This window comes from Bacillus sp. LL01, assembly GCF_001037965.1.
Genome location: NZ_LFEL01000008.1, coordinates 1 through 115,343, shown reverse-complemented (window position 1 = coordinate 115,343; position 115,343 = coordinate 1). Strand labels below are relative to the sequence as shown.

The following is a 115,343-nucleotide window of genomic DNA, read 5'->3' as shown; positions in this document are numbered from 1 at the left end:
AATAGATAATGCAGCCCATTTATTAATTATTCATTACTCGTGTGAGAGTTTCTATGACATTAAAGATGGTCGAACACCTAGAATTACTTCTATAGCTGTTAGGTATTTCAATACTGGACAAACTGAAACTTTTTCTATCCATAAGGTTGCAGAGAAGAAAGGCTATTTATCACAAATCGAAATTCATTATGATGAACTTGAAAAAATTATGTTAGGTGAATTTTATAAATTTGTTAAAACTCATTTGAACTACAATTGGGTTCATTGGAATATGAGAGATATAAACTATGGATTTCAAGCTATAGATCATAGATTTAGTGTATTAGGTGGAAAACCAACTTCAATACCTGATTCTCAGAAATTTGATTTAGCAAGAAAACTAATGGATATTTATGCAGATTACGCAGATCACCCGCGGTTAGAAAAGTTGATAGAACTAAATAATATTACTAAAAAAGATTTCTTAAGCGGTGCAGAAGAGGCTGAAGCTTTTGAAGAATTAAAATACGTCGAATTACACCGCTCAACACTTAGAAAAGTGGACATCTTTCACTCAATACTTGAACGAGTTATTGATAAGAGTCTAAAAACAAAAAGTAAATGGCATCATATTTATGGATTTACACCACAAGGGATATTTGAATCTATAAAAGATCATTGGATATTTGCGCTAATTTCAATAGCAGTAGGAGCAGCTTTATCAGCAGTACTTGGCATCGTATTTCTAAGTTTTTTTTAGGTGGTTGAGCATTTCCCATGACTTCAAATTTGTTAAATCGAAGCAAAATTTCTCATTATATAAAGGTAGGTAAAGAGCAAGGAGAAGCTCTTTACCTACCTTGGTAACTATATATCTATAATGTACAATTACAATTAAGTCTTTTAAGAATTAATTAACTTGCTTCCCTCTCAAGCTGTACACGTTGCGGCTGTTCTTTTCTAACCTTCCCCCAAACAAACCCTAATATCCCACCGACAATCGCCGGGAAAATCCAACCTAAACCTACTTCATATAAAGGAAGGATCGTAGCAAAAAGGTCTTTGATAGGCGCAATGCTCATACCTGCAGCCTTCAACGCATCAGATATTGCCACAATGGAAGTGAAAATCATGCTCCCCTGATACACTTCTTTTCTCCCGTTAAAGAACGAATGCAAGAAGGTTAAGGCCATCAAGCAGACAACAAATGGATAAATGGCAACTAACACCGGCACGGATACCGCGATCAATTGAGTTAAGCCCACATTTGCAAAAATAGCACTGATCGTGGATAACAGAATGACAAAAGTTTTGTAAGAAATGCTTGGTAATAGCTTATTAAAATAGGAAGAACAAGAAATTATCAGGCCAATACTTGTTGTTAAACATGCGCCAATAACGATGAGGCTTAGTAATAGTCCACCGTAAGCTCCAAAAAAGTGATTAGATGCACCTGATAGCACTGCTCCTCCATTTTCTAATTGCCCTAGTGTTTCTACACTTGAAGCGCCAATAAAGGATAGAGAGGTGTAAATGATGGCAAGAAGTCCTGCCGCAATACTGCCTGCTTTTGTTACAGCGATCATTATTTCCTTTTTCGTTGTCGCGCCCTTCGCTTTCACGGCGTTGATGACAACAATCCCGAATACAAAGGCAGCAAGGGCATCCATTGTCAGGTATCCTTCTTGGAATCCTTTAAAGAAGGAGCCGTCTACGTAGCTTTCTGTAGGAGCTTGGAAGCTTCCGATTGGGAAAATAAAAGCTGTTGCAATTAAAATTCCTATGAAAATCAGTAAAAGTGGCGTTAAAACTTTCCCTACAATATCAACTATTTTAGTAGATTTCAAAGAAAAGAAGACGGTAACGCCAAAGAAAAGAATGGTAAAGATTAATAAACCAATGCTACTGCTTTCTTTTGACAAAAATGGTCTAATTCCCATCTCAAAGGACGCAGTTCCCGTTCTTGGGATGGCAAATAAAGGTCCAATGGCTAGATATAAGATAACGGTAAAAGCAAGTCCAAAAACGGGGTGTACCCTGCTTGCTAAGGACTGGAGATCGCTTTTCCCCGAATATCCTAACGCTAATACTCCAAGTAAAGGTAAGCCAACTCCAGTTACGATAAAGCCCGCATTAGCAGACCAAATATTCGTTCCTGCAGATTGACCAAGCATGGCTGGGAAAATTAAATTTCCTGCACCAAAGAATAATGCAAAAAGCATAAAACCAATAGCTAGTACAAATGAAAAAGGCATTTTGTTAGTCAACTTAATTCCCCCTGGTAGTCTAGTGATCTGGTTGTTCCAACGAAAATATATAGAAAGTTAGTTGGCTACGTAATATATTGCATAAAACAAGATATCATATGCAAAATATTTATGCAATATATTACGTAGAATTGTTCCATGCAATATATTGTATTTAAAAGCAGAATACTATACACTTTTAACATATATAACTCGAATTCAAAATCTTTTTTGTGAAATTTATAAAGGTGGTTGTTCATAATGCCCATACCTTCCAACTATTCATCCCCTACTCGTGTGTCCGCAAAAAAGCGTGCTTTTGCGCAAATTCAAGAGTGGATTATCGATGGAACGCTTCAACCGAAAGAAAAGCTAAATGATGCGGAACTTGCACAAGCTTTAGGTGTGAGCAGAACGCCTATACGAGAAGCGCTGCAATTACTGAATGTTCAAGGATTAGTGGAAATGTTTCCAGGGGTAGGTACTCAAGTCACCTCTGTTAAAAAAGAAGATATTACCAAGATTTTGCCTCCATTGGGAGCTTTAGAGGCCTTAGCCGCAGAACTGGCAACACCTTTAATAAACCAAGATACAATCGATACGTTGCGTGAGATTAATACTGCGTTCGCTCGTGCCATAAAAAAAGGAGACTTTTATTCCGCTTTAAAGCAGGATGAACAGTTTCATAATATTATTGTAGAAAATGCACAAAACCCGTATCTCGCGAGTTCAGTGTCAAATCTACAGGCACATGTTTTGCGTCTCTATTTTCATCAATCCATTATCCTGACTGGTGCTTCTATAGAAGAACACGAGTCCATGTTAAAGGCATTTGAGAATCGAGATAAAGAAACGGCCGCTAAAATAGCCCGCACTAATTGGCTGCGAGCGATAGATGAGTTTTATGCAGATCAGGAAGATAGTGGAAAATAGTAAAAACGCTTCTACATTAAGTTGAGGCGTTTATTTATTTTGGAAAAGTGAACAAGCTAAAAACGCCTACTAAACACCCCTGGATAATCAACTACCAACCCGTTTGAATCAACAGCAATGGTAGTTTCATAGTCGTAACAGTGGTAGAGGAAATACCTTAAACCATCTTCCTCCCGAAGGTATTGATAGGATTGGGGTACCTTTTTAAATTCTAAGGAGGGAACCGCTATGTACACCATGTGGAAGTTTTCTTTTTGGTGACAAGTCCAGTTCAGTCGTTTGATCGGCAATGAGTTGGAGAAAGGGGTAGCAGAAATGTCGATGTCTATGCAGCCTTTTAGAGTTTCGATTTCTTCTGCTTCACTATTGAACCAGTTTCCTTCTCCATCACTTTGTAATTCTAAAACATGTTGATTAACATTCAATTTAACCTTTCTAGTAATCCATTTGCTATCTAAATCTACTTGATAATTAACCAAGTGTGCATCAGCCGTCTCTACAGCTACATAAATGATGGTGCTATGAACCAACAGTTTTTCGTTTGCCTCCAACATACTTAGATATTCGCAACCATACTGTTCCTCGTTATTCCAGACTACTTTAGTAAACATGTACGACTCCCCCAGCTTGTTATTGTATAATAGATTCTATATAGTTCCAATTATAGCAAAATTAATAAAAGATAGAGCGGGGCAAGTACATTGGAAATTATCGAACTGAGAAAGCAAGATCAACTTCTCGACCAGGCAATCCAAGTATTTTGGCAGCAGTGGGGCAGTGAGGAGAATTTCAAGTTTTATGAAGATGCGATTCTCCAATCTGCTACAACCTCATCTGATATACCACGGTTTTATGTGGCAGTTGAAGAGGGTGAAATCATTGGTACGTATGCCATTTTAAGAAATGATTTGAATAGTCGTCAGGATCTGTGTCCATGGTTGGCCTGCCTTTATGTGGTGGAGGAGCATAGAGGGAAGGGGATAGGTGCAAAGCTTTTGAATCACGGGTTAAGGGTAGCAGCTGAAAAAGGCTATGAAAATCTCTACCTAACGACAGATATAGAAAACTATTACGAGAAATACGGCTGGAAAAATAGCGGGATTGTATATGGACCAGGCGGTGGCTCGATTAAGCTTTATGAAAAAGGGACTGCGCGATAATAGAAAATCCGGATGAAGTGTCTAAACTCCAACCGGATTTTTTTCTTTATTTATTTACCTTTACATCATATCGATCTGCATCCATCACTTTCACCCAAGCTGCCACAAAGTCTGTCACAAACTTTTCTTGGCTGTCGTCTTGTGCGTACACTTCGACAAGGGCACGGAGGACGGAGTGAGATCCGAAGACGAGGTCTACTCTCGTAGCGGTACGGACGAGTTCACCTGTACGGCGATCACGTGCTTCGTAGTAACCTTCTCCTTCTACTGGCTTCCATTCCACACCCATATCAAGCAAGGTCAAAAAGAAGTCGTTCGTGAGCGTACCGACACTTTCTGTAAAGACGCCATGCTTTGTGTCACCATGGTTCGCCCCAAGGACACGCAGGCCACCAATTAGAACGGTCAATTCCTTTGCAGATAGGTCCATGAGTTGGGCTTTGTCCACCATGAACTCTTCTGGTTTTAAGGAGTAGTCTTTCTTATGGTAGTTACGGAATGCATCGGATACAGGCTCAAGCACTTCGAAGTTCTCTTCGTCCGTTTGGTCCTGAGTGGCATCACCGCGACCTGGTGTGAATGGAACTTTTACATCAAATCCGGCATCCTTGGCTGCTTTTTCAACGGCTGCACTTCCGCCAAGTACGATTAAATCGGCAAGGCTTACTTTTTTGTCCAGACTTTGCTGGAGGTCTTCTAACACATTGATGGATTTTGCAAGCTGTTCTGGCTCGTTTGCTTCCCAGTCTTTTTGAGGGGAGAGGCGAACGCGGGCACCATTTGCACCACCACGCTTGTCCGAATGGCGGTATGTGCTGGCAGACGCCCAAGCCGTTTTCACAAGCTCGCTTACAGTGAGTCCGGAAGCTAGAATTTTAGCTTTAAGATCCTCAATCTCAGCATCTGTTAATGTATAGTCAACCTTTGGAACTGGATCCTGCCAAATGAATTCTTCTTCTGGAACTTCAGGTCCTAAATATCTATCACGAGGTCCCATGTCACGGTGAAGCAGCTTAAACCATGCGTGAGCGAAGGCATCGGCAAACTCATCCGGATTTGCATGGAAGCGGCGAGATATCTTTTCATAATCGGGATCCATGCGCATCGCCATGTCCGCAGTGGTCATCATTGTTTTTACTTTTTTAGATGAATCCTCGGCATCTGGAGCTAAATGTTCTTCATCCGGATCGATTGGTGCCCATTGGTATGCGCCAGCTGGACTCTTTGTCAGCTCCCACTCGTATCCGAACAACATATCAAAATAACTCATATCCCATTTGGTCGGCGTCGGTGTCCAAGCGCCTTCAATTCCACTTGTGATGGTGAATGCGCCATGACCGGTTTCATGGCTGCTCTTCCACCCGAATCCTTGGTGTTCAAGGCCTGCTCCTTCCGGCTCCTCTGTTACATGGGATGGGTCTCCAGCTCCATGGGCTTTACCGAATGTATGTCCGCCAGCAGTCAGTGCCACGGTTTCTTCATCGTTCATTCCCATACGTTTGAAAGTATCTCTGATATCAAAGGCACTTTTCTTCGGATCTGGTTCGCCATTTGGCCCTTCCGGATTCACATAAATCAAGCCCATTTGCACGGCAGCAAGCGGGTTCTCTAGGTCACGCTCACCGGAATAACGGTTGTCCCCAAGCCATTCCTTCTCTGGCCCCCAGTTGACGTCTTCCTCAGGATTCCAAATATCTTCACGGCCGCCCCCGAACCCAATCGTTTTCCCACCCATGGATTCAATCGCAACATTTCCTGCAAAAACGAGCAAGTCTGCCCAAGATAGCTTGTTGCCATACTTCTTTTTAATTGGCCAAAGCAGTCGGCGGGCCTTGTCCAGATTTCCGTTATCAGGCCAACTGTTTAACGGTGCAAAACGTTGAGAGCCGCTTCCGCCGCCTCCGCGTCCATCCACTTGTCGATATGTACCTGCTGCGTGCCAGGACATACGAATAAAAAACGGCCCATAATGTCCATAGTCCGCCGGCCACCAATCCTGGCTATCTGTCATAAGATTATGTAGGTCCTGCTTTAAGCCTTCATAATCAATCTTTTGAAATTCTTCTACGTAATTAAAATCTTCCCCAAGTGGGTTTGTCTTCGTGTCATGCTGGTGAAGCACATTCAGATCAAGCTGATTCGGCCACCAGTCCTTGTTTTTCGTCCCTCTGATCGGTTTTTCGGTACTGCTTTCCCCCGTAAACGGGCACTTTCCAACGTTCTCATTGTCCATACATCTTTTCCCCTTTCTGTTTTGAGAAGAGTAAATAGCAATCAATCCTGCCTTACAACGTACGAAACTGCAAAATGAGACAACATCAATTCTTACATTATAATTATAATAAATAATCGGCAGAATAAAAAGAAATATGCATGTAATTTTTAATAATATTCTGAAATTAAAGATCTCTAGGTACGCTGCCAATAATTAAGATGCCTTTTTGCTGGAATTTAATACCTTAAAAAAGAGGGAAAGCCAATCGCTAGTAGGATTGGCTAATCTGCAGAAGGGTCTCTGAACCTATAAAGAAACGTTTATTAGGGTGGAGGGACGAATTTAAAGAGGCTGTCTTAAGTCGACAATAAACGAAATGCCTGACAGCCTTAACTTTTGTTTGATTATAATAGTTTTTTTCTTGCTATGTGCATTACCGGATCAATTGCTTAATCAATTCTTTATTTCTAGCTTTAAATACTTCGTTATGAGAGGAAACCATTGCAACTTTGCTTGCTTGTGGTTGAATATATTGTTTTGCTTTATTGACGGCATTGGCAGCATCTTGGAACGCTCCTGCTATCAAATGAAGTTTCCCATCATGTTTTAAAATATCTCCTGCAGCATAGAGACCTGATATGGAGGATTCACTGGTAGAACTTCCAGCTATGTAATAGGTATCGACCATTTCAATTGGAAGCTCGCTGTTCTCAATTAATGTTCCGTCACGCTCATATCCATGGCTGATAATGACTTCATCAATGGAAAGAGTTGAGGTTTCCCCGGTTTCGTGGTTGGTAAGCTCAACCAGTTCAATGACTTCATGATTTTCACTTGCGATGAGATTGGTGATGGAGGTATGGAATAAGCAAGTTGCCGAGCTGTTCAACAGTTGTGATACTTGTGCTTCGTGAGCGGACAACGCATCTTTTCGATAAGTGACATAAACTTGTTTTGCTATCGGCTCCAGTTCATTTGCCCAATCTATGGCTGAATTGCCTCCGCCTGATATGATGACAGTTTTGTCTTTAAAACGCTGGAGAGACTTCACCGTATAATTCAAATTTGTCACTTCAAATCTTTCTGCTCCTTCAATCGCAAGCTTTTGAGGATGCAGGATCCCGCCACCGACAGCCACAATAACTGTTCTGGAAAAATGCCGCTCTCCTTTGGAATCCAACAGCACAAAGAGTCCATTCTCGTTTTTGGTTATTGATTCTACTTTTCTATTTAGCACTACTTCGGGATCGAACGTTAATCCTTGCTTAACAAGCTGCTCAATTAGTTTTGCTCCCGGCAGAGGCGTCTGGCCGCCAACATCCCAAATCATCTTTTCCGGATACACATGAATTTTCCCGCCTAATTGAGGCTGGTACTCGATCAGCTTCGTCTTCATCTCTCTAAGACCACTATAAAATGCAGAATAAAGTCCTGCAGGACCTCCACCAATAATCGTTACATCAAAAACATCCAGGTTCACATTCCGTCACTCCCTATAGGAATTAGATAAAATTGATTATCATTCTCATTTAAGTATATAACTATTTTACTAGTTTATGCAATATGGGGACGAATCTGATGTGTCCTTTTTTAGAATGGTTGATGTTTCGGTAAATGTCACATAACCCCTTGAAAAGTTACAATAACCTTCCCAAAAGTTACATCCGATCCCCTCCAAAATAGTTACAATAACTCCTCCAAAAGTTATAATCCACCAAAAGGTTGCGGTAATCAGCAGAAAAAATAAGCTAGTATAGTTGAAAAAACATCTTTTATAAGCTACCGTTCAAAGTAGAGAGAATTTCCAGAATGGAGAGAGAGTATATGATGGTAGTTTTAGGTGTTTTAGGAGTGCTTGTTTTAGTTGGTGGGCTGTTTGCTACGCTTCAAGTAGCGGGAAAAGGAGATCGGGACTATCACGAAGAATCAAAAGGGAATGTGACACGTCTCACATATATTTATATCGCGTTGTTTGTTGTCATTATTGTTGGGTTTACTGTTTATTTGAGATGGTTTGTGTAGCATGCAGGACAATAAAGACCCCCGGGGATATATCTTCTCGGGGGTCTTTCGCATCCTTTTACTCTATAAAGTAAATGCGCGCTTTTCTGGTGCCTTTGTGGGGAAAGTTTAACGTTTGAAGCTCTTTGGAAGCAATACTTGTTGAGTGAAGACATACAAATTATCTGAAAGATTTGTTTGTTATCGTGTTGCCAAGCCCGAGCAAAGAATAGTCCTTAATCGTCTGTTGAAGTGGGTTCTTTGCCGTATTCCCACATTTTAAACAGAACCACTTTTGATAAGATTTCTGCATGGGGGCATGGGAACAATTAAGGCAAATGACTCCTCTAATAAAATCAGAAGAAGAAAGTCCATAGTAATCCATCAAGTTAAAGGTTTCATCTTTATGAATTTTTAATAGTGTTTTCACGAGTTTGTTGATGTCCTTATTTGAAAAGTAGGTATTCTTTTGGGATTTATCAATTTCTTTTATTCTAGTTGGGAGATTTGTGTGAAAGACTACATTCTTTAAGATGATGGGAGATTTTTTATATAGGGTAGCATTTTTATGTGTCATGACGATTTGAGTTATAGATAGGAATTGGAGGTAATTTAAGTTCTTGGATGATAGAGGAGAGTTGAATTTTGTGTCTGGCTAGTTGTGCAAACGGGTCTCCAAGCCTTTCTTGACCAGTTTCATTGTGACGGATCAGACTTCCGGTATCTTCATCAAATTCAATCTGTCCGAAAACATATTTGGAATCTAAGATGAGGCAATGAGTAGGGGATATAAGGAGTGAGTCCATCTGGAAATGTCGTCTTTTAGTGTCCGGAATTCTGAGGCCGTGCAAAACTTTATAGTTTTCATGGGGCAGGAAGGATGAAAAGTAGTCCATTGCTTGTTCGCCTTTGTATCCATAGTGTAAACGATAGAATTCTTGTTCAATTTGGGGATATTTTGAATGAGTTTTGGGGGTTCTTCGCATTGCGGCTTCATGCGCGAGCAACCTGTGTGGTTTTTCTCTGTCTTTTTTTATCATTTTATGCTCCTTTTCGTTAATATTCTCTCTCTACTTCGGCTTTGAGACGAAGATTTCCTGCAAGGACAGGAAAGTTGTAAATTTATAATCCAAGTTTTGATTTTATAGTCCAACTTTTAAATTTATAAGCGACTTTTTCGTTTTATAAGCCACTTTAGGCATTATAAATGCCATTCGACAAACCCCAGCAAATTTTGCGCTATGCCTACCTAGCCCCCGACACCCAACCAATCAAAAAGCCCCCGTTCACAAAACGGGGGCCATCAAGCCAAACTTCACTCTATAACTTAAACGAACTCTTCAACGACACAATCTCATTAAACACAAGCTTATCCGCAGTGGTATGCTTCGGATCCACATTAAAGTACCCGTGGCGGAAGAATTGGAATTTTTCCTGCGGCGCCACACCTTTCATGTTTTCCTCCACAAACCCATTCAATACTTTCATGGAATTCGGATTCACATGGTCAAGGAAGGACTTTTCGACAGCTTCCACTGTTTCCTCTTCCGTGCCAGCAACATCAACATCTGCCACTTCAGCCTCAACTTCAGATTCAGGCTCCTCGTCCAATAGCAACGGCTCAAACAAACGGAACTCAGCAGGAACAGCTTGGGACGCTTCCACCCAGTGCAAGGTACCCTTTACTTTACGTCCGGTAAAGCCAGTTCCACTCTTTGTCTCTGGGTCATACGTACAGTGGATTTCCACCACATTGCCGTCTTCATCTTTCACAAAGTCCTCACACTTAATAAAGTAAGCATGCTTCAGGCGAACCTCGTTACCAGGGAAGAGGCGGAAGTATTTCTTCGGTGGATCTTCCATGAAATCCTCTTGCTCAATGTAAATTTCGCGGGAGAATGGGATCTGTCTCTTACCCATTTCCTCGTTCTCCGGGTTGTTTTCCGCTTCCAGCATTTCCACTTGTCCTTCTGGATAGTTAGTAATGACCACTTTTAATGGACGGACAACACCCATCGTACGAGGGGATTTCAATTTCAAATCTTCACGCACAAAGTGATCTAGCATTTGCGAGTCAACAAATCCAGATCCCTTTGAAACACCTGTTTCACGAACGAAAGCGCGGATTGCTTCTGGCGTATAGCCTTTACGGCGAAGCCCAGAAATTGTCGGCATGCGAGGGTCGTCCCAACCATCAACAATGCCTTCTTCCACAAGCTTGCGCAGCTTACGCTTACTCATCACGGCGTTTGTGATGTTCAAACGGCCAAACTCAATTTGCTGTGGCGTTCCAGCCATTTCTGTTTCCGCTACGACCCAGTTATATAATGGGCGTTGATCCTCAAACTCCACGGTACAGATAGAGTGAGTCACATCTTCAATCGCATCCTCGATTGGATGTGCGAAGGCATACATCGGGTAGATGCACCATTTGTCTCCTGTGTTGTGGTGTGTTGCATGAGAAATACGGTAGATGACCGGGTCACGCAGGTTGATGTTCGGTGATTTCATGTCGATCTTCGCACGAAGCACTTTTTCTCCGTTGCCGAATTCGCCTTTACGCATGCGCTCGAATAGGTCAAGGTTCTCTTCTACAGAGCGGTCGCGGTATGGGCTGTCTTTTCCTGGCTCTTTCAGTGTGCCACGGTATGCGCGGATTTCATCAGCAGAAAGGTCGTCCACATACGCTTTGCCTCTTTTAATCAAAAGAACAGCACGGTTGTACATCTCTTCAAAGTAATCAGATGCAAAGAAAAGTCCGTCCCAATCATAGCCAAGCCATTTTACGTCTTCTTTGATGGAGTTAACATATTCAACGTCTTCTTTTAAAGGGTTGGTGTCGTCAAAGCGCAGGTTCGTTTTTCCGTTGAACTCGTCTGCCAGATCAAAGTTGATGACGATGGATTTTGCGTGTCCGATATGTAGGTAACCGTTTGGCTCTGGAGGGAAGCGGGTGATGACATGGTTGCGCTTGCCGGATTCCAGGTCCTCTTTTATGATATTTCGAATGAAATTCGAGTTTGCTGGGTTATGTTCCACGTTTTTCAACCTTCCTTATTTTAAGAATGCCGGGGGAGAGCGGGCTATTTTCAGCTATTTTCCCCACATTTATGATAGTCAATATTGTAACACAAGAAATGGCAAGCGCAAAAGCTTATAAGAGGGGGAGGGGGAAGATTAGTTATTGGTTTAACACCACTGTTGATTTCCGCGCTAGGCTTCGCTTTCCGCGGGCGGTCCGGAAGCCTCCTCAGGCTACGCCTTGCGGGGTCTTCCCTGTCCCTTCCTCCCGCAGGAGTCTTCGCCTATCGCTCCAATCAACAGCTAGGTTATCTGATGACTCCAATCAATCTTTTTTCTAAAATAAAAAAGCAGCAGGACCCCTTCCTCCCACTGCCTACTCCACCATCCATCACCAAGGCCTAAATGGCGGTGATCCTGGTGGTGCATTCTGTATCATATCCATCAGAGGAATTGTGTAAGCGAATAAGATCAATGCTACCGCAATCCCGATCCAAAGTTTCCAATTCTCCAAGATCCGCGGCGTTTCGCGCGCATCTTCCGCGACCTCCCCAATCGGGAATTCCGTATGCGCTTTTGGCGCAAAGAAGGCAAGGTTGATGACGATGTAGATCATCAGCATGGATGCGACAAACAAGATGACTCCACCAAGGGCCATCGTGACCTGATTGGCAAACACTCCATCAAACCAGGCGGCCGCTGTAGCATGATCCTGGTAAGTGGTGTAAGCGGTACGACGAGGTGCCCCCAACAGTCCGAGCAAGTGCATTGCACCGGACATGAAGAACATACCCACTGTCCAAAGAATCGTCTGTGTCATGGCCAGCTTGTTCATGCGTGCGGTAAACGCTCTGCCGCGCAAGACCGGAATCAGCCAGTAAGCAATCCCGAAGAATGTCAGGATAACGGTGGATCCAACGGTGATGTGGAAGTGCCCTACAACCCAAAGAGTGTTATGGACGACGGCGTTCATCTGGTTACTGGCATTGATGATTCCGCCTGTTCCAGCAGGGATGAAGAATAGCATCCCCATGAATGGTGCGAAAAAGCGCGCATCCTTCCAAGGCAATTTTCGTACCCAGCCAAAGGCACCACGTGCCCCTTTTGCACGACCTGCCAATTCAAACGTTGCAAAAATCGAGAAGGCGGTCAACAGGGAAGGAACGATAACCGCAAAAGTTAAAACAACCTGCAGGTACTTCCAGAACTCGGAGATCCCGGCTTCCATCAGCTGATGGTGAAACCCTACAGGAATTGAGAACCAACAGGAACAAGACAAAAACCAAGCGGGCGAGCGAATCACTGAACAGCTTCCCGCCGATGATTTTCGGAATACAGACATACCAGGCGATGTATGCCGGCAGAAGCCAGAAGTACACCAACGGATGTCCAAAGTACCAAAACAAGGTCCGGCTCAAAAGGATATTGATGTTATCTACCAGTCCAAGAGACCAAGGCAGGAACTGAAGCAGCACGGTCGCGGCAACCCCGATGGAAGCGACATACCACAAGAGAATCGTTCCGACTGTCATAAAGCTGAACAGGGGTGTTATTTGCCCTCGGTTCTGTTTTTTCCAGCGGATATAATGGGCAAGTAAGCTTGCGCCACCTATCCAGGTCCCGACCACAAACAGGGTCAGCCCTATATAATAGAGGGGAGAGGCTTGCAATGGCGCGTAAAAAGTATATAAGACCGATGCGTCATTCGTTAAAATCATTGCAAAGCTCAGCAGAGTACCGATTGTCAGTACCCAAAAGCCGATCCAACCCAATCTCCTCTCCAAAGAAGTCATCGTGCCCAATGTCCTGCTCATCCCGGCATGTAGGAAACCGTAGATGAAATAGGTCGTCAATACGAGGGCAAGCAGCACACCATGTGCCGTTAACAGCTGATAATAGCTGATGCTGTAAGGAAGCTCAATCAGTCCACCGCGAACAAGCCCCTGGACCACTCCTGCCATTGTTCCTAAAAATAATGCTGCAAAAGCGATAAAAATATAGGCCATGCTCAATTTAGAATCGTGAATGTCCACTTCTGCTGCCTGTATCATTCTTCCGTCACCTCAATTTCCATTTGCATATGCTGATGTCCGATGCCGCAATATTCATTGCAAAGGACAAGGTAAGATCCAGCTTCCTTGAATGTATGTTCCGATTGGTTAATATGCCCCGGTGTAATCATCATGTTCACGTTCGTCTTAGGGATGGTAAAGCTGTGTACGACATCCTGGCTTGTCACCTGGAACCTGACAGTGGAGCCTTTCGGAACGGATATCTTATTCGGCTCATAACCGAATGTCATCGCTATAATCGTAGCTTCGTAGGTTTTTTCGTCTATCTGTTTCAAGCCCGGCTCATCAAATGGAGCGGAATCTCTCACGTTCTCCGCATCCACGGTGGCCATATGACTTGGAGGGTGGTGGCCGTGAGCAAAGGCGGTAAACCCGATCACGGATAAAAAAACGACCAATGTTCCGACTCCAAAAATAAGCCAATATTTTTCATAACGGTGTAAATGCATCTATGGTAACCCCCTTTTTTTCTGGACCTGATTAGTTTCGTGCGATAAACAAAGTGAACACGCTGATCCACGAAACAACGATAAATGCTCCTATCAAAAATACAGAGATCAATGTACCTTTTAACGAAGATTCTTCTTCTTTCACAGGAAGCTTCTTTGAGGTACTTTTTTCAGGACGTTCATATTGTACATTTGCCATCCCTGACACCCCTTTCTATTCCACAACCAGTTTGGAAACCATCTCGGCATGCCCTGTTCCGCACATGATGTCACAGATGATTTCATATTCACCAGGCTTTAGGTTTGCAACTACACTGCCATCTCCTTGGATCTTCACATCTGTTCCTTTAGTCGTGATGCCATGGTGACCTTCCACGTTTTCATGATGGATAGCTACAGGTTTGCCGGCTGGTACTGTATAGGTAGCCTTATCGAACTCCCAATTGGAGCTTTTAATCGTAATCTCCGCCTCCGCATCCTCTACAGATACCTCATCAGAACCGCAACCAGTCATAACCCCTAAAAGTAATACAAGTGCAAAGCAGCACACCAAAAATTTTTTGAAAGAAAACATACTCGCCACTTCCTTTTCCCATTTTTTTATAAATGATCTATGCACCTTCATTGTAAGAGCTGGGAGAATTTAAAAGTGTGATAAAAGTCACACATCTGGAAGAAAAAGGTGAACAATTTGTTAACAAGTGAGCAAAGTGAAAAGAGGTTTTTGGGATGGAGGATTTTGTTATAATAATAGGTAGGAAATGTTAATTGGTAGAAGGGGATGTGTGAGTATGAATGCGGAAAAAACGATAGTCGATAAACTGAATCTGCAAAAATATGAAAACAGATTATTTTTGCAAGTACCGGAAGCTACAGGTGAATTTGAGGGGCTGGACTTTGATACTTCCATTAAAAAGGACAAATATGACCTGATATTCTTGTTCATGTTCACGAGGGAGGACTTCGTGAAGTACGTTACAAGCGTCAATGAAAAACAGCTTCTTTCCGACAACGGCTACATGTATGTGGCCTATCCGAAAAAGGGGAACCCAGTCTATGAAGATTACATAGAAAGGGACAAGTTTTATGCGGACCTGAATCTGGACGAAGAAAAATACCTTCCAAACAGCACCTTGAAATTCTCGAGGATGGTCAGCCTGAACGAGGTCTTCACAGTGGTCGGGTTCAAATCCGTGCCTAAGAAAGCTAAAAAGAAGACAAGCGCAAAGAGCCAGTGTGTAGATGATTACATCGTACATATTGAAGACCTCAAGAACTTTTTGAAAAATAATGAAACCGTATTGGCGAAATATAACGATCTGACATACGGCTACCAGAAAGACTGGGCGCGTTATGTCTATAGTGCCAAAAGAGCAGAAACACAGGAAAAGAGATTGCTTGAGATGGCAGCGATCATTGATGAAGGACATAAATCGATGGACCTTTATAGACGTAATAAAAAATAATAACAAGGCTAAAGCGCAGCTTACTTCATGTAGGCTGCGCTTTTACTTATCATGAAAATGTCTCCTATCAAATAAGTTATATAAAGAGGAGGGGGACAGAATGAGCTATGAACCGATTACCCCATGGGAAGAGCATGAATTCTGGCTTGGCATCTTAAAGGACCACGCCTATTTTATAAGAGATTATCTATCACCGGAAGAGAAGAAATGGGTCAGGCAGGCTGAGACTTTTATTGAAACATTCGGAAAGGTGGAGCAGGAGCTGAGGAAGGTTCCTAAAGATGCACCTATAAATTCGAATCCGATGATCAGGCTGGCTGAAATGGCGAACGAAGTGGCGTACAAGTACTACTTGTTCGAGGGGAATCTTTTGAATTTAAGGTTATACAACAAGGTCAATTTGAACCTGACACCAACCTACCTGAACGGGACGCTTTTAGAGAACAGGGAGTACCTGAGGATATTGGAGAGCTACGTGGAGGGACGGGACTATCCGGCTCTAACACTTGTCGAGCTGCTGAGCATGTGGCTCGATGATCAACTGGGGCACGCCTCTTTATTATTAAGGATGTTAGACGGAGTAGAATTCGCACTGGTTGAACGCGCCAATCATGTAAGAGGGAAGTTCTCGCAGTTTATCGTGAAAAATGACATGATAGAAGGCTACTTGCATTTCGCAGAACCGGGCTTTCCCGTGCAGATGAGATTTGCAAAGGAAGTGTCGGTGGAAGTGGTCAATTTTAACAATCTGGTAGCCGAAGTGCTCGACCTTTATTTAGATGACGAACTCATTAACCAAAGTACCCTTCGATTCCTCGAACATCATTTTCCGGAATCCTGTTATTTCATGAGGAAGCTATCGTATTATGCACCTTCCATCAGTTACCCAGCTTGTAAGCTGACGAAGCCTACGATAAGAGGATAGGGGTTCAGAGAGGGGATTGTTATAATGAAATACGCCCTTAAAGCTAAGGGCGTAGTAATTTGTTATTTACAATTTAATTATCAGGCTGTTTTCGTAAACTTTGTTGCTATTTCGTATTTTTATAACAACCGTAATAATTGTTACTGTCGTGCTCTTTTCTTGGTTATTCAGAAAAACTGCATGATATTTTGAAAGTAGATAAACGGTAAAAAGTCCAAATGCCGACTTTTTACTAGTAAATAGCAACAATCTTTTAGAAAAGAGCTAATTATTAGGCTGTTTTCGTAAACTTTGTTGCTATTTCGTATTTTTATAACAACCGTAATAATTGTTACTGTCGTGCTCTTTTCTTAGTTATTCGGAAAAACTGCATGATATTTTGAAAGTAGATAAACGGTAAAAGTGCAAAAGCCGACTATTTACTAGTAAAAAGTCCAAATGCCAACTTTTTACTAGTAAATAGCAACAATCTTTTAGAAAAGAGCTAATTATTAAGATCAAACAGACCTGGGGCATGCTCATTTGGCATATCAGGCATTTCAGGAACCGGATGGCCTTGTGGTGGAGCAATGACTGATAACTCTCCGCCATTTCTGCTTGGTGATGTACCCTGAAAGATTTCACCGATTCGCGTATCATCTAGGCGGAAATTGAATTGTGCATTATGGAAGCCCATATCAACATATTTACGGCATTCCGGGTATTTGTTTAAATCGTAATTTGGAATCGGAAAAATTTTGCCCCAATCAACACCAAGTGTTTCTAATGCTTTGGCGAATGCGTTTTGATGGGCATTATCTCGTACAATCAAGAAAGCGATTGTTTCCCTTAGTGTTTTATTGCTGCTCATCTCATATATTCTGGACTTTTGAAGAACACCAGTGGATTCTAGCACAACATTATTAAGTAGGTTTGCTACAAGGTTTCCATGGTCATATACCCATGAACCGTTCCACGGATTGCCGCCTGCATCAACTGGTAGGGAAGATTTAGCACCCATAATATAATGATGTGGGTTTGCGCCAGATTGTATGACATCATCTAATGGAGCACCATCAGATGCCTGATTTCCTGGCATATCTCCGCCGGATTCGTTTAACAGTTGGTTAATTGTCGATTGAACGAGTTCCACGTGACTAAGTTCTTCAAGAAATATCCCTCTTATTAGGTCACGATATTGTTTCGCTTTACCCCTGAAGTTAGCACTTTGGAATGAGAATTGCATCAAAGTTCTCATTTCCCCAAATTGCCCCCCGAGTGCTTCTTGAAGAACCTTTGCAGCATGGGGATCTGGTTTATCAGGCACAATCATATTAATTAAGTCTTCTTTGTAAAAATACATATTCACATCCACCTTCCAAATAAACTCTAATTTATATTGCCAAGATGATATGATTAATATTCGATAAAGATATAGAAAAAATTGATGTTATAGGAAACGACAATGAAATAACAAAAGCGACCAGGCATAAATCTGGTCGCTTTTGCTCAAGAGATTCTCTTCCTTAAAGAATTATTAGCCTTGCTGATTTCACTAATGCCAAATGCCTTTCCTAACCCGAACTTCGGCATATTTCCGTAAACAGATTCATACTGCCCCTTTTTGACAAGGTAGGTCTCGTGATAAATTCCCACGGCATCATTATTTCTAACCCTTTTATTGAAATCATTCCATGCTTTAAGGTGCTTCTGGCCTTTAGCATAAGCCATCAAATCCTCTTCCGAACGCCAGTATTGAAGCAGCAAGGTGGTGCGGAGGCTGAAAAAGTGTTCCATGGACAGGCAGCCAAGTTCCTTGTTCATGTATAACTCCCTTATCATTGGTGGCATCGCCATAAAGACGGGCAACCATTTATAGATGGCCCACCATTTGTTAATACGCATCCCGATGGTAAACACGACAACATCTTCTTGATTTTCCACTGTATAGCGACCGGAAAAAATCTCTGCACCCATTCTTATCTCTCCTTTGAAAGCAATTTTGTTTTCGTTTGTTCACACCATTCGATGGCAGCTTTGGTGGTACATAATCCATAGTCCAATGTCATTAACCAGTAGGGGGCATCTGCATCTTGTATGTGGCATTCATTGATTCTATTACTGATTGCCTGGAAAGTGCTATGACGAACAGTCAATTTTTCGTGGTAGGTATCCAACAGTTCCGCCGTACGCGCCGGGTCCTGATGTCTGCAGAAAAAAAGCTTGAGAAGCAGTTCGTTTTTATCGGTGGCAAGGTCTATGATTGGGTCTTGAAGCCATTCTTTCAAAGCGGTTTTTCCTTTTTCGGTGATGTGATACTCTTTTTTGTCTGGTTTGCCTTCTTGAGTTGTTTCTTGGACGGAGGCATAGCCATTGTCGACTAATTTCTTTAAGGTCGGGTAAATCTGACCGTAGCTGATTTTCCAGAAGTGATTAAGGCTTCCGTCCATCATCTGTTTGATGGAGTAGCCGGTCTGACAGCCTGTGGTGAGAAGTCCAAGAATGGCAAATTGGGTGTTTTCTTTTGGCAAGGCGAAGTGCTCCTTTGTAATATATCTTTTTGATATATATCTTTATGATATATAATACCATTGTAATTCTGAATGTGGCAAGTGATTATAACTTTCTTTTTAGGGAAATTATGAAGAAAAGTGTATCTTTTAAAAGAATGGGAGTTGAGGGATAAAGTGAAGGAGGTAAACACCACACCTAATTATTCCAGTCGTAATCTTTGGTCAGGTATTCTTTTTGGTCTAGGCTTGGTTGCTTTTATAGACGAAACAATCTTTCATCAATTGCTTCACTGGCATCATTTCTATGACAAGTCGACAACTGATATTGGACTGGTATCTGACGGATTATTCCATGCATTCAGCTGGTTTGCAACAATTGGTGGATTATTTTTGTTTGCTGATTTAAGAAGAAGGAAAGCGCTCGTCTTGAAAAGGTGGATTGGCGGGATATTTCTAGGGGCTGGAGTTTTTCAATTATATGACGGAATCATTCAACATAAGATTTTGCGGATCCATCAGATTCGGTATGTGGAAAATGTGATTATCTATGACGTGATATGGAATGTGATTGCTGCCGGCATGATAGTGGTTGGCGTGATTTTAACTATTAAGACGAATAATAAGCAACGTTCCCAAGAGGTTTCTTCATGATCGTTCTCGCTCATATCCACCATCAAGCAGAGATCGGTGGTTGGACCAGTCAGTTTCTGGTGGTTCCTTTTTTATTGGCCCTTCTTTTATATGTAGGTGCAGTGGTGCTATCTAATCGAAAATACACCAAATGGCCGGTTAGGCGGACTTTGCTGTTTGCAGGTGGAATTATCTGTGCAATTAGCTCATTGGCAGGTCCCATTGCAGAACGGGCACATATGGACTTCTCCTATCATATGATCGCGCATTTATTATTGGGGATGTTGGCGCCGCTATTGTTGGCCTTGTCAGCACCTATGACCCTTTTAATGAGGACGCTTAACGTAAATGCTTCTAGAAAATTATCAGGCCTGTTAAAAAGTCGACCCGTTTCGTTAGTTACAGACCCATTTGTCGCAACTGTTCTGAATATCGGAGGGTTATGGCTTCTATATACAACCCCTTTGTATGAAGCCATGCATCAGCATGTAGGGCTGTATCTTTTTGTGCATCTTCATGTGTTCCTAGCTGGGTATTTATTTACTATATCCATGATTTATGTTGACCCTACAGCGCATAGAAGAAGCTATCTTTACCGTGCCATCATTTTCATTCTCGCACTTGCCGGACATGGCATCCTATCAAAAGTCATTTATTCCCGGCCTCCAATGGGTGTGCCGGTAGAACAAGCGGAAAGAGGCGGAATGATTATGTACTATGGGGGCGATGTGATTGACGGTATCATCTTAGTCATCCTGTGCTATCAATGGTATAAAGCTACACGGCCTAAAGCATTTGGCAAGGCAGCGTTAGAAGGGTAAGGTGTATAAGTAACAAGAAGCCATGGAGAAGTTTGACTCCGTGGCTTCTTTTCTTAATGAGGCATATTCCCTTGATTCGGTACAGTTGTATAACTTTGCAGCATAGCATTCATATCCTGCATCGCGAGCTGTGGTACTTGATAGTAGCCATGTTTATTTTGATATAGAAAAATCTCATAGCTCATTTCAATGAAGTTTGGAACACTGTCAGCAACAACGCGGCGAAGGACAGGATTGGTCATTTCAAGCGCCGTCATAGCAAGCAGCGACGCAAGACCTTTTGTTTGTCCAAGCATATAAGCGGAAAGTCCCTTGTCCGCAAGCTCATTAACGGATTGGTTCGGCTTTTTCGGTTGAGACGGTGTGATGCCATACACTACGTCATGTGTTTGGGTCATATGATACACTTGAGTGGATACAGAAGGCTTTTGCCCCGTTTGAAAACTTTCCACGATGGTGTTGTACATTTGTGTAACAAAAGCAGTCTGACGCGTCAGTATATCCTTGAGTGCAGGATCCTGGATATGCTGTTCGTACATTTGGTATTGATCGAGCATACTGATAATGCCGGCAATTACTTCATGGGCATCAAAAAGCTCGTGGCCACCATGGTTTGTATTCGGGGCTTGTGCGCCAGGTGTGTTCGTGTTCATGGTCTGTGGCATTTGGTTCTGATTGATATTCTGCCCTTGTGGGTTTGGTTGATTTTGCATGGTTTGCATCTCTCCTTAAAGTGACATTCTCTTTTATAATGAACAATTTTGTCCCATTCATGTATGAAATGAGTGGTGGCAAAATATACTTTCAATGGTGTACAGGAAATACATTTTAGGTGGTGAATAGTAGTGGTGGGGGGATCGGGATGATAGAAACTCTGAAGAAAGTGTTATTGCTTGTGGCAGTATTAGGTCAGGTGGTTGGGATAGCCCTACTTGTCGTGAATATTTGGTTGGGCATATTATTTTACATATTTTACGTGCTTGCCGTCATTGCACTCTTCATTGTGCTGATAGTAGAGCGGGCTAAGGAAAAAGAGGAGGATGATAAAAATGATTATAGTGACTACTGAGGCCGTACCAGGCAAGGAAATAGTGGAACTGAAGGGATTTGTGAAAGGGAGCACAGTGCAATCGAAGCATATCGGGAAGGATCTGTTGGCAGGCTTGAAAACCATTGTCGGTGGGGAAATCAAGGAATACTCGGAAATGATGCAGGAGGCGCGCCAGAAAGCGATCGGTCGGATGGTGGAGGATGCAAAGAGCAAAGGGGCGAACGCCATTATTTGTGTGCGCTTGGAGACCTCGAGCGTGATGACGAATGCGTCGGAAATTATTGCGTATGGGACAGCAGTAACGGTGGAATAGGGGCGTGGGCTAAATAGGAATGAAAGGGATTGGGGAACCTTGGGGACGAGGTTTCTTTTCTATTTTAGGGAAAGGAAATGCGATCGAGGAGCCAATCTTTCCCATCTGATAAGGAGGAAGTGTCGTAATTTGTTTTGTTTTGTCAGATGGCAAGTATTTGATGAAGTTTGAACAGTATTTAGAGGTGAACCGACAGTATTTGGCGGAGTTTGGACAGTATTTTACCTGATTCCGACAGTAAATGGGTCATCTTGGACAGTAAGCGTGAAATGGGCTGATTTATCTGGCCACGATTATCACCTCAAGGTCATGTTTTCATAAAAATAACTCGATCGAACCCAGAAACTGGTCTTGTTTAGGTATTCTGATATTTTTCTTACTCGATAAGTAAAAATCAGATCAAAAAAACTACAAATACCCTCTTTACCTTCACGCTACGTCAAGGTGTACACTGTAATTGTCAGGAGGTGATCAGAGGTGGAATACACCGTACAGAAGTTAGCAAAATTGGCTGGGGTGACTGGCAGGACGCTGCGATATTATGATGAAATCGGGATTCTCAAGCCGGCGAGAATCAGTGCTTCTGGGTATCGAATCTATGGGCAGGCGGAAGTGGATATGCTGCAGCAAATCCTCTTTTACAGGGAGCTTGAGATCGACCTGGAAAGCATACAGAAAATCATCAACGCTCCAACCTTCGATGAAGTGGAAGCACTCAAAGAACACCGTGATAAGCTTCTGACAAAGCAAAAGCAGCTAGCGAACTTAATCACTAATGTAGATAAGACCCTGGCTGCGAAAGAAGGGAGCATTACCATGAGCGACAATGAGAAGTTTGAAGCATTCAAGCAGAATAGGATAGATGAAAACGAAAAGAAATATGGCGAGGAAATTAGAGCAAAATATGGCAACAAGACGATTGATAAATCCAACGCCAAGTTGAAAGGCATGTCTAAGAACCAGCACGAACAAGGCGAAAAGCTTGGAGAAGAGATACTCGAAGTTTTAAACGAGGCATTCCAGACGGGGGATCCTGCTGGCGACCTCGCACAAAAAGCGGCGGATTTGCATCGTCAGTGGTTAGGATTTTACTGGGATTCCTATTCCAAGGAGGCACATGCAGGTCTTGCCCAAATGTATGTCGACGACGAACGTTTTACGGCTTTTTATGATAAAAAGCAACCTGGGACGGCAGAGTTTCTGAGGGACGCGATTCTTATCTACACTGGAATGAAACCGGACTAAAGAAGAGTGGGGAAGCATCAATTCAGGATGCCTCCCCACTCTTCTTATTTCAAAGTTATCTTTTTCTTCACCTTAACCTGTTTCAACACATTATCATCCATTTTCAAAATGTCAAAGTGCAGATGGTGGTACTCAAGGGTATCTCCTTCTTCCGGGATATGACCAAGTTCTTTGAACAGGAAGCCGGAAATCGTGTCCTCCTCTTCCGGAACCTTTGTTTTAAACACCTCATTGAACCTTCTGATCGCAATTTTTCCGTGACAGATAATGTAGGTATCAGTCAGTTCCTCAATGAGGATCTCGCCCACTTCATCGGTCTCATCCTCGATTTCTTGGCCAATCATCGCTTCAATGATGTCCTCATGACTGATGATTCCAGTGGTACCGCCATACTCATCGATGACGACGGCCATATGTTTTTTCTCTTTTAGCATCATCTTAAATACCCGTTCAATCGAGGTGGATTCCGCTACAAACAGCGGGGAATCGTCCATGAAATCTTTTATTTCAAGGTCGATGTCTAACGACCAGTTAAGAAGGAATTTTGCATGAAACACCCCGATGATGTTATCCATATTGTCCTTATAGACAGGGTATCTCGTATAACTGCTTTCCATGACATATTCGCGCGCCTCTTCAAAGGATACCTCGCATGGGAGGCCGTGGATGTCAATGCGTGGTGTCTTTAAAGCGTCCCGAACATCTTTTGTGTAAAAATCGATGGCCCCGATGATATGCTGGGATTCCTCTTCAAAGAACGTCCCTTCCGTGCGACCAATATCCACCATCGTTTTCAATTCTTCCTTGGAAAGTGTGGCTTCCTGGACCATTCCTCTGGACAGAAGGCGTATGACAAAGTTGGTGAATAGAGACAACAAGAAGATTAACGGTTTAAAGACGATCAGTAGTAATGAAATAACAGGTGCTACTATATATGCGACATTGTTAGCGAAAGTGGCGGCAATGGATTTAGGCAGCACTTCAGCAAATATAATTATGATGACAGTCAAAACCGCTGTAGCAATACCGACATTTATGCCATAATCGATAGCGATTAAAGTCACTAATGTAGGAAGCATGATGTTGGAAATATTATTTCCAATTAATATGGCAGTAATGAATTGGTTGGGACGTTCAATCAATTTTAAAAGCCTCTTGGCAGCCTTATCTCCATTTTCCGCCTGTATCTGGATCTTCATTTTATTGACCGCTGTCAACGCGGTTTCACTGCCTGATAAAAAGAATGACATGAATAGGAAAAATGCGAGTGCGATAAACAAATCTTTTGCCTCCTAAGGACGACTTTACTATTTTTAGTTTTCAATGAAAAACCAATCATTATCCATTTTTTTATAAATTGACGGGTTTGGATTTCTTGGAATTCTCGAATATGATTTATAAGTTAAGAAAAGAATACACTTCGATTACATTGATATTAATACAAAAACTATAATAATAAAAAGAAAAGGCAAAGGACGGAGAGCAGCGTAGGCTTCACACTTTTCAACGCCAATAAGCTTGCCACTACAATAATCCCCATAAGAAGAAGTAAAGTGGTATCCAATTGAGGTTTATAGTCTTTTCAACATCCAACCCCTCCGAGTTCATGAAAATTTCACTTATTTTAGTCTTAAGTAAGGTAATTGCTGACCACCGGGCAAAGTTGAAGAAGCAACCTTACAGGATAACTACCTGCTGCTTGGAAAAATCATCGCTTGTTTATGATAAGGAATCCGTTCATGCAGAACCTGTTGGAATATTGATGGCATTTGAGGCTGGTTTATCGTTTGCAGTTTATCTCCATTCTTGTTTATTTTTGAAATGTCTTTGATAACGAGTGTTGGGGGGGAGTATCAGTCTTCATCTTGGAATAATGGCAAGAGGGGTAGCGTATTTTCTTTTTGCTAAAGGTCTTACTCATGTTTCTTCATCAACTGCAGTTACACTTGCATTGGCAGAGCCCTTAACAGCAGCCTTGTTAGAAGAATTTTTTAGGAGAATATTTAAGTCCAACTTCTTGGGCGGGGATATTCCTCCTTAGGATGGGGATTGGGATATTAATATGGTCGTCTAAAAGTTGCTGGAATTCTGAACGACAGACCTGTAATGTTGCTATAAAGAGAATTATATAATAAAAGGAATAGGCCTAAGCCATTCCCTTTTATTATATGATGAATATATAAGTCAGTACATAATTAATGATTTGATCTATTCTACCCAAGGTAAAGTAGGGATGTTTGGTGAATTTGGATTATTTTCCTCGGCAAAGCTAGTTGAAACCTCTTGGGATGTATGTATGTTGAATACTAAGATAAATAAAACAGTAAGTCTAAAAAAATTTTTCATTTTTTAAATCCCCCTAATATATTTGTATTTATATGGTATTATTATAGTTAATTTTTACAAAATCCGCATTCTTGAATAGGTACTATTTGACTCTATAAATGTATAATTTTCTCTTTTTTTAAATAAATTGTACAATTAATATGAAATTTGTCATTTTTTGAGGTGAGTTATGTTTATTAAAAATGAAGAACTAGGAAAAGAGATAAAGAGACTTAGGAGAGCGAATAAATTATCCCAATCAGAATTAGCAAAAGGGATTTGCTGTCAAACGACTATCAGCGGGATTGAAAAAGGCAGAACGCTGCCAAGCATCGATATAATGTTTTACCTTTCAAAGAGATTGAATGTGACCATGGATTATTTACTTAGCACTACTTTACAACGTGCTGAAAACTATGTTTTATCCACAACTCAATTAATTAATAATTATTTGAAAACGGCTAATTACGCTGAAATCTTCGAATTAACAACATTAGAAAGAAAATTAAGAAATAAGAGAGATTTAGGAGAGGAATTTAATCAATTTATTGATTGGCATTTTTACAGATCTTCCTATGCTAAAGGAAATATTACATGGCAGGTATGTGTGGAGAACTTAACTTTCCTCATTAATGATAAAAGTATATTCAAACAGCAATTCCAAGACTTGAAGATAAAAAACGTGATTGCAAACATATTGGCAGATAATGGTGTTTATAATAGGGCTCTAAATATATATAAGGAGATACTATCACATAATTTGGATATGGATAGTTATCATCGGTTTACGTTAAAAATATATTTTAATTTATCAAAAATGCACTTTTTTGATATGAAGTATAAAGAATCACTTGAAGTTGCTGAAAAAGGTATTAAGGGGTCATTAAGGCTTGAAGATTTTTCAGTTTTAGGCAATTTATATACCCAGGCTGCTCAAAGCCTAGTGCAGCTTGATGGGTACAATCGGTTAGTTATAGATTATTTAGAAAAAGCCAGAGTGATTTTTATTTTACAGAAAAGAGAAAACTATGTAGATTTTATTGATTCTATACTTAAAGAAGCAAGCAAATATGAAATAAATTAATGAGTTTACGAAAAAATTGCCTTTAAAAATGGCGATTTTTTTTGATAAAGCGACGTGAAGAAGGAATATGACAACTTTCATAATTTAACAGGAAAGAAGGATACCAACATGAAAAATAGTAGAAAAATACTAATAATTCAGTTATATAAATAAAATGTGTTTTTTTACCATGTGATAATATGGGAATTGTTAGCCGGCTGAATAAAATTAACTATTATGGAGGTGAATAATATGGAAAACTTTTTCAATGGAGCAGCAGAAACAAATTCTGTAGTTTTTCAGTACTGTTCTTCTGAACCTTGTGGTCCTCTTTATTTCAGAAGAGTAATTATCTACTCAAACAACACTGTTAAATATACTTGCGATTGTAAAAATGGAATCGTTCTTTAATATATAAATATCCAGTTATAATATATGCCGATTTGCCTTTTAGGCAGTCGGCTTTATATTTCTAACCATATTAAAAAAGGATGTGTAATAGTTTGTTCTACATATTAGCAATAATATTCTTAGCGTCTACTTTTTTTATCTCTTCAGTATCAAAGCTAAACTCTAGAGAAAGCTTCTATAAAACATTACACACTCTAGGCTTTCATGCAAAATATAATAGTTTTATATTCTATATGATTGTACTATCTGAAATGCTGATTTCTATTTTTATTATTTTTAGTGTAAGTAGAATGTATGCCCACCTATTAATTTATCTGCTCTTAATCATATTTATATATGTTTTTTATCTCGTAAGGAAATCCGGGAGAGATGTAAATTGTAATTGCTTTGGTGATTTGACGGAGGAAAGAATCGGTAAATTTACATTAATAAAAATAGGAATACTATTTATTCTTAATACTTCTGTATGGTTGTATAGTGTGGATGCCACAATTACTAGTTATCCCATTACAATTGTTATAGAAATGTTCTCCATAGCTACAGGGATTTGGCTTCTTTACTTTTTACTTATATCTTATCGAAAAGTTTCTATAAAGGGGTAATGATAGTGGAATTTATTAATTTAACTTACCATATTATTTTATGGGTTATCATAATTGTTCACTCTTTAATGTTTATTAAACTATATAAAATCATTGAAAAATCTACAAAAAAACCTGTAGCGCTTCCAGGTGATGAGCTAGGATTACCGATAGGAACTAAATTCCCTATTAGAAGAGTTATGACAATTAACAATAAAGAGTTTAGTTTACAATCGAGTTCTAAACAAGGAACTATAGTTTTATTGACAAGCCCTAATTGTGATATTTGCAATAATATATATCCTTACCTTAACAATCTTCAAAACCAGACAACAGATTTTAATTCTATTATGTTTAGTCTTTCCAACAAAGACCTGGTAACTAAATTAGTCTTAAATTATGGGATAGAAATGTCGGTTTCTTCTCTAGAGGAAGATGAATTATCAAAGCTAGGAAAGATAGGATTACCATTTGCCTATTTCATAAGTGGTGAAGGGGTAATAAGAGGCAAAGGCATTATTAATAGAATTGAAGATCTTAATATGATACTACCTACAAAGGCTGCGTAATATTATCATTAAGGAGAATTCATGATGAATATGGGTTATTTATTGAAATCTTTAGCTTTTGTTTGGAAAAAGGCAAGAATCTGGCTGCTGGTATCAACACTTTTACATGGCTTGATAGGATGCCTTCCCTTTTTTCAGCTCATTATATTACAAAAATTAATTAACAACATTACTAATGTTGTATTCAACAAACAAGAAAGTTATACAGTGATTCTGATTTTACTGCTTTTGCAATTTGTGCTAACAGTTTCTAGTACAATCATGTTTAATGTTCTTGCAGTTATGAATACAAGCGTAGAAATAAAAATAGATCACTTGATTGGAAAGGCTGTTAATGAGAAGGCGTCAAAGGTTCCTTTTGCGTATTTCGACATTCCAGATTTTTATCACCACCATGATAGAGTAAAAGGTCAATACGGAAATAAATTGTTAGGGCCGGTTAATAGTGTTCTAGAATTGATACAAGCTGCTATTACATTACTTTCCTATTTAACTTTCCTTTTCTTAATACACTGGATTTTTATAATCATCAGCTTAATTGCGGCCATACCTTTATTAATAGTTAGAATTAAATATAGTAATGAGAAATTCTATTTAGTGAAATTCCAAACACCTAGTGCAAGAGAAGCGGCTTATACATCATCGCTCCTTAATAATAGGCAGGCAGCAAAAGAAGTGAGATTATTCGGATTAGCTTCATCTTTAAATACACGATGGGAAAAGTTATTCTTAAAAAATTCCAAAGAATACCTTAAAATAGTTAAAAGAGAAAAAACCTCACAAATAGGGCTAGATGCATTAACTGCACTCTTCTTTGGGGCATCTGGTCTCACAATAATCTACTTGCTCCGGTTGGGAAAAATGGACGTTGGAGGTTTTGTAGCAACAACGAGTGCAATACAAGGAGCACAGGGTGCTTTTAATAATATTGCGGTTCAAATTGCAAATGTCTATGAAAAGAACCTATACATAGAAGATTTATTTAAGTTCCTAGAGTATGAAAATGAGATGCTTAAAATAAACACTGATGTTAAAAGTGAAGAAAACTTCCCTTCACCTTTAAAAACAGGGATTTCAATAGAAAATATATCATTTAAATATCCTGGGACTGACAAGAATGTTCTTCACAATATTAATTTAAATATAAAGTCGGGAGAGAAGGTAGCGATAGTTGGAAGTAATGGATCTGGAAAAACAACCTTAATAAAATGCCTTTTAGGATTATATATACCTCAAAAGGGTTCAATAAAATTTGATAATATAGATTTCAACAGATTTAAACAAGAGGATGTACAAAAGAATATTTCTGTTATATTCCAAGATTTTATGCGTTACGCCTATTCAATAAAGGATAATATTACATTTGGGAATTTGGAGGAAGCAAATAATAGTAAATTACTTGATGATACTTTATTAAAAAGTGGGTTATCTCCTTTAATCAATAAATTAAATAATGGTGTTGATACATACCTTGGAAAAATGCTCTACGACGGTGTTGATCTTTCAGGTGGGCAATGGCAGAAGCTGGCTATCGCTCGAGCTATTTTTAGTAATTCTCCTATTATGATTCTTGATGAACCGACCTCAGCTCTAGATCCGAAATCTGAATTAGAGATATATAGATTTTTTAATAAGATTACACAGGATAAAACTACAATATTTATCTCTCATCGTATGGCAGCAGCCAAGATGGCCGACAGGATTATCGTTATGAAAGATGGAAAGATCATTGAACAGGGCACTCATAATGAATTAATAAATAATTGTAAAACGTACTATGAAATGTTCCATTCACAAGCGCGTTGGTATGCTTCTTAATAAAGGAGAGAGGAGAGCGAAAAATCATGAACATGAGAAAAGAGCTTATCAAAATTTCAACTGCTGTTTTCCTGGCCCTGATTTTCTTAATGTTAATCGTCTTCTTCCCGAGAACCCCTACGATTACGACAAGCGGCGGAAGGGCGGAAACTATAAACTACAACTATGATTTCAATGCGCAGGAGTATCAGCAGAATATCACGACTTTTCTGAATGGGTTAAGGGAAGAGAGAAGTCTGGGAGGAACACGGTACCAATTTAAGAGTGTGGAAGATGAACTGCTGCATTATTATCCAAAAAGTCTTCAGGTGGTCATTCCGGCATTTATTCTCAGTATCCTCCTGGGTGTGTGGAAGGGGATATATGATTATCGGCATGCGAATACGAAGAAGAATGTACTCGGAAATGGGACGACATGGCTCCTCCAGTCGATTCCGGATTTTTTCCTGGTGATTTTTGTGTTTTTTGTGGCTGTCACGTTTTGGCCTCAGCTGAAACTGTTCAGTCAGGGAAGCTGGTATAACGCGGTTGTCGTTATTGTGCTAATCTCGGTTTATCCAATTATGTTTGTGGCAAGGACGGTGGGTGTCTCGCTGCTGTCCCAAGATGGTGAGGATTATATTAAAGTCGCAAAATCCAAGGGGCTTCAGACAAGGCAGGTCATTCAGAAGCATATGCTGAAAATCAGTTTGAAAGATTTAAACCGCTATCTGCCGACCCTGATGGTAATTATTCTATCAAACCTCTTGATGGTGGAATATGTAACCGGGTATCAAGGGGCTGCATACCGCCTTTTTATTGCATTGGGCGGGGTGCAGACAAAGGTTGCTACGTATTTGGTCCCGGAATATGAAGGCGGATTGGTATTGGGAATTGGGATATGCTTTCTACTTACCATTCTCACGACACATTTAATCCGGCTGACGGTTTCATGGAAATTAAGCAGATGAGGGGGGAGCTGTATGTTTAGAAATACCTATATGAAAATAGGCGGACTGATGCTACTGTTACTGCTGGCGGTTACATTTCTGGCTCCGTTTCTACCTTATATCCAGAACGGCATGGAAGTGGGGAGGGTAAAGTTTGAACCTGGCAGAATAGTAACAGCTCCGTTTCCACCATCGCTCGAGCTTCCGCTGGGATCAGATAGTGACGGAAGAAACCTAATCAGCGTCTTAGTTATCGGAGCCAAGGATACCTTGCTGATTATTACACTGATTACGGTTATCCGTTATGCTGCCGGTATTGTTTTGGGGATTATGGCATCCTTTGGAAACCGCTTGGTTAGTTCGATGCTGGATACGTTTGATCAGATGTTCTCCAGTTTGCCTGTCGTCTTTTTCGCGGTTCTGCTATTGAATCTGCCATTTATTATTTTCCTGGAAAGCCGATTTTTTGTAGCGATTATCACCATTGCGGTCATAGAAGCCGGGAGAGTAGGAGTGACGGTGAAAGAACAGATTCTTTCGATAAAAAAAGAACCGTATATGGACGCTGCGATTACGGTTGGTGTTTCTCCATTTTTGATGACGAAGAATTATTTTATTCCTAATATGCTGCCTTCTCTCATCGTAAACTTCTGCTACGATATCGGAAGGGTGGCCCTCATCATCGGCCAGCTTGGCGTCTTCAGCGTTTTTATTACACAGGAGCTCGTCCAGATGGAATCCAACTATGGAGAGATCCAGAACACCAGCTTCAACTGGGCCACGCTCTTGGGTGAGGCAAAGAATCTGATCTATACCGCCTATTGGATACCGCTGTTTGCTGCACTGGCCCTGCTATATACCATTATTTCTTTTAATATATTTGGGGAGGGGCTGCGAAGTTTTTTTGAGAAGCGGCATGCTTGATATGTGTGGAAAATAAATTTAGGCTTTAGTGCTTGCCAGTAGATGAGTAGAGGCCAAGGGGACGGTTCGAGCACCGAGCATTTCACTTTTTCTTGTTACAAAGCAGCCCGATATTGGGCTTATATGATAGCGATTGGCATTGTTTTGAATGTGCAGCTGAGGACGAGGAAGTATTTGTTTGAATGCTAGCGTTGAGGACCCTTACTGTGGGAGAGCGGTAAGGGTTTTTTACATGGTAAAATATATTGTAACAAAATGACAACTCAATCGACTATTAGATAAAGACGGCAAGGGGGATTTCATTTGGGGGAGAACAGGGAGGCATTCATACGTGATGTGTACCAACCGTACCATCAGGACGTGTACCAATACTGTCTTTATTTTACCAATAATATTGAAGAAGCAAAGGACCTTACACAGGAAACGTTTGTGAAGGCATTACATAGCATAGGTAGTTTTCAAGGGAAGTCCAGTACGAGAACGTGGATTATTTCGATTGCTAGGAACACGACCATCGATTTTTATAGAAAGAGAAAGTTTCAACGGTTGTTGCCTGAGAAGTGGCGCCGGGAACAGTCAGGTGGTGTGGTGTCTCCAGCAGATTTGGCTGATAAAGGTTCAGATTGGGAAGTGTTGCAGCTGGCTTTAAGTAGTTTAAAAAAGGACTATCGGCAGGTCGTCATATTACGTGCTTTAAAGGATTTTTCAGTAAGAGAAACTTCAGAGATACTCGGATGGACAGAATCTAAGGTGAGAGTGACCTACCACCGGGCACTCCAAAAAATGAAACATTCCATTGGCCATGATACGGAAGGGGTGATGTTCTATGAAAAATAATACAGAATGGTTGGAACCCTTGAAGAACAGACCTGATTTGGTTATGGATGAAGAGACGTACGAACGGGTGGAACGGAAACTGAGGGAAATGGATGGAAAGAATAAAAGACGGGGATTATGGGTGCCTTCTGTAGTTGTTTCGGCATTCGTTGTAATGTTAGTAATTGTAGTTGTACAGAACTTCCTTCCCGGTGATAATGATGATGGCTTGTCTGCCGAAATGAGGGAAACACTTAATGTGTTCCATGAAATGGGAGAACCAGCCTATTACTTGACGGTGTTACCATTTGAGCCTGAAAAGATTTTGGCTACAGAAGTCCCGTGGAGCTTTTCTAGAAGTGTGGAACTAAAATATGTTGGAAAGGAAGTCGATAGTGAGCTAATTTCCATTAACATCTTTTTTGACATGCCCGATGGGTTTAATTTTGGTCCTATAGATTATCGGAAAAGTTTTGAAACCTCAAATGGTGATAGGATTGATTACTCCGTTAAACAGTCCAGGTCGGACCTTCAGGTGATCTTTTGGATGCAAGATGATGCCACTTTTCAACTGATGAACATGCATGATCCAATGACCGAACCTGAAATTGAGGAACTCATCGATTCCATGGAAAAGTATGAATGATACAGGTTGTCTGATATATAATGGGAAGTAGAGGATAGAAACGGGGGTACTGGAATGTATATATTTGGATTGATTTTATTTGCAATCAGTTTCGGTTTGATAGGTTTCGGTGTGTTCACCACGCTTGTCAGGTCAGAAAAGAAAAAAGGGCGTATTGCGCTTGTGGTAGGGACGTTATTCCTTATTACGACGTTTGTCATGTACACGTATATTCCGTCGACTTCAGGTGAGGATCGTATTATGTTGGAAAGTGTGGCAGTTACAGAAGATGAGAACGGCGCTTATCGTTGTTCGGTAACGGAAGAGGATTATGATGGACTGACTTATCATTATAAAGCGGCAAGTGAAGAGGATGCAGAAGCTTTCTGTGGCCAGTTTGAGGTCGGAGAAAAGTATTTGATTTCGTTTGAATACGATTTGGATACTGAGGAATATACCTTGGTGGAAGTTAAAGGTCAGGAATAGGTGGAGATTAGAGGCCTGCTTATTGGAATAGCGGCAGTGATCGGTGTAATTATGGTGATTAGTTTTTTGGTTTATAATATGGATACAAAGAAATTCCCAAAGCCTGTGAGCATGGAAATGACCGGGTATGTTGCGGCGATGGAAGATGGGAAGATTCTAGTTGTCAGTGATATAAGTAAGGAAGAGATCCAGCAGTTGACAGTGGAAGAAGTGATTGCGGAAAGTGAGCAATCGGCTTGGTTCACTTTCAATGGGGAGTCCTTTGATCGACCACAGTTGTATGATTTTGTAAAAGTGGAGTATTACAATATGGAGGAGAGCCTTCCTGGTCAGGGAGAGGCTGCTACGGTGGAGATAGTGGAAGAATGAGAGAGGAACACTCAAGGAAGTCGTAGAAGCGGCAGACCTTGGGTGTTCTTTTTAAGTGAGGTGGGCCGAGGAGTATAAATGTCCGAACATTTTGCGTTCTTGTCCGAAGTTTTCCCAAAGTTGTCCGAAGTTTTCGCGAACTTGACCGAAGATTTCCTTTTCTTGACCGAACAGCTACGATTTTTGTCCGAACAGGACCAACTCGTGTCCGAATCTCCCATAAAATAGCTGTAAAAGTGTCCGAACCCATGGCCGAAATGTCCGAACCGTTTTTGCGGCCATTAAAAGCGAGCGTTTTTACCTGTTTTCAGCTCAAAATCACCTAAACACACCCCATCAAAAATTTTCTCATTGACCATGTGGTGCACCACACAGTTTAAAATAAACAAAGGAGGGCAAGAAATGTACAAAGTCAGCGAGTTTTCCGAGATGACCGGGCTCAGCAAGGAGACCCTGCGCTATTATGCAGAAGTGAAGCTTATCGAACCAGCCTATATCGACCCGAAAAATAACTACCGGTACTATGATGATGGCAGTTATTTTCTGGCCCTGCTTTTAGTGAAACTCAGAAGCTTCGGGTTCACCATACAGGAGATGATTTCTGTAATGGAGGATGAATCGTTTGCACACCTTGAGGATTTACTAATTCAAAAGAAAGAAACGATACGACTACAAATGGAAGAGTTGCAACACAAAACAGCAGAGATCGATGCCTTCTTGGCGTCAGGAAAGGAGGAAGAACAATGATTCAGTGGAAAGAAGAAAGAGTGTTACCAGTCCATATCGAAAAAGTATGGGAGCTGTTCCTCGACAAAAACATTACTAGAACAATGCCAAAAGTGGAGGAGCACACGCTGATAGAGAAGACGGAAACGGAGGTCGGCGCCAAACACCGCCAGAAATACCGTGAAGGTAAACGGGTGGAGACGTATATCGTGGAGACGCTGGCTTATGAGGACAAGCCCGATAGAAAACATAAACAAATAGCGTTCGTACTGGGGAAAGCATTTGAAATTAATTTATCTTTTACGCTCGAAAAGGTGGACGATTCCCATACCCGTTTCATTTATGCTGGTCATAACAAAGGGGCAAATTTTGTCGGACGGGCGATGCTGAAACTTGGCAGTGAAAAGAGCAACAATAAAGTAGTACAGGAGTACATGGACCGGGTGGAATCAGAAGCGATCGCGATGAAATAGAAGGGGAGCAGACGCTGAAATTAAAGCGTAGCTCCCTTTTGTCTTATTGAGCGGTACTAGATTCCTTCGTTTTTCTAAAGGAGAACAGCAAATACACACCGATTCCTGCGAACATCAAAATGGTGCTGGCTAACAATTGGTTTCCTTCTGAAAGGTCAGTAAAGCTGATCAAGTATTCCGGTACGATATAGAAGATAGGCAGTACAATTGACACGAGCGTCTTACTCCAAATCGAAATCCCAATCAAAAACGAGATGGCCATACTTGCGACAATCAGGTTACCATAATAGCCAAGCAGGATAATAGGTGACTCAATATAATTTGGCAGGAACATCAACCCTGTAAACATTGCAATCGATAAAAAGCTGACTAAATACAAGAAAAAGAATTCTTTGGGCTTAGAAAAATTATTACTAGAAATAAGCCTAAATGTCCCCATGTAAGCAAATAGCAAGATAATGCACACAAAAGGGTAACCAATAAGCTCCACTAATGAGTATTGGAAGCCGCCAAACACGATGTCCTTGAGCACGATACCGGAAAAAGCACCAAGGATGATGATGGGCACGTACTTGGCCCAGCCGCGAATATCAAAGGACATTTCGCCTGAGAGTTGTTCCATGTATTCTTTTGGGGAGCTTCCGATAATATGCTCCACACTTTTATTCTCTTTTTCCGCCTCGTACAAATGTATCTCTAATTCTCCGGTAATTTCATCAATCTCATTCGTCTTTTTGCCACAGGAAAAAAGGTAAATCCGAAGTTTTTCTATGAATGTTTGACTTTTTTTGGATAAAGGTAATTGAATCATTTGGTTTGCTCCTTTCTGTTAATGGGTGTTGAATTGGCGTTTGATCAGTTTTCCTGAAAGAATCAACACAAGTCCTGCAAGTATATTAATCCACCATACGATTTGCACGGTCGGCCCGAAATCAGGGATTAACCAAGCAATTAGCAAGATAAGGGCAAAAGATCCGCCTCCGTATATTCCGGCTTTCCAGTATGCTTTTTTGTGGCTTTTCTTTTCTTGGAAGAGGGTAGATCGTATCAAAGCGAAGATCACTTTTACGCCAAGAGCAGTTGTCAAAAGGACTGGCAGGAATATTAGTAGCAAGCTGCTAAGCGAGATAGAATCTTTCACTTCAACAAATTGCGAAAGTACCAAGTAAACGATACCAACGTTTATTGCACCCCAGCCGATCAAGTTGAAAAGGATGGTAGCGATAAATGGAATGGTTTCTCGTTTTTTTTCGCTTGGCAATCCTTCGATTAACTCGTCTGCATATGCTTTCGGGTCTTCACCGAACAAGTCTTTTCCAGGTCTTCCTTCATGTTGAGCTTCTAGCATATGATCGAGTAATTCCATCAATAGCTCTTCTCCTTCATGCTCTGCCACACGCAGATCAGTGCGAATATACACTAGAAAATCCTCATACAACTCCAGATTATCATCATTCAAGAACTTCCGTTTTTCATTGTTCTCTTCAATCAGCTTTTTTGTATCTCTCATCCGTTTTCCCCTCTTTGCAATAATTGACTTACGGGACCTGCAATCAGTATCCACTCGCTTGAAATACGTTCAAGCTCTTCTTTTCCGGCGTCTGTTAGAAAATAGTACTTTCGATTCGGGCCGGATGCGGAAGGACGCATTTCTCCTACGATGAATCCGTTCTTTTGGAGTCGCAGCAATACCGGGTAGATTGTTCCTTCACTAATATCCGGTAATCCGACCTTTTGTAGCAGCTGGGACAGTTCGTACCCGTAGACCGCTTTCTCCTCGACAATTGCCATCACGCAGGCATCAAGGATTCCTTTTAATAGCTGGCTTCTTGCTGCCATGTGTTCACCTACTTTGGTTGTGGTAAAAGATATGTTAAGTCTGGATGGAGTGATATATTGGGTATCTTGTAAAACAAGGTACTGAATTAGAGTGGTGTTGGTATCTTGCATTACATGATACCTTTATTATAGGTGAAGCTATCTTGCAATGCAAGGTATATTTGGAAAAAATTCAAAAAGGGCGGCTGTTAAACTTCTAACCTCAAAATTTGAAGGACTATCCGCCGCCCATGTAGAATTCTTTAAACAAAATGAAAATAAAGGAGAAATTATGATGACTACAGAAATTCGTACCATCCATACATATGAAGAGGCGGTAGCGGTGATCAACGAGGTGGGGCTGCTCCCGCTTGCACCACTGTTCGATGACTATCCATCCCTTGGGAGCATCACTCCAAAAGAAGCTTGGCATTCCGACACCGAGCAGGATCCATGGATGTGGCGGACACAATTTGCAGCAGACGGGGTGGCGGCTTACGGAAAATTCATTAGAAAAAAAGCAGTATTCATCTCTAGGGACTTGCTGCCTTTCATGCTCACCGCCCTTGCAAGCAAAGAAACGGTAAACCAGCGTTATGAAAAAGGGCAAGTATCCCGTGAAGCGTTAAATCTCTACTCTAATATTTCAGAGTGCCAAGGAATCGATACCCGGGTTCTGCGCTCGAAAGCTGGCATGAAGGACAAAGAGAAAAAGAAGGCATTCGATCAGGCTCTATTGGAATTGCAGGGGAATCTCGACATCGTCGTTTCCGGTACAAAAGAAAAACAGGACAATAATGGGGAAAAGAGCGGCTGGAGCAGTACATCCTATGAAACCATGGGGCATTGGTGTGAAAAGAACAACATTGAAAGAATCAAGCTTGATAAAGAAGAAGCCACGGAACAACTACTGACTCATTTTAGCAGCCTAACAACGGAGGCAACGATGAAAAAACTCAAGAAAATCTTTTAATCAAACGTTCGTTTAAACAAGAAAGGGTGCACTACATTGAGCAGCAGGAACGAACAGGTAGCAACCAAACAGGCAGGAGACTCCTATGCTTAGCAAACTCAACCTCCTATGGATAAAGCTCGTATTTATATGCCTCATCTTACTTGCCGCACCTATCTACTATTCCATTACCGGTACCTTTTTGGCTGGTTATCTATTAGCAGCCGGAGCCTATCTCGGTCTTTATTTTAGCCTGCCAATTTGGAAGGAGAAATGGATTGCGTATCTATTTGCAAGCGGTGTGGTAGTTCTGATCCAACAATATATTCTGACCCCGTTTGATGCTCTTCCATGGCTGCTGCTCTATTTTTTATTAGTGGACGGCATACAAACACCAGCAACAAGACGGGCAGTCATGATAACGATTGCTGTTCTTCTTCCTTTAACGATACCTCTGAGTGTAATGGCATTCACGGATCTATTTTTCTACCATTTATTTCTGATGATTTTGTTGATCGGGGCAGGGGCCCTTACCCATAGGTACTTCCATGATAATGAAAAGTTTGATAGAGAGTGGAAAAGTTTGTTGGTCGAGTATCGAGCGCTCAAGAGGCAGGTCCTTGAAAATGAGGAGATTGCCAGGGTGGAGGAGCGGAACCGAATAGCAAGGGATATCCATGATTCAGTTGGGCATCAGCTGACGGCGCTCATGATGCAATTGGCAGTGGCGGAGCAGGCAGCGGGAGAAGAAAAGGTTGCCTCGATTTTGAAACAGTCAAAGCAACTTGCCCGCGAAAGCCTCGATGGAATGCGAAAAGCGGTGAAAGCCTTGCAGGGGGAAGAGGAACAGGGGATCTCATCTGTCATCCACCTGATCAGAAAGCTGGAAGCTGAAAGTCAGATGAGGGTGCAGCTGACCACCAAAACAGGGGTGCTTTCGCAGCCCTTGACCAATGAACAAAATATCGCAGTGTATCGGTTTGTGCAGGAAGGGCTCACAAATGCGATGCGTCATGGGAGCTCAAAGGATATCGCCATCACACTTGAAATAATTGGCGGTCACAGTTTCCAAGTCAAAGTGGAAAATAAGATGGAATTCTCCCAATCAATAGAGGAAGGGTTCGGTTTGCAGAACATGCGTAAACGTATGGAAGGGCTGAACGGACGAATGGAGCGGGAGGTCATCGAGGATTATTTTACAGTAAAGGGGATTTTTCCTCTGAAGGGAGTTACATACTAAAATGATTAATATATTGCTAGCGGAAGATCAGGCGCTGGTCAGACAGGGAATCAAGATGATGATCGAGCAGAACCCGTCGTTTCGCGTTGTAGCGGAAGTTGCCACGGGGAAGGAAGCGGTAGATGCTTATGAGAAGCATCTTGTGGATCTTGTGCTGATGGATGTCCGAATGCCTATCATGACAGGGATTGAAGCGACCAAGGTCATCAGGCAGCGCGACCCAAACGCGAAGGTGCTGATACTGACCACTTTTGCAGACGATGAGTATGCAATGGAGGCGTTGAAGCTTGGGGCATTGGGCTATCTTTTAAAAGACGCGGATGCGGCGAGCCTTTTGTCTTCGATCGAGAGCTGTTTGAATGGCGGGATTTCCATTGATGCGTCTGTAGCGGGGAAAGTGGTGCCGAGGTTGATTAACCGTCCGGAGCCTACTGTCACCGAGATGATGGAGCTGACGAGCAGGGAACGGTCCATTCTCCAGCTTGTTGGGGATGGGAAAAATAACCAGGAAATTGCAGACGCTCTACATCTGTCTGTCGGAACGGTGAAAAACCATGTGACGGTCATTTTGCAGAAGCATGGGTTGAGGGATCGCACACAGCTGGCGATATTTGCGATTCGGAATGGAATTGTGTAGGGGTGAGGCAGATGCTTCACTTCTTTTTTGTATAGTAAGGGTCCAGCTCAAAAATGACCAAAGTCACCCTCACCCCTAAAAACTCATGACCTTCTTCAGGTTAACTCCCCTCCCGCCGATAGTATAGTAGAAGTACAAAGGGGGTCTACAAAAGATGCTAGAAGCAATTCAACTGACCAAAACTTTCAAAAACACACAAGCCGTTAAAGGCGTAAATCTATATTTGGAAAAAGGAGAAACTGTAGGACTGCTTGGTCCGAACGGAGCCGGAAAGTCCACCACCATCTCTATGCTCTCCTCACTCGTCATACCGACGAGTGGAGATGTATTACTCAAAGGGGAAAGCGTCAAAGAGCAACCGCAGCACCTCCGAGAAATCCTTGGTGTTGTACCGCAGGAGATTGCCGTGTTCCCGGAACTTACAGCCTACGAAAATATGAGTTTTTTTGGGAAGATCTACAAGCTGCCCAAAAGTGAATTAAAACAGCGTATAGAAGAAGTCCTGACCTTAGTAGGACTGGAACAGCGGCAAAAAGAACCGGTGAAGCAATTTTCCGGAGGGATGAAGCGTCGTCTCAATATTGCAGTGGCACTGCTTCACAGACCGGAAATTTTAATCATGGATGAACCGACTGTGGGAATCGATCCTCAATCACGAAATTATATCCTCGAAACGGTGAAAAAGCTGAACGAGGAAAAAGGGATAACGGTCCTTTACACAAGCCACTACATGGAGGAAGTAGAGTTCCTCTGCCAACGCATCTATATCATGGACCGCGGCGAAGTGATAGCCTCCGGAACAAAGGACGAAGTGAAAAATATCCTGTCATCTGAGCACACCATTGAAGTGGAAGTGGAGAAGGTCAAGCCGGCATTCATCGAGAAGTTGGAGTCCATCCCGGCAATATCAACCGTTACCACCCTAGAAAAGAAAATCATCCTGCTCGCCCCGAAGAAAATCAACCTCCTAGAAGACGTATTCGATGCAGCTAAGCAGACGGACAGTCCGCTGAAAGGCATTCAGATAAAAGCCCCGACCCTTGAAGATGTGTTTTTGCATCTGACTGGTCGTAAGCTTCGGGATTAGGGGGACTGAAATGTGTTAAGTGCTTTTATTAAAAAAGATCTCCTGCACTTGCTGAGGGATAAAAAAGAAGTATTGATTCTGCTTGCCATGCCATTTGTGCTGATCACCATTCTTGGTTTCGCCTTAGGTGGAAATGCCAGCGATAAGGTTTCCCTGAATGCCCAGGTAGCGGTGATTGATCAAGGAGACCTTCAAGCAGAGCTGGATCAGTTCAACGAATGGATGCAAGGAGAGAATATTCCTGAGGCAGCCAGAACTCCAATTCTGGAAGCTGCCGAACAGACCTCCTTGCCTGAATTGCTGGTGGATACAGTAATGAAGGAGGAGCTCCAAGAATTGATGACAGTAATAGAAGAAACAGATCTTGCAGCCACTCTGTCAGATGACAGCTATGCCGGGGTGCTCCAATTTTCTGAAGGCCTTCGACTCGAAACCTGGAAGGGGCAGTTTTTCAATCAGGAAACAACGAATGAATTGGAACTCTACCTGAATGAAGATAAGGGACTTGAAGCCAACGTCATTTCCGATGTGGTGGAAAAATTCACGAATCAGATGCGTCTTCATACGGTTTTGACACAGGAAGCCCAACTATTAAACCAGGCACCTCCTGATTTCCAAACAATAGCAGAGGTGACGGGAGAGACAGTGACAGTAGACGGCACGGTGCCGGTGGATTCGTTCGGTTACTTTGCAGTGGGAATGAGTACGATGTTTGCTCTATATGTCGTGTCCTTTGTTGCCGGTTATGCCTATTACGAAAAGGCCACGTTCGTGTATGACCGCATCCTGCTGACTAATACAAACCCATGGATGTACGCGTCGAGCAAGTGGTTTTCAGCTGTATTGATCTGCTTTCTCCAACTGTGTGCCCTTTACGGTCTAGCGGCTCTTATCTATCAAGTGATTTGGTCGGATATAGTAGCTTTCCTGTTGGTTACATTCTTTTTCAGTTTTGTGGTCGGTTCGATGGCGGTACTGATCACTGCCTTGAATTACCGCTTTGAAACGCAACGGATATCCACGATGTTTTCAGGATTTCTTGTCAGTGTATTTGCCTTTCTTGGTGGAAGCTTTGTCCCTTGGAGCGAAGTTTCCGAAACAATGTTTACCATTGCTTCCTTCACGCCGAACGGAGCAGCTCTGCAAGGGTACCTCAAGATATTAAGTGGTGGAGAGCTGGCAGATGTGGCGGGTAATCTGTTCCGGTTGGCAGCGGTAAGTCTGGGCCTTCTCTTAATAGCCATCCCGATCTTCCCGAAAAGGAGGTTGGTTTAAGTGAGAGCGATTTTAATCAACCATTTACAATACTTAAAAAGGCAGCCGTTTGCCGTTATCGGAATGATTGTCTTAACGTTTGTGTTCGCCCTGGCACTTGGGCAGGTGAACCAATCAGCTCCAGTGGAGGTACCTGTCTTTTCAACAGAGCTGTCTGAAGCGGAACAAACAGAACTAATCAAGGCCTTGAATGAGAAAACAGAGAACACCATTTTTATTGCCGAAAAAGAAGCAACAGTAAAAGAAAAACTCCAAAAAGCTACTATCGATATGGGGTTACAAGTGGAGCGGAATTCCTACAAACTTTACCTGAGTGCAACCACTCCTAACATCACCTTAATCGAAGCCCATGTCGCGGATGTGCTGAAGACAGAAAGTACCTTAAACGCCGCAGCTCAAAGCCTGGGTGCGACCTCAGATGAATTAAGGGGGAAAGTGGAAGAAAGTAGCGGGCTGTTTGCCGTCTCGGAAAAGTCCTTCAAAGAGAGCGAGTTCATCTATGACTCCTCGCTGCAGGCATTGTTCGGATTCTCGCTTTTCTTTGTCATCTTCACCGTAACCTTTACCGTGAGTACCATTTTGGAGCAGAAGAGGAATGGAATCTGGAATCGGATGGTCCTTTCTCCGTTAACAAAAGTGCAGCTATACATGGGGCATGTGAGTTTCAGCTTTCTGCTGGGGTATGCGCAACTCGCACTAATCTATTCCTTCTTTCATTTCGTCCTCGGAGTGAACTTGTACGGGGGATATCCATTGGTTCTGATAGTGGTCATTCCATTTTTGTTTGCGATTGTCTCTCTTGGGGTGCTCATTAGTGCGCTTGCTACCAATACGAGGCAATTGGATGCTGTCATCCCTCTCATATCGGTGAGTATGGCCATGATTGGCGGAGCCTATTGGCCGCTTGAAATTGTTCAGTCAGAAGCTTTGCTCACCTTGTCCAAATTGATCCCGATGACCTACGGGATGGAAATGCTGAAGGGAGCAACACTGTTAGATTGGTCCTGGTCTCAATTTCTATTGCCTGCCTCCGTTCTATTTTTTATGGGAGTGCTTTTCATGGGAATCGGGTTGAATTTGATGGAACGGAAAGCGACTGTGTAAATTTTAAGAGGAGACGTGTAAAGATATCTTTACATGTCTTCTTTTTTTGTTTATAGTAAATGTAAAGATACCTTTACCTTTTATGGAGGGGAAGCCCGTGGCAGTAATTAATCACATTAAGGAAATTCGGCAAAAACGTGGAATCACCCAAATCAAGATGGCCGAGGACCTGCAGATCACCAGGCAAACGGTGAATGCCATCGAGAAGAATAAGTATAATCCCAGCCTGGAACTGGCCCTCAAATTGATTGCCTATTTTGATGTGCCGATTGAGGAAATGTTTTATCTGGAAGAGAAAAAAGAGGAGGAATAGGGGATGAAGAATAAAAAGAAATGGTTCTGGTTGACGTGGGGAATCATCTTAATTTGCACGCAAATAGGTGGAGCTTTCGGGATATATTTGATTGGAAGGGAAGAAGGGGTCTTTGATTATAGCCTTCTACTATCAATGTTCAGTGGTACGTTAGGAGGGCTTGTCATAGTGCTCTTGTTCATGTTCTTACGTGAAAAAAGGAAGCGTAAGTTACCGGAATTTGATGAGCGCAGTGTACTATTGATGAAATGCTATCTCTTGGGAGCCCTGTATGTCGTGTTGATTGGTAGTGGAGCTGTTGTAATGACACTTGTGTTCCTTAGGGTGGAAACAGTGGAAGTGGGAATGCTTGCTGTGTATCTGATGATTTTGTATATAGTTGTTGGTATGGGAGCGCTTGTGACTTCTAGGCTTTAAGTATTGAGAAAATACTGACTTCTCCTGTGTTTCTTAACATTTAAATTCCTATGTCGATAAAAGGTTTATCTGTTAAAAACAAAGGAGACAAATACATGTTTAAATCATTACGAGGCAAGCTGGTCTTTTCGTTTCTGCTACTTATATTTCTGATAATTGCCAGTGTTGGATTGATTACATATAATCAAGCAAAAGGAAAAATAGATCGGGATGTGGTAGCAGATGCGGAAGCTGCCATGGAAGATTTGGAAAAGACCATACATATTTACTTAGATAACTATTCTAATATACTTACTTCCTACGGGAGTACTTCTTTGGTCAGCGATTTTCTGCTAGAAGATTCATCCGCAAATGAAGCTACTATGTTAGAGGGATTTAATCAGGTGTTAGGGAATTATCCTGATATGCAGGTGCTTTACTTAGCTACGAAGGATAAAGGGTTCTTTTCTGCCCCGTCTGTAGAACTGCCGGCCGATTTCGATCCGACCACAAGGGCCTGGTACGTGAATGCCATGCTAAGTCCAAGTGAAGTCATTTATACGGATGTCTATATGGATACAAGCACCAATGAGCCAGTCATTACCTTAGCAAAAGCCGTTACAGCTAACGGAATTGTTGAAGGTGTATTAGCAACAGACATTAACCTTTCCGCTCTGGAGGAATTAGTTTCGCAGAAGGAATTGGGATATGGTGGTTATAGCATTCTTTTGGACAATTACGGGGTAGCACTCGTGCACCCTTCCATGATGGGGGAAAACCTGTTGGATCAGGACTTGCCTTTTATAGATAACATCTACCAGGAAGACAAGGAAGGTGTGCAGAGATATACATATAATGGAGAGAAGAGGGTTCTAGCCTTTAATACGATTGATGAAACAGGCTGGAAAATCGGTGGAGTATTCTTGGAAAAAGACATGCTTCAATTAGCTTATGGTATTCTGCGAACCATTATAATCGTTGGGATCATCGCTCTGGTGGTGGCAAGTATCTCTACCATATTACTAGCTCGCTACATTACTAGGCCTATCCTGAAGTTGAATTCCGAAGTGACAAAGGTGGCTGACGGAGATTTGACAGGGGATATTGAGGTTCGTTCCAAGGATGAAATTGGAGTGTTGGCGACCTCCTTTAAAAAAATGCTTGTCAACATGCGTGAAATGATCGGAACAGTGGCAGATTCTTCACAAAAAGTGAAGGCATCCGTGGAGGACATGAGTGCCGTAACGGAAGAGGTTTCTGCAACAAGTGAAGAGATGAACCGTGCGATTGAAGAGCTTTCAAAAGGAGCGGTTCAACAGGCAACCGACCTTGAGGGCACCAGCTCACGCACACAAAATCTTGCGGAAAATATAGAAGATGTTTTATCAAAACAAGAGACCTTGGATGCACTTTCTGGACAAATCATTGCGGCTAATGAAACGGGTGTTAGGAAACTAGAAGTCCTTCAGGGACATACACATGAATCAACAGAGATCGTGATGAGTCTCAATGCGTTGATGACCCAGTTTACGGAGAAGATTAATAGTATCGAAGAAATAACCCACTCCATCAACGAAATTTCCAATCAAACGAATCTCTTGGCGTTAAACGCAAGCATTGAAGCGGCCCGTGCCGGCGAACATGGCCGTGGATTTGCGGTCGTAGCAACGGAAGTAAGAAAGCTGGCCGAGCAGACCGCCGACTCGACTCATCACATTAAAGAGACGATTTCGAGCATCCAGGAAGAGTCCAAAGTTATTTTGGATGAGATGGAAAGAACGAAGCGAATCTCCGGAGAGCAAAGTGCTGCTGTAAAGGATACCGGTGAATCCTTTGGGGAAATTGCCACCAACATTCGTTCCATTGTCGGATTCATCGAGAGTATTATGGCTAACATGAACGCGATGAATGAGTCGAAGGAAGAGGTGCTTGCCTCCGTTCAAAGTATCTCCGCCATTGCCGAGCAGTCCGCTGCAGGTACGGAAGAAATTGCAGCATCAACAGATGAGCAAGTGAAGGCGATCAGCAGCATTGCTTATTCAGCTGAAGAGTTGCTTGCAATGAGTGAGGATTTGAGTGAGTTGATTAAGAGGTTTAAATTGTAGGATATTTTTGGGAACCCCGGCCGGGTGGATGATGTGATGGCCGGGGTTTTTTGAATAGGGGGTAGCTGCTGGGGGATTTGGTGAGATTTCTTGATATATTCCAGAATTTCCTAATATATTTTGATTTTTCCTGATATAGTTCAAAATTTCATGATAAATCTCATTTTTTAATGATATATTCCTCAGTTTTCACGATATCCATTTTTTTTAGAAGTATTTTATGCTTCCTCCGCAATAATCCCGCCGCTTCGCTCCATAAACACCCCACTTTTACCCAACCTCATCGAAATTTTGCTAGCTTACATGGAACGTTTTTCAAAAGTCGCTTGTCTAATAAGGGAAAGGAGGTCACAGCAAATTGAAAAGATTAAAAGCATTGTTCAAATCGTCCGCAAGTGGCCCGACATTCGAGTCCCTGATAAAGAATGAGCAGGAAAAACTATATAAAATAGCCTATGCCTATGTCAAAAATGAACAGGATGCATTGGACGTGGTACAAGAGGCGATCATCAACGCATACAAAGCGTTCCCGAAACTAGAAAATCCTCAATATTTTTCCACTTGGATGACACGTATTCTAATCAACACCGCAATCAACGAATTGCGACGAAGGAAGAAAATAACCCTCCTCGATGTAGAAAAGCATGAACAGTCCGTCAAGGAAACCCACCTTTCCATACATAAGTTGGACCTGGCAGAAGTGCTAGAAAGGCTCAAACCAGAACAGCGGAGCTTACTGATGATGAGGTTTACCTATGGTTACTCCATCAAGGAGATGGCGCAAATCTTTAAAAAGCCTGAAGGGACGATCAAATCACAGCTACATAGGACATTGGCCCAGGTGAAAGCAGAACTTGAAGAAGGGGGAGAGAAGTATGGAGAAGCTTAGCCGAGAAATCAAATCGGAGTTTGAGGAGATTTATGTTCCTAAGAAAGAGCTGGATGCGAGGGTTCAGAAAGCGTTGGAGATCGGACAGAAGCGGGAACGGAAAAAGTCCTCCAAGTTACAAGCAATTAAAATGAATGGTGTTGCCGTACTGGTCATCGGGATTATCGCGGTCCTGCTTCAATCAAACTTCTGGGATACAGACAGCACTTCTGGATTTGGTTACCAAAAGGGGATAATTTACAACTACGGTGGTAGCATTACGGGAATGCAGCAAATTGCCAAGGAGGGAAGAATCAATCTTTTAAACCTTGAAGAGGAAACCTCAAATGTGAAGGTAGAAGTGAAGGAAGCATATTACGATGCGGGTGTCGTGATGGTAGGTTATCAAATGGAGGCGGAAACCCCATTTGAAGGGAATGTGCTTGTTCATCTTTCCGCTGCGGATAGGGATGGAACTGGCTATTATTCTTCCAGATTCATGGAATTAGATCCAAAACACGTGGAGCAGGGGATATTTTACTTTGAGCATTCGGACTTTTTCATCGAGGATGAAAACTTCGAACTAAGGCTCATTTTCATGAATGAGCAATATGGCCAAAAAGAAGAAGTGCATTTTCAATATACCATTGATAAAGGTTCCGGCCACACGGATAGGGACGTAATGAATGAAACAGAAAATCAAGCTGGTGTCTGGTTAAAAGTAGATTATCTAAAGGAAACGATGTCTAAATTAGAACTGATTGGCAGTATCCGTCTACCAGAACATTTTGGGGATATTCAAGAGGAGATTTTGCTAGATCTTGCATTAGTCGGTACAGCTAGGGATGGATCCATTAAAGTTTCAACCTCAAATGGTTTAGGATGGGGCTATAAATCGCCTGTAAAGGAGGAAATAGGATTTCAAGGACGCTTTGCTCCTTTACGCGATGTTACGGAAACGAAAGCAATTCCTTTTATCAGAAAAGGGGATTCACAAGAAATTACGCAAAGTCTGGAAAAGGGTACGACGATGGAAGTCATGGGCCAAAGAATTAAGGTCAATCAAATAGTACAAAGCCCCGATGAAGTAACAATCAGGATTTCAAAAGGGAGCTTGCCTGTGGAATATATAGTAGGATTTGTAACTTTACTTGAAAAAGGTGGTTACAACGAAAACGTGGATTCCTATAAACTGGCAGGTGATATAATGGAGTTGACCTATAAAGTGAGAGGAAACCCAAGGGACTTACAAATTAATTACCTTCCAGTGGAGCATTTCTTTAATGACTTAGGTGTTAAAGTAAATTAATGATTAGCGAAACGGCTGCCTTATTCAGCCGTTTTTTTTATAAGCAAGTATTCTCAAGCAACTCCCCTTCTCCATAAATTAGCTCTCAATCAAAAGGTATTTTACCATTTTTATAGAAATAGGTTCCAATGAGAAAAAAGAAAGCAGGTACTACATGTTCAAAAATAAACCAGCCTTATATGTTTCTGTATTATTGATTCTTATCGCGATGATTATGTCCTTTCCTTTTAAACTTAGTGCACCATATGGACCTGAGCTGACTGTTGTATTGGGAATTCCTACCCGTACGGTGGAAGGGCCGGTTTATTTTGGAATGCTTATCATATCCATTCTAATCCTGGGGCTGGTCTTTTTGGGGCGGGCTATGAAGAAATATCGTGGTCGCGCTGTCCTATTGGCAGTTCTTTTATTTGTATTTGGGCCGTTTAAAATTGCAGAGACATACCAGAATACTTTTGCTTCGGGCATTGATGCGATTTCCTATGATCGAGAAAAGAGCAAGTGTACCTATGAGTCTATGGATAGAACATCCGTGATGACAGTTCACTGTGAACTATATTTTCAAAATCATAGCGAGGAGGATGTGACATTCATGCTCACTTTTTATGAAGAGGAGCATGCAATTTGGTCACACTATCTGAACAATGAAGGTCCATTAGAGGTGACCGTCTTTAAACAGGACCGGAATCCAATAATCGTGAAGCGAGAGCTGAAATTAGAAAAGGAGCAACTTTTTTCCGGATCGGATAGTTATTTCAGCGTCATTTTGGAAGCCGAAGGAAAGAAGCGAACCTTTTAATCAAACGTTCGTTCAAAAAAAACCCCACGCAGCCACGTGGGGTTTCTCATTTACAACACATTAAAATACCTAGCCTCCGGATGCGCAAACACAATCGCCGACACCGATGCTTCCGGTTCCATCATGCACCCGTCCGTCAATTCCACTCCGATATCCTCCGGCTGGATCAGCTTGAACAGCTTCTGCTGGTCATCCAGATTAGGACACGCTGGGTAGCCGAACGAGAAGCGCTGGCCTTGATACTTGGCAGAAAAGCGTTCCTTCATCGTAGAGCTGACCGGATCTGGGAAGCCCCAGCGATCGCGCATCTGCTGGTGGACGAGTTCTGCGAGGCCTTCCGCAGTCTCGAGTGCCAACGCCTGGAGAGCATGGCTTTCCAAAAAGCGGCCTTCCTTTTTATAAGCGGCACCCAATTCGCGAATTCCCCTCCCGGCAGTAACCGCAAACAGTCCTACATAGTCCATGACGCCACTTTCACGAGATTTCACATAATCGGATAGACACAGGTGAGGTGCTTTTTCCTGCCTCGGAAAATCGAACTGCTCAATCACCTTGGACGTGTCGTCCGGGTCGTAGATGAATAAGGTATTACCTTCCGATTGGGCCGGGAAGTATTGGTACACTGCAGCAGGAGTGATCAGTTTTTTCAGCTTCGCTTCTGTTAACAGATGATCCACGACCTCTTTCACCTGCAAGGTGCGTTCATCTTTCTCTGCAATCAACTTCTCAATTTTCCCCTTCACCCCAAGATGGTGGCCGATCAACATCTGCATATTAATGTATGGCTCCACATGGGATACCGAAATATTCCGTAGCAGATGGCGCTTCGTATCGCTCGGTGTAAATACACGAACATCGCGAGATACATTGGAGCGGACCTTTACCGCCGTCGCTACGGCAGAATCTGCAACCTCACCGACAGGTTTTAACGCCTCCGCCTCACTCCGCTTCTTCCGCTTCTCTGCCTGTTCGGTAACCAACACCTCCAACTCTTCTGGTGAACGGAGCTGGTTGGCCAATGACAAACCGTTCATCGCGTCCTTTGCGTACAAGACAAGCCCTTCATATTCCTTCGAGATCTTGTTGTCCGTAAATTTCCGGGATAAAGCAGCCCCTCCCACTAAAATTGGCACCGAAATTTCCGACTGCTTCATATCCTGCGCTGTTAAAACCATTTGTTGGGCGGATTTCACGAGCAGTCCGGACAACCCGACGATATCCGGTTTTTCTCTTTTGATTGCCTGAATCAGATCAGTGGAGTTGACTTTAATCCCCAAGTCCACCACATCAAAGCCGTTATTGCTCAAAATGATGTCGACCAGATTCTTCCCGATGTCATGAACGTCCCCTTTGACGGTAGCGAGTAGGACCTTTCCCTTAGAGGAGGAGGTATCATTCGCTTCCATGTGCGGCTCTAGGAAAGCAACGGACGCTTTCATAACCTCTGCGCTTTGCAGAACTTCCGCGACGATCAGCTGGTTGTCGTTAAACAGTCGGCCGACTTCCTTCATCCCGTTCATCAGGGGGCCATTGATAATCTCGAGCGGGGCTGGGTAAGCTGCCAAAGCAAGCTCAAGGTCAGGCAGAAGCCCCTCTTTTGTTCCTTCCACTACATAGTAGGCGAGCCGTTCTTCAAGTGGCATATCGGGAATATTCGATTTTGTCTCTTTCTTTTTCCCGCGGTAAAAATCAGTGAATAATGCCAGAGATTCATCCGTTGTTTTAAATAGCAGCTTCCCGGCCATCTCGATTTCTTCTGCTGGGATGGAGGCGAAACGCTCCAACTTTTCCGTGTTAACAATCGCATAATCAAGGCCGGCTTGTGTGCAATGATAGAGATACACCGCATTGAGCACTTCACGGCCGACCGGTGGAAGACCGAATGAGACATTGCTGACACCAAGTATCGTCAGACAGGAAGGAAAATGTTCTTTTATCAGACGAATTCCCTCGACGGTCGCATTGGCTGAACCGATATATTGCTCGTCACCAGTACCGACAGGGAAGACGAGTGGATCGAAAATGATATCGGTAGGAGAGACTTTGTATTTGTTGACGAGCAAATCATACGAACGCTTGGCAATCTCAAGCTTCCTTTCGGCGGAAACACCCATTCCTACCTCGTCAATCGTCCCGACAACAAGTGCCGCCCCGTATTTATGAACCAAAGGAACAATCGCTTCAAAGCGCTCCTCGCCGTCCTCGAGGTTGATGGAATTAATGATCGCTTTTCCTTGCGAGTACTTCAAAGCGGCCTCGATGACCTCTTCGTCCGTGGAATCGATGACAAGCGGTGCCTTCACTTTTTTCACGACCTCTTGTACAAAAGCTTCCATGTCCTCGAGTTCATCGCGATCAGGATCAGCAAGGCAGATATCAATGACGTGAGCGCCACCTTTGACCTGTGCACGTGCCACTTCGGCTGCCTCTTCAAACTTTTTCTCCGCTATCAATCTCTTAAACTTACGGGAGCCGATGACATTGGTTCGTTCCCCGACCATGATTGGACGTAGGGAAGGGTCGTCATAGATGAACGACTCAATCCCTGATACGCTATGGTAGTCGGAAACGGTCGTAGTTCGCGGTTTGAAACCCTTCATTGCATCCGCAATCGCACGGATATGGTCTGGCGTCGTTCCGCAACAGCCTCCGACAATATTCAGCCAGCCCTGCTCTGCAAAGCCGGAAAGCTTGGTGGCAAGGGACTGGGGCGTTTCATGGTAATGACCTTCCTCATCCGGCAAGCCGGCATTCGGATAGCAGCTGACCGCACTTTTGGACAGGTTGGAAAGCGTACGGATGTGATCCTGCATGAACTCAGGGCCTGTCGCACAGTTTAGCCCGACCGCAAGAGGCTTCATGTGCTCCACCGAAACGTAGAATGCATCAATAGCTTGCCCGGCAAGGGTGGTTCCCATCGGTTCGATGGTGCCGGAGATGATGATAGGAACAGTGACACCCGTTTTTTCAAAAGCACGCTGGATGCCAAGGAACGCGCATTTCACGTTCAGCAAGTCCTGGCTTGTCTCCACTAAAAGACAGTCGGAACCGCCATCTAACAAGCCGCGCGCCTGTTCCTCATAGGAGGAGGTCAATTCGTCAAATGTTGTTCCGCCTGTAACGCTCAGTGTCTTCGTTGTTGGACCAATGGAGCCTGCAACAAAGCGGGGCCACTCCGGGGTGGACACTTGTGCTGTTGCCCGTTTGGCGATTTCCGCTCCCAATCTATTGATCTCATAGGCTTTGTAACCTAGTTCATATTCATCAAGAACAAGATCGGTCCCGCCAAAAGTATTGGTCTCCACGATATCGGCACCTGCGTTCAAATATTCCACATGGATGCGTTCAATGACTTCGGGTACGGTGATATTCAAGTTTTCGTTACAGCCGTCGTATTCCTCGCCGCCAAAGTCATCGGGCGTGAGATTTGCTTGCTGCAGCATCGTTCCCATGGCGCCGTCCATGATCATTATTTTCTTTTGTAGTTGCTGTTCTAGTAATGTGATAGGTTTAGACATTTTGAACCCTCCTGGATGAATGGAACGGACCATATTTTTTTGCATAGGTGGCAAGCTCTACTGTTAGTTCATAGCGCATGAACGGTGTAATCAGGTAGATGCCATTGAATAGTTCAAGTGCCACATCAAGCAAACCCTTCGCAATGTTCAGCCCCTCAAGGCTTGCCTGTTGCGGGTCATTTTGGTGACGATTCATCGCCTCAAGCACCTGTGGAGTCAGCTTGATTCCCGGCACCTCATGGTGAAGGAAATTCGCATTCCTACTGCTGATCAACGGCATAATGCCAATGTAGATTGGAGCATCAATATGTTTGGTAGCATGATAGACTTCAAGTAATTTTTCCTCTGAAAAGACGGGCTGACTAATAAAGTAGTCTGCGCCTGCTTCTATTTTTTTCTCAAGACGTTCGACCGCCTTATCGATGACGCGGACGTTCGGGTTGAAGGCAGCTCCGACAGAGAAGTTGGTTTGTTCGCCTAGCTCTTTTCCGGAAAGGGAAACTCCTTGGTTGAACTGCTTGATCATATTGATCAGACCGAAAGATGTCACATCATAGACGGAGGAGGCGCCGGGAAAATCGCCAACCTTCGTCGGATCGCCGGTCACTGCCAGCACATCGTGAATGCCAAGCTGGTGCAGTCCCATCAGATGGGATTGCAGGCCAATTAGGTTGCGGTCGCGGCAGGTGATATGAATGAGCGGCCTCAAGCCGATATCTGATTTGACGATGGAGCCGAGGGCCGTATTGCAGACCCTTGGGGAGGCAAGGGAATTGTCCGCTAACGTGAGAGCATCGATGCCCGCATCCTTTAATGCCTGGGCGCCACTCATGAATTTCTCTGTGTTCAATTTGCGTGGAGGATCAAGCTCCACGATGATGGATTGCTCCTTTTTTGCCTTTTCAAAAATAGGTGTCGGCACGTTCTTCTTTTGCGAAGGGATGATAATTTTTCGTTCTTTTCGCTTGACCTGCTTCTCTTTTAAAGGAGCCACATCACGAAGCGCCTCGGAGAAAGCCTGGATATGAGCGGGCGTCGTCCCGCAACAGCCCCCTAGCAATCTCACGCCCTGGTCCCGAAAGGCCAATGCCGTTTCTTTAAAATATTCCGCGTCACTCTCGTACTCGAGCTTCCCATCGACATAGGAGGGAAGACTAGAATTCGGGTAGGCGGAAAGGTAGGCATGTTTTGGAATCGATACCTCCTCAAGCGTTGAAATCATATGATACGGGCCCAAGCGGCAATTCAGCCCGACAATATCAGCACCAAGTGATTCCAAACGGTTCAGGGCATCCGTGATATGCACGCGATTTTGTAAATGGCCGACCTCCTGCAGGGACACCTGAGCGATGATGGGCAGGTTCGTTTCTTTTCTGGCAATCTGGAGAACTGTCTCCAGCTCTTCAAGGTCATAGAAGGTTTCTAGTAGGATGCCGTCCACCCCTTCAAGCAGCAGGCAGTAGAGCTGCTCGCGGAAGGTGCGTTTGATTTCCTCAAGTGGGATGGCTTCAGGTTTAATGGCACGGATGCCGCCGATGGTACCGACCACATGGGCATCAGGGTGATCTGCCACCGCTTTTTTGGCTAGCCTGACCGCTGCGCTGTTTATCTCTTTCACCTGATCCTGCAGACCGTAGCGCTCCAGCTTATGGTAGTTCGCCGCATACGTGTTCGTCTGGATGAGGTTGGCACCCGCATTTAGATAAGCCTTATGGATGTTGTAGATCTGGCTCGGATGCGATAGATTCAGCTCTTCAAAGCAACAATCCGAGCCGAAGGAATAGAGGAGGGTCCCCATCGCGCCGTCTGCAATCAGTATTTTGTCTTGCTGTAAACTATCTAAGATTCCCATGATACACCCTCCGTTGTTCTTGGTTTGCGCTTCTTGTTGTAGCTATAAGTTGTAATGCCTGTTCAAAGTCTTCTATCAGATCATCCGCACTCTCTAGACCAACTGACAGGCGGAGCAGAGAGTTCGAGATGCCACGTTTCAGCCGTTCTGCTTCAGGCATAGCCGCATGGGACATTTTCGCCGGGAAGGAGAGAATCGATTCCACAGCCCCTAAGCTAACGGCAAACACAGGGATCTCCACCTGACCAACAAATTTCCGCAAGTCTTCCTCGCTATGCAGTTCAAATGAAAGTACAGCCCCAGGTCCTTGCGCTTGCCTGTGTTGTAGCGTGAAACCTGGATGTGTCGTCAGGCCTGGAAAATACACGTTCTTCACGGCAGGGTGCTTTTCTAAGTAACTTGCTATTTTATATGCTGATTTCTGAGACTGCTCAAGTCTTACGTGCAACGTTTTCAGTCCTCTTAAGACAAGCCATGCATCTTGAACACCTAGTACGGCCCCGAAGGAATTTTGTAAAAAGGCAAGCCGGTCGGCAAGGATCGGATCCTTTGCCACCGCAAGGCCTGCCACAACATCGCTGTGTCCGGAGAGGAACTTCGTTGCGCTGTGAAGGACAAGATCTGCTCCGAGATCAAGCGGCTTTTGTAAGGCTGGCGTTAGGAAGGTATTGTCCACGAACGTCCATGCTCCCGTTGATTTGGCTAGGGTGGAGATGGCCGTGATGTCCGTTACCTTCAACAGAGGATTCGATGGCGTTTCCACGTAAAAAAGCTTGGTGTTGGGCTGTATGGCTGCTTTCACTTTATCCAAATCAGTCATATCCACAAAAGAATGCTCCACACCGTAGCGGATCAGCACCTCTGATACCATCCGGTAGGTGCCTCCATACACGTCTTCTGAAATCAGTACGTGATCTCCTTGTGAGAGAAGGAGGAAAGCAGTCGAGATCGCCGCCATTCCGGATGAAAAGGCAAAGCCTCTCGTTCCTTCCTCCAAATTGGCGATCGTTTCTTCGAGGGCCTCCCTGGTCGGATTCGCAGAACGTCCATAATCATATTTGCCAAAGGAATCGATATCAGATTGATGGAAGGTGGAAGCATGCTGGATTGACACACTGACCGCACCATTGCTCTTGTCAAACTTATGGCGATTGTGCAACAGCTTCGTTTGAAAAGAATGGCTCACGATAGGACCTCCTTTTGGATGGAAGCGGCCTTGAGCGCCTCCTCTAAATCTCGGATCAAGTCTTCTGCGTCTTCAATGCCAACAGAAAAGCGCAAAAGCCTGTTGCATACACCGGTCTGGATGCGAATCTCTTCCGGTATGTCCGCATGTGTCTGGGTGGCTGGATACGTGACGAAGCTTTCCACACCGCCAAGGCTTTCGGCGAAAGTGATGAGGGTGAGATTCTGAAGCAACGGGTTTACCCACGCCTCGTCTTGTAAGCGGAAGGAGAGCATGCCTCCTCTTCCCGGATAAAGTACATCTGTGATGGCATCGTGCCGGCTAAGGTATTCCGCGATCCGCTTCGCATTCTTTTCATGCCGTTCCATGCGAAGGGATAGGGTTTTCATCCCGCGGATCAAGAGCCACGAGTCGAATGGACTAAGCACCGCTCCCGCTGCGTTATGATGAAGGGCAAGTGATTGACAAAGCTCTGCGCCTTTTGCCACAATGAGGCCTGCAAGTACATCATTATGCCCGCCAAGGTACTTGGTTGCACTATGAATGACAATGTCTGCGCCTAATCTAATGGGGTTTAATAGAACAGGAGTGTAGAAAGTATTGTCACAGATTAGAAGGATTCCGTGTGCTTTCGCAAGCTGGGAAACGGCTTCGAGATCTGTTTCTACCATCAGGGGATTTGTTGGAGTCTCCACAAAAATGGCCTTCGTCTGTGGAGTGATTGCGTCTTCGATTTGTGAAAGGTCGGTCGTATCCACATAGCTACAACACAGTCCCCATTTTTTATAGCCTTCTTCAAAAAGGCGGTACGTCCCGCCGTACAGATCTTTGCACACGATGAGGTGGTCACCGGATTTGAACAGGGAAAGGATTGTCAGGATTGCCGCCATGCCGGAGCTACAGGCAAACCCTTGGTCGCCGCTTTCCAGGTCCGCAATCGCTTTTTCCAACACATGGCGCGTGGGATTTCCGGTTCTAGTATAGTCATATCCTGTCGATTGTCCGATGCCCTCATGGCGATAGGCAGTGGAAAAATAAACAGGCGGATTCACGGTTCCAGTGGCAGTCTCTGATCTGTTTCCAATTTGCGCAAGCTTCGTTTCCGTTTTATACATGAATAGGCCTCCTATATGTGTAAGTGACGATTTCTTTTAGCCAGAGGGAAGGGGGATTCTGTCTCCCCCTGTTGCTTGAAGTGCAAGGTGTGAGACTCCTACGGGGGAGAAGCGACAATCTTGAGACCCCGCAAGGCATAGCCCGAGGAGGCTCAAGGTCGCCCCGTGGAAAGCGAACACCTGAAGCGGAAAGCAACAGGGGAGTTTTAGAGATACGAAACGGCTGAATAAAAAGAAAAAGCCTTCTATAAGAAGAAGACTTTTCCATTGAAAGTACATTCTTCTCATCTCTGTAAGCATCACAGCTCACTGGAATTAGCACCTTTTCAGCGTCCGTTTAATCGAGCGCTGCTGGTTGCTGAGGTGTCTTCGGGCCATTCCCTCAACCTCTCTGGATAAGAAAGTTCACTATTTAATTTTCTGAACAATTTAATTATTGTACTAATTTACAACAGGTGAGTGTGAAATGCAATGTTTTTTTCTGGATGAATTAATTTTATGCGGTGAAGGGATGGGGTAGAAGTTGTCGGGTTGGAATTTTTGTACTTACTAAATAGTTTCGCTCTTTATTGAAAATTTGCTTTGTATAGTGGATTTTACTTCTAATCCCTTCACAATAAAGCAATCCCTTCACTACTTCGTTCAATCCCTTCACAAAGAGTACCATTCCTAATAGATAGGAGGTCATTGATGAGCTTCAAAAATCTAATCCCGTCACAAGAGAAGATAATCCCTTCATAACAGGTAAAAATCCCTTCACATCTCCGAATAATCCCATCATAACGCAAAATAATCCCGTCACATGAAAAAAGGACAGTTTCGTCTCCTGACAAATTCGTTACTTTAATAACTGAAGAGGGAAAACATAAATATGTCATAAAATGGTCAATCCCTAAACAGGAAATTCCACCGAGCATGTTATATAATGTTAACCATATAGTTTGTGAAATTATTCACTAACTTTTACTGACTACAATAAAAATCCGATTTTCACTAACAACCAAAGCGAAAAGAGGGATTCAACTATATGACTGATTTAAAAACGATTGCCAAATCACATAGAGGCACAAGAATGACACTGATTTTAATCGCCCTCCTGACAGGAGCGACGGTCATCGGGCAAGCGTATTTCTTCGTCACCATCGTTGATCGCGTGTTCCTAAGGGGCCACACTTTCCAAGAAATCCTGCCTTTCCTTGGCGGGCTTCTAGCGGTATTGGCTGCAAGAGCGGCATTGACCTATTGGAGTGGGCTTACCGGCGTGAAGCTTGCGGCAAAAGTAAAACGCGAATTCAGAATTGCCCTGCTTCAGAAATTTTCCAACAGTCCGGTCCAAGCTTCCCTAAAAGGCCAATCTGGCCAAAAGGTAAGCGTCATGATGGATGCGGTGGATGAAATTGATCCGTACTTTAGCAGGTATGTGCCACAGGTCATCCAATCGAGCATCATCCCGATCATGATTTTGATTGCGGCATTCAGCCAGCATGTGAATACGGGACTGATAATCCTAGTTACAGCGCCTTTCATTCCCATATTTATGATTGTCGTTGGCTTAAAAACGAAAAAGAAATCCGAAGAGCAGATGGATAAACTGAACGCATTTTCCGGAACGTTCCTTGATACCTTGCAAGGACTGACGACGTTAAAACTTTTCGGTCGCTCGGCCAAGCAGCAGGAAACAATCGCAAAAAGCAGCTTAAGTTTCCGAGATGCGACGATGGAAGTGTTGAAGATTGCATTCCTTTCATCCTTGATGCTTGAATTCATTTCCATGCTTGCCATCGGGTTGATTGCGCTTGAAGTAGGCTTGCAGCTTGTTGTTTTTGAAAATGTCACGTTCTTTACAGCTTTTTTCGTACTGGTATTGGCCCCTGAGTTCTATTTGTATCTGAAGGAACTTGGGAGCGCCTTTCACACGGGGCGGGGAAGCATGGGAGCAGCGAAAAAAGTGACAGATGAGCTTGCAGAAGAGGAGTCTCCGATTGAATGGGGAGACGCTTCCCTTCCAACAGAAAACGGTCCGCCTTCTATCCAATTGAAAAATCTTGGCTTCCGCTATGGGGAACAAGGCTTTGCCGTAAATAATATCTCAGTGGATATTCCGCCATATACGCAGCTTGCCTTGATTGGACGAAGCGGTGCTGGAAAATCGACATTGCTTAACCTCATGGCAGGGTTGATTCGCCCGTCAGAAGGCGAAGTGTTGGTAGATGGAAAGCCGCTATTTGAATGTGAAGAAAAAGCATGGTTTGACCGTGTGAGCTATATCTCGCAGAATCCCTATCTTTTTTCTGGAACAATAGCAGATAATATCGCTATCGGTGGGAAAGCGGAAGCGACACAAGCAGAGATAAGAGACGCTGCGGAGAAAGCTGGAATTCTGCCGTTAATTGAATCTTTACCAAATGGTTTCCAAACGAAAATAGGAGAAGCTGGTAGGGGACTTTCTGGAGGTGAAAAGCAGCGATTAGCGTTGGCGCGTGCCTTTTTGAAAAAGCCGTCGGTTATCCTGTTTGATGAACCGACCACAGGGCTTGACCTACAGACGGAGCGAATATTGCAAGCATCTATGAGGGAGCTGGCCAAAACATCGACGGTCATCACCGTTGCCCACAGACTACACACAATTAAACAGGCAGACTCCATTCTGCTCTTAGAAGCCGGCAAGCTACTTGCCAAAGGAACACATGAGGAGCTGGTGGAAGCTGAACCGGCTTACCGTGAAATGGTGTCTGTCCAGCAAGGAGGGAACGCAGGATGAGAGAGTTAGCACATGTAGTGAAGCTAGTCATGTTGGAAAAGAAAGATATACTTCTTTCCATTTTGCTAGGATTCTCAGCAGGGATTACGGCTGTGGGGCTGTTTGCCTCCAGTGGTTTTCTCATTTCCAAAGCGGCCCTTGCTCCGCCGATCTATACCTTGACCGTGATGATTGCAGTGTTGAAGCTCTTCGGTTTTGCGAGGGCATTCAGCCGCTATGGGGAGAGACTATACTCGCATAGGGCGACCTTTACGATTTTAAGTAATCTTCGTGTTTCTTTTTATAAAAAAATAGAGCCGCTTGCGCCACAGATATTTCAGAAGTATCGCAGCGGCGATTTGCTTGCACGGATTGTGGGGGACGTGGAGAGCTTACAAAATTTCTTTCTGCGCGTGTTTTACCCACCGATTGTGCTGGTTCTTGTCTTTTTAAGTACGATATTCTTTATTACGTTTTTCTCTTTCTATTTAGCATTAGTGATATTCATCGGATTGATTTTGACAGGGTTTGTGGTACCGGCTATTTTTGCGGTTGGCCAACGTCGATTGCAAAATCGTGTCAGAGAAGAGAGAGGATCGCTTTCTACAGAAGTGACGGAACTATTTTACGGATTCCGCGATTTAAAAATTTGTCAGCAGCTGGAAGATAAGGAAAAACTGTTGGCTGATGCTGCAGAGTCTTATGTGGCGGAGCAGGAACGCGAGGGAATGCAGGCGATGTTCAATCAATCGGTGAACACGTTTATCACCTTGCTCGTTTCATGGACCTTGCTCGCAATTGGCGCATATTTGACCGTGGAAGGACAGTTTGAAGGGCTGTTCCTCGCGATGCTTGTGATGATTTCATTGACTGTGTTTGAAAATGCTGCGCCGATGGCTGTTTTCCCGAATCACTATGAGGACAGCAGGAGGGCGGCAGCTAGACTGGATGACGTGGTAGAAGGGGAATCGCCGCTTGTGGACGCGAAATCTGCGACAAGTGTGAGATTACCTGTGCGGCAGGCGTTTTCTTTTGAAATGAAGGACGTCAGTTTCCGTTTTCCGGGAGAATCCCGTATGACTTTGGACGGGGTGAATATCCTTCTAGCTGCAGGTTCCAAAACGGCAATTGTGGGTCCAAGCGGTTCCGGTAAATCTACGTTATTACAGTTGCTGCTGAAAATCTACGAGGTTGAAGAAGGGATTGTCTCGTTGGATGAGTGGGACTATTCTGCAGTGGACCAGGAGGACCTGTGGAGTGTGGCGAATGTCGTCCTGCAGGAAAATCACTTTTTCTACGGCACGATCAGGCAGAATCTTGCTCTTGCCAAGGATGGACTGAGCGATGAGGAGATGCTGGAGGCATTGGGCGCGGTGAAGCTCGACGGATTTTCCTTGGATGCTGAGGTACTGGAGAAAGGCGAGAACCTTTCAGGCGGGGAAAAGCAACGCCTTGCCATTGCCCGTGCATTGTTGAAGGCGGAACGTTTGTGGCTCTTGGATGAACCTACTTCCTCCGTAGATGCTGTAACGGAAGCAGCAATTTTTGAAGAGCTTTTTGAGAAAGCTGCTGATGATACTTTAGTACTTGTGAGTCACCGCCTGACCGGTTTGGAGAAGATGGATCAAATCATTGTCATGGAGAACGGGCGTGTCGTGGAAGCAGGGACATTTGATGAGTTGATGAGTATGCAAGGGTATTTTTATGAAATGAAAGAGATTGAGAAAAGTGTGTTTATGTAGGTGATTAGGCTTTGGCCGTCCGGCCGTCTGGGGATAGAGTGTGGTGGTCCCTGGGCGGCTTTTTGTTTTTAGTTTTGGTGGCGAGGGAGGGGGCAGAGTGAAATGTCCGAAGTTTTGGCGATCTTGACCGAAGATTTCGAAAAGTTGACCGAAGAATTTGGAAACTTGTCCGAAGTTTTGAGCTACTTGACCGAACGCATTTTTCAAATGTCCAAACGACCCTAATCTTTGTCCGAACATACCCTTGTAAATGTCCGAACCAACGCAAGAGTTGTCCGAATGCTTTTTCACAAGCTCAAAATGCATCATTTTCCGATTGAATTTCTGCAAAATCAACGAGGAAGCAAAAGTTCAAAAGACCAATTTGCTAGGCTCTTTTCTCGAAGGTTGTTGCTATTCACTTGTAAAAAGTCGGCATTTGGGACTTTTTACTGCTTATCTTTTCTAAAATTAGCATGCAAGCTATCCTGTACAGCCGGGAAAAGAGCACGACAGAAAGAAATATTACGGTTGGTTTATAAATACGAAAAAGCAACAAAGTTTACGAAAACAGCTAATTTGCTAAAACCCTTTTCAAGAAACACTCATCTCCGCCTCCTGGGAGTCATAACGTCCCCCCAAAAAAATGAGTCCCCAATCTCACAAAAAAAGCAGCCCCGTCAAAGGGCCGCCCTCAAAAAAGCTATTAATCATCCCACTCCACATACAATACTTTCCCGGTAATCGCGTCAACATAGACCGTTACCTCATCGTCGTCACCGTTTTGAGCAGTCTCAATTTCCACTTCATAAACAAGCTTGCCGTTATCGCGCTCTAGCTCAATATCATCCAGTTTGCCGGATACTTCCTTCAACGCGATTTCCTTTGCTTCCGCAATGGAGATCACCGCCTCATTCGCTCCAGCGTTATCTGAACTTCCGTTTCCACCAGCAGTAGAAGTCGCTGCCTTTTCACGCTTCTTCCCGTCACGCTCATCTCTTTCTTCCTTGATGATTTCGCCATTCGATGCATCCACTTTGAATTCGAATTCATACTCATCGTTCTTTACTTCGATTTCATAGACAAGGCGTCCATTTTCGCGGTCCTTTTCTGCTTCCGTCACTACGCCGTTTTCCACTTTTGCCAACACAATATTGGATGCCTCTGCTAATGTGACACCAGTCTTTTCGTCAGACGGAGTGGCAACCTGGACCTGCTTCAAGTTCTCCTTGGTGTCCTCGTTCTTTAACGCTTCCGCTCCAACACTGATGCCTCCGATAAGTACGGCTCCTGCCATTACTGCTGTGAATATTTTCATAGTAAATTCCTCCTTGAAATGTTGTTTGTTTTGCTTGCTACACTTACATAATAGCCAGCCAACATTAATAGAAAAGGAGAAAAACATTAAAAAATCTTAATGTAGCAGAAGTTTATGTTAATCCCAAGTCAAAGAGATGATCTCTCCTGTGTAGGCGTTGAGGATGATGGTCGCCTCCGAGTCATCATCCATTTCGATTTCAACTTCATACACTTTGACGCCATTTTCTTCATCAATTTCCACATCTTCCACTTTACCTGGAACTTCCTTTAATGCAATTTCAATGGCCTCATCCCGGGTAAGCATGCTAGGAGCTGGCTCCTCTTTGGCAGGTTCATCAGGTGCTTCAGGCTGGTCACCATCCGGTTCTTCCTTAGGTTCCTGCTTTTCTGAATCAGGTTCCCCTCCTCCAGCTTCCTCTTTCCGGTTCACCAGCTTCAAAGAGGTGATCTCACGAGTGCGTCCATCCACCTTCACCAGGTATTCCCCCATGTCGTTCTCCATGAACACTTCATAGGTATCCTCTTTTTGTTCCATGGAAGTTATGATGCTTCCGCTATATTGACTCTCCACCAGCCCACGGATTTCCGTTTCTGACGCCAGGACTTCCGTCTTGTTGAAAAATAGATAGAAGAGCGCAGCCCCTGAAAGCACCACAAAAGCTCCAGTGACCAGAATCAGAAATCCTTTCTTATTTTTCATTTCCACTCACTGTCCTTTCTGTTCCCTTTGGCAAAGTCACTTTCACGGTCGTGCCTTTTCCTTCTTCACTTGCAAAGTCGATCGTTCCCTGGTGGGCATTGACAATCTGCTTGGCAATGGAAAGCCCAAGACCGGCTCCACCCGATTCCCGGTTCCTTGCTTTATCCACCCGGTAAAAGCGGTCAAAGATTTTTTCGAGGTCCTCTTTTGGTATGCCCATTCCCTTATCACTGACAGAAAAATAGCAGCTATCATCAGACTCGCCAAGCTCCATCACCACTTCAGCGTCACTATATTTTTGGGCGTTATCCAAAAGAATATAGAGCAATTGTTTTATTTTATTAGGGTCAGCCTGAATGGGCGAATCCAGTCCGTTGTCGACAACCTCAATGTCCCTATCAAAGGAAATCTCGATATTGTGTGACGTCTGTCTGCAGAGGGTAAGCAGGTCAACTGCTTCCTTTTTCAACACAATATCATTATCCGCGTTTGCCAACTGGAGCATCTGCTCGGTCATTTCCTTCATCCGTATAGACTCGGAATAGATGGCATCCACCGATTCCTCCAATAACTCCGGCTTCTTTATCCCCCAGCGTTTAAGCATGCTTGCATAGCTCTCGATGACCGTAAGCGGCGTCTTCAGTTCATGGGAGGCATCGGAAACGAACTGCTGCTGCTTCTGAAAGTTTTTCTCCAGGATGTCAATCATCTGGTTGAACGTGTTACCCATTGTATAAAGCTCATCCTTGGAAGTGCCCGAAAGCCGTAGCTTCTGATAATCTCCGGTCTGCTGGATCTGCTTCATCGTTCTGGTCATGGCATGGATCGGCGTCAAGATGATTCGGCTCAATACGTTCCCGAAAAATAGAGCGGGAATCAAAATAAAAACCGAGGCCAGCAGTAATACGATTAGCAGGGTATTAATCGTCCGCTTCGAATCCTCAAGGGTTTCGGTCACCTCAAGCATCACGATGTTTCCATCCGACCATATGAGCGGATAGGATACGACTGCATATGGGGTGCCTTCAATCGTACGGACGGCTGAAAATTGCTGATTCTGAAATTTGGTGGGAATCAGCCTCATGTCATACTCCTTGGCGCTATTTGCGATAGAGGTGTTTTCATCTGTTACAATCCGAATCATCCCGTTTGGAGGGAGGTAGGCGTTTAGCAAGGCGCCGAAATCCGTTTCATTCTCGCTGATTGCCCTATTCACCGCCTCTGTCACCGATTCGGCATGATCCTTGACCCGGTTCAGGTCATTGTCCAGAATATTTTTTTGGAAAAGAAAATAGATGGTTCCGTTCACAAGAAGTAGCATGATGACAAGCCAGACGGTGGAAAACAATAGGATTTTACTTTTTATCTTCATCTGCCTGCTACTCCTTCAAGCGGTAGCCGACACCACGGATGGTCAGCAGCACATCTGCTAGGTCCAGCTTTTTCCGGAGGTGTCTGACGTACACATCCACAATATTGGTATCCCCGTAATAATCGAAGCCCCATACTCGCGTCAGAATCTGTTCGCGGTTCAGTGCCTGCCCTTTGTTTTCAATAAAATAGACAAGAAGGTCGAACTCTTTCGGGGTCAGATCTACGCTTTCCTCGCCGCTGAGTACTTCACGTGTCTTTTCATTTACAGTCCAGTCCTTCACGGTCAGGACACTGGAATTCGTAGGGTTGTCCTGTACTGTCCGGAGAGAGGCCCTCACCCTTGCCAACAACTCCTCGATCTCAAAGGGCTTGGTCACATAGTCATTGGCACCAAGGTCGAGGCCACTTACCTTATCCGGAATTGAGTTGCGCGCGGTCAGAAGGATGACGGGTGTGCCCGTATCCGTAGAGCGTATTCTCCTCAGCACCTCAAGCCCGCTCAATTCCGGAAGCATGACATCAAGTAGCACCAGGTCCCAGGTCTGGTCCTTGAATTTTTCCAAACCGCTTACACCGGTAAAAGCAGCATCTGTTTCATACCCTTCATGCTCAAGCTCCAATTGCAGGACTCGTGCTATCTTTTTTTCATCTTCAATGATTAGTATGTTTGCCATTGCACTTTCTCCCACTCTCATTCTCATATAGGATTCATTTGTTTTCTTTATAACATAGATAGTTGTTTGTTTCCTAATATAAATAGCATTGACGTTTCAAGGTAAAGGGTAGTATAGTAGACTTTAAATGATAACGATTATCATTAGAGAGTCGAAATAAAAAACTTCTATCATACTGAAGGAAGAGATAAAATACTAGAACATAACTATTCTAAAAAAAGGGAGTGGAGAGAGTGGTACGACGGTTTTTCTCATATTATAAGCCATACAAATGGCTGTTCATTTTGGATTTTTCCTGCGCAGTGTTGGTAGGGTTGCTGGAGCTTGCGTTTCCGATTGCCGTCAACCAGGTGATCGACCGCCTATTGCCGCAAGAGAGCTGGACCATCATCGTCTGGGCATGCATCGGACTGTTGGGAATCTATGTAATCAATACTGGCCTTCATTACATTGTTACATATTGGGGACATATGCTCGGGATCAACATCGAGACCGATATGCGCCGGAAACTGTTTCAACACATGCAGAAGCTGTCGTTCGGCTATTATGATAACAACAAAACAGGTCATTCCATTTCGAGGCTGACCAAGGATCTCGAGGAAATAGGGGAAGTGGCCCACCATGGACCGGAGGATGTATTTGTCGCTCTGATGACCCTGTTTGGGGCGTTCATCATCATGCTTTCCATCAACTGGAAGCTTGCGATCTTGTCATTCTTGGTAATCCCATTGCTAATGGTTTTAGCCATCCATTTTAATAAAAAAATGACCCATACATTCCGTAGAATGTTTAGTGACGTTGCGGAGATCAATGCAAGAGTGGAGGACAGCATCGGTGGAATTCGCGTTGTACAGGCCTTTGCAAATGAAAAACACGAACAGAAGCAGTTCGCGGTAAATAATGAAAACTACAAGAATACTAAGCTTTCATCCTACAAAATAATGGCCCAAAACGTAACGGCAAACTATATGCTAATGCGCCTGGTGACCCTATTTACGCTTCTCTTTGGCACCTTTTTCGTAATAAGGGGAGAGCTGAGTTATGGCCAGTTTGTTGCGTTCATCCTGCTTTCCAATGTTCTCATGGGGCCGATCCAGAAAATAAATGCTGTAATCGAAAGCTATCCAAAGGGAATTGCCGGCTTTAAAAGATATACAGAAATCATGGATACGGAACCGGATATCGCCGATGCACCGGATGCTATTCATGCTGAGCTGGATGGAGAAATCCATTACCGGAATGTATCATTCGGCTATGAAGGAACCGAAAGAGTATTAAAGAATATCAACTTGTCCATCCGTGCGGGGGAAACGGTAGCGGTTGTCGGTCCATCCGGTGCCGGTAAAACGACACTATGCAGCCTCTTACCCAGGTTTTATGAACTAGAGGAAGGGAGCATTCTCATTGATGGTTATGATACGCGCGAATTGACACTCGAATCCCTGCGGAGCCAAATTGGTATCGTGCAGCAGGATGTCTTCCTTTTCTCAGGGACGATAAGAGAAAACATTGTATACGGAAAACTGGATGCAACAGATGAAGAAATCATGGAAGCTGCAAGGCGTTCCCAACTGGATGAATTCATTTCGACGCAACCTCATGGACTCGATACAGTCATCGGGGAACGTGGAGTGAAACTCTCAGGCGGCCAGAAGCAGCGTCTTGCTATTTCAAGAATATTCTTGAAGAATCCACCTATCCTGATTCTGGACGAGGCTACTTCCGCATTGGATACCGAAACGGAACGCGCCATTCAAGAATCGCTGACAGAACTGTCCAAGGACCGTACGACCTTGGTTATCGCCCACCGACTGGCCACTATCAAAAATGCCGACCGCATCATGGTTGTGACAAAAGACGGGATTGCCGAACAGGGGCGCCATGATGAACTGATCGAAGCGGAGGGCATCTATAGCAGACTTCATTACGCACAGTTCGGGTAAAAGGTAATATCAGGAATCACGTTTCAACTACCTCTACAGGGGAATGTATAGAGTAAAGAACTATCATTATTCCTAGGAGGAGACAGACATGAAGAAGAAAGCGCTATTAGGTGTATATGATACAGAAATGAAAGCCAGAAATGTAGTGGAAGGATTGATTGTTCAAGGTTACCGTGCAGAAGAGATTGTCGTGGTGGCACTTGGTGATGGACTGGGCTCCGACTATCCAGATGGAACGCGAATCGAGCGGATTGTAGCTAAAGAGGACGACTCTGTAGTAGATAAAATAAAGCATTCTCTTTTGCCAGAGGAAGCCCAGACACCTCCAGACGTTGGGAACAGGCTATTAAAGCTTGGACTCTCCGACCGGGATGCACCGATGTATGCTACAGACGTAGAGAACGGGAGGATCTTGGTGTTGTCGAATGAAAAGGAGACCATGGAGGCACGAACCATGCCGCCCTGTACTACGGAAGAGAAGGAGACATCTTGGATGCAAGCTTCAGCAGGCTTGAGACCAATAGATTAATAAACAGTCAATTAAAAAGAGCTGTCCTAAAGATCAAAATAGACCTTTAGGACAGCTCTTTTTTCTATATGATTTTCACCCGACTATCGAACCTCATTATTTATTATTATTTGGCTGTCTTCGTAAACTTTGTTGCTATTTCGTATTTTTACAACGACCGTAATAATTGTTGCTGTCGTGCTCTTTTCCTGGTTATTCGGAGAGATTGCATGATATTTTGAAAGTAGATACACTGTGAAAAATCCAAAGGCCGATTTTTCTTGGTAAAAAGTCCAATTCCCGACTTTTTACAAGCGAATAGCAACAATCTTTGAGAAAAGAGCCTATTATTTTAATATGCTTTTAATGCTTTCACCGCCGGCCCCTCAAGTACTTCCCCCTTATAGGAGAATCTTGAAGCATGGCATGGGCAATCCCAAGAACGCTCCGCATTGTTCCACACAACATCACATCCCATATGGGTACAGGTAGGTTGGACGAGGTGACACTTGCCATCTTCATCTTTATAAGCACCGACCTTTTTGCCATCCAGTTTGACAATGCCTCCTTCATCGTGTTGAAGATCATCAATTTTGCGGGACTCCCGTTTCAACTTGCCTTTCACCAATTCTTTGGCAACCGTTGCATTTTCTTTTACAAAGCTTTTAATACTGCCGGATCCAGTTTCGCTTCGGCCGGGATTGAAAAGTTCCTTATATGAATTCGCCTTGTTCAAGATTCGATCTTTCAGTACATAGGCGGCAATCGTCCCGTTCGTCATTCCCCACTTGGCATAAGCGGTCGCAACTAAAATATTTTCTGATCCGGACTGGACTGGACCGATGTAAGGCAGCTTATCAAGGGAGTAGACATCCTGGGAGGACCAATGATAAGGGATGGAGGTTATGTCAAAGTAACGTGCTCCAAACTCGGCCAGTTTTTCATAGTGATTCGAAGTTTCTCTATCATTTTGACCTGTGGGATGACCTTCGCCTCCTATAAGCAAAAGGCTGTCGCCATCAGGTCCTATTGCAGAACGGAGGGAGCGGGTCGGCTTATCGGCACTCAAATACATGCCATCTGGAATATGCTCATCCGTGACCTTTGCAGCAAGGGCATAGGACCGTTCTATATGCAATCTGGAAAAGAGTAATCCGCTTATATCATTGAATGGATAGTGAGTGCTGACAATAATATGGTTGCTCTTCACTTCAAACTTGTCCTCCGTTTTCACAACCGTAGAGTCTTTCTCTATATCGACGGCCCTCGTCTGTTCAAACACCTTTCCTCCAAGTTCCGTGAATGCACGAACCAGCCCATTAAGGTATTTGACCGGGTGAAACTGGGCCTGATCACGCATCATCACTGCGTTTTTAGTCGAAAAGGGAAGTCTGATATCAACCTTATCGGCAAAACCGCCATTTATTCCAAGCTTAAGATATGCGTTTGCTTCTTCTTCCACCTTTTGTTCCATCACCTTGGATGTTGAGTAGATGAATGATGGGAGAGTGCGGAGGTCACAATCCAGTTGCAGAAGCTCTATGGTATCGTGGATAAATGCGAGTCCCTCTTGATTTGCCTCGTAATAGAGGCGAGCTTTTTCCTCCCCGTGCTGTTGTAATAGCTCCTGGTAGATCAATCCGTGCTGGGATGAAATTTTAGCTGTAGTAAAACCGGTGGTACCCCCAATCACTTGACCAGCTTCTAGGAGAACAACATCCAACCCTTCTTTAGCAAGTAGGTAAGCGGTGGTGATACCGGTAATTCCAGCCCCAATGACGGTTACATCTGCAGATATGTTTTCATTGAGTGAGGGAAAGCTATCAGGTGAATGTTGCTCCTTCCAGAGTGAAACGGGATAAGTCTTTATTTTGGTAGAGATGGACATAGCAAAACCCTCCATTATTTAGTGTTATTATTCAGTACCCCTTATAGAAGGGAAGTTATCGCGTTGAAGAGTATTGGAAAAATTTTATGGAGATTTTGATGTTAAATAGACTAAGTGTAAATAGATTTTGAAACGAAAGAAAATTTAAGGTAATATACAAAGTGGAAGAGTTAGCATGATTAGCTCGATAAAACATTTACGCAAGGAGAGTACTCATGACAAAAGTTTTAGTACTAGGACATAAAAACCCAGATACAGATTCCATCTGCTCGGCGATCGCTTATGCGGAGCTGAAAAAGCAGTTAGGCATGGACGCAGAGCCGGTTCGTTTAGGTGAACTGAACGGAGAAACAGAATATGCTTTAAAAGAATTCAACGCGGAAGTGCCTCGTTTGGTCGAAACAGTGGCAAACGAAGTGAAGGAAGTAATTCTTGTAGACCATAACGAGCGTCAACAAAGTGTAAGTGATATTGACCAGGTCCGTGTGCTGGAAGTAATCGATCACCACCGTATTGCGAACTTTGAAACAGCAGATCCTTTATACTACCGTGCAGAACCGGTTGGCTGTACAACAACGATTCTGAACAAGCTTTACAAAGAAAACGGCGTGGAAATCTCCAAATCTGTTGCAGGATTGATGCTTTCTGCAATCATCTCTGATTCTCTATTGTTCAAATCCCCGACTTGCACAGAGCAGGATGTACAAGCTGCTAAGGAACTGGCTGAAATTGCTGGTGTAAATGCAGAAGAGTACGGGTTGGCAATGCTGAAAGCGGGAGCGGACCTGAGCGACAAAACGGTTGAGCAGCTTATCTCCCTGGATGCAAAAGAATTCCAGATGGGCGACTACAAAGTGGAAATCGCGCAAGTGAACACAGTTGATATAAACGACGTACTTGCAAAACAAGAAGAGCTGGAAGCGGTGATCACAGCGAATGTTGCGAATAAGGACTTAGATTTGTTCTTACTGGTAGTGACGGATATTTTAGAGAATGATTCTGTTGCGCTTGCACTAGGTTCCCAGGCACCTGCTGTGGAGAAAGCGTACAATGTGACGCTTGAGAACAACACTGCTCTATTGAAGGGTGTCGTATCCCGTAAGAAGCAGGTTGTACCTGTGTTGACGGATGCTTTAACAAAATAAATTTGGATAGAAGGACGCATGGATTGATTCATATAGTGAGTTGGTCTATGCGTTTTTTTGTTTTTGGAAAAGAAGTAGGGGGTTTTGAAGGACTTTTGCCCACAACGGAAGAGAACATATCCCGCAAAGTCCCCCGCAATCCCACAATACCGCACTCCCGACCAAAAATCCCAAACATCAACCAACCCCCAAAGTGATCCAAATCCCTACCAAGAACGTTAGGTTCCTAAAGAACCTAAACCCACCCCAAACATACCAACATTTCAAAGAATAAAAGGAAAATGTTATATATATAGATAGGTATATTCGAATAGAGAGAAGAGGGATGTCCATGAAAACCCGGTTACTGGCAATATTATTTTTCGTGTTTTTAATAGCAGTAGGCTGCTCTAACGCAAACACTAACAACAACTCAAGCGCCGGCGAAGAACTGAAAGACAAAGAATGGAGCGACATCACAAAACTTGCCGATGGCTCCAAGGTACGCATATTCATGTGGGGCGGCGATGAAGGAATCAACCGCTATATGGATGAGTGGGTCGCGCCAAATCTAAAAAAAGTCCATAATATCGAACTAGAACGAGTCCCAATGGATACGAATGAAATCTTGCAAAAGCTGTCCACGGAAAAGCGGGCGAACAAAAATGATGGAACGATCGATATCATCTGGCTGAATGGAGAAAACTTTAAGAACGCCAAGGAGTTTGAGCTCCTCTACGGACCTTTCAGCGAAAATCTACCAAACTACCAAAATTTTGTCGATACTGATAGCCTTGACGTTCAATATGATTTTGGTACAGAAGTAGAAGGACTTGAGGCGCCATGGGGGAAAGTACAGTTCGTCTTCCTATATGATGAAGAAAAAATCCAGACTCCACCGGCCAGCTTAGAAGAATTAAAAGAATGGATAAAAGAAAACCCAGGAAAATTTACGTATCCTGAAGCCAATGACTTCACAGGTAACGCCTTTCTGAGACATATCCTTTACGATGCCGTTGGCGGACCGGAGAAATTAATAGAAAACGGCTTCAATGAAGAGGTTTTAGCAGCGCACCAAGACGGCTTGTGGAGTTATCTCCGAGAAATCCAGCCTTCCCTCTGGAGAAAAGGGGCGACATATCCAGCAACCCTCACCGACCTGGATCGCCTCTATAGCCAAGGTGAAGTTTGGATGACGATGGGATATAACGAGGCAAGAGCAGAAAGCCTTATCAAAGACGGCGTGTTCCCTGAAACGACGAAATCCTTTGTTTTGGATTCCGGGTCCATTGGAAATACACACTTTTTAGCCATTCCATTTAACGGCCCGAACAAGGCGAGTGCCATGGTGGCCATTGATTTCTTAATGTCCCCGGATGCGCAGCTTGCCAAATATGAGTCGACCTATTGGGGAGAAAATATGGTGCTAGATCCAACAAAGCTTCCAGAGGACGTAAAGGAACAGCTCGCCAAGATGGATAGAGGAGCATCGGTTTTGTCGCCGGAGGAATTGAGTGAAAGTCTTCTTCCGGAAGTGGATCCTGGGTATGTGAATTGGTTAAAGGAGCACTGGGTCAATGAAGTGGTTCAGAAGCAATAGCTGGAGTCTTGCACTCCTCCCGGCTTTTCTTTTCACGTTCTGTCTTGTCGTGTACGGGCTGTTCATGGCGACACAGGAAAGCGTGACCGGCCTGGACGGAATCTCGCTGGATGCTTACCGTAGCATCCTTGAAAATCAGACCTTTTTGGATTCTCTGCTTTATAGTCTGCAGATTACCATTATATCCACGCTTCTATCACTTGGGCTGGGGCTGATTATTACGAAGGTACTTTTCGAAACCCTGCAAAACCATATGGCAAGGACGATTGTCTGGCTTCCAATGCTGTTCCCGCATTTTGTCTGGGGATATATGATGATTCTGCTTTTCTCGCAGACTGGCTGGTTTTCTACATTCCTTCATGCGCTCACCATCATAGACAGTCCGGAGCAGTTTCCGGTACTGACCAATGACCGCTTTGGAATTGGCATTATCATCACCTACACATTAAAAGAAATCCCCTTTGTCGTCCTGATGCTTCTGCCGGTGTACACACAGCTGAACCGTGATTTGCCAAAAGTGGTGAAGACTCTTGGCGGCAACAGGTGGCATATATTTAAAACGGTAGAATGGCCATGGCTGTTTCCGGTGCTGATGGAGGCGGGGCTGATTGTCTTCGCTTTTATTTTGGCAGCGTTTGAAGTGCCATATCTACTCGGAACCACCTATCCGAAAATGGTATCGGTGCTTGCGTATGAATGGTTTTACCAGGGGGACTGGAGCAGAAGGCCGGAATCATTTGCGGCAATGATGATCGTAACCGGAATCATCCTCAGTTTGCTGTTTCTTGTTTTAGGTATTGTCTCCAGGTCAAGATACCGCATGATGAAAGGAAACGGGATGTAGCATGAGGAATAAAAGAATAACCATACTTTATATAGTCTTCATTTTCTTTTTATTTCTGCCTGTCATGCTATTGCTTCTTAAAAGTGTATCCTATGGGTGGCGATGGGGAGAATTGGTGCCGACCGGTTTTTCCTTAAGAGGGTTTGAAGTGCTCCTGAATGACCACCGCTTCTACTCGGCTGTAGGGATGACATTATGGATCGGACTTGCCGTCATCCTATTGAATCTTCTCCTTGCAATACCGGCAGCAAGGGCCCTTGCTTTTCACTCCTTCAGGGGGAAATCCCTTGTTGAAACGGTTCTTGTTCTTCCAATCCTGATTCCAAGTCTGGCAGTTGCGATGGGAATCCATGTCACGATGATACGGTTGGGCTTGGCGGACCAGTGGCTTGGTGTGGTCATGGTACATCTCATTCCGACGGTTCCTTACTCCATCAAAATTTTGAGGTCGGGTTTTGAACGGCTAGGACAGAAGTGGGAGGAGCAAGCAAGCACCCTAGGAGGAACAAAAGGTGTCATTCTATACAAAATCTATCTGCCGCAGTTGCTTCCAAGCTTCAGGAGCATGGTCTTTCTGATCTTTGTTATTTCATTGAGCCAATATGCGCTTACTTCCATTATCGGCGGGGGAAATGTATTGACGTTGGCAATGCTGTATTTTCCTTTCTTATCGTCGGTGGACGAAGCGGTCATTGCTAGCTTTTCCCTTGTGTTTGCATTTCTTCCAATCCTAGTTATGCTGGGATTGGAACTGACATATCGAATGGTGATTCCTTACCAGAAGCGGGTGTTTGATAATGAATGAAAAGATTACAATAAAAAATATCTCAAAAAACTACAATGGGAAGGGAATTATCCAAAGCCTTAGTTTGACAATAAAACAGGGTGAAATCATCAGTATTGTCGGACCTTCGGGTAGTGGCAAATCTACATTGTTGAAGTGCCTTGCCGGTCTTGAATCCATTTCAGGAGGAAGCATTAAAATAGGGGAAAGGGATATCACCTCAACTCGGGCCAATGACCGCCCGATTGTCATGATGTTTCAACAGCCATTGCTTTTTCCTCATATGACTGTATTGGAAAATGTGATGATCGGTCTTTCTTTTAAAAGAAAAGGGACGAAAAAAATGCAGAAGGAGCAGGCTACAAACTTTCTCATGAAGGTAGGGCTTGAGGGATATGGAGGAAGTTATCCATATGAACTGTCCGGTGGTCAAGAGCAGAGGGTAGCGTTGGCGCGGGCATTGATCACCAACCCTCAGTTGCTGCTTTTGGATGAACCATTCAGCAGCATTGATAATGAAAAGCGGGATGAATTACGGTTATGGGTGAAGAATTTATTGAAGGAGGAAGGTATCTCAAGCCTTTTTGTAACCCATGATATAGAAGAGGCAATGTTGATGGGGGATAGGGTCGCCGTATTTGCCGAAAAGAAAATCCAGCAGGTCGGGAAGCCGATGGAAATGTATGAAGAACCAGCGACACCTTTTGTGGCAAAATTCTATTCAGACGGTCTTTTAGTGGGAGCGGAATCCTTTGTTCTTTCCAATAAACTGACCGCGTCCAAAGAAATGCCCCATAATGCCTACCGCATTTATGAAGGTAAGGTGTTGCAAACAAAAGTGAAGCACGGTTGTCTTTTTTATGATATACAGGTGGGAGAACTCAAGCAAAAGCTTACTTTGCCTTCTTTGGAACAGTTCAGTCTTTCTCAAAAGGTGTGGGTGGCTGTTCGGAATGAAGCTGATATCATCGAATTTCCTGTGGTGACAACGCAATGAGCAGAAACAATGTAATAAAGCTTTTTTTGCTTGTGGTACTTGTTGGTGGTCTGCTGTTTATCAATTATCGTTATGTTTCCATTTCTACATCCTCCATTAGGGAGTGGATTCTCGGCTTTGGGGCATGGGCTCCGTTCATTTATGTGATTTTATATACGGTAAGACCACTTGTGCTGTTCCCGGCTTCTGTCCTATCACTTGGTGCAGGCCTCGCTTTTGGGGCTTTCTGGGGGACTGTCTATACCATTATCGGAGCAACACTCGGCGCAGCGCTTTCTTTTTTCGTTGCGAGGAAGCTCGGTAAGAACCTGGCGAATCGATCCTGGAAGGGAAAAGCAGCTGGTATTCAGAAGAATATGGAGAAGCAAGGATTTCTCTATATCCTGATTCTTCGGTTATTGCCGATCTTGAATTTTGATCTGATCAGCTATGCAGCAGGTGTTTCAAAGGTCCGGTTTTCCCATTTCATTCTTGGAACGTTGCTAGGGATCATTCCAGGAACGTTTGCCTATAATTTCTTGGGATCGAGCTTTGTGAAAGGGGAATATACATATATAATTGGGGCGGCAGTGGTGTTTGTACTGATTGCCATTATTCCTATTTTTTTCAGGGATAAGTTAAAAAAATTCATCAAATAAAGGAAGGTCTATATGCTAGATACGCATGCCCGCAAATATGTACAACCCATAATATCCAACACGGCGGAAAAGCTGCTGAAGTTTGGCTTGACACCTAATCAGGTAACCATCATTTCCTTTTTTATCGGTGTGTCATCAGGTGCTTTTTTCTATTTCGGTCTACCGGTTATCGCCGTTCTGGTTCTTTGGATTTCAGGGTTTCTTGATGCAGTTGATGGAACGATGGCCCGTAAAACGAAATCTTCACCTTGGGGAACGGTAATGGATGTCACATTCGATCGCCTTGTCGAGATCAGTGTCATTCTAGGAGTGGCTTTTGTCTATCCAGAAATACAGTGGGCGTTGCTCTTGCTGAGCGTCTCCATCATTTTTTCCATCACAGTCTTTCTAACAGTGGGTGCCGTTTCTGAAAAACAGGGGATGAAGTCCTTTTATTATCAGGCAGGTCTTGCGGAGAGAACGGAAGGATTTATTTTGCTGTCGTTAATGATGTTGCTGCCGGCATTCGTGCTATGGACCACCTTGGTCTTCTTGGCGGTCGAGATCATCACGGGCCTACAACGTTTTTTTGAAGCGAAGAGGATATTGCAATGAAGTCATCAGTTGCGTTTGACAAATTCTCATGAAAAAAGCTGGAAAGCTTCAGTGTAACCACTGATTCTTCCCAGCTTTTTTCTATCAATTATCACTACGGCCTTTTGCGCCCAGTGAATAAGTTAAAGACTAATGCGATTAGTGCTAATACAAGAATAATGTGAATGAGGTTTCCTGCGATATCAAAAGAGAATCCAAGTAACCACAAGATAAGTAATACTGCAAAGATTGTCCATAACATAGTGATATGCCTCCTAAACGTCTGACTTAAAATAACTGTACTATTGTTTTTCCCTTAGGAATTCCTATTAGACATAGAAATTTATGGATGAATGTTACCTGACGCCACGTCTTTTTCCGAATAGGTTAAATACGATTGCCAATACAGCTAGAACTAAAAGAATGTGAATTAGTCCTCCACCGATTTCCATTGCGAAACCAAGTAACCAAAGAACTAATAGTACTGCAAAGATTGTCCATAACATGTAATTTTCCTCCTCTATTGTTTTGGTATTTTTTTTCAACGTCTACACAGAAGGTAATTCCCCTAGATGTAAAATGTTAAACCATTTTTTTGTGGTGTTTGTTTGAATGTTTATGAAGGGAGAGTTTGGTCCTAATGTAAGGTTTTAAATAAAGATGAAGGTGGAATGGAATAACAAGTGACGAGCTATCAGAAGTCACAAAATAATGTGAGAGGAGATGTTTGAATATGAACGATACAACCATGAAAGGCAAGTGGAACCAGATGAAAGGTGATGCCAAGAAGAAATGGGGCAATCTCACAGATGATGATCTTCAACAAATTGAGGGTGATCGTGATAAGCTGGTAGGAAAAATTCAGGAGCGACACGGCAAGTCCAAAGAAGAGGCGGAACGCGAAGTCGACGGTTGGAATTGAGTAGTAGATTTTATAGAAGAGAATGACAAAGGCAGCCGGAAATATTGATGGCTGCTTCTTTATCTTATTTTTATAGACTTTTAAAAAAAGGAGAGGGAAAAATGAGTGAAGATAAATTTGCATCAGTGCAATCAGATGGTCAACCCGCACAGGAACAGGGAAAGCAGCCAGGTGACGAAAATGAAATGATTCCGGAACCGATTTTTGATAATCCCGACTACAAAGGAAGCGGCAAACTCAAAGGAAAGAATGCTATCATAACAGGTGGTGACAGCGGAATTGGACGTGCTGTAGCCATTGCATATGCTAAAGAAGGTGCAAATGTCAGCATTGTGTATCTGGATGAGCATGAAGATGCCAAAGAGACAAAGCGAATTGTCGAGGAATACGGTACCAAGTGCTTGCTATATTCTGGAGATATCGGGCAAAAGGACTTTTGTACCGATGTGGTCAAGCAGACGGTGGAGGAGCTGGGCGGTTTACATATTCTCGTGAATAATGCAGCCGAACAGCATGTGCAGGAGAAAATCGAGGATATATCAGAAGAGCAGTTATTACGTACGTTCCAGACAAACATCTTTTCCTATTTCTATTTCATCCAGGCAGCTATGCCATACTTGGAAAAAGGGAGCTCCATCATCAACACCGCTTCGGTCGTGGCCTACAAGGGAATGCCGATTCTGATGGACTACTCCGCAACAAAAGGTGCCATTGTCGCCCTTACACGTTCGCTGTCTGAAAATATTGTAGGAAGCGGAATTCGAGTGAATGGCGTCGCGCCAGGACCAATTTGGACTCCTCTCATTCCGGCTTCTTTCGACGGTGAAAAAGTGGAAGAATTCGGCACCAATTCCCCGATGGGCCGACCTGGCCAACCGGCAGAATTGGCACCGGCATACGTGTACCTAGCATCAGAAGATTCCTCTTATGTATCTGGGCAGATGATACACATCAACGGTGGAACAGTAGTAAATGGGTAAGATTAGGGACGGTTCTTTTGCTTCTTTACGAAGCAAAAGAACCGTCCCTGTTTTATTAAAAGGCTCTTTTCTAAAGGCTCTTTTCTCAAAGATTGTTGCTATTCACTAGTAAAAAGTCGGCAATTGGACTTTTTACAGGATATCTACTCTAAAACAGGCATGTAGTTTATTCCGTACAGCCGGGAAAAGAGCACGACAGTAAGGAATATAACGGTTGGTTTAACATTTCGAAAAAGCAACAAAGTTTACGAAAACAGCCTTTCTAAAAGATTGTTGCTATTCACTAGTAAAAAGTCGGCAATTGGACTTTTTATCGCATATCTACTCTAATATAGGCATGCATTCTATTCCGTATAACCAAGAAAAGAGCACGATAGTAAAGAATATTACGATTGGTTTATAAATTCGAAAAAGCAACAAAGTTTACGAAAACAGCCTATTAAAATTGATTCGTCCTGTCAACGGTATAAGGGAAGTTATGTTCCCATCTTGCATAATTGAACTGATACAGCTGAAGAGTGAATTTATGATCACGGATCATAGAGAGCTCATTTCCATCATTGAAGTAGAATACCATCTTATGTTTTTCCCCGTGCTTTGGCAGTACCAACACCACCTCTTTAACATCCTCCCAAGTATATTGGTTGGTCTTGAACGTCCCGGTTGCACTCCACGAGATGGTCTCGGAACCCAATGCCTGGTAACTGAACGTTCCGAGAGCGAAAAAGAACAACGCCGCGATGATTCCCACTCCAACCAGCCATTTCGCATATTTTACAAACAGGAAGGCCATAAAGAAAAAAAGCGCAAGCAAGACGCCGGAAACGGCATAAAGCCAATAGGTATCGCTAGATTCCTGCAGGAGCCAGATGGTCTTATCGTCAAAAAGCACCCCTTGGAAAATGAAGGGGCCAACCAAAATATACAATGGCAACAGTAAGAGTGAGCCCATTGCATACATGAGATATACGTGTTTCTTTTCCATATTGTTCAACCTTATCGTCCCCCTCTTGGTAAGTGAATATTTCTAATATTCTATACTTTATATTATACACGATCTGGAAAAAGGAGGAACCTGTTCTTTTGTCCAAGAATAAGTATATAATTCTGTTGATTTCCGGTTCAGGCGCTTCGCTTTCCTGCGGGCGGTCCGTAAGCCTCCTCACTCCGCCTGAGGGGTCTTACCTGTCCCTTCCTCCCGCGGGAGTCTGCGCGCCGCCTTCCACTACAATCAACTAGATGTTTCATTCCCCGTTAGAAGAACAGAAGTCATCTCTACTAAAAAGTGACTGAAATGGCAATTAACAAACTTACTTAAGAATTTCTAGCTGTGGATTGGAGCAAATGGCGAAGACTCCTACGGGGAAGTAGCGGCAATGTTGAGACCCCGCAACGGAGTGAGGAGGCTCAAGGTCGCCCCGTGGAAAGCGCAGCCATTTGCGGAAAGGAACAGCGGCGATTAACCAATCAACTAAAATTTTTTAGCTTTAAAAGGACCGTGCGGTTTTTCCCGGTTTTTCTTATTTGTCCAAGAAAAAGGATTTACTCAAAATATGTAGAATTTTAAGATATCGAAAAAGGAGTGGGAAAATCCATGGGCTTACAAACTTATATCTATGTATTGCGTCTGCCTGAAAGGTTATATGATCCGGAGCTTTGGACAGGAGAAGAGAAAAACATCGTGTCCCAGCACTTTTCCTATTTAAAAAAGAATGTGGAAGATGGGGTGGTTATCCTTGCTGGGAGAACCGACCAGACGGATGAAACAGGGTTTGGCATTGTGATTTTTGTAGCGAGGAGCGAAACAGAAGCGGAAAGGTTCATGAATAACGATCCTGCTGTTGCAAGTGAAATCATGACAGGAGAGCTGTCCCGCTACCGGCTTGCTTTGCTGAACGAGAAATTTTCAATTAGCGTATAAACATCGAGACAATGGAGAGTCCCGCTGTCCCGGTGTTTATTGCCATGATCCCAGATGGTTAAACACCCGCAAACTGCTGGCTTTCCGTTTCAAAAGCATTTTCCTCTATCTCAAAGCCAAGGTCTTTAATCATCTGATAATCCTGGTTGGAGGCCTGCCCGCTAGTTGTCAGGTAGTCGCCTACGAAGATGGAGTTCGCCATATAAAGTCCCAGGCTTTGCAGCGTTCGAAGGTTGAACTCGCGGCCCCCAGAAATCCTAATTTCTTTTGTAGGGTTCACAAAACGGAACATCGCAAGGATCTTCAGACATTTTAACGGAGTTAAATCATCCATACCTGCAAGCTTGGTCCCTTCAATCGGATGCAGGAAGTTGACAGGAATCGAGTCGGCATCCAGTTCTTTTAACGAATAAGCCATTTCCACCACATCCTCAAGCGTTTCTCCCATTCCGCAGATGACACCCGAGCAAGGCGAGATTCCTGCACTCTTCAATGTTTCAAGCGTTCGGATGCGATCATCGTAATCATGGGTCGTCGTAATCTCGCTGTGGTGCCCCTTGCTTGTGTTGATGTTATGGTTGAAACGGTCCACACCGGCTTCTTTCAAAAGCTTGGCCTGTGCGTCGTTGACAATTCCAAGACAGGCACATACTTTCATGTTGTCGATGTCTTTTTTGATATCCTGAACGGCCTGGACCACCGTATCCACGTCGCGGTTTGTCGGCTTGCGTCCGCTCATGACGATACAGTAGGTTCCAATTTTGTTTTTCTTGGCTTCCTTTGCACCATCCACGATAATCTTTTTGCTGACAAGCGGATAGCTGTCAATTTCCGTGTCGGCTTTCATGGATTGGGAGCAATAGCCGCAATCCTCTGGGCACAGGCCGCTTTTGGCGTTTATGATCAGGTTCAATTTTACTTTTTTTCCGTAATAGTGTTTGCGGATTTGAAAGGCTGCCTGGACAAGCTCCAGCACGTTATCGTCTTCCTCATGTAATATACTTAAAGCCTCATCGGGTGTTATGTGATAGCCCTCTACCACTTTTTCTGCAAGTTGTTTCCAAGTCAAAGTAATCACTCCTAAGTAGTAAGTATGTAAACTTAAATACATTACAAGTTTACATATGTGTACGGTAGCTGACAAGGAAAACAAACAAATCTGATAGAAAATTGCAAATTATTTTGTAAACGGTTATAATTATTTTTCCGGCAAGGCTCTTTTCTCAACCTTTGTTGTTATCGCATAGTACAAAGTCGGCAGTTGGACTTTTTACCGCTTATATACCCTAACTATACAGTGCTGTATAAATAGAATTATCAGGAAAAGAGCACGACAGTAAGGTGTATAACGAGTCATTTATAAATACGAAAATGCATAAAAATATGTGAAAATAGCACGCAGAAAAAAGAACAGAAAATCGTTGCGTACTTTGAAAAGGTTAGCAAGGATGTGTACCATGAATGGAGAAAAACTCTAGTTCATGGTTTTTTGCGTCTTATAAAAGGCTATTTTCGTAAACTTTGTTTGAGAAAATAGCTTTATAAAAACCTCAGGAGTGTGAAGGAGTTTGGCAGAAAAGAAGAAAAGGCATCCTGACTTTGATCAGGAAGTGGAGCGGCTGACATTTACCAAAAAGTATATGGATATCGTGATCCGAGCAACAGAAATGGACGAGGAATCATTCAAATCAAGTTTTAAAGAAGCGCTCGAAGGAATGGACTTCAAAGACAGCAGCTTCAGCTACATGAATATGCTTACCAACGCGAACCTGCTCCAGCGGACGACCGAAGAGATCCGCAGCCTCAAGAAAATCTACCATAAGCCCTACTTTGCTAGAGTGGACTACAAACGGTCTGGCAAAGAAGAAGAGGAAATCCTCTACTTCGGGAAAGCCTCTTTGTTTGACAGGGAAACGCAGGATCCAATTATCGTGGACTGGCGTTCTCCGATTGCCAACCTCTATTATGACGGGAGGCTTGGGGAAGTGGAATACGAAGCCGAGGGGGAAACATATGACGGCTACCTCTCCCTGAAACGCCAATACATCATGGAGGACGGCGAGCTTCAGGACATACGGGACGTCGACCTGACGACAACGGACGAGCTCTTGCAGGATTCGTTGTCCGGAAGCTCTAGCAACCGGCTGACCGATATCGTGTCCACCATCCAGGAAGAACAGAACCGAATCATCCGGGCCGACCTGAATAAACCGATCATCGTTCAAGGGGCGGCAGGGAGCGGAAAAACGACTATCGCCCTTCACAGAATTTCCTATTTCATCTATACCTACCAAGACCAATTCCGACCGGAACAGCTCATGATTCTCGCACCCAACAACCTGTTCATCGGCTATATATCGGAAGTTCTGCCAGAGCTCGGCGTGGACCGGATCTTGCAGACGACTTTCATTGATTTTGTAAAAAGTTGTATCGGCAAAAAAATTAAATTGCGGCCGCCATCTGAAAAACTGATGGGATTTATCAACCACGAATACGAAGACCCTGAAATGGTCCAATGGCTCGCAAGCTTTAAAGGTTCCTTAGAATTCAAGGAGATCATCGACCGCTATCTATCTGACATTTTGGAAACATTTATTCCAACAGAGGATTTCTATCTGACACCTAAGTTCAAACTCTATACAGCAGAAAGAATGGAGCAACTTATCCGTAATGAATATACCTACCTCCCGTATTACCGCCGGGTGGAAAAGGTGAAAAGTGTTCTGCAAAACTATGTTCGGACCGAGAAAAAAGTGCTTCTTCACAAAGTCGAAAAATTCTATGATCACAAGCTGGACAAAGCACTATTCAACATGAACCTCGACCCAGCCAAGCGGAAAAGCTATGTCACAAAAGCGATGGACAAAAAGGACGCAATGATCGAAGAGATAAAGCGGGAGTCCAGAACCGCCGTCAACGCCTTTATCAGGAAGCTCCCGAAGCACACACTTTTTCATTATTTTAAGGATCTGGTTACTGACAAGACGACGTTTTCGAAGTATGCCAGTGGTTATCTGGATGACTATCAAATCAAGTATTTTGTCGACTATCAGGTGAAATTACATAGACAGAAGCAATATGAACTGGAGGATTTGGCGGCGTTACTCTATTTGCAGCACCATTTGTACGGCATTGACAAGGATTTGCGGGCTCGCAATGTAGTGATAGATGAGGCGCAGGACTACAGCTATTTTCAATTGGCTGCTTTGAAAAGCGCCTTGGAGACGGATATGTTCACCATCGTTGGCGACCTCGCCCAGGGGATCCACTCCTATCGTGGTATACAAGACTGGAACAAGGTGAAAGAGGAGATATTCCCTCGAGCTGCCTACACGACCTTGCAAAAAAGCTATCGTACCACCGTTGAAATAATGGAAACTGCCAATGATATACTGAAGCTATTGCCATTCGAGCTGCCGAAAGTGGAGCCGGTGGTGAGGCATGGGGCAAAACCGGTGTTTCATAAGTGGCCAACTTCCGGTGGGACTGTTGGAATGGCTGGTATGCTGGAGATGGAAATAAAGCAATTGTATGCGGACGGGCGGAAAACGATTGCCGTTATCGGGAAGACGGAGAAGGAGTGCAAGAAGATAGAGGGACTGCTACGCCGTCATTCAGACTTGCGCGTGCAATTACTTGGGGAAAATGAAGAAATTAACCAGGAAGATGTCGTCATCGTACACGCCCAGTTGGCGAAGGGACTGGAGTTTGATGCCGTCTTATTGTGCTCGCTGGATGAAGTGTTTACTGAAACGGAGATTGATGTGAAACTGCTTTATGTGGCGATGACAAGGCCGCTGCATCATTTGAGCTTTAATGGCAATGATGTGGGGGATTTTCTGTTGGAGCATGTTGCGGCAGGGAAGTTTTTGTTAGAAAGTAGTAGTGATTAGGAATGACAGGGCCTTTTGGGGGCTCTGTTTTTTTTACTTCCGTAACCTCCCCCGCAGCACCACCAACACAACTCCAGCCGCTACCACAGCCAAGATCACCTTTCCTGCCGTATTCCATTGAAGCACCTGATAAACCGAAAATGCCTCTAACAACAATGCTGGAACCTTGCCAACCGTACTTGCAACCGCAAATCCGACTATGCCAATCCTGCTTGTTGCTCCAGCCAATGTCACGAGGCCGGATGGCGCAAATGGGAACAAGCGCAATGTCAGAACCAACAGAAATGCTTTTCGACCACCTGTCTCTTGCAATTTCATCAGCCATTTATTTTTCATCAACGCATCCGGTGCAAACTTTTTGATCCCTTTTCGATATAACCAAAAACTCACAACAGCCCCAATCGACTCGCCCAAAAAGGAAATCAACGTACCAAGCCAGAAACCAAAGAATGCCAGATTGGCAGCGGTGAGAAAAACACTTGGCATAAAAGCGAGTATGCTTATGAATGTATTGATTAGAATACTAAGTACGATGGCAAACGGACCGACCGCCGAGAACCAATCCAATACTTGATCTCTCCACATGACAATTACCTCTTCTGAAATTATTTTAATAGTATAAATTCAATCTCTTTACATACCGTATAGGGGTATGTTACTTTATAAGAGACAGGAGGTCAATAACCATGGAAAACCTTCCAGTAGAAATGATGAACAATGAAGAATGCTGTCATACGGAAAATGGGGAACGTAAGAGCCATCATTCCGAAGAGGTAAAAAAATCGCTTATTTCCCGCTTGAACCGAATAGAAGGTCAGGTGCGTGGGGTGAAGCGATTGGTGGAGGAAGATACGTATTGCGATGATGTGCTGACACAGATCGCTGCGGTCCAGTCTGCCCTGAATGGCCTTGGCAAAATGCTTTTAGAAGGACATATGAAATCCTGTATCGTGGAAAGAATTCAAGAAGGCGATACAGAAGTAATAGATGAGTTGTTAGTAACAGTTAAAAGACTAATGAAATAAGGGGAGATTAGAATGGAACAAGTAACGTTAAAAGTAAATGGAATGTCATGCGGGCATTGCGTAAAAGCGGTTGAAGGTAGTGTAGGGGAATTGGACGGAGTGAACTCTGTCAAGGTGGATCTAGCTTCCGGTACAGTAGCGGTAGAATACAAAAGTGAGCAAGTGACAATGGAGAAGATTAAGGAAACAATCGACGAAGAAGGTTATGAAGTAGCCTAATCCAGTCGATCATATGCGTGCTTTCTTACGGGAAAAGCACGTTTTATTCGCAATAAAATATACCCCCTATGGGTATAAAGGAGGTTGCTATCATGAGCGATCAAAAGAGAAAAGAAACCCAGTTACAGATTACAGGGATGACGTGTGCGGCTTGCTCCACAAGGGTGGAGAGGGGGCTGAATAAACTGGCTGGAGTAGAGACAGCCAATGTGAACCTTGCCCTTGAGAATGCATCCGTCACTTATGATCCGGAACAGGTGTCTGAAATAGAAATTGAAAAGAAGATTCAAGATCTGGGCTATGATGTAGTGAAGGAAAAAGCGGAATTTCTTATTACAGGCATGACGTGTGCCGCTTGCTCTAGCAGGATTGAGAAGGTGCTGGGCAAGATGGAAGGTGTCAATACAGCCAATGTGAACTTGGCATTGGAGAGCGGTACAGTGGAGTATAATCCGTCAAAGTTAAAGCCTGCCGACATCATCGCGCGCATTGAAAAAGCAGGCTATGGGGCAACGGAGAAGGTGGAGAAAAGTGAGAATGCCGAGAGCTTCCGCCAAAAAGAACTGGAAAAACAGCAAGGGAAATTTGTTTTCTCGTTGATACTGACGATACCGTTGCTTTGGGCGATGGTGAGCCACTTTTCCTTTACATCGTTCATCTATCTGCCTGATATGCTGATGAACCCTTGGGTGCAGCTCGCACTCGCGACACCGGTTCAATTCTTTATAGGGTGGCAATTCTACACAGGTGCCTTTAAAGCGTTGAAAAATAAAAGTGCCAATATGGATGTGCTGGTTGCACTAGGAACGTCTGCGGCGTATGTGTACAGTTTATACTTATCGATTGAATCGATCGGTTCTGGTGCCCATATGGTCGACCTTTACTTTGAAACAAGTGCGGTCATCATCACCCTTATTATTTTAGGAAAGCTTTTTGAAGTGAGAGCAAAGGGCCGTTCATCAGAAGCAATCAAAAAGCTGATGGGCTTGCAGGCGAAGACAGCGCTCGTCCTACGTGATGGAAAAGAAATTGAAGTGCCTTTGGAAGAAGTGCTTGTGGGAGATATTGTTTCCGTTAAGCCTGGTGAAAAAGTGCCAGTCGACGGAGAAATTATCGAAGGGCAATCGGCGGTGGATGAGTCGATGCTGACAGGGGAAAGCATCCCTGTAGATAAAAAGATGGGCGACACTGTATATGGTTCCACAATCAATAAAAACGGCTTTTTGAAAATAAAGGCGACAAAGGTCGGGAAGGAAACGGCTCTTGCTCAAATCATCCGGATTGTAGAGCAGGCGCAAGGGTCCAAAGCGCCGATTCAACGCCTTGCAGATAGAATATCCGGTATTTTCGTACCGATTGTGGTTGGAATTGCCATTCTTACTTTTCTGGTTTGGTACTTCATCGTCGATCCGGGGAATTTTGCACAAGCATTGGTAAATCTGATTGCCGTCCTAGTAATTGCTTGTCCGTGTGCACTTGGTCTTGCAACGCCGACCTCCATCATGGCGGGATCCGGCCGGGCAGCCGAGCTTGGCATCCTTTTCAAAGGCGGAGAGCATTTAGAGCAGACACACCGCATCACAACGGTCGTATTGGACAAAACAGGAACAGTGACAAATGGTGCGCCGGTTCTGACAGATGTAAAGTTGGTGGCTGGTGAGGATGAAGCGGCCGTTCTTGCATTGGTCGGTGCTGCGGAGAAACAGTCGGAACACCCACTGGCGCAAGCGATAGTAGAGGGTATCAAGGAGAAGAGAATCGAGTTTGGTTCTGTGCATTCTTTTCAAGCAATACCCGGGTATGGTATAGAAGCAGTCGTTGGTGAGAATCGTGTTATCGTTGGTACACGAAAGCTCATGACCAAGCATGGAGTGGCTGTCGAGCAGGCGGAAGAAGCAGTTCGCAGTCTTGAAACAGAAGGAAAAACCGCGATGCTGATTGCTGTAAATGGAGAATACAAAGGCATTATCGCAGTTGCGGATACGATAAAAGATACATCCAAGCAAGCGGTCAAACGTTTGAAGGACATGGGTCTTGAAGTCATCATGATGACAGGGGACAACGAACGTACAGCCCAGGCGATTGCAAAGCTTGCCGGAATTGACAACGTCATAGCCGAAGTACTTCCTGAGCAGAAAGCGGAAGAGGTAGCAAAGCTACAGAAGCAAGACAAAAAGGTCGCGATGGTTGGTGATGGGATTAATGATGCACCGGCATTGGTGACAGCTGATATCGGGATGGCAATAGGAACAGGGACAGATGTCGCGATGGAAGCGGCAGACATCACCTTGATGCGTGGTGATTTAAACAGCATTGCCGATGCGATTGTAATGAGTAAAAAAACAATCACCAACATTAAGCAGAATCTGTTCTGGGCATTTGCCTACAACTCCATGGGAATACCGATTGCTGCCCTAGGTTTCCTAGCACCATGGGTAGCGGGAGCCGCGATGGCGTTCAGCTCTGTTTCGGTTGTCCTGAATGCACTGCGACTACAGAAAGTGAAACTCTAATAAGGTGGGAATAGAATGAAAAAGTGGGTAGGATCAGCACTGATTTATTTGTTGATAGTCATCGGAGGCTATTCGGCGTATTCGTTTTATGCAGGTGGAAATGAGGCTCAAGATGCAGACCACGGAGAGCATCAGAACGAAGATTCGCATGATGAACATGGTGAGGAAGAAGGACATGATGAGGAGCACGGTGATCACGAAGAAGGCAATGAGGATGGCCATGGGGACCACGGCGACCATGAAGGGGATACATCCAGTGAAGTCAAAGCAGATGTAGAGCTGGATGGAGGTGAGTTGACTATTACTCTGACTGATCTTGATGGTAACCCGATGGATGACCTTGAAGTAAGTCATGAGAAATTGATGCATCTGGTTGTCATCAGTGAGGATTTGGAAGTATTCCAGCATCTTCATCCGGAAAAGATGTCAGCAGGGGTTTTCACGACGGATGCTGAGTTGGAGGATGGCATGTACCAGGCGTTTGTGGATATCAAGCCAAGTGAGTTGCAATATGTAAATGAACCTCATCCTGTGATGGTTGGGAAGCATGCTGGTCATGAAGATGCCCATGTTCATCTGGAAGCTGAATCACAATGGACAAAGGAACAGGGGGATTATACGGTAACCCTTGATTTGAACAATTTTTCTGTAAAAGAAAATGTGGTTCTCTCTTTTGACATAGAGGGTGCGGAGCCGGAAAACTACCTTGGTGCTTTAGGGCATGTGGTTGTTGTGGATGAAGGGTTGGATGAATTCATACATGTTCACCCTCGTAAAGGAACGGAACCTGTATTTGAAGCCCATTTCAGCAAGCCGGGCATGTATAAGCTCTGGGCTGAATTCAAATTGAACGGAGAAGTGTATGCCTTCCCGTATGTATTGGAAATCACAGAATAAAGGGGATGTGAAGTTCGTATGGGAGAAAAAACGGTGAAACTAGCGGTGAATGGCGGCATTGATTTTGGTGCCAAGCTGAATGGCAAGCAGCTATTGATGCTTGCCCGCTATATGGGAGAAGAACAGGAACTTGAAGTCACCACCTTTCAGCAATTGTATGTAGATGTTCAAGAGAACAGGTTGGAGGAGGCGAAGACGGATTTTGCGAGCGTTGGTCTTCGTTGCTATCCCGTCGGCAATTTTGTCAAAAGCCTTCGCACCTGCAATTTCTGTAAAGGGGAGCTTGAGGAAGGTATGCCCGTAGCGAAAGAGATCAATCGACGTATCGCCGGGAGAGCGGTCCCTTTTACGTTAAAGCCAGCCTACACAGGTTGTCCGGTTGGATGTGGAGAGCCCTTGGTCAACGATATTGGAGTCATCAAGCAGCATGGTGAACTTTTCGACTTATATGTCGGCGGAAAAGCGAAGGGGCTGGATGCCAGGACGGGTGAGCTGTTTGCGAACGGTCTTGCGGAAGAGGCGCTTTATGAAATGATTGATAGACTGATAGGTATCTATGCGGCAGAAGGCAAGAAGCGCGAGCAGTTTGCTAAGTTTGTTGGGCGTTATGGATTGGTAGAGTTGAGGGAGCAAGTAATGAAATAGGGGTATATTAGACGGAGAGCTCGGGGGAGCCAGCAGATTGTGGGATCGCTAGCTTCTCGGGTTCTTTTTTATGGGGAATTTTAGGTTTTTGGGGGAAGTGATGCTGGCCAGTGCCTTAAGTATTTGGTGATGCTGTGGCTCAATTGAAGTCTTTTTGCGTGAGGATTTGGAGTCCAAGCAGTCAAATGTCCGAAGATTTTGCATTCTTGTCCGAAGTTTGCCCAAACTTGTCCGAAGATTTCCCGTTCTTGTCCGAACATCGGCTATAAATGTCCGAACGAAATTTTAGCGTGTCCGAACAGATGAAAAAGTTGTCCGAACCGAGACTGTGATTGTCCGAACATCCCCTCTAGTCGCGCTATAAATGTCCGAACCAAAGGAAAAGTTGTCCGAACGCTTTTTTTACTCCTGAAATCAGCTGTTTTTGCAGTATCTTTTCTTGTTTTCTTCAAAATATCATTAACACATTCTCGAAATATCCTCCAAAAGCTATCCAAGTCCATAAACCCCCTAGTTCCATCCTCCCAAACAATTCTCCTCCCAATGTAACTTTTTTACAACACCCTCGTCTAAACGTATAAAAGGGGGCAATTTTATGAAAAAAAGGGCGATTATTTTTTCCTTCCTCATAGTGGGTCTGGCCATCATATTTGCAATAATCTATCAAACAAAGGAACCATTTGCGGTGAATGGTACAGGCAATTCGATCTCTACAAAAGATACACAGACCGTACTTTCTAATAAAACGTGGATGCTGACTTTCACCAAAGAGTTCAAGAAAGATACCATCCAACAAGGGGAGTCCATTTATGTGACAGACAAAAATGGGGATAGAGTCGAAGCTAAGTTGGAGTTATCAGATGATTATGTGACGGTATCTCCTCCAAACGGTGGATATGACCCAAGAAAAGGGCCATATGAGCTTCACATTAGTGGAGACATTGAATCAGTGGATGGGAAGAAGCTTGGGGAGCAAAAAAAGATAAAGTTTACGGCAATGGCGGCACTGCCTACTGTATCCTCTAAAAAAGAACTAAATGAACTGTTCACCGCTCAACTCGAACAGATGGAAACAGAACAGAAAAGCAGCCGGTCTTTTTTCGAATTCTCAAAAGAGGAATCGACCACCAGCTCTGATGACAGTGACGGAGGGGCAAGTGCAGATATGGCAGGTAGCGAAGGTGAGTCAAGTGGAGGCGGACATTCCGATACGAACGTCCAGGTCCAAGGGGTGGATGAAGCGGATATCGTCAAAACCGATGGTAGCTTTATCTACCAGGCTACCGATCAGAAACTTAAGATTACAAAGGCTGAGCCTGTCAAGAATCTAACCGTCGTTTCCGAGCTTCGCTATAAAGATTTTTACCCAAATCAACTCTTCCTGGATGGAGACCAGCTGGTGGTGATTGGGAACCATTGGAATGAAAAAATGATGTATGGTAGCAAACAGAGCAGTGCAGGCGACATGATCCTGCCAATGCATGAGGCGACAAGGGCGATTATCTATGATATTTCCGACCGCTCCAACCCTGTTGTCCAAAAGACGATCACGATCGAAGGGAATTATGTATCAAGCAGGAAGATAGATAACCATGTTTACCTGATCACCAACAAGTATGCCGAGTTTTGGATTCTTAGGGAGCATCCAGAAGCAGACTTGCGTCCACGATCAGCTCAAGTGAATGGGGATGAGGAAGAGGAACTTGAAGCTGTTCCATACGATGAAATCAGCTATTTTCCTGATTCTAACGAAAATAATTTCATGACAATTGCCTCTCTCGATTTGAATCAGCCTGAAGAGGATGCAGCAATTACAACCTATGTAGGAAGCGGAAACCAGATCTACATGTCCAAGGAAAATCTATATGTAGCAGTTCCTAACTACAGTTATGGACCGCATTGGACCCACAATGAAAGTACGGAGCTATACAAATTTGCAGTAGCTGGCACATCAGTGGAATTCCATGCCAATGGTTCTATTCCGGGCTATCTATTGAACCAGTTTTCCATGGATGAATACAATGGCCACTTCCGCGTGGCAGCAACCAAAGGGCAAGCATGGGATGAACACTCACCGTCCAGTAATCACCTTTTCATCTTGGACGGGGGCATGAATGTAGTCAGCAGTGTGGAAGATTTGGCGAGGGGAGAGCGCATCTACTCTGTCCGGTTCATGCAGGATAAAGCGTATGTGGTCACCTTTAAAGAGGTCGATCCACTGTTCGTCTTCGATCTGAGCAACCCGAATGAGCCAAAGGTGCTTGGAGAACTCAAAATCCCAGGCTTCAGCAACTACCTGCATCCGTATGACGAGAACCATCTGATAGGTTTCGGTTATGACACGAAGCTAGAAAAAGATCAATGGGGAACAAGGGTGACGACAAATGGCGTGAAAATTTCCCTGTTTGATGTAAGTGATCCGACAAACCCGTTGGAGAAGCATACGGAAATAATCGGCGGGCAATCCACTCATTCACCACTAAACCACGATCATAAGGCACTTCTTTTTAACAAAGAGAAGGATATATTCGCTTTTCCGATCACCATGTACAATGAAAACCAGAAAGATGGTAGCTATCGACTTGCTTTTGAAGGTGCCATGATCTATGGTATCGATACGGAAAAAGGCTTCACAATGCACACGAAAATTTCGCATCAACCTGAGAACACCTTATATGAGGACTGGGAGAACATGGTTCAGCGGATCCTTTATATCGATAAGCATCTTTATACCGTTACACCAAAGGAGATTAAAGCAACAAAAATCACATGGTAAGAGAGACGGGAGCGGAACACCCGCTCTCTTTTTTTCGTGGTTATCTGGGGAATATTGACGGCAAACATCGGCATTTTATTTCCTAGGAAAGAACTTTGTCGAAAATAATCTAGGCATTAAGGTTTGCCTTTAACACGTCGGTGGAATGACATTCATATATTATGGAAAAGATTTTACCTTTTCAACCTACTTAAAGGGAGGAATCAGTTTCGAATTCTTGTATGTAGGTGCTATAATGAAATAATTGATACAAACAAAAATATTAAAACCCATGGCTATTAGTTGGCCCTATGTTGATTGTAGTGCAAGGTGTGAGACTCCGGCGGGAGGTAGCGGTTGACTTGAGACCCCACAGACGAAGTCAAGGAGGCTCAAGCACCGCCCCGCGGAAAGCGAACACCTGGAACGAAAATCAACATAAGTTTAACAGAAACCCAAACGAATTTAGGGGTGTCATAACATAAACAGATCATCTCTTGAGGGGGAGCACAAAATGAAAACGAAATTGCATTTACTATACGGTGGAAAATCTGCCGAGCATCAGGTTTCCTTACAAACAGCTTTGGCTGTAACCAAGGCATTAGACACAGATAAATTTGAAGTATATCCGTTATACATAACGGAATCAGGTGAGTGGAAACGTGGAGTACTGTTGAACGGACCGGCTGAGAGCGTACACCAGTTGAAACTAGAAGAAGGCGGAACGACCATTGCGCCTCTTGCATTGACTTCTTCTGAAGAGACCGAAGAAGCTCCAACAGTTGTTTTCCCATTGCTTCATGGTCCGAACGGGGAAGATGGAACGGTTCAAGGGATGCTTGAACTTCTGAATCTTCCTTATGTAGGAAACGGTGTATTGGCATCGTCTGCTGGAATGGATAAAGTTATCATGAAAAACCTTTTCGACCAGGCAGGACTGCCACAAGTAGGATATGCACATTTCCTTCGCTCTGAGTGGGAAAAAGCAGCGGATGCAACGTATGAAAAAGTGGAGTCTGAGCTTGGATACCCATGCTTTGTTAAACCTGCAAACCTTGGTTCTAGTGTCGGAATCAGCAAAGCAAAAAACCGCGAAGAACTTGAAGCGGCATTCCGTGAAGCGTTCGAATATGACCGTAAAATCATTGTGGAACAAGGCTTGGAAGGTGCCCGTGAAATCGAGATCGGCGTGCTTGGCAATGATGAGCCGGAATGCTCCGTGGTTGGAGAGATTGCTCCTAAAACAGAGTTTTATGATTACAAAGCTAAGTATGAAGATGGCGATACTGCTATGATTATTCCTGCTGAGATCAGTGAAGAAATCTATGAGCAGGTAAAAGAAATGGCTATCACTGCTTTTAAAGCAATTGATGGAGCAGGCCTTGTGCGAGCGGATTTCTTTTTAACAAAAGAGGGTAAACTATATATCAATGAAGTAAACACGATGCCAGGTTTCACTCCGTTCAGCATGTTCCCGTTATTATGGCAGCATACTGATGTATCCTATCCAAAATTGATTGAAAAGCTGGTTGGATATGCACAAGAGCGTCACGAAGAAAAACAGAAAATCAAGCATACTTTTTAACATTCATTTTATTGTGAACCCCCTGTAGATTTGAGTGTAAGGTGTGAGACTCCGGCGGGAGGTAGCGGTAGACTTGAGCCCCCCCAGGCTTGCCGAGGACGCTCAAGCACCGCCCCGCGGAAAGCGAACACCTGAAACGGAAATCTCCAGGGAGTTAAACAAACCACACTATATGCAGGGACGATTTACAAGCAGGGGGTTGGGTCATCACGGGCGAAACAGCATTACACGTGATATCAGCCTTTTCTCTGTGTAAAGATGAACAGGAGGGTGGAAAGTCCATATGATAAAAAGAAGCTTAAAAGAAATTCAGGAGATGGCAAAAGGAGAGGAAATCTCCTCTGAATATAATGCCATCGTAGTGGAGGGGGTTTCTAGAGACACGCGTGAGGATATGAGCGGGAAACTGTACATACCGATTATCGGGGAAAATTTTAACGGCCACGCATTTGTCCGTGATGCCATTGAGAAAAAAGGGGCAGTTGCTTCCTTCTGGCAAAAAGACCAGCCCGAACCACCGGCAGACCTGAACCTTATATTTGTCGAAGACACGATTGAGGCTTTGCAGTACCTTGCAAGCAGCTACCGGAACGAAATCGGCATGAAGGTTGTGGGGATTACCGGTAGTAACGGCAAAACAACAACCAAGGATATGGTCACATCTGTGTTGGAAACGACCTTCCGTGTACACAAGACGGCAGGCAACTACAACAACCATATTGGTTTGCCACTCACCATCCTTTCTATGAAAGAGGATACGGAAGTGGCAGTGCTGGAAATGGGAATGAGCGGTCGTGGTGAGATAGAGTTACTCTCTAGAATCGCCAAGCCTGACGCAGCCATTATCACTAACATCGGGGAATCCCATATGCAGGACCTTGGATCAAGAGAAGGTATTGCCGAAGCCAAGCTCGAGATAGCTGCTGGCCTGAAGCCGGATGGGAAGTTGATCATTAACGGAGACGAGCCACTATTGACAAGTAAGGTGGTCCCAGAAAACGCTATTCTTTTCGGGCTCAATGATAATAACACCTACAAAGCAAAGGACATTTCGCTTAAGGGGAGAGGCACTCATTTTATAATAGAAGAAACAGAGTATTTCATCCCGGTACTTGGTGCCCACAACGTGACCAATGCCCTTGCCGCAATCATAGTCGGAGAGCTGTTTGGGGTAACGGAAGTGAACCGGAAAAAAGGATTGGAGAACTTGACCATAACCGGCATGAGAAACGAAGTGGTTGAAACCTCCGGCGGTTGGACAGTGATCAACGATGCCTACAACGCAAGCCCGACTTCCATGCGAGCGGCACTGGATCTTCTGGGAAGCCTGACCGGCTACGGTAAAAAGATCGCCGTGCTAGGTGACATGCTCGAACTTGGTGACATGGAAAGAGCATTCCACCATGAAATAGGACGATATGTCCAAGGGGGAAATGTGGACTATGTCTTTACATTCGGTGAGCTTGGAATGGAGATTGCCAAAGGGGCACAGGAAGTCCTGGAGCCTTCTCGCGTCAAACCATTCATGAACAAACAGGAACTGATCAATGAGTTGTTGCCTCTATTAGAGTCCGATGATGTTGTGATAGTTAAAGGTTCAAGAGGTATGAAGTTGGAAGAAGTTATTGAGGGGATTAAGTAATTTCCTTTTTCCCAGGAATACAAACCCTCACAAAAGAGAAAATTAGTAGTAAGCGTGTTGTATTAGCTCCGGTTGGCACGGAGAGAAAAAAATATTACCGATTTTTCGGCGGGGGAGTGCGGATGAAAGCGCAATCTCCTATAAGTTGACATTAACCTTTATTGCTATTTAGTAACCAAAGTGTTATGATAACAGGTAATGTGTTTAATATGTCTACTTATAAAGGTTAGGCAAGCGCCAAGACGCGTGCCTAATTTATTAATTTGTATAGATAAAGGAGTAGGAATAATTTGGCGTTATTTAAAGAATTAGGTTTATCAGAAGATATCATGAAGTCGATTGACAAAATGGGGTTTGAAGAAGCTACCCCTATCCAAACAGAAACGATTCCTGTGGCATTAACAGGGAAAGACGTAATCGGCCAGGCTCAGACTGGTACAGGTAAAACGATTGCATTCGGTCTTCCTTTACTTGAAAATGTTGATGTGAAAAACGATTCCATCCAAGGTATCGTTATCGCTCCAACTCGTGAGCTAGCAATCCAGGTTGCTGAAGAGATTTACAAAGCTTCTTACCATAAACGTGCTCGTGTTCTTTCCGTATTCGGTGGTCAAGACATTAGCAGACAGATTCGTTCATTGAAAAAGAACCCTCACATCGTAGTTGGTACTCCAGGTCGTCTACTTGACCATATCAACCGTAAGACTCTTCGTCTTCAAAATGTGAACACGGTGGTCCTTGATGAAGCGGATGAAATGCTGAACATGGGATTCATCGAGGATATCGAAAAAATCCTTGCTGAAACACCAGAAAAGAAACAAACATTACTTTTCTCTGCTACAATGCCTGCACCGATCCGTGCAATCGCTGAACGCTTCATGAGTGAGCCAGTAAGTGTAAAGGTGAAAACGAAAGAAGTAACTGTTTCCAACATCCAACAATTCTACGTGGAAGTTCCGGAAAAGAAGAAGTTCGACACTTTGACTCGTCTTCTTGACATCCAGTCTCCTGAGCTTGCTATCATCTTCGGTCGTACAAAGCGCCGTGTAGATGAGCTGTCCGATGCATTGAATGTGCGCGGATATTCTGCAGAAGGAATTCACGGTGACCTTTCACAAGCGAAGCGTATGAGTGTACTGCGTAAGTTTAAAGAAGGTGCCATTGAAGTACTTGTTGCAACAGACGTAGCAGCACGTGGACTTGACATCTCTGGTGTAACACACGTATATAATTTCGACATTCCACAAGATCCTGAAAGCTATGTTCACCGTATTGGACGTACAGGTCGTGCTGGTAAGAGCGGATTGGCGATTACATTCGTAAGTCCTCGTGAAGTTAGCTACCTGCACCATGTAGAACGCGTAACTAAACGTAAAATGGATAAAATGAAGGCACCAACTCTAGACGAAGCTCTAGAAGGCCAACAAAAAATGTCCATGGAAAAATTAACACAAGCGGTTGAAGCGCAAAACCTTGGTTTCTACCGTAATGCAGCTGAACAATTACTAGAAGAGCACGATGCAATAACACTTGTATCCGCAGCTCTGAAGTTGTTCACAAAAGAGCCGGACGAAACTCCAATTCGTCTTACAGATGAAGCGCCTATGCACTCAAGAAGAGGCGGCGGCGGCGGCAGCAACCGTGGCGGCGGCGACCGTAACCGTAGTCAAGGCGGCGGTAAAGGTAACTGGAACAAACGTTCCGACAGCCGTGGCGGATCTGGTTCAAGAGACTCAAACGCTAAACGCCAAGGCTACAAACGTTCTTCTCGTAAAGAGCGCGTATAATTAATTATTAAATGCTCGAAAACTAACCGGTAATTGCGGTTGGTTTTCGGGCTTTTTTTGAAAGATGAGAAAGTATATAATTCTGTTGATTTTCGTTCCAGGCGCTTCGCTTTCCTGCGGGCGGTCCGTAAGCCTCCTCACTCCGTTGCGGGGTCTTACCTGTCCCTTCCTCCCGCGGGAGTCTGCGCGCCTTCCACTACAATCAACAAGGTGGTTTCATTCCCCGCTAGAAGAACGAAAATCATTTCTACTAAAAAGTGACTGAAGTAGCCATTACCCAAACTTACTTAAGAATTATAGCTGTGGATTGGAGCAAATGGCGGAGACTCCTACGGGGGAGTAGCGACAATCTTGAGACCCCGCAACGAAGTGAGGAGGCTCAAGGTCGCCCCGTGGAAAGCGTAGCCATTTGCGGAAAGGAACAGCGGAGGTTAACTCAATATTAAGCATTAAAGGAGCGGGCTGGTTTTGCCCGGTTTTTGTTTGTGGGACTCATCAAACTTGGGCATACTACTCCCGAATCACCATCATCAAAAAGGAGTGACCAAACGCCATGACCCTTGTTAAATTAGGCTATGTCGCAATGAGCATGCAACTCACCAACGCATCCCCGTCCAAAACCATGACCTATGCTCAGTTCAGCAAACTGAAGGACCGCCAAGCGGCAATTGAAAAACTCGAACGCATCTCCAATGAGAATTTGGAGAACTGCCTGCGCCTCCTTAAGCATAATGTCGCCAACGATATCAGATTCTTCCGATTCAGCTCTAGGCTCATTCCGCTCGCAAACCATGAAGAGTTGAAAGAGTGGAAATTCATGCGGCCACTCAAACCAACACTGGGCAAAATTGCTGACTATTTAGAGGAGAACCCGATGCGTGTGGACTTCCATCCGGATCACTTTGTGCTGCTCAATTCCAAGAACAAAGATATCATCAACCAGACCATCAAGACCCTCAGCATGCACCGATCTCTTTTAAAAGGAATGAGGGTTCCGACTGAACATAGATGCGTGCTCCATATTGGTGGGGGATATGATGACAGGGAGCTGGCGCTTGAACAGTTTATTCATAATTGGGCGCTGGTCCCCCAAGCGCTTCAAGAAATGCTCATATTAGAAAATGACGATACGACCTTCCACCTGCGCGATGCCTTGTACGTTTGTGAAAAACTTAATGTCCCGCTTGTGTTCGACTACCATCACCACCTTGCCCATTTTGAAAAGGAAGCTGAGGGTTGGGAGCGGGACTGGGAACGAGTGGTGCAGACTTGGGAATACTCTCCGCTACCTGTGAAAATGCACATATCCAGCCCGAGAGATGAAAAAAACTTTCGTGCCCATGCGGACTACGTGGATCCAAAGATGTTCATGGAATTCCTCCACGGTATTAAAGGAAGCACTCCCGAGATCCATTGCATGATTGAAGCGAAGAAAAAGGATGAAGCGCTTTTTCAGCTCATGGAAGACCTGAAAGGTTATACTGAAATAGAAATAGTGGACGGTGCTTCCTTTAATATCAAATAAAATTTTCCAACTATATCTTTACGTAGTATACTAGGGACTGCGGCAGCGAGAATAAGTTGCTATCAAGTGATTTGGAGGGAACAAAATGAGGCCGGAGCCTAAACAGATGATAGACAGAAAAGCATTGTCGGTGTGGAGGATATCCGCTGCGCTGAATGCAATCTTCTACTTACTGCTTGTAGGAGGATTTTGGTTTATACAAAGCACATTTAACTTGCCGTGGTGGACTCTACTGATTGCGGGAGGACTTTTTGTCATTATCTTCATTTTTACCGTGTTTATATTCCCGACCATGCAGTGGAAGCGGTGGCGATTTGAAGTGCATGAGCATGAAATTGACTTGCAACACGGCATTTTTATAAAAAGAAGAACTCTAGTACCGATGGTCCGCGTTCAACATGTGGACACAAGACAAGGGCCGATCCTGAAAAGGCATCACCTTTCCACAGTCCTCATTTCCACAGCAGCCACCATCCACGAAATTCCCGCTCTGGACGAAGAGCAGGCAGACCAGGTTCGTGATTACATATCTAGGCTTGCAAGGGTGACAGAAGATGATGTCTGAGAAAAGAAGAATGCATCCTGCTTCCATTGTCGCAGCTTTTTTCAAACAACTGCGCGAGCTTCTGTTTCCGATCATTCTTTTTGTATTCTTCGGAAGTACAGGTGAGGGATTCTTCGGAATGATCTATGTAGGGGTCATGGCCATCTGGTTTGGCGGATTGATTGTTGTGGGGATCATTTCGTGGTACCGCTTCTATTACTGGATTGAGGACGGCGAGTTACGGATGGAATACGGGGTTATCGTGAAACAACGCCGTTTCATTCCACAAGAAAGAATTCAAACATTGGACACGTCAGAAGGAATCATCCAGCGGATCTTCGGCTTGGTGAAAGTGCAGGTCGAAACGGCAGGAGGCGGAACGGAAGCGGAAGCAAGTCTGACAGCCGTAACCAAGGAAGAGGCCTCCCGACTAAGAGAAGCGCTGTTATATAAAAAACATCAAGAAACTCCTGGGGAAGAAAGGGAGAGGTCTGTTGAGAATGAAACATATGAAGAGGTGCTGGCCGATGCACCACCTAAACCGACCTTCACCGTTTCCTGGAAAACTCTTTTCATTGTAGGGACAACCTCCGGGGGAATAGGTGTCGTCTTATCAGCGGTCATCGCGTTCACCTCCCAGTTTGACCAGATCGTTCCATATGAGGATATTATTGACCGGTTCGGAATGGTTCTGCAGACGAGTGTGTTTCTGATTGCTTCAATCGTTTTCCTGGTTTTATTTCTTTCATGGCTCATATCCATTATCATGACCATGTTCAAGTACGGGAACTTCACAGTTGTCAAAAATAAAGATGAGCTCCTTATATCAAGAGGAATTATCGAAAAAAGACAATTGACAATTTCGCTCGAGAGAATTCAGGCGATTCGTATAACACAAAACATCTTGAGGCAGCCTTTCGGATTTGCCACCGTTTATGTAGAAAGCGCCGGCAGTTCCGGTGGAAAGGAAGCGGACTTCTCGACGATCCTTTTTCCATTGGTGAACGTGTCTGAGATGGAGGGACTCCTAAGAGAATTTGTGCCCTCATATCAGCTATCAAAAAATGTGCATCCTTTACCGAAACGGTCATTAATCCGCTATTTGATCCGGTTGGTAGTGCCGGCAATCATAGTCTCTGCACCGATTGCCTACTTCTTTCAGCCGTATGGATATTTTGCATTTCTTTCAGTTGGAGTGGCTGCTCTTTTAGGATACAGTCAATTCAAAACGGCTGGCTGGTCCCTTGGCGGGAAGCAGTTGCAACTGTCCTACCGTCACCTCAGCAAAAATATCGTAATGATCCGGAAGAAGCGAATACAATCGTTCGAGTTAAGAGAGTCCTTTTTTCAAGGAAGAAGAAAGCTGTTCACTGCCAAAGCTTCGATTAAAACCGGACTTGGAGGGAAGAACTTTCAGGTAGTGGATGTGGAACAGAACGATGGGGAACAGATTTACGAGTGGTATTCTTATGAAAAAAAGCAAGGGCATGTCATGTAAACGACTCCCTTGCTTTTGTTATTCATATAAACCGCGACAAGATTCCGACAAGCACCAAGGCAATCAACACAATCCATACGATGCTCTGTTTACCGGACCTAGGAGCGCCGGGTCTCCCCACTTTAGGGAAAATGGCACGCAAGGAACGCGGACTTGTGTTCGGCCCTCTTCCTAAGAAGAAAGGTGCCATGACCGTACCTGCGAAGAATCCGAATAGGTGGGCAATGACATTGATGTTAGAGTTCATGAAGGTCATCACAAGCCCTATCACCAATATCGTCAGGATAACCTGGGAATTCGCCCTATCCAATAGGTCTGGACGCAAGAACACCATATAAAAATAAAGACCGAAAATCGCAAAAATGGCACCGGACGCCCCTAAATGCATATAGAGGTCTGGCTTTAACATTAGAGTCGCGACGTTGGCGAGAATCCCGCCTAGTACATAGAACACGATGAATTTCACCTTGCCTAGCATCCGCTCCACACCTGGACCGAACAGTACAAGCGACAGGGAATTGAACAAAAAGTGTGTCAGGCTGGCGTGAAGGAAGATCGGCGTGACAAGCCGCCATATTTCGCCTTGCCAAATAAGTAGATTAAAACCAATAGTTAAATTGCGAAACGTTGGTGAAAACTGTACGACCAGCCATAAAATGAGATGGATGGCTACAATTGTGGTAATAATAGGATATAATCTTGTAAATGTACGAAAATTTTCCGTTCGGACGAACATTCGCTTCACCTCTCTAATTGTAAGATTACCATTTTACCACTCAAAAGTCTTTTTAGGAGAATCAGAAAATATATCATTAATATATGTGAAAGGTTGGTCAAAGTATGATTATTGGAACAGGAATAGATATCGTCGAGCTTGCACGGATTGAAAAGCTGATGAACCGCCAGTCGAACTTTGTGGACCGCATCCTCACACCGGCTGAGCAAGAGAGATTCTCTTCACTTAGTGATAAACGGAAGGTGGAATTCCTCGCAGGGCGTTTTGCCGCAAAAGAAGCCTACTCCAAAGCGAAAGGAACTGGTATCGGAAAAGAGCTCAGCTTTCAGGACATGACGATAGCGGCGACGGAAATAGGAAAGCCATATTTTGCAGAGCCCCAGCACCCGGAGAAGTCGGTGCACCTATCCATATCCCACAGTGATCAATATGCCATCGCGCAAGTAATTATCGAAAGCTTGTCAAGCTAGTCTGCATATTCCCCAAAACTTGCTCATATACATAGTTCAGAAAGGAGACAAGGTGTACAAGTAAGAGGTGCAGCCAGCCTGAAATACGTAAAGAAGCGGCGGGTCTGTAATCTCTGCACTCTCACTTTTCTCTAAGATAATCATGTAATTAAGGCAAAGGGGATGAATAATTTGAGAAAAGCATGGCTATTGTTAGTGGTTGGCCTTGTGAGTATCCTTGTTCTCGCAGGGTGCGGTACGAAATCGAAAGAGGATGTAACAGCTTCTCTTGGTGCGAAAGTGGAAGAGATGAAGGGCTATGAGTCCAATGCAAAAATGACACTTCAAACAGGCGCCGAGCCACAGGTATATGAAGTGCAGATTGGGCACAACAAACCGAACTATTACAGAGTCAACTTGAAGAATGCGGAAAAGGATCAAAGTCAGATCATCATCCGCAATGATGAGGGCGTATTCGTCTTAACGCCAGCATTAAACAAGAGTTTCCGCTTCCACAGCGAATGGCCGCAGAATAGCAGCCAGGCCTATCTGTTCGAGTCGCTCGTAAATGACATCAAAAATGATCCTGATGCAACCTTCACTGCAACGGAAGAACACTATGTATTCGAAACCAAAACAAACTATCAGAATAATAAACTGCTGCCAACCCAGGAGATCACGCTTAGCAAGAAAGATCTTTCTCCAGTTTCCGTAAAGGTGATGGACCCGGACAAGAAGCCATTGGTGTTGGTGGAATTCTCCGACTTTAAATTTGATGCAAGCTTCGATGCCGACGCATTCGATGTGAAGAAGAATATGACTGGGGCTCGTGCAAGCCTGGAAATGCCTGCCTCTGGACCTGTCACGGAAGAGTCGGATGAGTTTTCTGTCATGACGCCGCTCGATACTCCTGCCGGTTCTGTACTTAAAGAAGAAACGGTCGTGGAAACAGCCAATGGCAAACGCGTCGTCATTACGTACGAAGGCGATAAAACCTTCACCCTTATCCAGGAAAAAGCCCGCAACGCAGATGTCCCGACATCCCAACTAGTCAACGGTCACCCTGCCGATCTTGGTTTCACAGTAGGAGCCATGACCGACAACAGCCTGACCTGGACCTATCAAGGAGTGGACTTCACCCTAGTATCCAAAGACCTCTCCCAAGAAGAACTATTCATGATTGCCCGCTCCGTCCAAGGCGCAGCCATCAAATAAACCAGACCCAAATGAGCAGGCCTGTTGAAACAGGCCTGTATTTTTGTTTTTTTGGGCTTTTTTTTGGTTTTTTGAATTTTTTTCGTTAAGGGGTCAGACCCCTGCAGGAATTTTGCCCTCAATCTCGAAGGTCTTTCTCGCATGACTTTCCCGCATTTTTTCGTTATGATAGGAACATATTAATTTGAGTAAAGTTACCTGTATTTAAAGAGTTTCATCTAAATTTATAATTGATATTGTGATCAGTCAAGGTTAAAAGGAAGTGCTTAGGAAGATGTCAAGCTTTCATCGGGATACGTGGGTTGAAGTGGATTTGGATTGTATTTATGAAAATGTGAAAGCCGTTCAGGAGCATGTGACAGAAGATGTCACGGTTATAGCGGTGGTTAAGGCGAACGCCTATGGCCATGGAGATGTGCAGGTTGCTAACGTCGCATTGGACGCTGGCGCAAAATACCTTGCCGTATCATTCCTAGATGAAGCAATGTCTCTGAGGCAGCAAGGAATAACCGCCCCGATCCTTGTACTCGGGGCCTCGAGAGTATCAGACCTGCCACTTGCTGCAAAGGAAAAGATTACCCTGACCGTTTTCCAGAAAGAATGGGTGGAGGAAGCAATAAACGCCTACGATGGCACAGAAACGATCAATCTCCACCTGAAACTGGATACCGGCATGGGCCGCATTGGTGCGCGGACAAAAGAGGAGATCGCGCAAATCATGGAACTGACAGAAAAAGCGCCTAACCTTCAAATGGAAGGCATCTATACACACTTTGCTACAGCTGATGAATTACACTCCAATTATGTGGAGGAGCAGTTTGAAAGGTTCCAAGCATTACTTGCGGAAATAACCAAGAAACATACCGTTCAAATGATCCACTGCGCTAACAGCGCTACAACGCTCCGATTCCCTACTCGCATTTTCAATTCCGTGCGCGTCGGGATTGCCATGTATGGATTAACACCATCGCCTGAAATGGAACCAACTCTTCCATTTCCGTTAAAAGAGGCGTTTTCCCTTCATACAAAGCTAGTACATGTTAAAAAGCTCTCCATCGGGGAAAGTGTCAGTTATGGGGCAACTTACACTACAAAAGAAGAAGAGTGGATTGGAACGGTTCCAGTCGGATATGCGGATGGGTGGATTCGAAAACTTCAAGGGATGAATGTCCTGGTGGATGGGAAGTTCGCGCCAATTATTGGAAGGATCTGTATGGATCAATTTATGATTAAGCTGCCCCATGAGCTGCCGATCGGGACCAAGGTTACACTTATTGGAAAACAGGGCAACAGACAGATAAGTTCCAATGATGTTGCTGCCAAGCTTGAAACCATCAACTATGAAGTGCCATGCATGATTAGCTACAGGGTTCCGCGCATGTTTTGGAGGGATAAAAATATAATGGAAGTGAGAAATTATTTACAACACAAGCCTGTAGAATTGTAAATGGCAATTTTCTGCATAAAAAAGGGATTATATAGTGATAATAGAGAAGAATTCGCTAAATCGACTTTGCAATTACCGGTATTAATGGTATTATGGAATATGGAATAGTATTATGTGTCTGTAGTTCTTGGAGGTGTATGCTGTGTCTGAATCCAGCGCAACAACTGAAATCTTGATTCGATTACCTCAAAACTTAGTATCGGAATTAGATGGATTGGTAAAACAAGAAAACGGCAATCGAAACGAATTAATCTTTCAAGCAACAAAGATGTATCTTCGCGAGCGCAAGAAGCGTCAAATTCGCGAGTCCATGAGACGTGGCTACATGGAGATGTCTAAAATTAATTTAAACATTGCATCTGAAGCTTTTTTGGCTGAATATGAGGCGGAGCATACGGTTGAACGCTTAGTTAGCGGGGGGTAATCATTTGATTGTCAAACGCGGTGACGTTTATTTTGCTGATTTATCCCCGGTAGTTGGGTCTGAGCAAGGAGGCGTTCGACCAGTACTTGTCATCCAAAATGATATCGGAAATCGATTTAGCCCGACCGTTATAGTTGCTGCAATTACTGCTCAAATCCAAAAAGCCAAACTCCCAACCCATGTAGAGATTGATGCGAAGCGATATGGTTTTGAACGTGACTCTGTTATCTTGCTCGAACAAATTCGAACGATTGATAAACAAAGGTTGACGGACAAAATAACTCATCTCGATGAAGAGATGATGGACAAAGTGGATGAGGCGCTTCAAATAAGTTTAGGACTTATTGACTTTTAATATTGAATCCGTTTTATCGATAAGAAGCTATTCACAAGTGAGTGAGTAGCTTTTTTATTTTGTGCCGCCCTTATCTGTTTAAGTATTCATCAATTCATCATCTAACAATATGTACACCCATTTCTAATAAAGATACCACCAATAATAGGTAAATAAACCACAATTATGGTTGGATGGAATTAAACATATTTGACTTTTAAAATGATAAATCTTTATAGTGGTAGTAGCGGAATTATAATTATTTGTTGAAATTATATATATCAATTATCAAAAAAGGAGCCGGGAGAATGAACCAGGATATCATCAATCATATTGAGGAAAACCGTGAAACTATTTTTAACCAATGGATTGAAGGCATGGATGAAATCGGTGAGAAAAAGGAACTGAAAGCCATTTCGGATAAAGTGTACTTGAGTACCAGCCGTGAATACATCAATCTGTTGTTAAATAACATCAGCAAAGACATGGAAAACCTGTCTAACATATTATCCGATTTTGCTGAGAAGATCGTTCGTTTTGGTTGGCCATTAATTTATGTGACAGAAGGTTTATCGCTGTTTGGAAAGATTGTTTTTGAAGGAATGACCAAAGAAGTGGATGATAGCCGCAAAATAACATTGATGTATGACTTTGAGAAATGGCTACGTCCCGTCTATAACGAAATTGTCAAAACCTATACAGGATCTTGGGAGCATACCGTATCCATGCAGAAGATCGCACTGCAGGAATTGGCTGCACCGCTTATCCCGGTATTCGATAAAATCTCTGTGATGCCGTTAGTTGGCACCATTGATACAGAACGCGCAAGACAGATTATGGAAAACCTTCTACAGGGTGTCGTCAAGCACCGTGCGGAAGTGGTGCTGATTGATATTACAGGTGTACCTGTCGTGGACACTATGGTGGCGCACCATATTATCCAGTCAGCAGAAGCGGTCCGACTTGTCGGTGCTAAGTGCCTTCTTGTGGGAATCCGTCCTGAAATTGCCCAGACCATTGTTAATTTAGGAATAAACCTAGATCAGATCATTACGAAAAACTCCTTGAAAAAAGGAATTGAGACAGCACTTGAATTGACGAACAGAAAAATTGTGACTGAGGGGGATCAAATGTGAGAATACCTATCTTAAAACTGCATAATTGTCTTTTAATATCGATTCAATGGGAGTTAGATGATCAAACAGCATTGCAATTTCAAGAAGATCTTCTAAATAGAATACATGAAACAGGGGCCAACGGAGTTGTAATTGACCTCACATCTGTGGATATGATCGATTCGTTCATCGCAAAAGTGCTCGGAGATGTAATTAGCATGTCAAAACTAATGGGGGCGCAAGTCGTTCTGACAGGTATTCAGCCTGCTGTAGCCATTACTTTGGTAGAACTGGGTATTCAATTGGATGAAGTGTACACAGCACTAGATTTAGAAAAGGGTCTAGAGAAACTACAACAGGAACTGGGGGAGTAAACGATGGCTGTCCAATCCTGTGTAAAAATTAGAAACGAGTGGGATATTGTAGCTGCCCGCCAAATGGGTAGAAATGTTGCCAAAGATTTAGGTTTCGGCACAGTAGACCAAGCGAGGATAACTACGGCAATTTCGGAGTTGGCTCGAAATATTTATTTATATGCGGGTACAGGTAAAATCTGTATTGAAGAAATGGACGAGTACGGAAAAAGGGGACTGAAAGTGATTGCTACCGATGATGGTCCCGGAATTCCAGATATTCGTCAAGTAATGGAAGATGGATTTTCCACATCAGGAGGGCTTGGTGCCGGATTGCCTGGTGTTAAACGATTGATGGATACGTTCCAGATAGACTCTTCCTCAGGGGAAGGAACGGCAATCTATGCCGTGAAGTGGGTTCGCTAGAAGGGGGGATTGCCCATGGATTATGGAAGTTTAGAAAAAGAATATAAAGAAATACTCTCCGCCTATTTGAACCGGCAGTCGGAGGAAGCCTTGTATAAGGGTCAGGAATTCAGCAGAAGGCTGCTGGGGGAGAAAGTATCACCAGAAGAGATTATTAGTGTGCATAAAGCGATGCTACAGGACCTTTCTCCTGATATTCCGGATAATATCCTGCATTCGCTGGATTTCCTTCTCGAAGTCATGATCGGATATGGCATTGCCTATCGTGAGCATCAAAGCCTCCGTCATCGACAACAGGAGATTCAGACGGAGATTGCCATTGCTGTAAATGTGCAACAAACTCTGCTCGAAACGAAAATTCCTGAAACGGATTCTGTGGAAATTGGTGCAATAAGTGTTGCTGCCAAGCATATGAGCGGGGACTATTACCACTTTGTCCATAGTGAAAATGATTCGTTCAGTGTCGCGATTGCAGATGTCATCGGAAAAGGCATTCCTGCTGCGATGTGTATGAGCATGATCAAATATGCGATGGATAGTTTACCAGATACTAGAGTTGCACCAAGCTATGTTTTAGGGAATTTAAACAGAGTGGTGGAGCAAAATGTGGATGCAAGCATGTTCATAACGATGTTTTATGGAATGTATGACCTTCACAAACACCTCTTTTCATTTGCTTCCGCGGGACATGAGCCGCCTCTGTATTTTGATGCGAAAAAGAATGAATTCTATGAACTGGATGCAAGAGGGCTTGTTTTGGGCATTGACCGCCTCGCAACCTACCAGCAGTATGAAAAAGAAATAGAAATCGATGATATGGTCATACTTTTTTCTGATGGGGTAACTGAATGCCGCACAGATGAGGGATTTATCGAGGTTGATAAAATAATTGATTTGATAAGATCATATATCCACCTGCCTCCACAAGCAATTGTTGAACTTGTGTACAGGGACCTGGAAAAAATCCAGGACTTTCAGCTCAGGGACGACTTTACCTTAATTATTTTGAAAAGAAAGGTTTAAATGTTAAAGAAGCGGGTATCTAGTATTGGGATGACCTAAAATTGGAATACTAATTCATGTTTGAGGTGACGAAAGAATGAATATGGACATTCAGATAAAAGAAGAACAAAACCAGACGCTTGTTGTTTTGGAAGGGGAAATTGATGCCTATACTGCACCAAAGGTAAAGGAAAAGGTTGCCCCGTTATTGGAAGGATTCACTGGAGAATTGATTTTTGATTTATCCAATGTTAATTATATGGACAGCACAGGTTTAGGGATGTTTGTAGGATTCTTTAAAACCGTTAAGGCAAACAACGGTGTCTTTCGTCTAGTCGGTTTATCCGATCGTTTGAAAAGATTGTTTGACATCACTGGTTTAGCGGGAATCATGGATATCAAGTAGGCTTTTTTCTTAAAGGTTGTTGCTAATTCATTTGGACTTTTCACCGTTTATCGGCTTTGAGTGATGCAAATAGTTCATCCTGCTCATCAGAAAAGCATGACATCAACTTTAATGACGGTTGTCATTTAAATACGAAAAAGCAACAAAATTTACGGAAATGGCCAATAAAATAAGTTCACTTATAAAGGTGGGGGAACAATGAACCGGGCTTATGATTATATAGAAATGTCGTTTCCAGCGAAGGCTGAGTACGTCGGAGTCATTCGACTTACTTTATCTGGAATTGCGAACCGTATGGGATTTTCATACGATGAAATTGAAGATATCAAGATTGCTCTTAGCGAGGCTTGCACAAATGCTGTAGAGCACGCTTATAAGCAAGACGAAAAAGGAAATATTCGAATCGGATTCGGTATATATAAAGACCGACTTGAATTGGTCGTAGCTGACAATGGACAGAGTTTTGACTTTGATCAAGTAAGAGAAGAATTAGGTCCATACACCGAGTCGCAACCAGTAGAAACTTTGCCAGAAGGAGGATTAGGATTATTCTTAATCCAAACGCTGATGGATGATGTGAAGGTGCACAGCAATCAGGGCGTTACCGTCTTCATGACAAAGTATGTACAAGGAGAGCAGGTGGAAAGGGATGCGGAATCAATCTCAGTCCAGTAATCTGGATGTTAATATGCTATTAGAGCGGTACCAACAAGACGGTTGTGAAGTATCGCAGTTGCAATTAGTCGAGCATTATACTGCACTTGTTGAATCCATCGCTCGTAAATATTCCAGAGGGAAAGCCTTTCATGAAGACCTGTCCCAAGTAGGGATGATCGGATTGCTTGGTGCCATGAAGCGCTTTGATGCAAGCTTCGGTCGAAGCTTCGAAGCATTTGCCGTTCCGACTATCATTGGAGAGATCAAACGTTTCCTGCGTGATAAAACATGGAGTGTTCATGTACCACGTAGAATCAAAGAAATTGGACCAAAAATTAAATCCGCAGTGGAAGAGCTGACAAATGAGCTTCAACGTTCACCTAAGGTCTATGAAATTGCGGATTATCTGGAAGTAACCGAAGAAGAAGTATTGGAAGCGATGGAGATGAGCCAGAACTATCAAGCTCTTTCTGTCGATAATGCGATTGAAGCGGATTCAGATGGAAGCACGGTAACCATCCTTGATATCGTTGGAAACCAGGATGCCGGTTTTGATCAGGTAGACCAACAGCTTCTATTGCAAAAAATCTTCCATGTGCTTTCCGAAAGAGAGAAGCAAATAATTGAATGCACCTTCTTTAATAATATGAGTCAAAAAGAGACCGGGGAAAAGCTTGGCATTTCTCAAATGCACGTTTCCAGGCTCCAACGTAAAGCGCTAACCAAGCTTAAGCAAGCATTCATGGCTGATAATGCAAGCACGGAGATCTTTTCATGATAGAACAATTCAAACATGCAAGAGCTAACGTTAATGCTTACCAGAATGCCAAGAATGGAATGTATTTCTGTGGGGACAGCTACTATGTGAATACAACAGATGAATACTTTCTGTGTGTAGTGGCGGATGGTCTAGGCAGTGGGGAATTTGCGCATGATGCATCACAAGCAGTCATTTTCGCTGCCAAAGCCCATGAAACAGAGGATGTTTCGGTCATTATGAATGCTTGTAACGAAGCGATGAGAAATAAGCGCGGAGCTGCAGTATCTGTGTTGAAGGTCAATTATGACCGGCAAGAGGTTGTCTACAGCTGTGTTGGAAATATTCGCTTTTTCCTATATCCTCCGACAGAAAAGCTTATCTACCCTCTTCCGGTCAAAGGCTACCTATCTGGAAAACCTCAAACTCTTAAAACCCATCGTATTCCCTACAGTTCCAAAATGAAGTTCTTTATCTATTCCGACGGATTGAATATACCGTCCGTAAAACAGTACATCAAGGATATTCCATCCGCGACTTCATTGCTTGAAATGGCAGCCATGTTCACTGGCAACGGAATGGATGACGTAACCATCATCTCTGGAGAAATCCATTAGGGAGAACGGTATAAGTTGCAGTTTTTTTCCTGAATGCAGAAACCTAGTTGATTTGAGTGGAAGGTGCGTAGACTCCTGCGGGAGGAAGGGACAGGGGAGACCCCACAGGCGAAGCCGAGGAGGCTCCCGGACCGCCCGCGGAAAGCGAAGCACCTGGAACGGAAATCAACAGCTGAATGCGATGGAAAAATACAGGGGATTATTTCAGTCCAAGACTAACATTTCGGTGTTAGTCTTTTTTCTTTGTTCATTATTTTTGCTAAAATAGATATTGGGATACAATGTTGGGAGGCTACTAAATTGGAATGGAACGAAAAGAATGAGCAGTTGGTAAACTTACTAGTCAAAGATGTAGAGGTAACAAAAGCACAGGCAAAAAAAGTGATTGCACTTTTAGAAGAGGGCAATACGGTTCCTTTTATCGCCAGGTACAGAAAAGAACAAACCGGTTCGCTGGACGAAGTGCAAATCAGGGATGTCATGGAAAGATGGCAATACATACAAAACCTTGAAAATAGAAAAGAAGAAGTCATCCGTCTTATTGAGGAGCAAGGTAAACTGACTCCTGAATTGAAGGCAAGCCTAATGAAGTCAATAAAACTGCAACAGGTCGAGGATCTATACCGACCTTACAAACAAAAGCGCCGGACAAAAGCGACCGTAGCAAAAGAAAAAGGATTAGAGCCGTACGCTCAATGGTTACTTACCTTCCCGTCATCTCCTTCGTTGGAGGAAAAAGCGCAAAGCTTTTTAACTGAGGAAAAAGAAGTCGTTTCAATCGAAGAAGTGTTGGATGGAGCGAAAGATATCCTCGCCGAAACCTTCTCGGACGAACCGACTTTCCGCCAATACATTCGTGACCTAACCTTCAAACAAGGCAAAGTCGTTTCGGCAGTCAAAAAAGCAGACAAAGACGAAAAAGAAGTGTACGCAATGTACTATGAATATGAAGAAGCCATTTCTCGAATCCTTCCTCATAGAATCTTGGCAGTAAACCGAGGGGAGAAAGAGGAGATATTGCGTGTCTCCATCACTGCTCCGATAGAAAGAGTGGTTGATTACTTGAATCGCCAAGTAATCAAGAGGGAGTCCTCCATTGCAACACCTCTTTTGAAGGAAGCAATAGAAGACGGCTACAAGCGTTTGATCGAACCAGCCATTGAGCGTGAAATCAGAAAAGAACTGACGGAAAAAGCCGAAGAGCAGGCTATTCACATCTTCTCGGAAAATTTGAGGAATCTGCTTCTTCAACCACCTCTAAAAGGTCGTGTTGTGTTGGGAGTGGACCCAGCATATCGAACGGGTTGCAAGCTTGCAGTGGTGGACGAAACCGGGAAGGTGCTTCATATAAGTGTTATCTATCCGCACGTAGGAGCAAATAAACATGAAGAAGCGGTCAGAAAGTTGTTGGATGTTCTAGAAACTCATCACATCGAAGTAGTGGCAGTAGGAAACGGTACTGCATCTCGTGAAACGGAGCAGCTTATCGCCGAAGTGATCAAAGAAAGCGGTAAAAGTATTTCCTATTTGATTGTCAATGAAGCAGGAGCTAGTGTATATTCGGCCTCCGATCTGGCAAGGGAAGAATTTCCGGATCTGCAAGTGGAAGAAAGAAGTGCCGTCTCTATTGCCAGAAGACTTCAAGATCCGTTGGCGGAACTAGTTAAAATAGATCCTAAATCAGTAGGTGTCGGTCAATACCAGCATGATGTCGCCCAAAAGCGTCTGGCAGAATCCCTGAATTTCGTTGTGGAAACAGTAGTGAACCGAGTGGGAGTGAATGTCAACACTGCCTCCTCATCTTTGCTTCAATATGTCGCAGGGTTATCTAAGACTGTAGCGAATAATATTGTGAAAAAGCGCGAGGAAGATGGCAAATTCGCCAGCAGGTCTGATCTAAAGGGAATCCCGAGACTTGGTGCCAAAACGTACGAACAGTGTATTGGTTTCCTTAGAATCATAGATGGTAAACAACCTCTGGATAGAACCGATATCCACCCGGAAACCTATTCGGACGTAAAGAAACTATTGAAGCAGTTGGGAACTTCCGAAAAAGAGATTGGTACTGCCAAACTGCAAGATGCCCTAAAAGGATTGGATGTGGCCAGACTTGCGGATGATCTTGGTATTGGACCAATCACGCTGCAGGATATTATCGACTCCCTGATCAGACCGGAACGGGACCCTCGGGATGACATGCCAACTCCACTTCTCAAGCAGGACGTCCTGAAGATGGAAGATCTGCAAAAAGGAATGGAACTAGAAGGGACGGTACGTAATGTTGTTGACTTCGGTGCCTTCGTTGACATAGGAGTGAAGCAGGATGGCCTTGTCCATATCTCTAAACTAAGCAACCGTTTCGTAAAGCATCCGCTCGATGTTGTGTCAGTGGGGGATATTGTCACTGTATGGGTGGACGGAGTTGAGGTAAATAAAGGTCGAGTTTCCCTGACAATGCTGCAACCAGAAATGCAGGAAGTATAATAAGATATTAAAGCTGTTGATTGAAGCCCTGGGCGGAAATCAACTGCTCCGTTTTACGAAAACAAACCCCAAGTTGCCGTCTCGTTCAGAGGCAATTCGGGGTTATTATCATTCAGCTATTCTTCTTTTGATAAAAAAACCAGCACTGATTCAACATTTTAATTTGGTATCGATCCTTTTCCAGGTAAGCGCGCTGCATCTGCTTTCTAAACCAAGACGGCATCTTCCCGTACCTCCTTCAACATTTTACTCGAAGGCTCAAAAATGATATTTTTTTCTATAGTATGCAGTATAATGGGGAGGGTTCGAAGGTAAGGAGGGGAAAGAAATGGAAGACAAAGAACTACAGAAACTTACTGAAGAGATTTCCTTAAAATATTTCGGCTGGCCATTCCGCCACACGGCATCATTCAATCACCGTTTAAAAACAACAGGAGGAAGATACCTGACCTCCACAAGTAATATCGAAATCAACAAAAAGTATTACAATGCCCTTGGTATGAATGAACTTATAGGAATCATCAAACATGAACTCTGCCATTACCACTTGCACATTCAAGGGAAAGGATATAAACATCGAGATCATGATTTTCGTTCCTTGCTAAAGGCAGTGGGTGCTCCAAGGTTCTGTACCCCCATCCACACACCACAATTCAAACCAAAAACTTTCCGCATATATGAATGCAAGGATTGTCATCAATTATATAAAAGAGTAAGAAGAGTGAATACAATCAAGTATAGATGTGGAAAATGTAGAGGGAAACTTAGAGAAATCGAAAAGCATGTTGACATCCACCAGTAAAATATGATAATTTATTCTAGTCGCTGTTTTAGAAAAGTGGCACGAAGACAATTATGATAATATATCATTCCAGCTTCAAAATAACTTGACTTTTTAGTACAAGCTTATTAAAATTAAAGCAGTCGGTTAACATCCGACGTACCGTTTCAATAGTAATATTCCACCATAGCTCAGCGGTAGAGCATTCGGCTGTTAACCGAAGGGTCGTAGGTTCGAATCCTACTGGTGGAGCCATATATGGAGAAGTACTCAAGTGGCTGAAGAGGCGCCCCTGCTAAGGGTGTAGGTCGTGTAAGCGGCGCGAGGGTTCAAATCCCTCCTTCTCCGCCATTTCTTTAAGGCCCGTTGGTCAAGCGGTTAAGACACCGCCCTTTCACGGCGGTAACACGGGTTCGAATCCCGTACGGGTCACTACAAAGTGGGAAGCAATTCAATTTTGCTTTGCTTCCCATTTCTATCCTGGAGGATTAGCTCAGCTGGGAGAGCACCTGCCTTACAAGCAGGGGGTCGGCGGTTCGATCCCGTCATCCTCCACCAGAGGGACTTCGGATTTCCTCTTTTCTATAATATTGAGAGTCTCTCGGATTTTGGTGTCGATATTATTCCGCCTATTTCCTTCAGAAATAGACAAAATAATATCTGCGGTGTAAGCACATGCAGCTTACTCTAAGAAGCTAAATTCACGGAGCATATTCAATGGGCTATAGCCAAGCGGTAAGGCATCGCACTTTGACTGCGACATGCGTTGGTTCGAATCCAGCTAGCCCAGCCAACTTTATAAAATGTATGCGGGTGTGGCGGAATTGGCAGACGCGCTAGACTTAGGATCTAGTGTCTTTGACGTGGGGGTTCGAGTCCCTTCACCCGCACCATACATTTACTAGCCATTCATTTTTGCGGTCGTGGCGGAATGGCAGACGCGCTAGGTTGAGGGCCTAGTGGGGGCAACCCCGTGGAAGTTCGACTCTTCTCGGCCGCACCAAAAGAAATTTAAAAAAGTGTTGACATAGAACACTGGAATTGATATTATAGTTAAGTCGCCTCTCAGAGGGACATCAAATAAAACGTTAATATGAAGCGCCCGTAGCTCAATTGGATAGAGCGTTTGACTACGGATCAAAAGGTTAGGGGTTCGAGTCCTCTCGGGCGCGCCATTATTTATAAAGTGAACGGGGAGTAGCTCAGCTTGGTAGAGCACTTGGTTTGGGACCAAGGGGTCGCAGGTTCAAATCCTGTCTTCCCGATTTTGAATAATGCGGGTGTAGTTTAATGGTAAAACCTCAGCCTTCCAAGCTGATGTCGTGGGTTCGATTCCCATCACCCGCTCCATAATATTGAATGATCTTTGAAAACTAAACAAAACAACAGCGTCAAACGTTGATCCTACGGGATTAACAAATGAACGAAAAGTAAGACAAGCTAGCAAATTTTGAGCAAAAGCTCAAACTCTTTATTGGAGAGTTTGATCCTGGCTCAGGACGAACGCTGGCGGCGTGCCTAATACATGCAAGTCGAGCGGACTTCTTAAAAGCTTGCTTTTAAGAAGTCAGCGGCGGACGGGTGAGTAACACGTGGGCAACCTGCCTGTGAGACTGGGATAACTTCGGGAAACCGGAGCTAATACCGGATAAT

The 115,343-nt window shown here is 43.7% G+C and carries 112 protein-coding genes, 10 tRNA genes, 1 rRNA gene, 1 pseudogene and 1 riboswitch (1 of these 125 running past the window's edge); of the genes and pseudogenes, 90 read left to right on the top strand and 34 right to left on the bottom strand.

Annotated features, from left to right (window positions below; all coding sequences use genetic code 11):
- A protein-coding gene (locus tag AB685_RS19625) for a hypothetical protein (RefSeq protein WP_047972294.1) crosses the window boundary here: on the top strand, nt 1-739 show its 3' portion. 62 nt of this gene lie to the left of the window's left edge; the window shows 739 of its 801 coding nt (coding positions 63-801); its start codon lies off the left edge, out of view; it ends in the stop codon at nt 737-739.
- 154 nt (nt 740-893) lie between these two features.
- On the opposite strand, the gene brnQ is transcribed toward AB685_RS19625, so the two are convergent.
- Nucleotides 894-2,246 carry a branched-chain amino acid transport system II carrier protein gene (gene brnQ / locus AB685_RS19620; RefSeq protein WP_047972293.1) on the bottom strand — a complete coding sequence of 451 codons (1,353 nt, stop codon included), beginning with the start codon at nt 2,244-2,246 and terminating at the stop codon, nt 894-896.
- Between the two features lie 240 nt (nt 2,247-2,486).
- Here brnQ and AB685_RS19610 point away from each other — a divergent pair, with 240 nt between their 5' ends.
- Nucleotides 2,487-3,158 (top strand): GntR family transcriptional regulator, encoded by a 672-nt coding sequence (locus AB685_RS19610; RefSeq protein WP_047972291.1) that lies wholly within the window; start codon nt 2,487-2,489, stop codon nt 3,156-3,158.
- Nucleotides 3,159-3,214: 56 nt separating this feature from the next.
- On the opposite strand, the gene AB685_RS19605 is transcribed toward AB685_RS19610, so the two are convergent.
- The gene (locus tag AB685_RS19605) at nt 3,215-3,769 is read right to left on the bottom strand and encodes a putative glycolipid-binding domain-containing protein (RefSeq protein ID WP_053073898.1); all 555 of its coding nucleotides are present in this window, start codon (nt 3,767-3,769) and stop codon (nt 3,215-3,217) included.
- Nucleotides 3,770-3,859: 90 nt separating this feature from the next.
- Between AB685_RS19605 and AB685_RS19600 the strand changes: the two genes are divergently transcribed.
- Complete coding sequence (locus AB685_RS19600; protein ID WP_047972290.1) at nt 3,860-4,318, top strand: GNAT family N-acetyltransferase; 459 nt, start codon at nt 3,860-3,862, stop codon at nt 4,316-4,318.
- A 46-nt stretch (nt 4,319-4,364) separates the two neighbouring features.
- Here AB685_RS19600 and katG read toward each other — a convergent pair whose 3' ends face one another.
- Together katG and AB685_RS19590 are read right to left on the bottom strand one after the other, a co-directional pair.
- On the bottom strand, nt 4,365-6,551 hold the full coding sequence (gene katG, locus AB685_RS19595; protein ID WP_047972289.1) for a catalase/peroxidase HPI: 2,187 nt from the start codon (nt 6,549-6,551) through the stop codon (nt 4,365-4,367).
- A 415-nt stretch (nt 6,552-6,966) separates the two neighbouring features.
- Nucleotides 6,967-8,013, bottom strand: coding sequence for an NAD(P)/FAD-dependent oxidoreductase (locus AB685_RS19590; protein WP_047972288.1), 1,047 nt, complete (start codon nt 8,011-8,013; stop codon nt 6,967-6,969).
- A gap of 344 nt (nt 8,014-8,357) precedes the next feature.
- Here AB685_RS19590 and AB685_RS19585 point away from each other — a divergent pair, with 344 nt between their 5' ends.
- A complete protein-coding gene (locus tag AB685_RS19585) occupies nt 8,358-8,555 on the top strand; it encodes a hypothetical protein (RefSeq protein WP_053073897.1) in 198 nt (65 codons plus the stop codon).
- Between the two features lie 545 nt (nt 8,556-9,100).
- Here the strand turns inward: AB685_RS19585 and AB685_RS19580 are convergent.
- The 6 genes and pseudogenes from AB685_RS19580 to AB685_RS19560 form a co-directional block, all read right to left on the bottom strand.
- Nucleotides 9,101-9,574 (bottom strand): nuclease-related domain-containing protein, encoded by a 474-nt coding sequence (locus AB685_RS19580; RefSeq protein WP_047972286.1) that lies wholly within the window; start codon nt 9,572-9,574, stop codon nt 9,101-9,103.
- 280 nt (nt 9,575-9,854) lie between these two features.
- Nucleotides 9,855-11,573 (bottom strand): glutamine--tRNA ligase/YqeY domain fusion protein, encoded by a 1,719-nt coding sequence (locus tag AB685_RS19575; RefSeq protein WP_047972285.1) that lies wholly within the window; start codon nt 11,571-11,573, stop codon nt 9,855-9,857.
- Between the two features lie 373 nt (nt 11,574-11,946).
- A pseudogene (locus AB685_RS19570) lies at nt 11,947-13,606 on the bottom strand (b(o/a)3-type cytochrome-c oxidase subunit 1).
- Nucleotides 13,603-14,076 carry a cytochrome c oxidase subunit II gene (locus tag AB685_RS19565; RefSeq protein WP_047972284.1) on the bottom strand — a complete coding sequence of 158 codons (474 nt, stop codon included), beginning with the start codon at nt 14,074-14,076 and terminating at the stop codon, nt 13,603-13,605. Before AB685_RS19565 ends, AB685_RS19570 begins: the two are co-directional and overlap by 4 nt.
- Nucleotides 14,077-14,107: 31 nt before the next feature.
- Entirely contained in the window at nt 14,108-14,275 is a 168-nt protein-coding gene (locus tag AB685_RS30995; RefSeq protein ID WP_128755911.1) for a cytochrome c oxidase subunit 2A, read from the bottom strand.
- Between the two features lie 15 nt (nt 14,276-14,290).
- Nucleotides 14,291-14,650, bottom strand: coding sequence for a cupredoxin domain-containing protein (locus AB685_RS19560; RefSeq protein WP_047972283.1), 360 nt, complete (start codon nt 14,648-14,650; stop codon nt 14,291-14,293).
- A gap of 217 nt (nt 14,651-14,867) precedes the next feature.
- On the opposite strand from AB685_RS19560, the gene AB685_RS19555 reads away from it, so the two are divergent.
- Nucleotides 14,868-15,542, top strand: a complete 675-nt coding sequence (locus AB685_RS19555; protein ID WP_047972282.1) for a YdeI/OmpD-associated family protein — start codon at nt 14,868-14,870, stop codon at nt 15,540-15,542.
- Nucleotides 15,543-15,642: 100 nt separating this feature from the next.
- Nucleotides 15,643-16,467 carry a DUF2935 domain-containing protein gene (locus AB685_RS19550; RefSeq protein WP_047972281.1) on the top strand — a complete coding sequence of 275 codons (825 nt, stop codon included), beginning with the start codon at nt 15,643-15,645 and terminating at the stop codon, nt 16,465-16,467.
- A gap of 484 nt (nt 16,468-16,951) precedes the next feature.
- Here the strand turns inward: AB685_RS19550 and AB685_RS19545 are convergent, their stop codons facing one another.
- The 3 genes from AB685_RS19545 to AB685_RS19535 form a co-directional block, all read right to left on the bottom strand.
- On the bottom strand, nt 16,952-17,809 hold the full coding sequence (locus AB685_RS19545; RefSeq protein WP_047972280.1) for a manganese catalase family protein: 858 nt from the start codon (nt 17,807-17,809) through the stop codon (nt 16,952-16,954).
- Nucleotides 17,810-17,955: 146 nt separating this feature from the next.
- On the bottom strand, nt 17,956-18,423 hold the full coding sequence (locus AB685_RS19540) for a DUF4188 domain-containing protein (protein ID WP_047972279.1): 468 nt from the start codon (nt 18,421-18,423) through the stop codon (nt 17,956-17,958).
- Nucleotides 18,424-18,425: 2 nt separating this feature from the next.
- A complete protein-coding gene (locus tag AB685_RS19535; protein ID WP_047972278.1) occupies nt 18,426-18,977 on the bottom strand; it encodes a PadR family transcriptional regulator in 552 nt (183 codons plus the stop codon).
- Between the two features lie 156 nt (nt 18,978-19,133).
- Here AB685_RS19535 and AB685_RS19530 point away from each other — a divergent pair, with 156 nt between their 5' ends.
- Both AB685_RS19530 and AB685_RS19525 read left to right on the top strand, forming a co-directional pair.
- Entirely contained in the window at nt 19,134-19,610 is a 477-nt protein-coding gene (locus tag AB685_RS19530) for a DUF2243 domain-containing protein (protein WP_241773348.1), read from the top strand.
- Entirely contained in the window at nt 19,607-20,410 is an 804-nt protein-coding gene (locus tag AB685_RS19525; protein WP_047972277.1) for a cytochrome c oxidase assembly protein, read from the top strand. Before AB685_RS19530 ends, AB685_RS19525 begins: the two co-directional genes overlap by 4 nt.
- 53 nt (nt 20,411-20,463) lie before the next feature.
- On the opposite strand, the gene AB685_RS19520 is transcribed toward AB685_RS19525, so the two are convergent.
- Nucleotides 20,464-21,075: a spore coat protein gene (locus AB685_RS19520; RefSeq protein ID WP_241773349.1), complete on the bottom strand. Its 612-nt coding sequence runs from the start codon at nt 21,073-21,075 to the stop codon at nt 20,464-20,466.
- A 197-nt stretch (nt 21,076-21,272) separates the two neighbouring features.
- Here AB685_RS19520 and AB685_RS19515 point away from each other — a divergent pair, with 197 nt between their 5' ends.
- The 3 genes from AB685_RS19515 (at nt 21,273) to AB685_RS19505 (ending at nt 23,019) form a co-directional block, all read left to right on the top strand.
- Entirely contained in the window at nt 21,273-21,479 is a 207-nt protein-coding gene (locus tag AB685_RS19515; protein WP_047972276.1) for a hypothetical protein, read from the top strand.
- Nucleotides 21,460-21,774 carry a YbjQ family protein gene (locus AB685_RS19510; RefSeq protein ID WP_047972275.1) on the top strand — a complete coding sequence of 105 codons (315 nt, stop codon included), beginning with the start codon at nt 21,460-21,462 and terminating at the stop codon, nt 21,772-21,774. Before AB685_RS19515 ends, AB685_RS19510 begins: the two co-directional genes overlap by 20 nt.
- A 477-nt stretch (nt 21,775-22,251) precedes the next feature.
- Nucleotides 22,252-23,019 (top strand): MerR family transcriptional regulator, encoded by a 768-nt coding sequence (locus tag AB685_RS19505; RefSeq protein ID WP_047972274.1) that lies wholly within the window; start codon nt 22,252-22,254, stop codon nt 23,017-23,019.
- Nucleotides 23,020-23,063: 44 nt separating this feature from the next.
- On the opposite strand, the gene AB685_RS19500 is transcribed toward AB685_RS19505, so the two are convergent.
- Nucleotides 23,064-24,299: a CNNM domain-containing protein gene (locus tag AB685_RS19500; protein ID WP_047972273.1), complete on the bottom strand. Its 1,236-nt coding sequence runs from the start codon at nt 24,297-24,299 to the stop codon at nt 23,064-23,066.
- A gap of 326 nt (nt 24,300-24,625) precedes the next feature.
- Here AB685_RS19500 and AB685_RS32165 point away from each other — a divergent pair, with 326 nt between their 5' ends.
- From AB685_RS32165 to AB685_RS19435, 13 genes are all read left to right on the top strand, one after another.
- Complete coding sequence (locus AB685_RS32165; RefSeq protein ID WP_241773347.1) at nt 24,626-24,850, top strand: hypothetical protein; 225 nt, start codon at nt 24,626-24,628, stop codon at nt 24,848-24,850.
- Nucleotides 24,851-24,892: 42 nt separating this feature from the next.
- Nucleotides 24,893-25,060 (top strand): hypothetical protein, encoded by a 168-nt coding sequence (locus tag AB685_RS32160; RefSeq protein WP_241773346.1) that lies wholly within the window; start codon nt 24,893-24,895, stop codon nt 25,058-25,060.
- Between the two features lie 474 nt (nt 25,061-25,534).
- Nucleotides 25,535-26,428, top strand: a complete 894-nt coding sequence (locus AB685_RS19490; RefSeq protein WP_047972272.1) for a helix-turn-helix domain-containing protein — start codon at nt 25,535-25,537, stop codon at nt 26,426-26,428.
- Between the two features lie 997 nt (nt 26,429-27,425).
- On the top strand, nt 27,426-27,968 hold the full coding sequence (locus tag AB685_RS19480; RefSeq protein WP_047972270.1) for a hypothetical protein: 543 nt from the start codon (nt 27,426-27,428) through the stop codon (nt 27,966-27,968).
- A gap of 21 nt (nt 27,969-27,989) precedes the next feature.
- Complete coding sequence (locus tag AB685_RS19475) at nt 27,990-29,786, top strand: ABC transporter ATP-binding protein (protein WP_082153709.1); 1,797 nt, start codon at nt 27,990-27,992, stop codon at nt 29,784-29,786.
- A 26-nt stretch (nt 29,787-29,812) separates the two neighbouring features.
- Nucleotides 29,813-30,736: an ABC transporter permease subunit gene (locus tag AB685_RS19470; RefSeq protein WP_047972268.1), complete on the top strand. Its 924-nt coding sequence runs from the start codon at nt 29,813-29,815 to the stop codon at nt 30,734-30,736.
- Between the two features lie 12 nt (nt 30,737-30,748).
- A complete protein-coding gene (locus AB685_RS19465; protein ID WP_047972267.1) occupies nt 30,749-31,639 on the top strand; it encodes an ABC transporter permease subunit in 891 nt (296 codons plus the stop codon).
- Nucleotides 31,640-31,942: 303 nt separating this feature from the next.
- Nucleotides 31,943-32,476, top strand: a complete 534-nt coding sequence (locus AB685_RS19460; RefSeq protein WP_053073896.1) for an RNA polymerase sigma factor — start codon at nt 31,943-31,945, stop codon at nt 32,474-32,476.
- A complete protein-coding gene (locus tag AB685_RS19455; protein ID WP_047972266.1) occupies nt 32,466-33,101 on the top strand; it encodes a hypothetical protein in 636 nt (211 codons plus the stop codon). The genes AB685_RS19460 and AB685_RS19455 overlap by 11 nt, the downstream gene beginning before the upstream one ends.
- 54 nt (nt 33,102-33,155) lie before the next feature.
- On the top strand, nt 33,156-33,566 hold the full coding sequence (locus AB685_RS19450; protein WP_047972265.1) for a hypothetical protein: 411 nt from the start codon (nt 33,156-33,158) through the stop codon (nt 33,564-33,566).
- Entirely contained in the window at nt 33,567-33,935 is a 369-nt protein-coding gene (locus tag AB685_RS19445; protein ID WP_047972264.1) for a DUF3221 domain-containing protein, read from the top strand.
- Nucleotides 33,936-34,337: 402 nt separating this feature from the next.
- Nucleotides 34,338-34,682: a MerR family transcriptional regulator gene (locus tag AB685_RS19440; protein ID WP_047972263.1), complete on the top strand. Its 345-nt coding sequence runs from the start codon at nt 34,338-34,340 to the stop codon at nt 34,680-34,682.
- A complete protein-coding gene (locus tag AB685_RS19435; protein WP_047972262.1) occupies nt 34,679-35,134 on the top strand; it encodes an SRPBCC family protein in 456 nt (151 codons plus the stop codon). The genes AB685_RS19440 and AB685_RS19435 overlap by 4 nt, the downstream gene beginning before the upstream one ends.
- 43 nt (nt 35,135-35,177) lie before the next feature.
- Here the strand turns inward: AB685_RS19435 and AB685_RS19430 are convergent, their stop codons facing one another.
- From AB685_RS19430 to AB685_RS19420, 3 genes are read right to left on the bottom strand one after another with little or no spacing between them, the layout of a single operon-like run.
- Nucleotides 35,178-35,945 (bottom strand): hypothetical protein, encoded by a 768-nt coding sequence (locus AB685_RS19430; RefSeq protein ID WP_047972261.1) that lies wholly within the window; start codon nt 35,943-35,945, stop codon nt 35,178-35,180.
- Between the two features lie 18 nt (nt 35,946-35,963).
- Entirely contained in the window at nt 35,964-36,644 is a 681-nt protein-coding gene (locus AB685_RS19425; protein ID WP_047972260.1) for a DUF1129 family protein, read from the bottom strand.
- Nucleotides 36,641-36,973, bottom strand: a complete 333-nt coding sequence (locus AB685_RS19420; protein ID WP_047972310.1) for a PadR family transcriptional regulator — start codon at nt 36,971-36,973, stop codon at nt 36,641-36,643. Before AB685_RS19420 ends, AB685_RS19425 begins: the two co-directional genes overlap by 4 nt.
- A gap of 271 nt (nt 36,974-37,244) precedes the next feature.
- Here AB685_RS19420 and AB685_RS19415 point away from each other — a divergent pair, with 271 nt between their 5' ends.
- From AB685_RS19415 to AB685_RS19360, 12 genes are all read left to right on the top strand, one after another.
- Entirely contained in the window at nt 37,245-37,925 is a 681-nt protein-coding gene (locus AB685_RS19415; RefSeq protein ID WP_241773345.1) for a hypothetical protein, read from the top strand.
- Between the two features lie 85 nt (nt 37,926-38,010).
- Entirely contained in the window at nt 38,011-39,144 is a 1,134-nt protein-coding gene (locus AB685_RS29835) for a sensor histidine kinase (RefSeq protein WP_053073895.1), read from the top strand.
- Nucleotide 39,145: 1 nt separating this feature from the next.
- Complete coding sequence (locus tag AB685_RS19405; RefSeq protein WP_047972259.1) at nt 39,146-39,781, top strand: response regulator transcription factor; 636 nt, start codon at nt 39,146-39,148, stop codon at nt 39,779-39,781.
- 154 nt (nt 39,782-39,935) lie between these two features.
- Entirely contained in the window at nt 39,936-40,868 is a 933-nt protein-coding gene (locus AB685_RS19400; RefSeq protein ID WP_047972258.1) for an ABC transporter ATP-binding protein, read from the top strand.
- Between the two features lie 12 nt (nt 40,869-40,880).
- Nucleotides 40,881-42,143, top strand: a complete 1,263-nt coding sequence (locus AB685_RS19395) for an ABC transporter permease (RefSeq protein ID WP_047972257.1) — start codon at nt 40,881-40,883, stop codon at nt 42,141-42,143.
- Nucleotides 42,144-43,247: an ABC transporter permease gene (locus AB685_RS19390; RefSeq protein ID WP_047972256.1), complete on the top strand. Its 1,104-nt coding sequence runs from the start codon at nt 42,144-42,146 to the stop codon at nt 43,245-43,247.
- Nucleotides 43,248-43,344: 97 nt separating this feature from the next.
- Nucleotides 43,345-43,560, top strand: a complete 216-nt coding sequence (locus AB685_RS19385) for a helix-turn-helix transcriptional regulator (RefSeq protein ID WP_047972255.1) — start codon at nt 43,345-43,347, stop codon at nt 43,558-43,560.
- 3 nt (nt 43,561-43,563) lie between these two features.
- Entirely contained in the window at nt 43,564-43,977 is a 414-nt protein-coding gene (locus tag AB685_RS19380) for a hypothetical protein (RefSeq protein WP_047972254.1), read from the top strand.
- Between the two features lie 95 nt (nt 43,978-44,072).
- Nucleotides 44,073-46,061 (top strand): methyl-accepting chemotaxis protein, encoded by a 1,989-nt coding sequence (locus AB685_RS19375; RefSeq protein WP_047972253.1) that lies wholly within the window; start codon nt 44,073-44,075, stop codon nt 46,059-46,061.
- 358 nt (nt 46,062-46,419) lie between these two features.
- The gene (locus tag AB685_RS19370; RefSeq protein WP_047972252.1) at nt 46,420-46,950 is read left to right on the top strand and encodes a sigma-70 family RNA polymerase sigma factor; all 531 of its coding nucleotides are present in this window, start codon (nt 46,420-46,422) and stop codon (nt 46,948-46,950) included.
- Nucleotides 46,937-48,238, top strand: coding sequence for a hypothetical protein (locus AB685_RS19365; protein WP_047972251.1), 1,302 nt, complete (start codon nt 46,937-46,939; stop codon nt 48,236-48,238). Before AB685_RS19370 ends, AB685_RS19365 begins: the two co-directional genes overlap by 14 nt.
- 154 nt (nt 48,239-48,392) lie before the next feature.
- A complete protein-coding gene (locus AB685_RS19360; protein WP_047972250.1) occupies nt 48,393-49,037 on the top strand; it encodes a hypothetical protein in 645 nt (214 codons plus the stop codon).
- A 50-nt stretch (nt 49,038-49,087) separates the two neighbouring features.
- Here AB685_RS19360 and metH read toward each other — a convergent pair whose 3' ends face one another.
- The 4 genes from metH to AB685_RS19340 are packed head-to-tail and all read right to left on the bottom strand — an operon-like array spanning nt 49,088 to nt 56,708.
- On the bottom strand, nt 49,088-52,555 hold the full coding sequence (metH, locus tag AB685_RS19355) for a methionine synthase (RefSeq protein ID WP_047972249.1): 3,468 nt from the start codon (nt 52,553-52,555) through the stop codon (nt 49,088-49,090).
- Nucleotides 52,548-54,407 (bottom strand): bifunctional homocysteine S-methyltransferase/methylenetetrahydrofolate reductase, encoded by a 1,860-nt coding sequence (locus tag AB685_RS19350; protein ID WP_047972248.1) that lies wholly within the window; start codon nt 54,405-54,407, stop codon nt 52,548-52,550. The genes metH and AB685_RS19350 overlap by 8 nt, the downstream gene beginning before the upstream one ends.
- Nucleotides 54,391-55,593 (bottom strand): cystathionine beta-lyase, encoded by a 1,203-nt coding sequence (gene metC, locus AB685_RS19345; protein WP_047972247.1) that lies wholly within the window; start codon nt 55,591-55,593, stop codon nt 54,391-54,393. The genes AB685_RS19350 and metC overlap by 17 nt, the downstream gene beginning before the upstream one ends.
- Nucleotides 55,590-56,708, bottom strand: coding sequence for a methionine biosynthesis PLP-dependent protein (locus AB685_RS19340; protein WP_047972246.1), 1,119 nt, complete (start codon nt 56,706-56,708; stop codon nt 55,590-55,592). Before AB685_RS19340 ends, metC begins: the two co-directional genes overlap by 4 nt.
- A gap of 281 nt (nt 56,709-56,989) precedes the next feature.
- Nucleotides 56,990-57,110: riboswitch (SAM riboswitch) on the bottom strand.
- A 625-nt stretch (nt 57,111-57,735) separates the two neighbouring features.
- Here AB685_RS19340 and cydD point away from each other — a divergent pair.
- The 3 genes from cydD to AB685_RS32415 all read left to right on the top strand — a co-directional run bounded on the left by cydD (nt 57,736) and on the right by AB685_RS32415 (nt 61,415).
- Complete coding sequence (gene cydD / locus AB685_RS19335) at nt 57,736-59,469, top strand: thiol reductant ABC exporter subunit CydD (protein ID WP_047972245.1); 1,734 nt, start codon at nt 57,736-57,738, stop codon at nt 59,467-59,469.
- On the top strand, nt 59,466-61,190 hold the full coding sequence (gene cydC, locus AB685_RS19330) for a thiol reductant ABC exporter subunit CydC (protein ID WP_047972244.1): 1,725 nt from the start codon (nt 59,466-59,468) through the stop codon (nt 61,188-61,190). Before cydD ends, cydC begins: the two co-directional genes overlap by 4 nt.
- Before the next feature lie 102 nt (nt 61,191-61,292).
- On the top strand, nt 61,293-61,415 hold the full coding sequence (locus AB685_RS32415) for a hypothetical protein (protein ID WP_277814299.1): 123 nt from the start codon (nt 61,293-61,295) through the stop codon (nt 61,413-61,415).
- Nucleotides 61,416-61,875: 460 nt separating this feature from the next.
- Here AB685_RS32415 and AB685_RS19325 read toward each other — a convergent pair whose 3' ends face one another.
- The 4 genes from AB685_RS19325 to AB685_RS19310 form a co-directional block, all read right to left on the bottom strand.
- Nucleotides 61,876-62,487: a PepSY domain-containing protein gene (locus AB685_RS19325; RefSeq protein WP_053073894.1), complete on the bottom strand. Its 612-nt coding sequence runs from the start codon at nt 62,485-62,487 to the stop codon at nt 61,876-61,878.
- Between the two features lie 117 nt (nt 62,488-62,604).
- Complete coding sequence (locus AB685_RS29830; RefSeq protein ID WP_053073893.1) at nt 62,605-63,189, bottom strand: PepSY domain-containing protein; 585 nt, start codon at nt 63,187-63,189, stop codon at nt 62,605-62,607.
- A complete protein-coding gene (locus AB685_RS19315; protein ID WP_047972243.1) occupies nt 63,179-64,561 on the bottom strand; it encodes a HAMP domain-containing sensor histidine kinase in 1,383 nt (460 codons plus the stop codon). Before AB685_RS19315 ends, AB685_RS29830 begins: the two co-directional genes overlap by 11 nt.
- A 7-nt stretch (nt 64,562-64,568) precedes the next feature.
- Nucleotides 64,569-65,237: a response regulator transcription factor gene (locus AB685_RS19310; protein ID WP_047972242.1), complete on the bottom strand. Its 669-nt coding sequence runs from the start codon at nt 65,235-65,237 to the stop codon at nt 64,569-64,571.
- A 233-nt stretch (nt 65,238-65,470) separates the two neighbouring features.
- On the opposite strand from AB685_RS19310, the gene AB685_RS19305 reads away from it, so the two are divergent.
- On the top strand, nt 65,471-67,180 hold the full coding sequence (locus tag AB685_RS19305) for an ABC transporter ATP-binding protein (RefSeq protein WP_047972241.1): 1,710 nt from the start codon (nt 65,471-65,473) through the stop codon (nt 67,178-67,180).
- A gap of 88 nt (nt 67,181-67,268) precedes the next feature.
- Complete coding sequence (locus AB685_RS19300; RefSeq protein WP_047972240.1) at nt 67,269-67,709, top strand: general stress protein; 441 nt, start codon at nt 67,269-67,271, stop codon at nt 67,707-67,709.
- A 331-nt stretch (nt 67,710-68,040) separates the two neighbouring features.
- Here AB685_RS19300 and AB685_RS19295 read toward each other — a convergent pair whose 3' ends face one another.
- Complete coding sequence (locus AB685_RS19295) at nt 68,041-69,576, bottom strand: FAD-dependent oxidoreductase (protein ID WP_053073892.1); 1,536 nt, start codon at nt 69,574-69,576, stop codon at nt 68,041-68,043.
- A gap of 215 nt (nt 69,577-69,791) precedes the next feature.
- On the opposite strand from AB685_RS19295, the gene AB685_RS19290 reads away from it, so the two are divergent.
- The 7 genes from AB685_RS19290 to AB685_RS19260 all read left to right on the top strand — a co-directional run bounded on the left by AB685_RS19290 (nt 69,792) and on the right by AB685_RS19260 (nt 76,157).
- Nucleotides 69,792-70,721: a manganese-dependent inorganic pyrophosphatase gene (locus AB685_RS19290; protein ID WP_047972239.1), complete on the top strand. Its 930-nt coding sequence runs from the start codon at nt 69,792-69,794 to the stop codon at nt 70,719-70,721.
- 331 nt (nt 70,722-71,052) lie between these two features.
- Nucleotides 71,053-72,300, top strand: a complete 1,248-nt coding sequence (locus AB685_RS19285; protein WP_053073891.1) for an ABC transporter substrate-binding protein — start codon at nt 71,053-71,055, stop codon at nt 72,298-72,300.
- A complete protein-coding gene (locus AB685_RS19280; protein ID WP_047972237.1) occupies nt 72,278-73,144 on the top strand; it encodes an ABC transporter permease subunit in 867 nt (288 codons plus the stop codon). Before AB685_RS19285 ends, AB685_RS19280 begins: the two co-directional genes overlap by 23 nt.
- 1 nt (nt 73,145) lies before the next feature.
- Nucleotides 73,146-73,949 (top strand): ABC transporter permease subunit, encoded by an 804-nt coding sequence (locus AB685_RS19275; RefSeq protein ID WP_047972236.1) that lies wholly within the window; start codon nt 73,146-73,148, stop codon nt 73,947-73,949.
- A complete protein-coding gene (locus AB685_RS19270; RefSeq protein WP_047972235.1) occupies nt 73,942-74,925 on the top strand; it encodes an ABC transporter ATP-binding protein in 984 nt (327 codons plus the stop codon). The genes AB685_RS19275 and AB685_RS19270 overlap by 8 nt, the downstream gene beginning before the upstream one ends.
- A complete protein-coding gene (locus AB685_RS19265; protein ID WP_047972234.1) occupies nt 74,922-75,563 on the top strand; it encodes a TVP38/TMEM64 family protein in 642 nt (213 codons plus the stop codon). The genes AB685_RS19270 and AB685_RS19265 overlap by 4 nt, the downstream gene beginning before the upstream one ends.
- A gap of 12 nt (nt 75,564-75,575) precedes the next feature.
- Nucleotides 75,576-76,157: a CDP-alcohol phosphatidyltransferase family protein gene (locus AB685_RS19260; RefSeq protein WP_047972233.1), complete on the top strand. Its 582-nt coding sequence runs from the start codon at nt 75,576-75,578 to the stop codon at nt 76,155-76,157.
- 94 nt (nt 76,158-76,251) lie between these two features.
- Here the strand turns inward: AB685_RS19260 and AB685_RS30985 are convergent, their stop codons facing one another.
- Nucleotides 76,252-76,398: a lmo0937 family membrane protein gene (locus AB685_RS30985; RefSeq protein ID WP_128755909.1), complete on the bottom strand. Its 147-nt coding sequence runs from the start codon at nt 76,396-76,398 to the stop codon at nt 76,252-76,254.
- A gap of 94 nt (nt 76,399-76,492) precedes the next feature.
- Nucleotides 76,493-76,642: a lmo0937 family membrane protein gene (locus AB685_RS30980; RefSeq protein WP_128755908.1), complete on the bottom strand. Its 150-nt coding sequence runs from the start codon at nt 76,640-76,642 to the stop codon at nt 76,493-76,495.
- Nucleotides 76,643-76,869: 227 nt separating this feature from the next.
- Here AB685_RS30980 and AB685_RS19255 point away from each other — a divergent pair, with 227 nt between their 5' ends.
- Both AB685_RS19255 and AB685_RS19250 read left to right on the top strand, forming a co-directional pair.
- Nucleotides 76,870-77,058 carry a CsbD family protein gene (locus tag AB685_RS19255; RefSeq protein ID WP_047972232.1) on the top strand — a complete coding sequence of 63 codons (189 nt, stop codon included), beginning with the start codon at nt 76,870-76,872 and terminating at the stop codon, nt 77,056-77,058.
- Between the two features lie 101 nt (nt 77,059-77,159).
- On the top strand, nt 77,160-78,038 hold the full coding sequence (locus AB685_RS19250; protein WP_047972231.1) for an SDR family oxidoreductase: 879 nt from the start codon (nt 77,160-77,162) through the stop codon (nt 78,036-78,038).
- Between the two features lie 439 nt (nt 78,039-78,477).
- Here the strand turns inward: AB685_RS19250 and AB685_RS19245 are convergent, their stop codons facing one another.
- Entirely contained in the window at nt 78,478-79,032 is a 555-nt protein-coding gene (locus AB685_RS19245) for a hypothetical protein (RefSeq protein WP_047972230.1), read from the bottom strand.
- A 600-nt stretch (nt 79,033-79,632) separates the two neighbouring features.
- Between AB685_RS19245 and AB685_RS19240 the strand changes: the two genes are divergently transcribed.
- Entirely contained in the window at nt 79,633-79,959 is a 327-nt protein-coding gene (locus AB685_RS19240) for a YciI family protein (protein ID WP_047972229.1), read from the top strand.
- Between the two features lie 58 nt (nt 79,960-80,017).
- On the opposite strand, the gene bioB is transcribed toward AB685_RS19240, so the two are convergent.
- Nucleotides 80,018-81,070 (bottom strand): biotin synthase BioB, encoded by a 1,053-nt coding sequence (gene bioB, locus AB685_RS19235; protein ID WP_047972228.1) that lies wholly within the window; start codon nt 81,068-81,070, stop codon nt 80,018-80,020.
- 457 nt (nt 81,071-81,527) lie between these two features.
- Between bioB and helD the strand changes: the two genes are divergently transcribed.
- Nucleotides 81,528-83,852: an RNA polymerase recycling motor HelD gene (helD, locus tag AB685_RS19230; protein WP_047972227.1), complete on the top strand. Its 2,325-nt coding sequence runs from the start codon at nt 81,528-81,530 to the stop codon at nt 83,850-83,852.
- Nucleotides 83,853-83,885: 33 nt separating this feature from the next.
- On the opposite strand, the gene AB685_RS19225 is transcribed toward helD, so the two are convergent.
- Nucleotides 83,886-84,437, bottom strand: a complete 552-nt coding sequence (locus tag AB685_RS19225) for a VTT domain-containing protein (protein WP_047972226.1) — start codon at nt 84,435-84,437, stop codon at nt 83,886-83,888.
- Between the two features lie 101 nt (nt 84,438-84,538).
- On the opposite strand from AB685_RS19225, the gene AB685_RS19220 reads away from it, so the two are divergent.
- From AB685_RS19220 to AB685_RS19160, 12 genes are all read left to right on the top strand, one after another.
- The gene (locus tag AB685_RS19220) at nt 84,539-84,877 is read left to right on the top strand and encodes a metal-sensitive transcriptional regulator (protein WP_047972225.1); all 339 of its coding nucleotides are present in this window, start codon (nt 84,539-84,541) and stop codon (nt 84,875-84,877) included.
- Between the two features lie 12 nt (nt 84,878-84,889).
- Entirely contained in the window at nt 84,890-85,096 is a 207-nt protein-coding gene (gene copZ, locus AB685_RS19215) for a copper chaperone CopZ (RefSeq protein WP_047972224.1), read from the top strand.
- 92 nt (nt 85,097-85,188) lie between these two features.
- Entirely contained in the window at nt 85,189-87,609 is a 2,421-nt protein-coding gene (locus AB685_RS19210; RefSeq protein WP_047972223.1) for a heavy metal translocating P-type ATPase, read from the top strand.
- A gap of 15 nt (nt 87,610-87,624) precedes the next feature.
- On the top strand, nt 87,625-88,506 hold the full coding sequence (locus tag AB685_RS19205) for a hypothetical protein (RefSeq protein ID WP_047972222.1): 882 nt from the start codon (nt 87,625-87,627) through the stop codon (nt 88,504-88,506).
- An 18-nt stretch (nt 88,507-88,524) separates the two neighbouring features.
- The gene (locus AB685_RS19200; RefSeq protein WP_047972221.1) at nt 88,525-89,151 is read left to right on the top strand and encodes a nitrite reductase; all 627 of its coding nucleotides are present in this window, start codon (nt 88,525-88,527) and stop codon (nt 89,149-89,151) included.
- Nucleotides 89,152-89,746: 595 nt separating this feature from the next.
- Nucleotides 89,747-91,927, top strand: a complete 2,181-nt coding sequence (locus AB685_RS19190; RefSeq protein ID WP_047972219.1) for a beta-propeller domain-containing protein — start codon at nt 89,747-89,749, stop codon at nt 91,925-91,927.
- Between the two features lie 493 nt (nt 91,928-92,420).
- Nucleotides 92,421-93,491: a D-alanine--D-alanine ligase gene (locus tag AB685_RS19185; RefSeq protein ID WP_047972218.1), complete on the top strand. Its 1,071-nt coding sequence runs from the start codon at nt 92,421-92,423 to the stop codon at nt 93,489-93,491.
- Between the two features lie 283 nt (nt 93,492-93,774).
- On the top strand, nt 93,775-95,133 hold the full coding sequence (murF, locus tag AB685_RS19180) for a UDP-N-acetylmuramoyl-tripeptide--D-alanyl-D-alanine ligase (RefSeq protein ID WP_047972217.1): 1,359 nt from the start codon (nt 93,775-93,777) through the stop codon (nt 95,131-95,133).
- Nucleotides 95,134-95,423: 290 nt separating this feature from the next.
- A complete protein-coding gene (locus AB685_RS19175) occupies nt 95,424-96,920 on the top strand; it encodes a DEAD/DEAH box helicase (RefSeq protein WP_128755906.1) in 1,497 nt (498 codons plus the stop codon).
- 553 nt (nt 96,921-97,473) lie between these two features.
- Nucleotides 97,474-98,445 carry a UV DNA damage repair endonuclease UvsE gene (uvsE, locus tag AB685_RS19170; protein WP_047972216.1) on the top strand — a complete coding sequence of 324 codons (972 nt, stop codon included), beginning with the start codon at nt 97,474-97,476 and terminating at the stop codon, nt 98,443-98,445.
- An 85-nt stretch (nt 98,446-98,530) separates the two neighbouring features.
- Nucleotides 98,531-99,010 (top strand): PH domain-containing protein, encoded by a 480-nt coding sequence (locus AB685_RS19165; RefSeq protein WP_047972215.1) that lies wholly within the window; start codon nt 98,531-98,533, stop codon nt 99,008-99,010.
- The gene (locus tag AB685_RS19160; RefSeq protein WP_047972214.1) at nt 99,000-100,487 is read left to right on the top strand and encodes a PH domain-containing protein; all 1,488 of its coding nucleotides are present in this window, start codon (nt 99,000-99,002) and stop codon (nt 100,485-100,487) included. The genes AB685_RS19165 and AB685_RS19160 overlap by 11 nt, the downstream gene beginning before the upstream one ends.
- Before the next feature lie 22 nt (nt 100,488-100,509).
- On the opposite strand, the gene AB685_RS19155 is transcribed toward AB685_RS19160, so the two are convergent.
- Complete coding sequence (locus AB685_RS19155; RefSeq protein WP_047972213.1) at nt 100,510-101,223, bottom strand: rhomboid family intramembrane serine protease; 714 nt, start codon at nt 101,221-101,223, stop codon at nt 100,510-100,512.
- Between the two features lie 104 nt (nt 101,224-101,327).
- Between AB685_RS19155 and acpS the strand changes: the two genes are divergently transcribed.
- The 14 genes from acpS to AB685_RS19085 all read left to right on the top strand — a co-directional run bounded on the left by acpS (nt 101,328) and on the right by AB685_RS19085 (nt 112,909).
- Complete coding sequence (acpS, locus tag AB685_RS19150; protein WP_047972212.1) at nt 101,328-101,693, top strand: holo-ACP synthase; 366 nt, start codon at nt 101,328-101,330, stop codon at nt 101,691-101,693.
- 171 nt (nt 101,694-101,864) lie between these two features.
- Nucleotides 101,865-102,887: an outer membrane lipoprotein carrier protein LolA gene (locus AB685_RS19145; protein WP_047972211.1), complete on the top strand. Its 1,023-nt coding sequence runs from the start codon at nt 101,865-101,867 to the stop codon at nt 102,885-102,887.
- 274 nt (nt 102,888-103,161) lie between these two features.
- Nucleotides 103,162-104,334 carry an alanine racemase gene (alr, locus tag AB685_RS19140; RefSeq protein WP_047972210.1) on the top strand — a complete coding sequence of 391 codons (1,173 nt, stop codon included), beginning with the start codon at nt 103,162-103,164 and terminating at the stop codon, nt 104,332-104,334.
- 142 nt (nt 104,335-104,476) lie between these two features.
- A complete protein-coding gene (locus AB685_RS19135; protein WP_010195162.1) occupies nt 104,477-104,758 on the top strand; it encodes a hypothetical protein in 282 nt (93 codons plus the stop codon).
- 4 nt (nt 104,759-104,762) lie between these two features.
- Nucleotides 104,763-105,113, top strand: coding sequence for a type II toxin-antitoxin system endoribonuclease NdoA (gene ndoA, locus AB685_RS19130; protein ID WP_010195163.1), 351 nt, complete (start codon nt 104,763-104,765; stop codon nt 105,111-105,113).
- Nucleotides 105,114-105,400: 287 nt separating this feature from the next.
- Nucleotides 105,401-106,228: an RsbT co-antagonist protein RsbRA gene (locus AB685_RS19125; RefSeq protein WP_047972209.1), complete on the top strand. Its 828-nt coding sequence runs from the start codon at nt 105,401-105,403 to the stop codon at nt 106,226-106,228.
- Nucleotides 106,225-106,581, top strand: coding sequence for an STAS domain-containing protein (locus tag AB685_RS19120; RefSeq protein WP_047972208.1), 357 nt, complete (start codon nt 106,225-106,227; stop codon nt 106,579-106,581). Before AB685_RS19125 ends, AB685_RS19120 begins: the two co-directional genes overlap by 4 nt.
- Nucleotides 106,582-106,584: 3 nt before the next feature.
- Nucleotides 106,585-106,986, top strand: a complete 402-nt coding sequence (locus AB685_RS19115; RefSeq protein ID WP_047972207.1) for an anti-sigma regulatory factor — start codon at nt 106,585-106,587, stop codon at nt 106,984-106,986.
- 15 nt (nt 106,987-107,001) lie between these two features.
- On the top strand, nt 107,002-108,009 hold the full coding sequence (locus AB685_RS19110; protein ID WP_047972206.1) for a PP2C family protein-serine/threonine phosphatase: 1,008 nt from the start codon (nt 107,002-107,004) through the stop codon (nt 108,007-108,009).
- 76 nt (nt 108,010-108,085) lie between these two features.
- Nucleotides 108,086-108,394 (top strand): STAS domain-containing protein, encoded by a 309-nt coding sequence (locus AB685_RS19105; RefSeq protein ID WP_047972205.1) that lies wholly within the window; start codon nt 108,086-108,088, stop codon nt 108,392-108,394.
- A gap of 198 nt (nt 108,395-108,592) precedes the next feature.
- Nucleotides 108,593-109,069 carry an anti-sigma B factor RsbW gene (gene rsbW / locus AB685_RS19100; RefSeq protein ID WP_047972204.1) on the top strand — a complete coding sequence of 159 codons (477 nt, stop codon included), beginning with the start codon at nt 108,593-108,595 and terminating at the stop codon, nt 109,067-109,069.
- Nucleotides 109,044-109,829 (top strand): RNA polymerase sigma factor SigB, encoded by a 786-nt coding sequence (gene sigB / locus AB685_RS19095; protein ID WP_047972203.1) that lies wholly within the window; start codon nt 109,044-109,046, stop codon nt 109,827-109,829. The genes rsbW and sigB overlap by 26 nt, the downstream gene beginning before the upstream one ends.
- On the top strand, nt 109,826-110,425 hold the full coding sequence (locus AB685_RS19090) for a PP2C family serine/threonine-protein phosphatase (protein WP_047972202.1): 600 nt from the start codon (nt 109,826-109,828) through the stop codon (nt 110,423-110,425). The genes sigB and AB685_RS19090 overlap by 4 nt, the downstream gene beginning before the upstream one ends.
- 300 nt (nt 110,426-110,725) lie before the next feature.
- Nucleotides 110,726-112,909 carry a Tex family protein gene (locus AB685_RS19085; RefSeq protein ID WP_047972201.1) on the top strand — a complete coding sequence of 728 codons (2,184 nt, stop codon included), beginning with the start codon at nt 110,726-110,728 and terminating at the stop codon, nt 112,907-112,909.
- Between the two features lie 112 nt (nt 112,910-113,021).
- Here AB685_RS19085 and cmpA read toward each other — a convergent pair whose 3' ends face one another.
- Complete coding sequence (gene cmpA / locus AB685_RS30970; RefSeq protein ID WP_128755905.1) at nt 113,022-113,132, bottom strand: cortex morphogenetic protein CmpA; 111 nt, start codon at nt 113,130-113,132, stop codon at nt 113,022-113,024.
- A 105-nt stretch (nt 113,133-113,237) separates the two neighbouring features.
- On the opposite strand from cmpA, the gene AB685_RS19080 reads away from it, so the two are divergent.
- The 12 genes from AB685_RS19080 to AB685_RS19025 all read left to right on the top strand — a co-directional run.
- Nucleotides 113,238-113,711: a SprT family protein gene (locus AB685_RS19080; protein WP_047972200.1), complete on the top strand. Its 474-nt coding sequence runs from the start codon at nt 113,238-113,240 to the stop codon at nt 113,709-113,711.
- Between the two features lie 159 nt (nt 113,712-113,870).
- Nucleotides 113,871-113,945, top strand: a tRNA-Asn gene (locus AB685_RS19075).
- Between the two features lie 5 nt (nt 113,946-113,950).
- A tRNA-Ser gene (locus AB685_RS19070) sits at nt 113,951-114,041 on the top strand.
- A gap of 9 nt (nt 114,042-114,050) precedes the next feature.
- Nucleotides 114,051-114,122 (top strand) — tRNA-Glu (locus tag AB685_RS19065).
- A gap of 50 nt (nt 114,123-114,172) precedes the next feature.
- Nucleotides 114,173-114,248 (top strand) — tRNA-Val (locus AB685_RS19060).
- Nucleotides 114,249-114,408: 160 nt separating this feature from the next.
- A tRNA-Gln gene (locus AB685_RS19055) sits at nt 114,409-114,483 on the top strand.
- Between the two features lie 16 nt (nt 114,484-114,499).
- Nucleotides 114,500-114,583 (top strand) — tRNA-Leu (locus AB685_RS19050).
- 24 nt (nt 114,584-114,607) lie between these two features.
- Nucleotides 114,608-114,693, top strand: a tRNA-Leu gene (locus AB685_RS19045).
- 95 nt (nt 114,694-114,788) lie between these two features.
- Nucleotides 114,789-114,865: transfer RNA gene (locus tag AB685_RS19040), tRNA-Arg, on the top strand.
- A 16-nt stretch (nt 114,866-114,881) separates the two neighbouring features.
- Nucleotides 114,882-114,955 (top strand) — tRNA-Pro (locus AB685_RS19035).
- An 11-nt stretch (nt 114,956-114,966) separates the two neighbouring features.
- Nucleotides 114,967-115,040, top strand: a tRNA-Gly gene (locus tag AB685_RS19030).
- Between the two features lie 121 nt (nt 115,041-115,161).
- A 16S ribosomal RNA gene (locus AB685_RS19025) occupies nt 115,162-115,343 on the top strand; the annotation flags it as partial.

Bases quoted from the DNA above. Each gene is read 5' to 3' on its own strand.
- AB685_RS19110 (WP_047972206.1), top strand. From the start codon at position 107,002: ATGGATTATGGAAGTTTAGAAAAAGAATATAAAGAAATACTCTCCGCC.
- AB685_RS19400 (WP_047972258.1), top strand. From the start codon at position 39,936: ATGCTAGAAGCAATTCAACTGACCAAAACTTTCAAAAACACACAAGCC.
- AB685_RS19310 (WP_047972242.1), bottom strand. From the start codon at position 65,237: ATGGCAAACATACTAATCATTGAAGATGAAAAAAAGATAGCACGAGTC.
- AB685_RS29830 (WP_053073893.1), bottom strand. From the start codon at position 63,189: ATGAAAAATAAGAAAGGATTTCTGATTCTGGTCACTGGAGCTTTTGTG.
- alr (WP_047972210.1), top strand. From the start codon at position 103,162: ATGTCAAGCTTTCATCGGGATACGTGGGTTGAAGTGGATTTGGATTGT.
- AB685_RS19365 (WP_047972251.1), top strand. From the start codon at position 46,937: ATGGAGAAGCTTAGCCGAGAAATCAAATCGGAGTTTGAGGAGATTTAT.
- AB685_RS19525 (WP_047972277.1), top strand. From the start codon at position 19,607: ATGATCGTTCTCGCTCATATCCACCATCAAGCAGAGATCGGTGGTTGG.
- AB685_RS19210 (WP_047972223.1), top strand. From the start codon at position 85,189: ATGAGCGATCAAAAGAGAAAAGAAACCCAGTTACAGATTACAGGGATG.
- AB685_RS19265 (WP_047972234.1), top strand. From the start codon at position 74,922: ATGAGCAGAAACAATGTAATAAAGCTTTTTTTGCTTGTGGTACTTGTT.
- AB685_RS19260 (WP_047972233.1), top strand. From the start codon at position 75,576: ATGCTAGATACGCATGCCCGCAAATATGTACAACCCATAATATCCAAC.
- rsbW (WP_047972204.1), top strand. From the start codon at position 108,593: ATGAACCGGGCTTATGATTATATAGAAATGTCGTTTCCAGCGAAGGCT.
- bioB (WP_047972228.1), bottom strand. From the start codon at position 81,070: ATGTATTTAAGTTTACATACTTACTACTTAGGAGTGATTACTTTGACT.
- AB685_RS32165 (WP_241773347.1), top strand. From the start codon at position 24,626: ATGAAAATTTCACTTATTTTAGTCTTAAGTAAGGTAATTGCTGACCAC.
- AB685_RS19540 (WP_047972279.1), bottom strand. From the start codon at position 18,423: ATGGGTGCAGAGATTTTTTCCGGTCGCTATACAGTGGAAAATCAAGAA.
- AB685_RS19255 (WP_047972232.1), top strand. From the start codon at position 76,870: ATGAACGATACAACCATGAAAGGCAAGTGGAACCAGATGAAAGGTGAT.
- AB685_RS19545 (WP_047972280.1), bottom strand. From the start codon at position 17,809: ATGTATTTTTACAAAGAAGACTTAATTAATATGATTGTGCCTGATAAA.
- AB685_RS19315 (WP_047972243.1), bottom strand. From the start codon at position 64,561: ATGAAGATAAAAAGTAAAATCCTATTGTTTTCCACCGTCTGGCTTGTC.
- AB685_RS19515 (WP_047972276.1), top strand. From the start codon at position 21,273: ATGATAGAAACTCTGAAGAAAGTGTTATTGCTTGTGGCAGTATTAGGT.
- murF (WP_047972217.1), top strand. From the start codon at position 93,775: ATGATAAAAAGAAGCTTAAAAGAAATTCAGGAGATGGCAAAAGGAGAG.
- AB685_RS19520 (WP_241773349.1), bottom strand. From the start codon at position 21,075: ATGCCACAGACCATGAACACGAACACACCTGGCGCACAAGCCCCGAAT.
- AB685_RS19200 (WP_047972221.1), top strand. From the start codon at position 88,525: ATGGGAGAAAAAACGGTGAAACTAGCGGTGAATGGCGGCATTGATTTT.
- AB685_RS19350 (WP_047972248.1), bottom strand. From the start codon at position 54,407: ATGGGAATCTTAGATAGTTTACAGCAAGACAAAATACTGATTGCAGAC.
- AB685_RS19420 (WP_047972310.1), bottom strand. From the start codon at position 36,973: ATGGCAGCAAGAAGCCAGCTATTAAAAGGAATCCTTGATGCCTGCGTG.
- AB685_RS19360 (WP_047972250.1), top strand. From the start codon at position 48,393: ATGTTCAAAAATAAACCAGCCTTATATGTTTCTGTATTATTGATTCTT.
- AB685_RS19080 (WP_047972200.1), top strand. From the start codon at position 113,238: ATGGAAGACAAAGAACTACAGAAACTTACTGAAGAGATTTCCTTAAAA.
- AB685_RS19160 (WP_047972214.1), top strand. From the start codon at position 99,000: ATGATGTCTGAGAAAAGAAGAATGCATCCTGCTTCCATTGTCGCAGCT.
- AB685_RS19405 (WP_047972259.1), top strand. From the start codon at position 39,146: ATGATTAATATATTGCTAGCGGAAGATCAGGCGCTGGTCAGACAGGGA.
- AB685_RS19115 (WP_047972207.1), top strand. From the start codon at position 106,585: ATGGCTGTCCAATCCTGTGTAAAAATTAGAAACGAGTGGGATATTGTA.
- AB685_RS19375 (WP_047972253.1), top strand. From the start codon at position 44,073: ATGTTTAAATCATTACGAGGCAAGCTGGTCTTTTCGTTTCTGCTACTT.
- AB685_RS19285 (WP_053073891.1), top strand. From the start codon at position 71,053: ATGAAAACCCGGTTACTGGCAATATTATTTTTCGTGTTTTTAATAGCA.
- AB685_RS19605 (WP_053073898.1), bottom strand. From the start codon at position 3,769: ATGTTTACTAAAGTAGTCTGGAATAACGAGGAACAGTATGGTTGCGAA.
- AB685_RS19610 (WP_047972291.1), top strand. From the start codon at position 2,487: ATGCCCATACCTTCCAACTATTCATCCCCTACTCGTGTGTCCGCAAAA.
- AB685_RS29835 (WP_053073895.1), top strand. From the start codon at position 38,011: ATGCTTAGCAAACTCAACCTCCTATGGATAAAGCTCGTATTTATATGC.
- AB685_RS19250 (WP_047972231.1), top strand. From the start codon at position 77,160: ATGAGTGAAGATAAATTTGCATCAGTGCAATCAGATGGTCAACCCGCA.
- sigB (WP_047972203.1), top strand. From the start codon at position 109,044: ATGCGGAATCAATCTCAGTCCAGTAATCTGGATGTTAATATGCTATTA.
- AB685_RS32160 (WP_241773346.1), top strand. From the start codon at position 24,893: ATGGCAAGAGGGGTAGCGTATTTTCTTTTTGCTAAAGGTCTTACTCAT.
- AB685_RS19220 (WP_047972225.1), top strand. From the start codon at position 84,539: ATGGAAAACCTTCCAGTAGAAATGATGAACAATGAAGAATGCTGTCAT.
- acpS (WP_047972212.1), top strand. From the start codon at position 101,328: ATGATTATTGGAACAGGAATAGATATCGTCGAGCTTGCACGGATTGAA.
- metH (WP_047972249.1), bottom strand. From the start codon at position 52,555: ATGTCTAAACCTATCACATTACTAGAACAGCAACTACAAAAGAAAATA.
- AB685_RS19450 (WP_047972265.1), top strand. From the start codon at position 33,156: ATGTATATATTTGGATTGATTTTATTTGCAATCAGTTTCGGTTTGATA.
- AB685_RS19190 (WP_047972219.1), top strand. From the start codon at position 89,747: ATGAAAAAAAGGGCGATTATTTTTTCCTTCCTCATAGTGGGTCTGGCC.
- AB685_RS19475 (WP_082153709.1), top strand. From the start codon at position 27,990: ATGATGAATATGGGTTATTTATTGAAATCTTTAGCTTTTGTTTGGAAA.
- AB685_RS19105 (WP_047972205.1), top strand. From the start codon at position 108,086: ATGAATATGGACATTCAGATAAAAGAAGAACAAAACCAGACGCTTGTT.
- AB685_RS30980 (WP_128755908.1), bottom strand. From the start codon at position 76,642: ATGTTATGGACAATCTTTGCAGTACTATTAGTTCTTTGGTTACTTGGT.
- AB685_RS19295 (WP_053073892.1), bottom strand. From the start codon at position 69,576: ATGTCCATCTCTACCAAAATAAAGACTTATCCCGTTTCACTCTGGAAG.
- AB685_RS19470 (WP_047972268.1), top strand. From the start codon at position 29,813: ATGAACATGAGAAAAGAGCTTATCAAAATTTCAACTGCTGTTTTCCTG.
- AB685_RS19205 (WP_047972222.1), top strand. From the start codon at position 87,625: ATGAAAAAGTGGGTAGGATCAGCACTGATTTATTTGTTGATAGTCATC.
- AB685_RS19415 (WP_241773345.1), top strand. From the start codon at position 37,245: ATGATGACTACAGAAATTCGTACCATCCATACATATGAAGAGGCGGTA.
- AB685_RS19275 (WP_047972236.1), top strand. From the start codon at position 73,146: ATGAGGAATAAAAGAATAACCATACTTTATATAGTCTTCATTTTCTTT.
- AB685_RS19455 (WP_047972266.1), top strand. From the start codon at position 32,466: ATGAAAAATAATACAGAATGGTTGGAACCCTTGAAGAACAGACCTGAT.
- AB685_RS19240 (WP_047972229.1), top strand. From the start codon at position 79,633: ATGGGCTTACAAACTTATATCTATGTATTGCGTCTGCCTGAAAGGTTA.
- AB685_RS19550 (WP_047972281.1), top strand. From the start codon at position 15,643: ATGAGCTATGAACCGATTACCCCATGGGAAGAGCATGAATTCTGGCTT.
- AB685_RS19325 (WP_053073894.1), bottom strand. From the start codon at position 62,487: ATGAAAATATTCACAGCAGTAATGGCAGGAGCCGTACTTATCGGAGGC.
- AB685_RS19290 (WP_047972239.1), top strand. From the start codon at position 69,792: ATGACAAAAGTTTTAGTACTAGGACATAAAAACCCAGATACAGATTCC.
- AB685_RS32415 (WP_277814299.1), top strand. From the start codon at position 61,293: ATGTCCGAAGTTTTGGCGATCTTGACCGAAGATTTCGAAAAGTTGACC.
- AB685_RS19125 (WP_047972209.1), top strand. From the start codon at position 105,401: ATGAACCAGGATATCATCAATCATATTGAGGAAAACCGTGAAACTATT.
- copZ (WP_047972224.1), top strand. From the start codon at position 84,890: ATGGAACAAGTAACGTTAAAAGTAAATGGAATGTCATGCGGGCATTGC.
- AB685_RS19155 (WP_047972213.1), bottom strand. From the start codon at position 101,223: ATGTTCGTCCGAACGGAAAATTTTCGTACATTTACAAGATTATATCCT.
- uvsE (WP_047972216.1), top strand. From the start codon at position 97,474: ATGACCCTTGTTAAATTAGGCTATGTCGCAATGAGCATGCAACTCACC.
- AB685_RS19185 (WP_047972218.1), top strand. From the start codon at position 92,421: ATGAAAACGAAATTGCATTTACTATACGGTGGAAAATCTGCCGAGCAT.
- cydC (WP_047972244.1), top strand. From the start codon at position 59,466: ATGAGAGAGTTAGCACATGTAGTGAAGCTAGTCATGTTGGAAAAGAAA.
- AB685_RS19585 (WP_053073897.1), top strand. From the start codon at position 8,358: ATGATGGTAGTTTTAGGTGTTTTAGGAGTGCTTGTTTTAGTTGGTGGG.
- AB685_RS19300 (WP_047972240.1), top strand. From the start codon at position 67,269: ATGAAGAAGAAAGCGCTATTAGGTGTATATGATACAGAAATGAAAGCC.
- AB685_RS19380 (WP_047972254.1), top strand. From the start codon at position 43,564: ATGAAGAATAAAAAGAAATGGTTCTGGTTGACGTGGGGAATCATCTTA.
- AB685_RS19490 (WP_047972272.1), top strand. From the start codon at position 25,535: ATGTTTATTAAAAATGAAGAACTAGGAAAAGAGATAAAGAGACTTAGG.
- AB685_RS19280 (WP_047972237.1), top strand. From the start codon at position 72,278: ATGAAGTGGTTCAGAAGCAATAGCTGGAGTCTTGCACTCCTCCCGGCT.
- AB685_RS19090 (WP_047972202.1), top strand. From the start codon at position 109,826: ATGATAGAACAATTCAAACATGCAAGAGCTAACGTTAATGCTTACCAG.
- AB685_RS19225 (WP_047972226.1), bottom strand. From the start codon at position 84,437: ATGTGGAGAGATCAAGTATTGGATTGGTTCTCGGCGGTCGGTCCGTTT.
- AB685_RS19465 (WP_047972267.1), top strand. From the start codon at position 30,749: ATGTTTAGAAATACCTATATGAAAATAGGCGGACTGATGCTACTGTTA.
- AB685_RS19555 (WP_047972282.1), top strand. From the start codon at position 14,868: ATGAATGCGGAAAAAACGATAGTCGATAAACTGAATCTGCAAAAATAT.
- AB685_RS19435 (WP_047972262.1), top strand. From the start codon at position 34,679: ATGATTCAGTGGAAAGAAGAAAGAGTGTTACCAGTCCATATCGAAAAA.
- cmpA (WP_128755905.1), bottom strand. From the start codon at position 113,132: ATGCCGTCTTGGTTTAGAAAGCAGATGCAGCGCGCTTACCTGGAAAAG.
- AB685_RS19340 (WP_047972246.1), bottom strand. From the start codon at position 56,708: ATGTATAAAACGGAAACGAAGCTTGCGCAAATTGGAAACAGATCAGAG.
- AB685_RS19580 (WP_047972286.1), bottom strand. From the start codon at position 9,574: ATGATAAAAAAAGACAGAGAAAAACCACACAGGTTGCTCGCGCATGAA.
- AB685_RS19165 (WP_047972215.1), top strand. From the start codon at position 98,531: ATGAGGCCGGAGCCTAAACAGATGATAGACAGAAAAGCATTGTCGGTG.
- AB685_RS19510 (WP_047972275.1), top strand. From the start codon at position 21,460: ATGATTATAGTGACTACTGAGGCCGTACCAGGCAAGGAAATAGTGGAA.
- AB685_RS30985 (WP_128755909.1), bottom strand. From the start codon at position 76,398: ATGTTATGGACAATCTTTGCAGTATTACTTATCTTGTGGTTACTTGGA.
- AB685_RS30995 (WP_128755911.1), bottom strand. From the start codon at position 14,275: ATGGCAAATGTACAATATGAACGTCCTGAAAAAAGTACCTCAAAGAAG.
- AB685_RS19270 (WP_047972235.1), top strand. From the start codon at position 73,942: ATGAATGAAAAGATTACAATAAAAAATATCTCAAAAAACTACAATGGG.
- AB685_RS19430 (WP_047972261.1), bottom strand. From the start codon at position 35,945: ATGATTCAATTACCTTTATCCAAAAAAAGTCAAACATTCATAGAAAAA.
- AB685_RS19425 (WP_047972260.1), bottom strand. From the start codon at position 36,644: ATGAGAGATACAAAAAAGCTGATTGAAGAGAACAATGAAAAACGGAAG.
- cydD (WP_047972245.1), top strand. From the start codon at position 57,736: ATGACTGATTTAAAAACGATTGCCAAATCACATAGAGGCACAAGAATG.
- katG (WP_047972289.1), bottom strand. From the start codon at position 6,551: ATGGACAATGAGAACGTTGGAAAGTGCCCGTTTACGGGGGAAAGCAGT.
- AB685_RS19440 (WP_047972263.1), top strand. From the start codon at position 34,338: ATGTACAAAGTCAGCGAGTTTTCCGAGATGACCGGGCTCAGCAAGGAG.
- AB685_RS19560 (WP_047972283.1), bottom strand. From the start codon at position 14,650: ATGTTTTCTTTCAAAAAATTTTTGGTGTGCTGCTTTGCACTTGTATTA.
- AB685_RS19565 (WP_047972284.1), bottom strand. From the start codon at position 14,076: ATGCATTTACACCGTTATGAAAAATATTGGCTTATTTTTGGAGTCGGA.